The sequence below is a fragment of the Brevundimonas sp. KH_025 genome (assembly GCF_057839885.1).
Genome location: NZ_CM174501.1, coordinates 831,867 through 939,920, shown reverse-complemented (window position 1 = coordinate 939,920; position 108,054 = coordinate 831,867). Strand labels below are relative to the sequence as shown.

The window sequence follows — 108,054 nt, the reverse complement described above, 5'->3', positions numbered from 1 at the left end:
TTTCATTGCGCTATCGCGCTTCGCGCTGCTTGAGCGCGGTCGGCGCCCTATCGCTTCGCTACTTGAGCGCAAACGGAGTTCCCCTTGGCCCTGAAGGCCGTCTGCCGCGACTGCCTGTGGACCGACGACCGCAAGGTCGAGCGGTGTCCGAGTTGCGCCTCGCGTCGGGTCATCGCCCATGACGAACTGGGCGACCTGACCATCGCTCACCTGGACTGCGACGCCTTCTACGCCTCGGTGGAAAAGCGCGACCGGCCGGAACTGCGCGACAAGCCGGTCATCATCGGCGGCGGCAAGCGCGGCGTGGTCTCGACCGCCTGCTACGTCGCCCGCCTGCACGGCGTCGGCTCGGCCATGCCCATGTACAAGGCGCTGAAGGCCTGTCCCGACGCGGTCGTCATCGCACCGAACTTCACCAAATACGTCGCCGAGAGCCAGCGCATCTTCGGCGCGATCGAGAAGCTGACGCCCCTGGTCCAGACCCTGTCGCTGGACGAGGCCTGGATCGACCTGTCGGGCACCGAGCGCCTGAACGGCGGCCCGCCCGCCTTTCAACTGATCCGGCTGCAGAAATGGATCGAGGACGAGACCGGCCTGACCGTCTCCATCGGCCTGGCCCCCAACCGCTTCCTGGCCAAGATCGCCTCGGAGATGGACAAGCCGCGCGGTTTCTCCGTCATCGGCGCCGCCGAGGCCAAGGGGCTGCTGGCCGCGCGCCCGGTCAACATCCTGCCCGGCGTCGGGCCGGTGTTCGGGCGCACCCTGCGCTCGGACGGTTTCGCCACTGTCGGCGATCTGGCCGCCGCCGACGTCAAGGATCTGGTCCGGCGCTATGGCGAGACGGGCTTGCGTCTCTACGACCTCAGCCACGCCCGCGACGCGCGTCCGGTTCGCCCCGACCACGACCGGCGCGGCATGAGCGCCGAGACCACCTTCAACGACGACCTGACCACCGCCGAGGACCTGGAGGCCGAACTCTGGCCCCTGTGCGAGAAGCTGGCGTCCAAGGCCCGGCGCGACGGCGTGGCCAGCCGGGTGGTGGTGCTGAAGCTGCGCAAGGCCGACTTCAGGATCGTCACCCGCCGCGTCACCCTGGCCGAGCCGGTGCAGACGGCGCGGGTGCTGTTTTCAGCCGGGCGCGACCTGCTGAGGCCGGAACTGGGCGAGCCCTATCGCCTGATCGGCATCGGCCTGGCCGAGATCGCCGAGGCCGGGGCCGCGCCCGCCGGCCTGTTCGCCACCGCCGAGACCCGCGCCCTGAAGACCGAGACCGCCATCGATGCCCTGCGCGAGAAGTTCGGGGCCGGCGCCGTGGTCGCGGGCCGCGCCCTGAAAACCGGGATGAAGAAGCCCGGATGACGCCGCCCGTCTGGCGCGCTACACCCCGCTCGAACCCCTCAACGGAGTCTCCGACATGAGCATCCACGCCCGCATCGCCGAACTCGGCATCACCCTGCCGGAACCGGCCAAGCCCGTCGCCAGCTACGTCTCCTACGTCCGCACCGGCAACCAGGTCCTGATCTCGGGCCAGTTGTCGAACGACGCCAACGGCGGCATCAAGGGCACCGTCGGCGTGGACGTGACCCCGGAGCAGGCCGCCGAGGCCGCCCGCCTGTGCGGCATCAACCTGCTGGCCCAGATCAACGCCGCCGTCGACGGCGACCTGGATCGCGTCGTCCGCATCGTCAAGCTGGGCGGCTTCGTCCAGGCCGGACCGGACTTCATCGCCATCCCCGCCGTCATCAACGGCTGCTCGGACCTGATGGTCGAAGTCTTCGGCGACGCAGGCAAGCACGCCCGCTCGGCCGTCGGCGTCTACAAGCTGCCGCTCGGCTTCGCCGTCGAGATCGACGCCATCATCGAGGTGAAGTGAGCTTCACGCTCCAGGTCAACGACGGGATCGCCGACATAGGCCGGGACGCGTGGGACGCCTGCGCGGCCCCAAGCGGCGATCCCTTCGTCTCCTACGACTTCCTGCACGCCTGCGAGGCGTCCGGCAGCGCCGTCCCGTCCCAGGGCTGGGCGGCGCGCCACCTTTCCCTGCACGATGACGACGGCGCCGTGATCGGCGTCATGCCCCTCTATCTGAAGGGGAACAGCCAGGGCGAATACGTCTTCGACCACAGCTGGGCCGACGCCTATCAGCGCGCCGGCGGCCGCTATTATCCCAAGCTTCTGGGCGCCGTGCCTTTTACGCCCGCGACGGGGCCGCGCTTTCTGGTTCGCCCAGCCCCCTCCGTCACCCCGGAAAGCCCGCAGGGCTTATCCGGGGCCGCCCAAGACGCAGACGGCAGCACTTCCGGCGGTCCTGGCTCTGCACTTCGCTCCGGCCGGGATGACAAGGAAGGCGACGCGCGAAGCCACGCGATCAGATCGGCCCTGCTGCAAGGCGCCCTGACCCTGGTCGAGCGCCTCGGCGTCTCCTCCCTGCACGTCAACTTCCCGACCGAGCCGGAATGGCGCGCCATGACCCAGGCGGGCCTGCTGCCGCGCCGCGACATCCAGTTCATCTGGCGCAACGACGGCTACCGGAGCTTCGACGACTTCCTGGCCGCCCTGTCGTCCAATCGCCGCAAGACCATCCGGCGCGAGCGGCGCGAGGCGCAAGCCGGCCTCGACATCCGCGTCCTGACCGGCGCTGACATCACCGAGGCTCACTGGGACGCCTTCTTCGACTTCTACATGGACACCGGCGACCGCAAATGGGGCCGGCCCTATCTGACGCGCGACTTCTTCGCCCGCGTCGGCGCCAGCATGGCCGACCGCATCGCCCTGGTCATGGCCTTCCGGGACGGAACGCCCATCGCCGGGGCCCTGAACTTCATCGGCCGCGACGCCCTCTATGGCCGTCAGTGGGGCGCGCTGGAGGAGGTCCCCTTCCTCCATTTCGAGCTCTGCTATTATCAGGCCATCGATTTCGCCATTTCGCGCGGCCTGTCCCGCGTCGAGGCCGGCGCCCAGGGCGAGCACAAGGTTGCGCGCGGCTACCTGCCCTCCCCCGTCTATTCCGCCCACTGGATCGCCGACCCGGCGCTGCGCGATCCCGTCGCCCGCTACCTCGACAACGAACGCCCGGCGGTCGAGGCCGAGATGCAGGAAATGACCGAGGCGTTGTCGCCATACCGCACCGCCTGACTTTTCGTCGCGACCGCCGCGAAGTCAGGAACCCACGGCAGGGCGAGACGCTTGGGAGAGGAGTCTCCTCCTCACATTCAGGGATCACCATGACCGATCAACGTATCGAAGGCGTCGCGACGGAACTGAAGGGCAAAGCCCAGAGCGGATTCGGCCGCCTGACCGGCGACAGCAAGCTGCAGGTCGAAGGCAGGCTGAACCAGGTGAAGGGCAAGGCGCTGGACGCCTATGGCCGGGTCATCGACGGCCTGGACGGCATGGTCGAGAAGGCCCCGGCCGACCTGCGCGAACCCGCGCGCAAGGGCCTGGATTTCGCCCGCCGCAAACCCCTGCTGACCACCGGCATCCTGGCCGGCGCGGCCATCCTGCTCGGCAGCCTGGGCCGTAAACGCTGATACTCCTTTCCTCCCCACTCGTGGGGAGGGGGACCGCGTAGCGGTGGAGGGGGCGGCGCAGAGTTCACCCGTCGCGTCGCCCCCTCCGTCTCGTCCGCGACGCGTCCGATCCACCTCCCCATTCGCTTTGCGAACAGGGAGGAAAGATCATCAGCCATTCTCGGCCGCCTGTGCGAACAGGCGGCCGATCTCCGCGTCCACCTGATCGGCGACATCCAGTTCGATGGTCGCGGTCAGTCGCTCGGACCAACTTTCGCGCCGCGCCGACGGCGACAGGCGCGGCGAGGCCTCCGAGGCCAGCTTCAATCCCAGCAAGGCCCGACCGCCCTTCAGCGGACGCATGGCCGCGAACTGCACGCTGCGCGAGAAGGCGGTGTAGCCCTTGCGCTGCCCCGAGATGACGCCCTCGATGCCGTCCGCGGCACGCTCGACCGCCTCGAGGATCCCCAGCGAGGCCCGGTCCTTCCACAGCGCCGCGCGCAGGGCTTCCGGCTCGTCCCAGCCGGGGCCGTCGGCGGGGCGGCAGGCGTCGAGGATCTGCGCCGCATAGTTCACGCCGACGCCATGCTCGGCCTTCAGCCAGGCCGCCTGAGCGCGCGGCGCGGTCTCGGGACAGGTCTTCATGATCTCGACCCAGGCGGCCAGCGGCTTGCCGGTGTTCTTCTCCAGATTGGCCTGGACCGTGGCGAACCACTTCTTCTGCCGCTCCGTCAGCACTGCGCTCATGACCTGTCCTCCGTTAGCGCGACCATGCCGTTTCACGCCGGCGCCAGCTACCCTCTCCCGCTCATCCCCGCCTCCGCGGGGATGAGCGGATTGTTGTGCGTGAAAAGAAAAAAAGGCCCGGGCGTTTCCGCCCGGGCCTCTGACCTCGCCCTGACCGAAATCAGGCCGTTTCTTCTTCGTCCTCCTTCACCGCCGCGCCCTTGGTCGGGGTGATGTCGAAGGCGATCTTGCCGTCCTTCAGCTCGACCTTGACGTGGCCGCCGCGGGTCAGGCGGCCGAACAGGATGTCGTCGGCCAGCGGCTTCTTGATGTGCTCCTGGATGACGCGGGCCAGGGGCCGTGCGCCGTACAGTTCATCGAAGCCGTTCTTGGCCAGCCAGTCGGTGGCTTCATCCGTCAGTTCGATGGTGATGTTGCGGTCCGCCAGCTGGGCTTCCAGCTGAAGGATGAACTTGGTCACCACCGAGCGGATCGTCTCGGCGCCAAGAGGCTTGAAGGCCACGATGGCATCCAGGCGGTTGCGGAACTCCGGCGCGAACAGGCGCTGGATGGCCTTGTCGTCCTCGCCCTCGACCTTGCCGCGGCCAAAGCCGATGGAGGCGCGAGCGTTGTCGGCGGCCCCGGCGTTGGTGGTCATGATCAGGATGACGTTCCTGAAATCGACCTTCTTGCCGACGGCGTCGGTCAGGGTCCCGTTGTCCATCACCTGCAACAGGATGTTGTAGACGTCGGGGTGAGCCTTCTCGATCTCGTCCAGCAGCACCACCGAGTGCGGGTGCTGGTCGACGGCGTCGGTCAGCAGACCGCCCTGGTCATGGCCGACATAGCCCGGAGGGGCGCCGATCAGGCGGCTGACCGTGTGGCGCTCCATGTATTCCGACATGTCGAACCGCTGCATCTCGATGCCCAGGGTGGCGGCGAGTTGCTTGGCCACCTCGGTCTTGCCGACGCCGGTCGGGCCGCTGAACAGGAAGGCGCCGATGGGCTTGTTCGGATCGCGCAGACCCGCCCGCGCCAGCTTCATCGCCGAGGAGACCTGATCGATGGCCTGCTCCTGGCCATAGACCGTCCGCTTCAGATCGGCCTCCAGCTCGCGCAGGGATTCCGTGTCCGACTTGGACACAGACTTCGGCGGGATGCGGGCCATCTTGGCGATGACGGCCTCGACCTCTCGCTGACCGATGACCTTCTTGCGCTTGGATTCCGGCAGCAGCATCTGCGACGCCCCCGCTTCGTCGATCACGTCGATGGCCTTGTCCGGCAGCTTGCGGTCGGTGATGTAGCGGGCCGACAGGTCGACGGCCGTGCGAATGGCCGAGTCCGTGTAGCGCAGCTTGTGGTGGTTCTCGTAGGTCGTCTTCAGACCCTTGAGGATCTTCACCGTGTCCTCGATCGTCGGCTCGTTGACGTCGATCTTCTGGAAGCGACGCACCAGGGCGCGGTCCTTCTCGAAGTGCTGGCGGTATTCCTTGTAGGTGGTCGAGCCCATGCAGCGCAGGCTGCCCGACGCCAGGGCCGGCTTCAGCAGGTTGGAGGCGTCCATCGCCCCGCCCGAGGTCGCGCCGGCGCCGATCACCGTGTGGATCTCGTCGATGAACAGGACCGCGTTCTCGTGCGTCTCCAGTTCCTTGACGACCTGTTTCAGACGCTCCTCGAAGTCGCCGCGATAGCGGGTGCCGGCCAGCAGCGCCCCCATGTCGAGCGAGTAGATGGTGGCGTCCTTCAGGACCTCCGGCACCTCGCCGTTGACGATCTTGCGGGCCAGGCCTTCCGCGATCGCGGTCTTGCCGACGCCGGGGTCGCCGACCAGCAGCGGATTGTTCTTGGTCCGGCGGCACAGGATCTGGATCGAGCGTTCGACCTCGGCCTGACGGCCGATCAGCGGGTCGATCTTGCCGTGACGCGCCTTGTCGTTCAGGTCGACGCAGTAGGCCTCCAGAGCCTCTCCGCCCGACTTGACGGCGGCGGCGTCCTCGGCCTCCTCGGGCGAGCCTTTGGCTGGACGGGTCTCGGTCGCGCCCGGCTTCTTGGCGATGCCGTGGGCGATGAAGTTGACCGCGTCATAGCGCGTCATGTCCTGCTCTTGCAGGAAGTAGGCGGCGTGGCTTTCGCGCTCCGAGAAGATGGCGACCAGGACATTGGCGCCCGTCACCTCTTCACGACCCGAGGACTGGACATGGATGACCGCGCGCTGGATCACGCGCTGGAAGCCCGCCGTGGGCTTGGCGTCGTCGCCGTCTGCCGTGGCCAGGGCGGCCAGGTCGTTGTCGACATAGAGGGTCAGCGCCGTCTTCAGCGCCGCCAGATCGACGTTGCAGGCCGTCATGACCGCCGACGCATCCGTGTCGTCGATCAGGGCCAGCAGCAGATGTTCAAGCGTGGCGTATTCGTGCCGGCGCTCGTTCGCATAATGGACCGCGCGGTGCAGGGTCTCTTCGAGAGGACGAGAAAAGGAGGGCATGGGAGATCCTCTCAGTCTTTTTCCATCGTGCATTGCAGAGGGTGCTGGTGACGGCGCGCCGTCTCGACCACCTGGGCGACCTTGGTTTCGGCCACTTCGTAGGTGAAGACGCCGCACACTCCGACGCCATGCTGGTGCACATGCAGCATGATGCGGGTCGCGTCTTCCCGGCTCTTCTGGAAGAACCGTTCCAGCACATAGATGACGAACTCCATCGGCGTGTAGTCGTCATTCAGAATCAGCACTCGATAGAGCGAGGGCCGCTGAAGCTTCGGCTTTGTCTCGGTGACGACGGCGGTGCCTGCGCCTCCGCCTTGTTCACCTGGCCGTCTGGTAGGCATTCGTTGTCCGTCTTCGGGGGGAGTCGATGGATCAGATAGGCAATGATGGCCTGATTTGTAGAGGCGTCCAGTCACGCGTTGCGTGAGCGGCGCTTGAAGCGACGCTTTAGCTCGAGTAACTCGGTTCCATGGGGTGGGAAACGCGTCGATCCGTCATGGCTCTGGCGGCTGGCAGCTTGGCGTCATTCGGCTGCGTTTCCACGTCCCGCCGAGATAATCTCGCCGTTTTCGACGCCGTGTGGAAAACCGTGGACGATTGGTATTTCGATCCGACCATGAACGGTCTGGATTGGACGGCCATCCGGCGTGACTGGCGGCCACGAGCAGAGAAATCGGACGATCAAGCTGCGCTCTATCTGAACGTCCTGGTCCCGGTCCTTGACCTGTTCGAAACCTCGCATGTCGAAATCCGTCCGCCGGGAGTCCTGATGCTGTCGTCAGATCGGGGTTTCAGAATGCCGCGACAGAAACCGGGTCCGTTCTCCCTGATTTCCAGGGCCGACGAAGCCGGAATGGGCGCGAAGCTCACCTGGACGGGCACGGCCTTCGTGGTCGAGGACGTTACATCTCCAGGACAATCCTATGATGCGGGCCTTAGACCCGGCCAGAACGTCAGGCTCACCGGCTTTCGGTTCCTGGACAAGCGGAACCGTGAGATCAAACTGACGGAGACGCCTTCGAACCGAAGCATCACGATCCGATGGCTTCCGAAGCCACCGCCTCCGACGACTGAATGGCGGATGCTCGACAAAGGAACCGCCTACCTTCGCTTCAACGCTTTCGACCGGCCATCCATCGCCTGGGCCATCGCCACCATCCGCCAGGTGGGTGCGGCCGGTCTCGTTGTCGATCTGCGTGACAACACCGGGGGCCTAATCTCAGAGGTCGCGCGGTTCCTGTCGGTATTCTTGCCCTCAGGCAGCGAAATCGGCGTGTTCAAGACCCGACAGGGCGACAACCGAGGCAAGTCGCTGCCTTCCCCCACGACATTTGGGGGACATCTAGCTGTCCTCGTCGGGCCTCGAACGGCCAGCGGCGGCGAAATGACCGCTGCAGCACTTCAGCATGGCTCACGCGCTCGACTTTTCGGCGCCAAAACCGCAGGAGCCGTCCTGGCGTCTCAGACCTTCTCGCTACCTGACGGCGGCAAGCTGACAGTCCCATTTGCCGACTATGTCAGCCCATCAGGAGTTCGCCTCGAGGGACAAGGTCTAGCCCCCGACGTGGAGGCCGTTAGAACTGAGCAAAGCGCTCGGCTAGGCCTCGACCCTGCGCTGCTGGCGGCTTCTCAATGGCTAGGACAGCAAAAAGGCCCCGGCGTTTCCGCCGGGGCCTGATTGTAGGCTTACTGAAAGACGTCAGGCTTAGCGGGCGGCCTGGAAGCTCTCGACGGTCGCGGTGACGCGCTCGTTGATCGGCTTGAAGCTGTCCTTCACCGAGGCGGTGAAGATCTCGGTCGCCTTGCCGAACTGGGCCAGATAGGCCTCAGCGGCCGACTTGGCCCACGAGGTCTGCAGTTCGACCAGTTCCTGCACCGAACGGGCCTGGCTCAGCGACTGGGCGGCGGCGACACCGTCTTCCCAGCTCTTCTTCGAGAAGGCGAGCGTCTCTTGCGACAGGGCCTCGGCGCCCTTCTGGGCGGCGGCGGCCAACTCGACGACGGCTTCGAGGTTCTTCTTGCCGTGGGCGTTCAGCTCGGTCAGCGAGGCGACGGACTTGTCCACGCCTTCGCGGAACGCCTTGGCGCCGGCGGCCTGGATGGATTCAGCCTGGGCCTTGGCCTTGGCGGTGGTCTGTTCGACGGTCTTCTTAACAGTCTCGGCGGCGTCAGCCATTGGGACTCTCCTGAAGCGAAAAAAGGTCTCGCGGCGAACGGCGTTCATCGCGACAGGGGTCATATGGTGCAAGTGCGAAATGACTTCAAGTGAAAATTGTGCGACGCAACATATGAACGGCGATCACCTGAACCGCCCGCGCCGATCACAACTCCGTTGACGGCTTGTTAACCGTCTCGAAACCCACCGGTCCGATGTTAGCATTTGTAACGCGCGGTGATCAGGGTCGTCTTCGCGCCACAGTGACGAGGCTAGTAGATTGACCATGAACGCTGCATTCCGCCGTCGCTTCCTGGCCGCCCTGGTTCTGGGCGGCGTGGTCCTCACGCCCGCCCTCGGCGCGCCGCCGCCGGTGGCGCAGTCCTCGGATAATTCGCGTTACGCCTCCATCGTGGTCGACGCCGCCTCGGGCGAGGTGCTGTTCTCGCGCTTCGCCGACGCGCGGCGCTATCCCGCCTCGATCACCAAGGTCATGACCCTGTACCTGACGTTCGAGGCGCTGGAGTCGGGCAAGGTCAAGCTGACCGACAACCTGACCGTCTCGCCGCGCGCCGCCTCGCAGCCGCCGTCGAAGCTGGGCCTGGCCGCCGGTCAGTCGATCAGCCTGGAAGACGCCATGAAGGCCACGGCTGTCCGCAGCGCCAACGACATGGCCGTGGTCCTGGCCGAGCACATCGGCGGCTCCGAAGCCCAATTCACCGCCCGCATGACGGCCAAGGCCCGCGAACTAGGCATGGACCACACCCGGTTCACCACCGCCAACGGCCTGCCCGACACGCGCCAGGCGACGACCGCCCGCGATCTGTCGATCCTCAGCCGCGCAGTGATGCGCGACTTCCCGCAATACTACCGCTACCTCGGCCTGCACGACTGGTTCTACAACGGCCGCGACTACCGCAACACCAACGGCCTGCTGGCCAGCGGACGCGGCTATGACGGCATCAAGACCGGGTTCACCAACGCCTCGGGCTATAATCTCGCCGCATCCTCGGTGCGCGACGGCAAGCGGATCATCACCATCGTCATGGGCGGCCGCTCGACCAAGAGCCGCAACGACCACGTCGCGGAACTGATGGACACCGGCTTCGAAGTTCAAAATCGACGCGGTCAGGGCGAGCGTATCCAGATCGCCCAGAATTTCTTTGAACAGCGCGGCTTCGGCGTCAGCGTCGATCCGAACCCGCCGGTCGAATACGCCTCGGCCTCGGAAGAGGACGGCGAAGGCGTCGGCTCGACCGCCGCGGCCTATGTCGCCGGCCCGCCCCCGCGCACGCTGCCGACCGAAGTGACGCCTCCGCCGTCGGCACGTGCGGCGGCCGCGACGCCCCGCGCCGCCACGCCCCGCGCCACGGCGCCGGTTCAGCGCGCCGAAGCCCCCCGCACGCCGGAGAACCTGACCGCCTCGCTCAATGGCGGAACGACGGCGACCACGCGCCGCACGTCATCCTCGGCCGCCGCACCGACGCGCGCCCCGACCCGTGAAGCCGCCCGCCCGTCTGCCGGCCGCTGGACCGTGCAGGTCGGCGCCTTCCGCGACGAGGCTGTCGCCCGCGACTGGCTGAACGATGTCAGCCGCCGCTTCCGCACCCAGTTCACCGAGGCCCAGCGCGACGTTCAGAACGCCGACGGCTGGTATCGCTCGCGCTTCACCGGCATGACCCAGGCCGCCGCGGAGGCCGCCTGCGAAACCCTGGGCGAGCGCCGCGTCACCTGCATGGTCATCCGTCCGAGCTAGGCCGCCTCAGCGACCTAGACCGTTGCGCCAGCTGCCCTCGGCCAGACGCCGGGCGTAGTCGCGCACATTGGCGGGCCACGGGTCGATCGCAGCGTCGAAGGCGACCCAATCGCCCGCGAACAGCATCCGCGTCGCCTCTTCATAGCCGGGCTGATCGCCCGCCACGGCGGTCATGAAGCGATAGGCGGCCTCGCGGCTGCGACGCACCCGGTCCGGACCATCGGCCTCGCGCAGGGCGTTCTCGACCAGCTTGCGCAGCGCCACCGACGCCCCGCCCGGCTGAGCCGCCAGCCAGTCCCAGTGCCGCGGCAGCAAGGTCACTTCGCGCGCCGTCACGCCCAGCTTGGGACGGCCCGGCCCGCGCTTCTCGATGATCTCGGACGGAAGCCGCGCCAGCACAGCAGCCAGATCGCCGCGCAGGTCAAACTCGACCGGACGCGCGTCGGCGTCGTCGAAAACCAGAACCGCCTCGCCCGCGTCATGTGCCGCCTTCACGACGGCCACAACCTGGGACGGCGCGCCCGAGGCGATCAGGCGGTCCCCGGCGAAAGCGGTGCAGGTTGCGGTCGTCATCGTCTCTCCCCGAAAAGGTCGAGAAAATTTATCCGGGCGAAATAGCCGGGTCAATATTGCCCGGATTATTTATCGCGCACGTTCGCCCTCGCCGAACAGCGAGGCGGCGATCCAGCTGACCAGGCCCGTGACGATGGCCACGCCGATCCCGGCCCAGAAGCCGTTGACGACGAATCCGCCCAGGAACCAGGCCGTCAGTCCGATCATCGCTGCATTCACCACCAGCAGGAACAGACCGAAGGTCACGATCGTCAGCGGCAGGGTCAGGATGATCATGATCGGCCGCACGATAGCGTTGACCAGTCCGAGAATGACCGCCGCCGCGACCAGCGACCCGGTCGAGGTGAAGTCCACCCCCGGCACGACCTTGGCCGACAGCCACAGACCCAGGGCCGTGACGACAGCCTGAACGATGAAACGCAGCATGGAACGCAAATCTCCGATGAACCTTGACCATATAGTGCGTCAGATCGCGTTCCGCTCCCGTGCGAAATCGGCCCTGCCCTGCTAGCCTCGCTCCGACACCTCTGACGGAGCCTCCCCATGAGCCTTCACGGCGCCTACGACCCCGACAACATCTTCGCCAAGATCCTGCGCGGCGAGATCCCCAGCGTGAAGGTGTGGGAAGACGACGACGTCCTGGCCTTCATGGACGTCTTCCCCCAGTCCGAGGGGCACGTGCTGGTGGTGTCCAAGACCTCGCGGGCGCGGACCCTGCTGGAGGTCGAACCCGCCGTGCTGGCGACACTGACCGCCGCCGTCCAGCGCACCGCCCGCGCCGTTGAAAAGGCGCTGACGCCTGATGGCCTCAGCCTGATGCAGTTCAACGGCGAAGCCGGGGGCCAGACCGTCTTCCACCTGCATTTCCATATCGTCCCGCGCTGGGCCGACCGCGCCATGAAGGGCCATGGCCACGCCCCCATGGCCGACGCCGAGCATCTAAAGGCCCTGGCCGCCCGCATCGCCGCCGAACTGGACTAATGCGGCTTTTCCCCGCTTGCCTCCGTCGCGCCGGGCCAGCATAAGGCGCGCAACGCCGGTTTAGCTCAGTTGGTAGAGCGCCAGTTTTGTAAACTGGATGTCGCGGGTTCGATTCCTGCAACCGGCACCATCAATTTGCATTGCTGACCGCCGTTCGCCAAACTTCCTTCTCTTGGAGGAGGAAAGCATGTTCGTCACCCTGGCCGCCATCGCCGTGCTTCAGACAGCTCCGACCGCAGGGGCGCCCGAAGCCTGAACCCCGCCGACGCCCCCTGTCGCGACGGCGCGCGCGACCTCCAGACAGCCCAGCCGCCCGCGCCCTGTCTGCCAGAACAGGCCTCGGACAGGATCGGTCATCAGGCGTGAAATCTGCGTGCCGGCTCAACAGGCCTCTTCGCAACAAAGCGTCGCCAAGCAATATATCGAAGAAGTCACCGCCGGGATCGCTCATGAGGAACTGCCTCTGGGAGGCGGAGCCCCCCGGTAGTCGCGCGGCGGGAACCGGGACATTCAGGCCGCTGGCCTTCGCCATCCCGCGCACGCTATAGGCTGCCGCTAACGACACCTGTATCCGGCCGCCTCCTCCCCATGTCCGAGACGACCAACAAGCTGGGCCACAAGATCGGGACGCGCGGCGCGCGCACCCGACGAGCCATCCTCGACGCCCTGCGCGGCCTGCTGAACCATAAGCACTTGGGTGAAATCCGCGCCGCCGACGTGGCGCTGGCGGCGGGCGTCTCCGCCCCGACCTTCTACACCTATTTCAAGTCAGTCGAGGAAGGGCTGCTGGTCCTCTGCGAAGAGGCGGGCGAGGACTTCCAGCGCCTGGCCAAGCATATCCACGCCGACTGGACCGGCGACCGCGCCTTCGAGGCCGTTCGCGCCTATGTGCTGGAGGTTCTGGCCCTGTGGAACGACCACGGGCCGGTGCTGCGGGTCGAGCACATGCTGGCCGACAAGGGCGAGCCGGACTTCGCCGAGAGCCGCATCAAGCGGATGCGCCGACTGCACCTGGCGCTGGAGCGCCGCATCGCCCAGGCCAAGGCCAACGGCCATCACCCCGAGGGGCTGAGTCCGCGCCTGACTTCCTATGAAACCGCCAATCTGGTGGAATCCGTCGCCGCCGGATTCGCCCTGATGCGCCGGGCTGACACGGCTGAGGCCATCATCGATACGACGGCGCATATCGTGGTGAAGCTAACTACCGGAAGGTAGTTCCCCTCTCGCCCAACTCACATCGCTCATCCCGGCGAAGGCCGGGGTCCAGATGCAAGCGCGTTGGGCTAAATGAAAACTGCGATAGCGCCTTCAGGAGCAGGCCGAACGTCCTACAATCTGGATCCCGGCCTTCGCCGGGATGAGCGGAGGCAGAGCGCCTCAAGCAGCGCGAAGCGCGTCAGGCCACTAGAGACCCTCAGCCCCCGCCCAGCGCCACGGCCGTGTGATAGACGATGAAGGCCGCCAGATAGGCCAGGCCGAACAGATAGCCGACCATGATCAGGGTCCACTTCAGCGAGCCCGTCTCGCGGCGGACCACGCCGAGCGTCGGCAGGCACTGGGGCGCGAAGACGTACCAGGCCAGGAAGGCCAGGCCCGTGGCCAGCGACCAGTCGGCCGACAGGACCGAGGCCAGAGCGCCGACGTTCTCCTCGGCCCCTGCGACGGCATAGACCGTGCCCAGGACCGCCACGGCGACTTCGCGCGCGGCCATGCCGGGCACCAGGGCCACGACCATCTGCCAGCTGAAGCCGATGGGGGCGAAGATAGGCTCCAGCGCCTTGCCGATCATGCCGGCGAAGGAATAGTCGATGGCCGGCCCCGTCGCGCCTTCCGGCGGATAGGGGAAGGTCGCCAGCGCCCAGACGATGATCATCAGCGGCAGAATGATCTTGCCCGCGCGGCGCATGAAGATCTTGGCGCGCAGCCACAGATTGAACAGCACGCTCTTGATGTCGGGCATCTTGTAGGCGGGCAGCTCCATCATGAAGGGCTCGACCGCCCCGCGCCAGAAGACCTTGCGGACCACCAGCGAGACCAGCAGCGCGCTGATGATCCCGGCGGCGTAGAGGCCGAACATCACCAGACCTTGCAGGCTGACGAAGCCCCACACCGTCTCGTTCGGAATGAAGGCGGCGATGATCAGGACATAGACCGGAATCCGCGCCGAACAGGTCATCAGCGGCGCGATCAGGATGGTGGTCAGCCGGTCGCGCTTCGCCTCGATCACCCGCGTCGCCATGATGCCGGGGATGGCGCAGGCGAAGCTGGACAGCAGGGGAATGAAGGCCCGGCCGTGCAGCCCGGCCCCGCCCATGATCTTGTCCATCAGGAAGGCCGCGCGGGCCATGTAGCCGAAGTCTTCCAGCACGATGATGAACAGAAAGATGATCAGGATCTGCGGCAGGAAGACCAGCACGCTGCCGACCCCGCCGATCAGGCCGTCGACAACCAGGCTTTGCAGCAGACCGTCCGGCAAGACCGTCGCCACCCAGCCGCCGACCAGGGCGAAGAAGGCCTCAATGCCGTCCATCGCGGGCGTGGCCCAGGTAAACACCGCCTGGAACATGACGAACAGGATGCCCAGCAGGATCGCCAGGCCCGCGACCGGGTGCAGCAGGACGCTGTCGATCTTGCCCGTCAGGGTGTCAGGCCGCTCGGGCGGACGGACGCAGACCTTCATGATGCGCTCGGCCTCGCGGTGAGCGGCGCGGATCTCGGCGGCGGACGGAGCGTGCCATTCGCTGCCGGTCTCGCCGACAGCCCGATCGGCCTGGGTCTGAGCGGCGGCCACCAGTTCGGCGATGCCGCGCTTGCGCGTCGCCACGGTCGTGACCACAGGCGCGCCGATCTCGGCCGACAGCTTCTCCAGGTCGATGCGCAGGCCCTGACGCTGGGCGATGTCGAACATGTTGAGGGCCAGCACCATCGGCCGCCCAACCTGTTTCAGCTCCAGCGCCAGGCGCAGCACCAGACGCAGGTTGGTGGCGTCGGCGACGCAGACCACGACGTCCGGCGGCGTCTCGCCCGGCAAGGCGCCCAGAACAGCGTCGCGCGTGACTTCCTCGTCCAGGCTGCGCGCCCGCAGGGAATAGGTGCCCGGCAGATCCAGCACCGACAGGGTGCGGCCGTCAGCGGCGGTGATCCGCCCCTCTTTCCGCTCGACGGTGACGCCAGCGTAGTTGGCGACCTTCTGATGGGCGCCGGTCAGGGCGTTGAACAGGGCGGTCTTGCCGCTGTTGGGATTGCCGACCAGGGCGATACGGGCGGTGCGAACGGCCATGTCCATCAGACGGCTCCCCCATTCTGGTGGTGACTGTCCAGGCGGATCGTCAGACTGGCGGCCTCATGCCGACGCAGGGCCACGCGCATGTCGTCCACTTTCAGGGCGATGGGGTCGCGACCGAACAGGCCTTCGTGCAGAAGTTCGACGTGGGCGCCCTCGACGAAGCCCAGCTCCAGCAGGCGGCGCTCCAGTTCGACCTCATGGTCCTGATGGTGGCAGTGGGCGCCGACCTGAACAATGACGCCGCGATCGCCGCGGCGGGCCTGGCTGAGTTTGATGGTGTCGGTCATGGCGCTCATTGACGACGGCGCCCAGCGCCGCTCACTTATGTTGACAGTGATTATCAGCTGCGAACGGTTCGCGTCCAGTAACGATAACCGACGCCGTTGCGACCAAACGCCCATCGGCTATCACGGCGGATAGGTCTATGGAGTTCACCATGCGCACCGTCCTGACCCTTTCCGTCCTGACCGCCTCGCTGGCTCTGGCCGCCTGCGGCGACAACGCCGCGCCTGCCGCCGAGGCCACGGCCAAGGCGCCGAGGCCGCCCGCGCTCACCGAGGCGGAGAAGGTCGCGCTGCTGGCCTCCCTGCCCGCCCCCTACAACGCCGGCGACCTTGAGAACGGCCGTCGCGCCTTCGCTCGCTGCCGCTCGTGCCACACGATCACGCCGGGCGGGCCGAACATGACCGGACCGAACCTCTACGGCGTCTTTGGCCGTGAGGCCGGCGCCGACGCCAAGTTCAGCTATTCGCACGCCATGCGGGCGGCGGGCTTCACCTGGGACGCCGACAAGCTGGACCACTGGCTGCAGAACCCGCGCACCTTCCTGCCCGGCAACAAGATGACCTATCCCGGCCTGCCTGACGCCGACGACCGCCGGGACGTCATCGCCTTCCTCAAGGTGGAGACGGGCTACAAGCCGGAAACGGCGAAGGCCGCCGCTCCCGCGACGGCCCCCGCTTCCTGATAGCTCTACCAGAACGGCCTACCCCGGCGTCATGTCCGGGGTCTTGCCCTCGGCGACCTCCTGGGCCTCCCATTCCTCGATCTTGCGGGCGGTCCATTCCGGCGACTTGGTGAAGCGCGCCAGCACGCCATAGATGACCGGCACCACGAACAGGGTCAGCATGGTGGCGAAGATCGCCCCCGTGAAAATGACCACGCCGATGGTCTGGCGGCTGCCCGCCCCCGCGCCTTGCCACAGCATCAGCGGCAGGGCGCCAAAGGCGGTGGCGATCGAGGTCATAATGATCGGACGCAGGCGAAGGCTGGACAACTCGATGATCGCCTCGCGGATGCTTCGCCCCTGATCGCGCAGCTGGTTGGCGAACTCGACGATCAGGATGCCGTTCTTGGCCGCCACCCCGATCAGGATGATCAGGCCGATCTGGCTGTAGATGTTCAGGCTGGAGCCCGCCATCAACAGGCCGAACAGCCCGCCCGCCGCCGCCAGAGGCACGGTCAGCATGATGACCGCCGGCGTGATCCAGCTCTCGAACTGAGCCGCCAGCACCAGGAAGACCAGCAGCAGGGCCAGGGCGAAGGCCCAGCCCACGGCGCTGCCCGCCTCCTGCTGATCGCGCGCCGCGCCGCCCCAGCGGATCGTAGTCGCGCCCTGCGGCTGCTTGGCGACCTCGGCGTTCAGGAAGTTGATCGCGTCGTCGATGGTCGTGCCGGGGTTGAGATCGGCCTGCAGCGAGATGGCCCGCTGGCGGTCCAGTCGGCGACGGTCAGGCGTATCGCCCGAGGTCTGGGTCGTGACCACCGCCGACAGCGGCACCAGTTGGCCCGCGCCGGTCGAGACATAGAGGGCCTCAAGGTCGGCGACCTCGCGGCGGTTGTCGCGCTCGGTCTGCAGGATGACGTCGTATTCCTGGCCGCCCTTGATGTAGGTCGTGGCGCGGCGGGAACCGAACATGGTCTCCAGGGTGCGGCCGATCTGCTGCGAGGACACGCCCAGGGCCGCCGCCTTCTGCGGATCGACATCGACCAGCAGGCGCGGCGCGTTCGGCTCATAGTTCAGACGCGGACGCGAGAAGCCGGGGTTCTCCTGCGCCGCCGCCAGGATGGGCTGTAGCCAGTTGTAGATCGTGCTGTACTCGGCCCCGGTGACGATCATCTCGACCGAGTTGGAGTTGCCGCCGCCGCGCTGGAAGGCGCCGGGGGTCGAGGCGTTGACCTGGGCGTCGGTCTGGCCGCGCAGCTTGCCGTTCAGCTCCTGCGCGATCTCGTCGGCCGAACGCTTGCGCTCGGACCAGTCCTTCAGCGTCAGGCTGGCGTTGCCGGAATTGTAGCCGCTGCCGCCCCAGCCAGGCGCCGAGACCAGATAGGAGTCGACCTCGCCGTTGGCCTTGTACTCCGCCAGGATCGGCTCCAGCCCCAGCATGATCTTGCGGGTGTAGTCATAGCCCGCGCCTTCCGGCCCCTGAACACGAATGCCGACGCGGCCCCGGTCCTCGGACGGCACCAGTTCGTTGGGCAGGGTCAGGAAGATGCCTCCCGCCCCGGCCGCGACCAGAAGGATCAGGCCGATCACCCCGCCGACGGCGACGCGGCGGCCCAGCAGGGCGTTCAGCGAGTTGGCGTAGGAGGTCTTCAGCGCCTCCATGGCCCGATCGACTCGACGCGCCACCCAGCCGCCGGTCTGCGCCGGCTTCAGGATCTTGGACGCCAGCATGGGCGACAGGCTCAACGCCAGGAAGGCCGAGAAGGCCACGGCCGCGGCGATGGCCGCCGCCAGCTCCACGAACAGACGACCGACGTATCCGGGCAGGAACAGCAGCGGCGCGAACACCGACAGCAGCACCACGGTCGTCGCCACGACGGCGAAGAAGACCTGGCGCGCGCCGCGCTCGGCGGCGATCAGGGGCGGCTCGCCGTGGTCCAGGCGCCGCTGGATGTTCTCGACCACGACGATGGCGTCATCGACCACCAGGCCGATGGCCAGCACCAGGGCCAGCAGGGTCAGAAGGTTCAGCGAGAAGCCCAGCGGAGCCAGGACGATGAAGGTCGCCAGCAGGCAGATGGGCGCCACCACCGAAGGGATGATCGCCGCCCGCAGGCTGCCCAGGAAGATGAAATTGACCAGGGCCACCAGCGCCATCGAAATGCCGATGGTGATCCAGACCTCGTCGATGGCGTGGGCGGTGAAGACCGAGTTGTCCGACCCGACTTCCAGCGTCGTGCCGGGCGGCAGGGTCGGGCGCACCTGTTCCATCAGGGCGCGCGCGCCCTCGGAAATGGCCAGGTCGTTCGACTGGGCCTGGCGGGTGACGGCCAGACCGATCTGGTCGATGCCGTTGCCGCGGAACAGGCGACGCGCCTCGGCGGGGGCTTCCTCAATCCGGGCGATGTCGCCCAGACGCGTGACATAGGCGGCGTTGCCCAGCAGGGGGCCGGTCACGCCGTTGGTCATGGCGGTCGTGGCGGCGGCCAGAGTGCCCGAGCTTTGCGCGCCCGTCGCCGTCGAGGCCGAGCCGCGTGTGCCGATCGGCAGCTGGGCGAAGTCGGCGGGCCGCGCATAGGTGCGGGCGACGCGGACGGTGTAGTCCTTCTGGGTCGACTCCAGCGAACCGGCGGGCAGTTCGACGTTCTGGTTCGTCAGCGCCGTCTCGACATCGCTGACCGTCAGGCCGCGCGCGGCCATGGCGGCGGCGTCCAGCCATATGCGCATGGCGTAGCGCTGCTCGCCGAAGATCTGCACCTGGGCCACGCCCGGCACGGTGGCGAAGCGGTCGACCAGATAGCGGTCGGCGTAGTCCGTCAGCTCCAGCCGGTTCATGGTCGTGGAGCGCAGGAACAGGATCATGATCGGCTGGCTGTCGGAATCAGCCTTGGCCACCTCCGGCGGGTCGGCCTGATCCGGCAGACGGCCCTGGACGCGCGAGACGCGGTCGCGCACGTCGTTGGCGGCGTCGTCGATATTGCGGTCCAGCGAGAACTCGATGTTCACGTTCGACCGGCCGTCGCGGCTGGACGAGTTGATGCGCTCGACGCCCTGGATGCCGGCGATCTGCTGCTCGATCGGCTCAGTGATCCGGCTCTCGATCACCTCGGCCGAGGCGCCCGCGTAACTGGTGCTGACCGAGACGACCGGCGGGTCGACGTCTGGCAGTTCGCGCACGGGCAGGAAGAAGAAGGCCGCCAGACCGATCACGCACAGGACGATGGCCGCCACCGCCGCAAAGACGGGGCGCCGGACCGAGAGATCAGACAGCATCATTTGCGGGCCGCCGGAGCTGCGTTCGCGCCGCCCTTCTTGCCGCCGACGCGAACAGGCGCGCCCGGCTGGATGCGGTTCAGGCCCGAGGCGACGACGCGGTCGTTGTTGGACAGGCCCGACAGGATCTCGACGTAGCCGCCCTCGACGGCGCCGGTCTGGACCTCGACGCGCTGGGCGGTCGCGCCGTTCTCGCCGGGTGCGATGCGATAGACGAAGGCGCCCTGTCCCTCATACTGGACGGCGGCTTCGGGCACCGACAGGCTCTGGCGACGGCCCTGGTGCACGGCGACCCGCATCATCATCCCCGGACGGATGCGATTGCCCGGGTTGGCGAACTCGGCGCGGGCGATGACGGCGCGGGTCTGCTCGTTCACGCGCGTGTCCAGCAGGGCGATGCGGCCCGAGACCGTCTCGTCGGCATAGGCGTCAGCCGTGGCGCTCAGCGGCGTCCCGACCTGCAGCACGCCCAGATAGCGTTCCGGCAGGGGGAAATCGACGCGAATGGCGCTGGTGTCGTCCAGGGTGGTGATGACCGATCCGGGCGAGATCAGCGTCCCCGGCGTCACCGTGGTCAGCCCCAGAACCCCGGCGAAAGGCGCGCGCAGAACGCGGTCGCCGCGACGGGCTTCCGATGCTGCCACGGCGGCACGGGCGGTCTGCAGGGCGGTTTCGGCGGTCTCGGCGGTCACGCGCGGAGCCACGCCACGTTCGGCCAGAATCTTGAAGCGGTCGTATTCGCGCTGGGCCTGGGCCAGTTGGGCCCGCGCCTGGATCAGGTCGGCGTCTTCCTCGCGCGCCTGCAGCTCGACCAGGGGCGCGCCCGCCGCGACCCGCTGGCCGTCGGTGAACATGACGCGGGTGATCAGTTCGCTGGTGTTGGAGGTGATGTTGACCGAGCGCTTGCTGCGGGCCACGCCCAGAACCCGGATCTGATCCGCGAACTCACGCGGGGTCGCGATGGCTTCAGCCACCGCCTGACCGCGTCCGCCGCCAGGACCGCCCCGTCCGCCGGGGCCGCCGCCGCCCTTGCTGTCGTCAGCGAAGGCGATTTTCAGAACCGCCGCCAGGACCATCAGCCCCACCAGACAAGCCGCCGCGATAATGAAAAAATGGCGTTTGAACACGCGACGCAGTCTCCCCGACAACAAGCGGTCCCGCTTAGCGGGTCATGGCCGTTACGCAAATAACGTATCTGTAACGGCGTCGCGCCCGGTTTCCGTCGCGGAAAATCGCATCAAAAGCGACGCCAAATCCCGATAATCGGCCCTCCGGCCACGGGGGTGTCTCGGCCCGCGACGGCCTGTCGCCATCCGCCCTGCACGCTCCAGGCGCCGACATGGCGAACCGCCGACAGTTCGACCGACAGCCAGCGCGCCCCGTCGCCGTCCGCCGCGCCCCCGAACCCTTGCGCCATCAGCATCCAGTCGTCGTTCAGGTGCGCGCCTGCGGTCAGGTCCACGCGCACCTCGTCCGGTAGCCCCTGACGCCAGCGCCGGGCCAGCTGCGCCTCGACGAAGCTGCGTTGCGGCGTCCACCGAACGCCCGATCCGTCGAACGACTGGCCGGCCAGCACGCGCGCCTCCCAGTCGCTGTCGCCCGCTCCCGGCGGCGCATAGCCGGCGTTGCGCCCCGCGCCGCCCTGGGCATAGCCGGCGTAGACGGCCAGGACGCTGTCGTCGTCGCGGTGGGCCTGCCAGCGCGCGCCGATCTCGAACGGACCTCGGCCCTCATAGTCGACGAAGCCGTCGCGGCCTTCCTGCCACTCGCCCTTGACCTGCAAGGTCCAGCTGTCGCTCAGGCCGTATTCGATCAGCGCCGACGCCGAGCGATCCACCCGCTCGACCGGCAGGTCCAACCGGCCGCCGACAGGGCCAAAGGCCTCGTCCGCGCGCATGTTCTCGTATTTCACGATCGCCTGCCCCTGGCCTTTCGGCAGGTTCCAACTCCCCGCGAAGGCGGAGGACGCCGCCCCCGCCAGCCCCAGGATGATCAGCAGCCCCCCGACCGCCTTCACACGTCGTAGCCCGGCGATTTTCGCTCAAGCTGACGCAGGGCGCCGGGCCAGGCCAGCGACGAGATGAAGCCGATGCCGCGCCCCTGATCCTTGGTCTCGGCCTGGGCCGCATCGGGTGCGATCAGCACGTGTTCGCGCCCGCCCGACAGAGCCGCCACCTGCTGGGCGCAGGCCCGCTCCAGGAAGAAGATTCCGACCCAGGCCTGGGCCGCCGTCTCGCCCACCGCCAGCGTGCCGTGATTGCGCAGCAGCATCAGAGGCTTGTCGCCCAGATCCGCGACCAGCCGCTCGCGCTCGTCGTGGTTCAGCGCCAGGCCCTCATAGCCGTGGTAGGCGACCTGATGCTGCAGCAGACAGGCGTTCTGGCTGATCGGCAGAAGGCCATCCTTCTGCGCCGCCACGCCCACGCCGTTCACCGTGTGCAGGTGGATGACGAATTTCGCGTCTTCGCGCGCCGCGTGGACCGCCGAATGGATGGTGAAGCCGGCCGGGTTGATGAAGCTGGTCGTGTCCTGAACGATGTTGCCCTCCAGGTCGACCTTCACCAGAGAAGAGGCTGTAATTTCGTCGAAATACCAGCCGTAGGGGTTGATCAGGAAGTGGTGCTCAGGCCCCGGCACGCGGGCCGATATGTGGGTGAAGATCATGTCGTCCCACCCGTGCAGAGCCACCAGCCGATAAAGCGCGGCCAGTTCAACGCGCGCCTGCCATTCGGCCTCTGACACCCGCGACTTCAGCGACGCCGCCGATCCGTCCGCCATGACGATCTCCCTTATCATTGTTCGGTTGAACGTCGCCCCGCCCCGGCCCCGCGTCAAGCGAGCCTGAAGGCGCCGGCAGGATTTCGTTAACCCTGTTTTCACCCCAAGGAGATCAGGATGCCGCGCGGCCAGGGCGGCCGTTTCGATAGGCGGAGCCGCCGGTGTCCTCAGTCGTCCCGCCGGAGTCGGCCAAACAAGCACGAGACATCCCCTTGTCCGGATTGAACCAGTTGCTCGATCTGGCCCGCAAACGTTCGCCCGAGGATCAACGTCGGCTGCTGCTGGGCGTCGCCGGCCTGTACGAAACCACCCAGGCCAAGGGGGCCGCGCCCGACGCCCTGGCTGATATCTTCATCGCCCTGACCCGCAGCGCCGAGCACGATGTCCGGCAGGCCCTGGCCAAGCAACTGGCCAACGTCGAATGGGCTCCCGCAGCCCTGGTCCGCATGCTGGCGGCCGACGAAATCCAGATCGCCCGGCCAGTGATCGCCGCCAGTCCGCTGCTGCTGGACGAGGACCTCCTGCAACTGCTGGCCGACTGTTCGGTCGAGCATCAGATTCAGGTGGCCCTGCGTCCCGACCTCGGGGCGGCGGTGGCGCGCGCGATCGTCGAGCGCGGCGCCCCCGCCGTGATGACCGCTCTGGCCACCAATCGCAGCGCCCGGATCGAGACCGACGCCTTTTCCGACCTAGTCGACCAGTCGCGCCATCTGGCCGCCCTGCGCGCCCCGCTGACGCGGCACCCCGCCCTAGACGAAGCCCTGGGCGCGCGCCTGTATCAATGGGTCGGCGAGGCCCTGCGCCAGGCGATCAGCGACCGCTTCGCGCTGGACCCCGCCGCACTCGCGCAAGCGGCCGAAGCCGCGAGCGAACAGGCCTGGCGCGCGCAGCAGCCCAGCGCCGCGCCCGCCGAGGACGCTGACGCTCGGCTGGTGGCCAAGCTGCACGCGGCGGGCCAGCTTCGCCCCGCCTATCTGATCCGCGCCCTGCGTGAGGAAAAGCTGGGCGTGTTCGCCCACGGGATGGCGGCGCTGGGCAGGTTCGACATCGCCCATGTGCGGCGGGCGCTGCAGGGCGACACCGCGCGCCCCCTGTTCCTGGCCTGCACAGCGGTCGGCCTGGACCGCGCGGCCTTTCCCGCCCTTTTGGCTGAAATCCGCAAGCTGAACAAAGGCTTCCCTGCCGATCCCGATGCTTCGGCCTGGCGCCTGGCCGAGCGGTCGGCGGATCAGGCCGCCTATGAATTCAGATTGCTGATGGCGGAAATTGACGCCGCTTCCGTTTGACACGGCCGGCCGGCTCAGCTTGCGTAGCGGCGTGACCCAATCTCCCGCGCCCCTCGCCCTCACCTTCGTCGCCAGCGACCGGCCGGAAGCTGAGACCGCGCGCCTGCGCCTGAGCGAACGCTACGGTTCGGTTCCTGTGGCCGAGGCCGACGTCATCGTGGCCCTGGGCGGCGACGGCTTCATGCTGGAGACCCTGCACAACAACCTGCAGCTTCGCACCCCGGTCTACGGCATGAACCGGGGCTCGGTCGGTTTCCTGATGAACGACTATGAGGACGACGACCTGCTTCAGCGCATCACTGAAGCCGACCGCACCGTCATCCACCCCCTGCAGATGGACGCCTGGACCGAGAGCGGCGAGGTCCACAGCGGGCTGGCCATCAACGAGGTCTCCCTGCTGCGCCAGACACGCCAGACCGCCAAGCTGCGCGTCAGCATCAACGACAAGGTGCGGCTGGAGGAGCTCAGCTGTGACGGCTGCATGGTCGCCACGCCCGCCGGATCGACCGCCTACAACCTGTCGGCGCACGGCCCCATCATCCCGCTGGACGCGCCCAGCCTGGCCCTGACCCCGATCAGCGCCTTCCGGCCCCGACGCTGGCGCGGCGCCCTATTGTCGCATACGGCGCGCGTCCGCTTCGAGGTGTTGGAGGCTGACAAGCGGCCCGTCAGCGCCACCGCCGACAATTTCGAAGTCCGCCGCGTGACCCGTGTCGACGTGCGTGAACGCCGCGACATCAGCCTGACCATGCTGTTCGATGCTGGACGCTCGTTCGAGGAACGCGTCATGGCCGAACAGTTCGCCAGTTAAACGTCACGGGTTTTTAAGCCTCCGCCGCCTAAGGTCTCCGGTACGAGTTCAGGAGCCTGTCACGTGAGCAACCCTCCGCAAGTCATTCGTCCGCCCAACCCCCTGCGCGCCAAGGTCGGCGGGGGCTTCGGCGGCATCGACGCCAACGCCATCGCCAAGGCCGAAGAAGCCCTTCGCGCCATGTCGGCCCAGTTCGGCCAATGGCTGCAAGACGAGATCGTCAAGCTGGAGCAGGCCCAGGCCGATATCCGCGCCAAGGGCTACACCCCCGAAACCGCCGAGGGGCTCTATTTCCGCGCCCACGACCTGAAGGGGCTGGGGGCCACCTATCAGTATCCGCTGGTGACGCGCCTCGCCGGATCCCTGTGCCGACTGATGGACGACGGCGAAAAGCGGATGCAGGCGCCCACGGCGATCCTTGACGCCCACATCGACGCCATCCGCGCCGTGGTCCGCGATCAGATCCAGACCGACGATCATCCGGTCGGCCGCGCCCTCGCCGAGACCCTGGAAGCGCGGGTCGCCGAACACCTGGCCTGATCCAAGGTCTCCGGAACAAGAAAGGCGCCTCCTCGCGGAGGCGCCTTTTTTAGTGCTTGCCGATCCTTCAGGCCGCGCTGACCGCGGCCTCGGCTTCGGCCTGGCCTGGGCGATCCAGCCGCTCCATCAGATAGGCCAGGTCCTCGCGCGCTGCATTGGGGCGCTGACTCAGAAAACGCTCCAGCATTCGCTGACGGAAAAGATCGCTGGCGGTGTCGCCGCCCTCGGCCTGCAGCGCTCGCCAGGTGTCCACGCCCGCGCGGAAGGCCTGGAACAGGCGCGGCGGCAACCCGGCGCGGTCATAGATCGACTTCAGCCCCAGCGGCCCGGCGTCGTGCACCATCAGCCAGGCGCGGTGATGCGGCGTGCCGGTCAGCTCCGCCAAGGCGTGTTCGAACAGGGCCATCTGCCCCCGCGCCAACGCCCGCAGCAGCAACGAGGCGTTCAGCACCTTGCGCGCGTTCAGCCCGGCGACGAAGGCCGGCAGGTCGTTGCTGACCCGCGCCTGATCCACCAGATCGACCGTCACCCGCTCGCGCGCGAACTGGGCGAACTGGATGGCGGTCTCGGGCGCCACGGCGTGGCGCGTCACCAGATGCTCGCGCACGGCGTCGCTGGCCAGGGCCACCAGCCGCTCCGTCACCGACAGCGGCAGGACCTGACGATAGGCGACGGCCGAGACGACCTCGGAGGCCTGGCCGAAGCGATCGACGACCACGCCGAGAGACGCTTCGGAAATATCGGCGTTGTCGTTCGCCGCCAGGGCGCGCACGGCGGACTGGCAGCCCTCTGCCGCCAGAACGGCAGCGACGTCGCGCGGCACACGTTCCCGCGCCGCCACGGCGGTCTGGCGCACGGCCGAACCTGCGCGGACGATCTCGATCAGGTCGTCATCGGTAAAGGCCGGCGAGCTGGCGATGATCGGCAGGGCCACGCTGTCGATATCGGCGGCCAGGCGACGCGCCACCTCGCGCGGCATCACCTCCGACGCCTTCAGGGTGACGGCCAGGGCGCGGCGCACCAGTTCGGCGGCGTCGTTGGCCAGCACGCTCAGAATCTTCTGCGCCGCGGCCCGGTCGACGTCGTCCAGCGGCATCCGGTCGATGCTGCGGCACAGCTTGTGCGCCGCCGCCGCGCGGTCGTCTTCCGCGTCGGACTTGATCAGACGCCTGATGTCGCTTTCCGTCAGTCGGGCGCGGTAGGCGGTCATGAGAGAGCTCGTGAGCTAGGCGGGCGGAGAATCAATCGTCACGCTTAGCGTTACATAGTTAACGCCTCATTAGGAATGAGGCGAAACCACGTTCTTTTACGTCGTCGTCTCCGAAGGCGGCGCAAAGGCCCCGCCGAACCCGCCGCCGCCCGACCCGTCCTGGCCCAGCAGCAAGGCCAGCAGGCTCTGATCCTGCTTCAGACGATCCAGGCGCGCGGCCAGCATCCGATCCTTCTCGCTCAGGTCCGGCGTGGTGTTCAGCGTCGAGCCGACACCCGCCGCCGGGGCGCCCTCGCCCGCCGTGCGCTGCAGGTTGGCGTGAACCTCGGCCACCGTGGCGTGACGGCCGTTGCGATAGAAGATCGAGCGATTGGCCGAGGCCGCATCCGGGAACAGCGACGCCGCGCTGGCGCCCGGCCGTGACTGCATCGCCTCCATCAGCTTGGCGGCGCCCGCCGGGCCGAGGAAATGCGCGGCGTAGAGGTCGCCGGCGCCCGGCTCGCGTCCCGTGCGCCCGCGCAGATAGGCGGCGTTGGAGGCCGTCAGCTCGGCCGCCATGGTCGAGGCGGCCTGGGCGTCGAAACGCAGGTCCAGCACCACGTTGCGGGCCGAGCCCTGCACCCGCCAGCGGCCGTCGTCGCCGCGATGGATCAGGTCGGCGTATTGGCCGTAGCCGTGCTTGGCCCCGTGCTGTTTCACCGTGGCCAGCCAGGTCTGTTCGATGAACTGGAACAGACCCGAGGCCGACGAGGTGCCGGCCCGCGCGGACGGGTTCATCGCGCTCTCGCGACGCGCCGTCTTCATCAGGAAATCGAAGTCCACGCCGGTCGTGCTGGACGCACGCCGGATGGCCGCTTCAACCCCGCCGGATGATGGAATCGCTCCTACGCTCATATGGTTGACGGTCGCTAACCAAGGTTAATGAAAGCCTAATAAACAAGCGCCGCAATAAAGCCGCAAGCGGGGCGCGAACTTTGTTCCGTGGGCGCTGGGGAGGGTCTGCGACAGGAGGCGTTGAAGGCCATGATGATCAGAACCGCGGGCGGCCCCGGACTGGTGAGCCCGATAGACTTTTCCGAGCGGCGGAAACCGATGCCGCGATGGATGTGGGCGGCGATCGGGGCATCCGCCCTGGTCCATGTCGGCGCCGGGGTGTGGCTCTACAATCAGCGGTTCGAGATCGCGGAGATTCCGGCCGTCGAGGAAGGCCCGCCGACAATCGTCGAGCTGTTCCGCTCGCCCAAGCCGCCCGAGCCTCTGGTCGCGCCCAAGGTTCCGCCCGCGCCGACGCCCCCGATCCATCGTCCGGACCGGATCCTGCCCTCGACCGTTGCGCCGCTGGAGGTTCCCGTCGCGCCCGTCACCTCGACGGACACAGGGCCGATCATCAACCTGACCGATCCCGCGCCGACGCCTGCGCAGGGAACCGCCGTCACCTCTCAGCCGACGCCGCCCGTCCCGGTCATCACCAACCCCGACTGGGTCAGGAAGCCAACGGCCGAGCAGATGATGCGGGCCTACCCCTCGGCGGCCGAGGCGCGCGGCGTCAACGGCGTGGCGAACCTGTCCTGCCTGGTGCGGGTGGACGGGTCGTTGACCGGCTGTTCAGTCGCGTCCGAAACGCCCGGCAATCAGGGCTTCGGGCGGGCGGCGCTGGGCCTGACGCGCTACTTCCGCCTCAGCCCGCGCACGGTGGACGGTCAGGCCGTCGACGGCGCCCGCGTCGGCATCGCCATTCGCTTCAACCTGCCTGAAGGCTAGATGAAGCGACGGGGGGCGAGGGCCGGTTCTTTCGAGGGCCGGCCCTCGACTTCGTCGGCGACGACCCCGGCGACGAGCGGGCCCAGAAGCCAGCCGTTGCGGCGCGGCCCCAGCGCCAGATGCAGCCCGGCCTCGACCGCGCCCGCCATCGGCAGACCGTCGGGCGTGGCGCCGCGCACGCCGGCGCGCCATTCGATGTCCAGCGATCGCGGCGGCTGGCCCAGCACGGCCCAGGCCGCCGCCAGCATCCGCGCACACCGCTCGGGATCGGGCGTCAGCGACCGCTCGCCCGGCTCCATCGTCGCCCCGATCACGCAGCCCTCGCCCATCGGCGCGACATAGGCGCCCGGCCCGCGCACGACGTGATCGGTCAGCCGCTCTCGGACCACGCCGATCTGCCCCCGGATCGGCGTAATCAGGGTCATCAGGCGGGCGGCGTCTTCGGGCAGGCCCACCAGCGCCGCTTCGGCCCCGGTCGCCAGCACCACCTGATCGGCCTCAAGCGGCCCCGCCGTGGTCTCGACCCGCCAGCGCGCACCCGGCCGCGACAGCGCCTTCGCGCGGCCTTCGATGATGCGAACACGCCGCCCAAGCGCCGCCAAGGCCTGCGCCGGTTCGACCTTCCAGTCTTCGCGAGTCGTCAGCCGCCCGGCGTCGCGATCGAATTCATGCGCAAAGCCCAACGCCGCCAGACGCCCGGCCAACACGTCGACCTCGCCGCCCCGCCATTCGGCCACATCACGGCTCAGCACCACGCCCGTCGCCTCAGCGAAGTCGGTCCACGCATCGCGCCCACGCCGCAGCAGTTCGGCTTGATCACGGCTCAGATCATCGATGGCGCTTTCCATCGCCGGGGCGATCATGCCCGCTGCGACCGCCGAGGCGTTCAGGCCGCCGGGATCGACCACGGTCACGTCATGGCCGCGCCGGACCAGTTCCGCTGCCGCGCACAGGCCCAGAACGCCCGCGCCGATGACCACGATGTCTTGAGAATTGAAAAGGGGCACGGGCTGTCCTTCGACCTCCCGCGCCCCGATTTCAACCCGGCGCTTCGCCTTATTCGGCGGCGAGCTTGGCCGCGCGGGCTTCTTCCAGACGCTTGGTCAGGGCCGCATGCTGGTCCCACAGGGCCTTGGGCAGGCGGTCGCCGAACTTCTCGTAGAAAGCGGGGATCAGGGCCGCTTCCTCGGTCCAGACCTCGGCGTCGACGTCCAGCAGGATCTTCAGGTCGGCGTCCGACAGGCTCAGGCCCGACAGGTCCAGCGCGGCCTTGGTCGGCAGGCGGCCGACCGGGGTGTCCACGGCTTCGGCCTTGCCGTCCAGGCGCTCGACGATCCACTTCAGCACGCGGGCGTTGTCGCCAAAGCCCGGCCAGACGAACTTGCCGTCCTCGCCCTTGCGGAACCAGTTGACGAAGAACAGACGCGGCAGCTTGGCGGCGTCGGCCTGGGCGCCCAGCTTCAGCCAGTGGCCGAAGTAGTCGCCCATGTTGTAGCCGCAGAAGGGCAGCATGGCGAAGGGATCGCGGCGCAGCTCGCCGACCTTGTTCTCGGCGGCGGCGGTGCCTTCCGAAGCCACGGTCGAGCCCATGAAGACGCCGTGTTCCCAGTCGAAGGCTTCCGTCACCAGCGGCACGGCCGAGGCGCGGCGGCCGCCGAACAGGATGGCGTCGATCGGCACGCCCTTGGGATCTTCCCATTCCGGGGCGATGGCCGGGCACTGGCCGGCGGGGGCGGCGAAGCGGGCGTTCGGGTGGGCGGCAGGCTCGCCCGAGGCCGGGTCGTAGGGCTGGCCCTTCCAGGTCGTCAGACCCTCGGGGGCCTCCTTGGTCAGACCTTCCCACCAGACGTCGCCGTCCGCGGTCAGGGCGGTGTTGGTGAAGATCGTATTCTTCGTCAGGGTCGCCAGGGCGTTCTGGTTGGTGTTGCGGCTGGTGCCCGGCGCCACGCCGAAGAAGCCGGCTTCCGGGTTTACGGCATACAGGCGGCCGTCGTCGCCGAAGCGCATCCAGGCGATGTCGTCGCCGACCGTCTCGGCCTTCCAGCCCTCCAGCGCCGGCTGCAGCATGGCCAGGTTGGTCTTGCCGCAGGCCGAGGGGAAGGCGGCGGCCACATACTTGGACACGCCCTCGGGGCTGGTCAGCTTGAGGATCAGCATGTGCTCGGCCAGCCACCCCTCGTCGCGGGCCATGATCGAGGCGATGCGCAGGGCGTAGCACTTCTTGCCCAGCAGGGCGTTGCCGCCGTAGCCCGAGCCGTAGGACCAGATTTCGCGGGTTTCAGGGAAGTGGACGATCCACTTGTCGTCGTTGCAGGGCCACGGCACGTCGGCCTGACCTTCGGCCAGCGGCGCGCCCAGGGTGTGCACGGCCGGGACGAAAACGCCGTCGGCGCCCAGCATGTCCAGCGCGCCCTTGCCCATGCGGGTCATCACGCCCATCGACACGGCGACATAGCCGCTGTCGGTGATCTCGACGCCCAGGGCGGAGATCTTGGAGCCGAGCGGCCCCATGCAGAAGGGCACCACATACATGGTGCGGCCCGTCATGCAGCCGTCGAACAGGCCCTCGAGGCGATCACGCATCTCCACGGGGTCGGACCAGTTGTTGGTCGGGCCGGCGTCGGCCTCTTCTTCCGAACAGATGAAGGTGCGGCTCTCGACGCGGGCCACGTCCTTGGGATCCGAGGCGGCGTAGTAGCAGCCGGGACGCTTGGTCTGATCCAGCTCCTTCAGCGTGCCCTTGGCGATCAGGTCGGCGACGATGGCCGTTTTCTCGGCTTCGGAACCGTCGCACCAGTGAACCCGGTCCGGCTTGGTCAGGGCCGCGATCTGCGCGACCCAGGCGACCAGACCCTTGTGGTCGGTCGGCGCGGGATAGAGACCCGGAATCGATACGTCTGCAGTCACAACATGGTCTCCTGAACCGGGCCGCCCGGCGATCTGACGCCGCCATGACGAGTCGGACGCTGATCACGTCCTGTTTCAGGCGCAATGCCATCGGAGGCGACGCAAGGTCAACCGTTGCCGGAATTCACTTCTGTCAGAATAGGTTCTGCTGCGTTGCAGCATGTTTTCCGGTCGCGACGGGCGCTGAGCAGCGATATCACAGTCGGATGCGCACCATGGACACCCTCACCGCCCTGCCCGACGGGGCCCTGGCGTCGCCCGCCTCGGTTCGCAACGCCGAGCCGATCCTGCGCCTGCTGCGCGCCCATCTGCCGAAAAGCGGTCGGGTGCTGGAGATCGCCGCCGGTTCCGGCCAGCACGCCGTGACCTTTTCCAGCGCCCTGCCCGGCCTGATCTGGACGCCCAGCGACCCCAGCCCCGACGCCCGCGCCAGCATCGCCGCCTGGGCCGCGAATGCGGGATCGGCCAACCTTCAGCCGCCGCTGGCGCTGGACTGCATGGATGAGCGCACCTGGCCCGACGCCCCGTTCGACGCCGTCGTCTGCATCAACATGATCCACATCAGCCCTTGGGCGGCGACCGAGGGACTGATGAAGCTGGCGGAGCGCGCCCTACCTCGACCCGGCGGACTGCTTTATCTCTACGGCGCCTATCACGAGGCCGAGGTTCCGCTGGCCCCGTCGAACGAAGCCTTCGACATCAGCCTGAAGGCCCGCGATCCAGCCTGGGGCCTGCGCGACCGGGACCAGGTCGTCGCCCTGGCCCGATCACACGGCCTGACGCTGACGCTGCGGACGGAAATGCCCGCCAACAACATCAGCCTGTTGTTCCGCCGCGCCTGAGCCTCTCCGCGCCCAAGGCTTGCCCCTGCGCCCCCCGGCCCTCTACAGAGCCGCATGGCTTTCACTCGCACCTACGACGGCCTTGAGCCGGTCCGCATCAACAAGTGGCTGGGCCAGACCGGGGTCTGCTCGCGGCGCGAGGCCGAGGGCCTGATCGCCGCCGGCATGGTCTCCATCGACGGCGAGACTGTCACCGACGCCGGCCGCAAGATCGAGCCGGGCCAGACCCTGACCCTGAACGACCGGGGCCAGGCCGCCCTGGCCTCGGGCGTCACCATCCTGATCCACAAGCCGCTGGGCTATGTCTCGGGCCAGCCTGAGCCGGACAAGATTCCGGCCGTGCGCCTGCTGACCGAGGCCAACCGCGTCGGCGAGGGCGCCGTCCCGGCCGAGGACGCCTCCCTGCCCCCCATCGGCCGTCTGGACGAGGACTCGCGCGGCCTGTTGATGCTGTCGTCCGACGGCGTGGTGGCCAAGGCCGTGATCGGGCCGCAGTCGCATCTGGACAAGGAATACCTGGTCCGCGTCGAAGGCGACGTGACCGAAAAGAAGCTGGCCCTGCTGCGGCGCGGCCTGATGCTGGACGGGCGCATCCTGAAATACGCCAAGGTGTCGCGCATGGAGCAGAACCGCCTGCGCTTCATCCTGACCGAGGGCCGCAACCGTCAGATCCGCCGGATGTGCGAAATGGTCGATCTGGAGGTCACGGACCTGCTGCGCATCCGCGTCGGCCCGATCCACCTGAACAACCTGCCCGAAGGCAGGTGGCGGATGATCACCGCCGAGGAACGCGAAGCCCTGATCGACGGCTCGCTGGGCTGATCCATCAGCCGGCGACGAGCCCGGCCAGCCGGGTCAGTTCCGAGACATGGGCGGCAAACGCCGTCTTGCCCGCCGGGGTCAGCGCCAGCCAGGTGCGCTGACGCCCCGCCATCGCCGCCTTGCGGAGCTTCAGATAGCCCGCCTCCTCCAACTGCTTGACGTGTTTGGACAGGACGGAGTCGGACACGGCGATGGCGTCGCGGACCGTGGCGAACTCGACCTCGTCCGCCGCCGACAGCATGGCGCAGATCTGCAATCGGCCCGGCGCATGGATCACGGGATCGAATTGCGGGACGAAGCTCATCCCTTGGCCCCGGTCTCGTCGCGATAGACCGCCAGCCACAGGCGCGAGAAGGCCAACGCACCGACAAAGGCGACCGCCGTCAGCGCAAAGGGCGCCCAGACCATGTCGTCGCGACGACCGGCGTAGAGCGACAGCCCCATCAGGACGATGAACAGGCCGCCCACCCCATAGGCCACCCAACGGGCCTTCCTGGGCGTCACGCCCGTCACCAGGACGCCGCTCTTCTCGGCCGAGGCCCGCAGCAGCAGGGCCAGCGCCAGAGCGCCGCCGCCCGAGGCCAGCACGTTGAACGGCAGAGGCGCGGCCTGCCCGCCCACCATGACGGCGGCGATCGACGAATAGACCAGATCATAGCGCCAGGAACCCTGCGCCACCTTGTCCTGAACCACCGCCTGGGACTGGCGGATCGCCGCCAGGGCGGCGGCGGGGTCGTCGTTCTCGGGTTGGGTCATGGCGGCACCCTCACTTTCCAGACAGGAAAATGAATGTGACTTTCCGGACCGTCAAGTCATAAGTTTCCATATTGGAAAATTAGACGCGCAAAGCCTCAAACCACCGTTGCAACAGGGCCGCCTCGACGCGGTGCGCGGCGACGCGAGCCGCAGCCTCCTCGTCCACGCCCCAGCGTTCCTCGGTGAAGGCTTCGTCCAGGCGCGACAACTCCAGCGCCGCCTCGCCCGACAGCGCGCCGCGCTGCACCGCCAGCCCCAGCACCGCCGACCCCAGCAGGGGCACGGCCGTCGCCAGCCCGGTCAGGCTGTGGTCGTCCATCTCCAGCGCCAACGCCTTGACCCGCGCCAGCGCCTCGGGCGACTGCGCCCGGTGCACGATGCCTTCCGCTGGATGCAGGGCCACCCCCAGTTCCCGTGCCGCCCAGTCGCGCCACGGCCCCCACTCGGCCTGCTGGCGCTCGATCAGCGATCCGGGGTTCTCGGCCAGATAGCAGATGACGTCCGACCCGGCGTAGGCGGCGATCTCGGCGGCCACCGGCTCGCGCGTCTGGCTGACCCGGTCGATGGCGGTCGAGGCCAGACGTGTCGCGGGCATGGTCGATGCGACCAGGAACTCGCCCTGCGCCGCCCATTCGTCAGCGACCAGCCGCGCGGCGGCCTCGGTCGGCAGGGTCAGGGTGTTGCCCGCCGGCGTCTTGGGCGTGCGGCCGTCCAGACGCACGGTCCAGCCGCCCTCGTCAGCCGAGACGTCAGCGACCTTCCAGAAGCGTTTGATGCGCTCTTCGGACTCGCGAAAACCCTTGCGGGCGGCGACGTTGGGATCAAGCGGGGGGATGTGGGACATATCGGTCTTCTAGGCGGCCAATCTTAAGCGGCAAGGGCGGTCAAGGCGAAGCGGTCCAGCGCCGCCTCCAGATCAGGGAAGTCGACGGCGACGTGGCGCGCGCCCGCCGCCACCTGTTCGTCATGGGTATGGAAACCCCAGCCGACGCCCAGCGGATGCACGCCCGCGTTCAGCGCCATCGTGATGTCGTGGCTGGTGTCGCCGATCATCGTCGTGGACGCGGCGTCGGCTCCGCAGACCGTCATGGCGGCGAGCAGCATGGCGGGATCGGGCTTGCCCGGACCGTCCGCCGCGCAGTGGCTGGACAGGAACAGCTCGCTCCATTCCGGCCGAGCCAGATTGCGGGCCACGCCGCGCCGGTTCTGACCCGTCGCCAGCGACAGCCGCCAACCGTCGCGCTTCAGCCGCCGCAGCGTGTCCATGACGCCGGGATAGAGTTCTTCCTGATGTCCCGCCTCGTGCATGACCCGAAAGCTGGCCTGGAAGGCGGCGACAAAATCGGCCAGTTCGGCGGTCGTCAGGCCGGGCTCCAGCACGTGCAGCGCCTTGTCCAGCGTCAGGCCGACGATCTGGCGCACCCGGTCATAGCTGGGCTCGGGCAACCCCAGGGCCTGCGCCGCCTCACAGCACGCGCGATGGATCGACGCCCGGCTGTCCACCAGGGTGCCGTCGATGTCGAAGACGGCCAGCGGACGGGTCATGCCGGAACCACGTCGAAGGCGATGGTCAGGCGGGTCTCATCGCCCGTGAACGGCACGGTCCCGTGCCACATGTAGGAAGGAAACAGCACCAGTTTTCCCGGCTCCGGCTTCTCGAAATGTTCAGGCGGCGTGGGCGCAGCACAGACAAACGGCGGCGCGCCAAAGCCGATCCACCCCTCTCGCCCGCCCGCATCGACCGCTCCGGGCAGTTCGATGTAGCAGGCCGAGGACAACCAGCCCTCGGGATGGACGTGCGGCGCATGGTATCCGTTCGGCGCCAACTGCACCGACCAGCAGCCGGCGATGCGATAGTCCCCGGTATTGCGACGCCGCAACGGGTCGTCGCCGCCCCCCAGCCGCTCCAGATAGCGTTTGATGGGACCGTCGATGGCGTCAAAGAAGGCCCGGATGGCGGGGTCTTCGCTGGATCGCAGATCGACATGGGTCTGGGTCCCGTGCCGCAGACTCTGTCCGACCGGATGCGTCCGGAAGGTGTGCAGACGACGCAAGGCCGCGGCGAGATCCCCGAGATAGGCGGGCAGGTCGCTCCACCCCTTGGGCGTATCGATCGCTCCCCCTTGCACGAAGGCGTCATAGTCGTTCAGCGACGGACCACGGCTGACGCCTGACAACCGCTCCAAGGCGGCCTTCAGCGACAGCCAATTCTGGTCATCCGCCGGCCTGTCGATTTCGGCGAGCAAGACCGCGGCCTGATCCAGTTCGCCGCGCGCCAATCGAATCTCGGCCAGCTTCAAGGCGACAAGCGGATGCCCCGGCGCGGCAGCCATGGCCCCCAAGGCATGATCCAGCGCCAGATCGCGGTCAAACGACAGAGCGGCGTTGGCCGCGCCCAGATCAATCGCCGGATCGCCCCTCCCGCTCTCGACCAGAGCGCGCCAGACCTCACGCGGCGGCGAGCCTGTGTATTCCATCAGCAGCCCGAGCAGACTTCGCAACCTGCCGTCGCCCGGCGCCCGATCCAGCGCCTCGCGAATCGGCGCCAGGGCGCGCGCGGCGTCGGCCGTCCGCATCCAGATCAGTTGAGCCAGTTCGCGCAGGGCTTCCACATAGGCCGGCCGCCGAGCGACCGCCTGACGATAGGTCTGCTCGCCTTCGTCGCACCTCTCCTGCCCCGCCAGCGCTCTCGCCAGGATCAGCCAGGTTTCCGGCGCGTCGCCGCCCTTGGCGAAAGCCCGGCGAACCGCCGCTTCAGCCTCGGCATGACGTCCCATGTCGCCCAGAAGCGCCGCCAGATTATGCTCGGACACGCTGCTGCTCGGCCTGGCCTTCACCTGGGCGACGCGCAGAGCCAGGGCTTCGTCCAGCTGCAAAGGCCAGGTCGCCGCCGAGTTCGGCGCCGCGCGCAAGGCCGCCAGAGCCTCCTCCAGGCGACCAGCGGCGATCAGCCGGTCAATGGCCGTGCGCTCTAGACTGGGGCGGCCGTCATGGCTCATCGCTGGCGCTTGACCCCTTCGAACGGATCGACGTCGCTTTCGTCCTCGGAGAAGCCGAAGTGGGCGAAGCCGGCCTTCATCTCGGGGCTCAGCGGCGCCTCGACGATCAGCTTGCCGCCGCCCGGATGGTCCAGCTCGATGCGGCGGGCGTGAAGCTGCAGCTTCAGCACGCCGGACAGTTCGCGCGACTTCTCGTCGCCATACTTGGCGTCCCCCAGAATGGGGTGGCCGATGGCCGCCATGTGGGCGCGCAGCTGGTGCGTCCGGCCGGTGAAAGGCCGCAGCGCCATCCACGAGGCGCGGTGGGCGGCGCGGCTGATGGTGGCGAAGGCGGTCTCGGCCGGTTCGCCCTTGGGGTCCTTGGGTTCGGCGGGGCGCATCATCTCGAAGTCGTTGATGCCGGTCTTCTTCAGCGCCATGTCGATCTGGCCCGCCGAGGGCTTGGGGTTGCCGATGACGATGGCCCAATAGGTCTTCTTGGCCTGACGCCGGGCGAAGGCCCCGGCCAGGCGCTTGGCCGCCTCAGGCCCCTTGCCCAGCAGCAGCACGCCCGAGGTGTCGCGGTCCAGACGGTGGACCAGACGCGGCCGGTCCATCCCCTCGCCCCAGGCCGACAGCAGGCGGTCGACGTGCTTGGTCGTCTTGGTGCCGCCCTGCACGGCCAGGCCGTGCGGCTTGTTCAGGGCGATGACCATCTTGTCTTCATAGAGGACCAGCGACTTGGCGTAGGCGATGTCGCGCTCGGTCAGTTCATGCAGGTCGCCGGGCTTGCGCGGATTGGCGTCGGGCAGCGGCGGCACGCGCACGGCGGCGCCGGCGGTCAGGCGGTCCTGCGGCTTGACCCGCGAGCCATCGACGCGAATCTGGCCGCTGCGGGCCATCTTTTCCACCTGGATATGGGTCAGGTGCGGCCAGCGGCGCTTGAACCACCGGTCCAGGCGGATGTCGTGTTCATCCTCGGCGACATAGAGGGTCTGGACTTCGCGGCTCATGCGCCCACTCCGGTAAACAGTTTGCGCGCGATCATCAGGCCGACGAACAGGGCGGCGATGGAAAGAACCACCGAACCCGCCACATAGACGAAAGCCGTGGCCAGTTCACGGCGTTCGATCATCAAAGCGGCTTCCAGCGAAAACGCCGAGAAGGTGGTGAAGCCGCCCAGCACGCCGACGGCGACGAACAGGCGGATGCTCTCCTGCCCCGCGCCCGCCTTCAGCGCCAGCCATCCGGCCAGCAGCCCCATCAGCAGACCGCCCGAGATGTTGGCGGCGAACGTCGCCCAGGGCCAAGATTGGGGCCAGCCCGCGCCTGGCGCCAACCGCCCGACCGTCAGGCCCAGCCCATAGCGGGCCACGGCCCCCAGGGCGCCGCCGGCGGCGACAAGAAGAAACTGCGTCATGCCCGGCTTCTACACCGACAGCGCCGCTTTGGCGAAAATGCCGGCCCCACACGGAAAAGGGGCGGCGGATCGAAATCCGCCGCCCCTCTCCTGGTGGTGATGCCCGTACTTAGAAGCGCGCGGTCAGACCAACGTAGTAACGACGACCGAGGACGTCATAGGTCGACGGATCGGTGTTGGCCTGGACGCCCGGGGCGTAGGTCCGCGGGTCTTCGTCGGTGAGGTTGTTCACACCGGCGCGCAGGACGACCGTGTCGTTGACCGCCCACGAACCGTTCAGGTCGAAGTAGTGCAGCGGCTCCAGCACGGTCGCGGTGCCGAACTGGGTCAGTTCACCGACGCGGCGCCAACGGACGCCAGCGCCGAAGGCGCCCTTCGACCAGTTCAGCGAGGACAGCATCTTCCACTCGGGGAAGGTGTTGCCGAACACGCTGTCGATCGTGCCCGTACGGTTGATGAACGGGCCGCCGGCGGTGTCCTGGCGCTGCCAGGTTTCCAGCCAACCGACGACGACGTTGGCGTTCAGCGAACCCCAGTCCGGCAGACCGGCGTCGGCCAGCTGGACCTTCCAGTCGAACTGGGCGTCGATGCCCGAGGTCTTCAGGGTGGCGAGGTTCTGGTTCAGCTCGCGCGCCTGGGTGACGTTGCCGGTCAGCGGGTCACGGGCGAACAGCTGGCAGTAGCCGTTGTTCGGATCGAAGGTCGGGTTCTGACCCTGGGCGTTGAAGCAGCCCTGCAGCTGGGCCGCGGCGCCGACGGTGCCGATCACGTTCGTGATCTCGATGTTGTAGTAATCGAGCGAAACCGAGGCGCCCGACAGCAGCGGGTGCTGGAAGCGCGACTGGTAGACGGCGCCGACCGACCAGGTGTCGGCGGTTTCTTCTTCCAGGTTCACGTTGCCGCCGGTGATGCCCGACACTTGGTTGTTGCCGAACTGGTAGCTGTCGATCGAACCCGGCGCGACGCCTTGCGCCAGGCAGAGCGCCCGGACCTGAGCCGCGTTGGCGCCGTTGCGATAGCTGCTGCGGATGTCGCAGGGATCACCCGACAGACCGGTCGCCGACGGCGAGCCGATCGAGGGGAAGCTGGTGTTGGTCGGCGCGAACAGTTCGCCGATCGAAGGCGCACGAACGGCGCGGTTGGCGCCGCCGCGGAAGCGCAGGCCGTCCATGACCTGCCATTCCACATCAGCCTTGTAGGCCGACACGCCGCCGATCGTGTTGTAGTCCGAGTAGCGGTAGCCCAGCGTCAGATCCATTTGCTGCACGAACGGCAGGTCGCTCAGCACCGGCACCAGAACTTCGGCGAAGATTTCCTTGGAGTTCGTCGTGCCCTTCAGAGCCTGCGACGGGTTGAAGCCCGCGATTTCCGAGCCGCCGTTCGAACCGCCGTCGGCGGCGCGCCACAACGGGGTTGCTCTGGGCCAGCGAGGCATCCGGACGGAAGGCGAAGTCATCCTGGCGGTATTGAGCGCCGAAGGCGGCCCGAACTTCACCGGCCGGCAGCGTGAACAGCTGGCCTTTGCCGCCTCGGCCGGCGGCCATCCAGCGGCTTTTCGAGTGCCGATCCATCGGCGAAAGCACCGACCGCGTGACCTGCTATGACGCCGCCGTCGAATCACTGGGAGTCGCGGAACGCGACGGGGACATCGCCTTCGTCGAACGAGAGCGCGTCCTGGAAGCCCGCCGCGCCCTGTTCGGCTTTTCCCTGCCAACCTTCCCCGCCTTGCTGGCTGGCGGCGAAACGGCACAGCTGGAGGAGATCGAGACGACCCTGGCTCGCGCTTCCTACGTCACCGGCGCAGGATGGACCTTCCATCTGGCCGACGGCTCGATCTGGCGACAGATCGACACCTTCCCGCTTCAGTTCCGACCCACCGAGGGCTTGCCCGTCAGGGTGCGTCGCGCCGCCATGGGCAGCTACCTGCTCAAGGTCGCCGACAATCCGGCCGTGCGCGCAAAGCGCCAGTGACGGCAAGACGCGCGCGGCGTTTCTCTGCCCCTACAGGCGCGGCCGGATCGCGTCCTGCACGCTGCGCGCGTCATAGGCGTCCGGGCGGCTCGGGCGCTGGCCACGGCCCATGACGATCTCCAGCGTGGTCGAGGTCGGCTGCGGCCCGCTGAGATCAAAGCCCAGGCCCACGCCGACGCCGGACGACGACCAACCGCCGTAGCGGCTGGAGCCCGCGCCGATCGAGACGCTGGGACGCACGCCGCCGGCGCTGTCGGGGCGGCCGTCGATCCAGCGCTGCGTCACCTCGAACCAGTCATAGCCCTGATCGACGGTCAGTTGCGCCGCGCGGAACAGGGCGCGGTCCACGACCCTGCCGGGCGCGCCGACGCCGTTGTAGGTGACACGAAATCGGTTGGATTCAATGCGCTGCTCGCTGAACCCCTGCCCCCGCGCGCCCTGCTGCGGACCATAGGGAGCCAGGCTGGCGCAGGCGCTCAGCGCCAGGGCGGAAGCTGCGATCAGGCCGAAGGTCAGACGTTTCATGCGGCGATCTCCTTGCCCGGATTAGCGTCGAGCAGACCCCGATGTTCCGCCTGAAAGCTGAACCCGTGCTGAACCGCCTTAGAGACCCGCCGCCGCCTGCAGCGCCATGAAGTCCTCGGGCGGGGCGGCTTCCAGCGTCATCCGCTCGCCGCCTTCGGGGTGCGGGAAGGACAGCTTGGCGGCGTGCAGCATTAGGCGCGGCGCGCCGCGACCGGCAAAGGTCAGCGCCCCGCCATAACGCACGTCGCCGACCAGAGGCCGACCGATCGAGGCCATGTGGACCCGCAGTTGGTGCATCCGCCCCGTCTCGGGCGACAGTTCGACCAGAGCGCCGTCGTCGCTGGCCGCCAGGGTGCGATAGCCGCTGACCGCGCCTTGCGCGCCCGGCGCGTCGAACTCGACCACGCGCATATAGCTTTCGCGCCCGATCTCCTCGCGGCGCAGGGCGGCGGTGATGCGGCCCGACTTGGGCTCAGGCGCTGCGGACACCAGGGCCAGATAGGTCTTCTGGAAACGGCGCATCTGCATCGCCTTGCCCAGGAAGCCCGCCGCCGGCTTGGTCTTGGCCGCCAGAATGACGCCCGAGGTGTCCCGGTCCAGCCGATGCACCAGCTCCGGCCGCTTGCCGTTCGAACGGGCGAAGGCCCACAGCAAGTCGTCCAGCGTATGGGCCTGGATGCGTCCGCCCTGGCTCGACAGGCCCGAGGGCTTGTTGAAGGCGATGATGTGCGCGTCCTCGTGGATGACCCACGAACGGACGGCGGCGATGTCTTCTTCGGTTAGGGAAGCGGGCTGGCGGGTTTTCACCCGCCGAGCCTTTAGCGGAGGACGCCCTTCTTCGCCATGCTCCAGGCGTACCAGAGCAGGAAGGCGGCGATGACCACGATGCCGTAGGGCATCCATTCCATCATCTTCACCGCCTCCGGCAGCGGCGGCGGCGGATTGAGCGCCTTCTGATAGATCAGGCTGACCACCGCCCCGATCAGGGAGATGGCGAAGGCGTGAACCGCCCAGCGGCTGCGTGCGAGCAGCAGCAGGGACCCCAGAACCGCGCCCCAGACGCCCATGGCCCAGGGCACATACATCCACGCCGGCATGGCGTTGAAATAGGCCACCATGGCATCGTCGAAGCCCGCCTCGCGGAACCAGGCCTCGCCCCGCGTGGTGGTCTGGATGAAGTCGTATCCGCCGTAGCCGCTCCACAGCAACGACAGCACGCCCACCAGCCACAGGTGCCACGGCGTGCGTTGCGTTCTCAGAATGTCGGTCATGTTCCCTCCCCAGGTTGCCGATGGCGGGAGGCTACGCCCGAACCGTCATGCTTAACAATGAACGGTGATCAGGAACCCGCAACGCGCCACGGCGGGTTCATCCGGTTCTCGCCGGCCCGATAGAAGCACAGACGGTTGCCGTCGGGGTCACGCAGCCAGGCTTCGCGCCACAGCCAGGTCTGATCGACCGGATCATGATCGAACGCCACGCCCGCCGCCTTCAACGCCGCCACCCGCTCGTCCAGATCGGCGCACTCGAAATAAATCCCGACGCCGCCGGGCGTCACCCGATCGGTCAGGTGGACCGAAAAGGTCGCAGGCGCGCCTGATCCGTCGCCGGGGCAGAGGAAGCGGGCATAGTGGTCGCTGGATACGATCATCGTCAGACCCAGCCGCTGATAGAAGGCCTTGGCGCGCGGGATGTCCGTCGCTTCGACTGTGACCTGATTGAGATTCATGGCGTTAGGCGCTCACAACTGAGGTGGCGCTGGACTTGGGAACTCTACGGCCTCGCTTCAACGCCGCCTGCGTCTCAGCCTTCCTTTTGCCCCCGTTCTCGCAACGCCGCCCAGCGTTCCAGCCGCGCCTTGACCTTCTCCTCGTGGCCCTCGCCCTTGGGCTTGTAGAAGGTGCGGCGCTCCATCTCGTCGGGGAAGAAGTTCGCGCCCGAGAAGCCTTCGGGCGTCGAGGGATCATACTGATAGCCCTTGCCGTAACCGAGCGACTTCATCAGCTTGGTCGGGGCGTTGCGGATATGGGCGGGCGGCATCAGGGAGCCGGTCTCATGCGCCGCGCGCTTGGCCGCCTTGAAGGCCTCATAGACCCCGACCGACTTGGGCGCCGTGGCCAGATGGACGACGGCCTGGGCCAACGCCAGTTCGCCCTCGGGCGAGCCCAGGAAGTCGTAGGTGTCCTTGGCGGCGTTGGCGACCAGGAGAGACAGGGGGTCGGCCTGACCGATGTCCTCGACCGCCATCCGCACGATCCGCCGCGCCAGATAGAGCGGATCCTCGCCCCCGTTCAGCATCCGCGCCAGCCAGTAGAGCGCCGCATCCGGGTCCGACCCACGCACCGATTTATGCAGCGCGGATATGAGGTTGTAATGCTCTTCTCGACTCTTGTCGTAAGCGGGGGCGCGCTTCTGCAACACCCCGGCCAGGGCCTGAACATCCAGAGGCTCGCCTTCCGGAAGGTCAAACAGCACCTCCGACATGGTCAGCAGATAGCGGCCGTCGCCGTCGGCCAGGGCCAGCATGGCGTGGCGCGCTTCCGGCGTCAGCGGCAGAGGCCGATCCATCAAGGCGCTGGCCCGATCCAGCAGCTGATCCAGCGCCGCGTCGTCCAGACGTTTCAGCACATAGACCTGGCTCCGCGACAGCAGCGCCCCGTTCAGCTCGAAGCTGGGGTTCTCGGTCGTGGCCCCAACCAGGGTGACGACGCCCTCCTCGACGAAGGGCAGGAAGCCGTCCTGCTGGGCGCGGTTGAAGCGGTGGATCTCGTCCACGAACAGCAGGGTCTGCTGCCCCGCCGCGCGGCGCATCCGCGCGGCCTCAAACGCCTTCTTCAGGTCGGCGACGCCGGAAAAGACGGCGCTGATCGACTGGTATTCATAGCCCGCCGCCCTGGCCAGCAGCCGGGCGATGGTGGTCTTGCCGGTGCCGGGCGGCCCCCACAGGATCATGGAGCCGAGACGCCCGGCCTCGATCATGCGGCGGATCGGCCCGCCGGGTCCCAGCAGGTGGTCCTGGCCCACGACCTGATCCAGCGTCTGCGGGCGCAGACGGTCGGCCAAGGGGGCGTCAGGGGCGTGAATGCCGGAGGCTTCGAACAGATCGCTCATGGAACATGACAAGGATTGGGGAACGGCAGAGATAGGCGTTCGTTCAGCCGATTACACGCACTACTATCGGCCCGAACGGAGGAACCATGTCCGAAGCCCAGCCGAACCAGGGACCCGCCGACGGCGTCACGCCGCATCTGACCATTCCGTCGCGCGGCGGTCTGGCGGCGATCGAATTCTACGGCCGGGCCTTCGGCGCCGAGGAGATGATGCGGATGCCCGCCGAGGACGGCGAGCGGCTGATGCACGCCCACCTCAAGATCAACGGGGCCAGCGTCATGCTGGCCGACGAATTCCCCGAATGGACCGGCGAGGCCGACATCACCCCCAAGGGCGTGACCCTGCACCTTCAGGTCGATGATCCCGACGAATGGTGGAACCGCGCCCTGGTGGCGGGCGCCGTCCCGGTCATGCCGCTGGAAGACCAGTTCTGGGGCGACCGCTACGGCCAGGTCCGCGATCCCTTCGGCCACACCTGGTCCATCGGCGGCCCGAAGAAGGGATAAACTCAGTCTCGCAGAAAAGGAGACGCACAAGATGTCAGACACCGCCTATCCGCCGCTCAGCCCCTATCTGATGGTCAATCGCGGTCCAGAGGCGCTGGACTGGTATGCTCGCGCCTTCGGCGCCGAGGTGGTCGAGCGTTACGACATGGACGACGGCCGCCTGGGCCACGCCACCCTCAGCCTGAACGGCGGCTCGCTGATGCTGTCCGACGAGTTCCCGGAGATGGCCGAGATCATCGGCACGGCATCGCCCGAGACCCTGGGCGGCACGACCAGTTCGGTGAATCTGTCGGTCGACGACGTGGACCGCTGGTTCGACCGCGCCATCCAGGCCGGCGCGACCGCCCTGCGACCGCCCGCCGACGAGTTCTACGGCCGCCACGGCAAGCTGCGCGATCCCTACGGCCACGTCTGGCCCATCATCGGCCCGGGCAAGGGCTGACGAGCCTTTCCTCCCCATGTCATGGGGAGGTGGCGCGGCGCCGAAGGCGACGTGACGGAGGGGGCGACTCGACGGTTGATCGCTGTGTCGCCCCCTCCACCGCTGCGCGGTCCCCCTCCCCACAAGTGGGGAGGAAAGGCCGCTTCTCTACGGCAACCGCCCCGTCAGCTTGCGGCCGCCGCGCACGATGGTCAGTTCCGACCCGCGCTGCGCTCGGCCCAGGGCCGCGACCGAGGTCGCCGGGCGACCGTCCACCTGAACGATCAGGTCGTTGGGACGTAGGCCGATGCGGGCCGGGATGCTGTTGCGCTGCAGGCCCGTCACCACCACGCCGCTGGTGAAGGGATCGCCGCCGAGGCGGTCGGCCAGCGCCGGATTCAGCGCCACGCCTTGCAGACCCGCCAGCGCCCCCTGCCCCACGGTCGCGCCCTGCCCCGGCTCAGCCTCGCCCGGCAGGGTCGAGACGCGCGCGTTCAGAGTCTGGGTCTTGCCGTCGCGCAGGATGGTCACGGCCACCGTGTCGTTCGGCGAGCGGGTGCCGACGCGGAAGTTCAGCCCGCCCTGATCATTGATCTCGGCCCCGTCGATGGCGGTGACGACGTCGCCCTGCTCCAGCCCGGCGCGCGCGCCCGGTCCCTGCGGATAGACCTCGGTGATGATCAGGCCCTGCGGCCGCGACAGACCCAGGCTACGGGCGATGTCGGCGCTGACGGTGTCGCCCTTCACCCCCAGCCAGGGCCGCACCACGGCCTTGGCCCCGCCGGCGGCCGAATCGACCACCCGCTTCACCATCGTCGCCGGCACCGCGAAACCCACCCCGGTCGAGGAGCCTGTGCGCGAGAAGATGGCGGTGTTGATGCCGATCAGGTCGCCGTCCATGTCGACCAGCGCCCCGCCGGAGTTGCCGGGGTTGATGGCCGCGTCGGTCTGGATGAAGGAGCCGGAATCGCTGATCCCCGTCTCGGTCCGGTTCAGCGCCGAGATGATCCCCGTCGTCACGGTCTGGCCGACGCCGAAGGGGTTGCCTATGGCCAGGACCAGGTCGCCGACCTGCTGCTCCTCCTGATCGTCGATGCGCAGGACCGGCAAGCTGCCCTCGACGCCCTCCAACTGCAGCACGGCGATGTCGGAGCGCGAGTCCGCCAGCAGCACCTTGGCGGCGTATTCGCGTCGGTCATTCAGGGTGACGCGGATCTGCTGCATGTTCTCGATGACGTGGTTGTTCGTCACCACCACCCCGTCGGCGCGCACGATGACGCCCGAGCCGATGGAGCCGGACTGACGAACCGTCTGTCCGGTAAACATCGTCCAGTACGGATCGGCCCGCTCGCGTCGCAAAGCCGAGATATTGACCACGGCCGGCGCCGCCTCGCGCACCACGGGGGCGAAGCTGGCCTTCATCACCCCGGCGTCGCGCGGGGCCTGACGCGGCTGTTCGGCGAAGACCCCTTCCTGCGCCTTGGATGGTTGCGGCTGGCCGCAGGCGGACAGCATCAGGGCGGCGGCGATGGCCAGTCTGGAAGTCTTCATCTCGTCCCGGTCTTGTTCGGAAAGCTTAAGCGCCAGCCTATTCGGCCCCGGCTTTTCGACCGGATCAAGGCCGAGCAAGGCAGAGGTTGCGCGTGGCGATCAAACGAGCGTGACCTCCCGCGAGTTCCTCTCCCCCTCGTCATCCCGGAAGCCCGCAGGGCTATCCGGGACCGCAAGAAGCGGCACCGTCAGCGCCTTGGGCGGTCCCGGCTCTGCGCCTCGCTGCGCGAGGCTTCGGCCGTGATGACGAGAAGGATCAGCGCGTCGTCACCGGCAGCGTATCCTCCGCCCGACCGTCGCCGCGCGGCGCGTCCACGCCCAGCAGACGCGCCAGGAAGGGCTGCACGTCCACGCTGTCCAGATCACGCAGCCGCCGCCCCTGAACCACGCCCGGCCCGTGGGCGATGAAGATGGCCGCCATGTCCGGCGAGGCGTTGTCATAGCCGTGCGCCCCGCCCGGCTTGTTCATGGGACGCGCCCGTGTCGTAAAGGTCCAGCCCGGCTCGGACGCGCAGACGATGGCCGAGACGCGTGGGTTGGAGCCCAGGACGAAGCGGGCCGGGATCTCGCTCTTTCTCCAGCAATCCAGATGCGGGCGCGAACCCAGCAGCGCCGCCTCGACCTCGGCCTCGCGACCGGCGACCGGGTTCAGGAAGGTCACGGCGCCGGAATAGATGATCTGGATCGCCGCCGGGTCGATCAGGTCGTCGATCCAGGTCACGCGCTCGGGCGAGGTCGCGGCCATGCCGTGATCGGACACGATCACCAGCACAGTGCGCTCATACAGGCCGCGCGCCTTCAGCCCCTCGACCAGCCGGCCGATGGAGGCGTCGACCGAACGGATGGCCTCGGCGGTCTCGGGCGCGTCGGGCCCGTTGTGATGGCCCTGGGTGTCGACGATGTCGAAATAGAGGGTGGTCAGTTGCGGCCGCTGATCCGACGGCAGGTCCATCCATTGCAGCACGCGGTCCACGCGCGCGTCGCCGGGCATGCCTTGGTCGAATGTGGTCCAGTAGGTCGGGCGCACCCCGCGAATATCGGCTTCCGAACCCGGCCAGAACATGGTGGCGGTCTTCATTCCCGCCTTCTCGGCGGAGACCCAGATCGGCTCGCCCTGATCCCACCAGCGGCGGTCGGTGACGGCCTGCTTGTTGCTCAGCGAAAACCGGCCCAGTTCGGCGTCGACCATGTTGTTGCCGACGATGCCGTGGTGGTCGGGATGCAGGCCCGTCACCAGGGTATAGTGGTTGGGGAAGGTCACGCTGGGGAAGGACGGCCGCATCGGCCCCGTCGCCCCCTCGCCCGCCAGCCGCGACAGATTCGGCGTAATCCCCCGATCCATATAGTCAGCGCGGAACCCGTCGATGGAGACCAGCATGACCAGCGGGCGCTCAACAGCGACCTGCGGCTCGGGGGCCTGAACCGGCGTCGTGGCGCAGGCGCTCAGGAGCAGGGCCAGACACAGGCCCGCGACGCGAGAAAACATGGGGAACTCCGAAGCGACTTCGGGAAGATTGCCTAAGCTTAATCTACGACAGGCAGAAGACGGCTTGTCGGCTTATCCCCACCGGGCCAAGCTCCGCCGTATGACCGCTGTTATCGAAACGACCGGCCTGACCAAGACCTATGGCGCCGTGCGCGCCCTGGACGGGCTGAGCCTGAGCATCCCGCGCGGCGGGGTTTACGGCGTGCTGGGCCCAAACGGCGCCGGCAAGTCCACCCTGTTCCGCATCCTGCTGGGCCTGATCAGGCCTACCGCCGGAGAGGTCCGGGTGCTGGGCCAGCACGCGGGCGATCCCGCCGTCATGCGGCGCATCGGCTCCATGATCGAGACGCCGCGCTTCCCGCCCTACATGACAGCGCGTCAGGTGCTGGAATGGCTGGCGCTGGCGCACGGCATGGGAAAAGACGCCGCCATCGAGGCCTGGCTGGACCGGGTCGGCCTGACCGAGGCCGCCAACCGCAAGGTGCGCGGCTTCTCGGTCGGCATGTTGCAGCGCCTCGGCGTCGCCGCCGCCCTGATGACCAAGCCGGACCTCGTCATCCTGGATGAACCGACCAGCGGCATGGACCCGCCCGGCATTCAGGAGATGCGCGCCCTGATCCGCAGCCTGGCCGACGACGACGGCGTGACCATCATCCTGGCCAGCCACCAACTGCTCGAGGTCCAGCGCGTCTGCGACCGCGTGGCCATATTCAATCGCGGCAAGCTGGCCGCCGAGGGCAAGGTCAGCGAACTGACCGCGTCCGGCGAGCGCCTGCGCCTGGCGGCTACGCCCCTGGCTCGGATCATGGGCGTTCTGGGCGACAAGGGGTCGCTGGACGGCGACGCCGTTCTGGCCGCCATCCCGCGCGCCGAAGGCCCCACCCTGCTGCGCGCCCTGATCGAACAGGGCGTGGACATCGACGAGGCCCGCTGGGTCGGCGCCGATCTGGAAAGCGTCTTCATGGCCGAGACCGGCCCCGCGCGCACCGATGCTCAGGTCCGGGAGGCCCTCCATGCTGGCTGACGCCATCCGCTCCGAATCCTATCGCCTGTTTCGGAACCGCACCGCGGTCTTCTGGAGCGTCTTCTTCGTGCCGGTCGTCGGGCTGGCGATTTCGATCCTCAGCTTCTTCCTGGTCAAATCGAAGTCGGTGAAGGTGAACGGTCGCGAACTGCCCCCCGAAATGTCGAGCGGCGGGCCTCTGGATCTCGGCGCATCGCTGGTCAGCAACGCCGGCGACTTGGCCAATCCCGCCATCCTCGCCTTCCTGCTGATCGGCGCCGCCACCCTGTATGCCGGCGACTATCGCTGGGAGACATGGCGGCTGATCAGCGCCCGCAACAGCCGGCCGAACCTGCTGCTGGGCAAGGTCGGGGTGCTGAAGCTTCTGGCCCTGGCCGCCATGCTGACCTACCTGCTGATCGGTTCTGTCTCGGACGTGGCCCAGAGCATGGTCTTCGCCCGGCCGTTGACCTTCACCTTCAGCGGCGCCGAAGCAGGCCAGTTCGCCCTGCTGTTCCTGCTCTCCTTCGTGCGGGTGGTGCAGTTCCTGATGATCAGTCTGCTGGCCGCCACCGTGACCCGGTCGTTGCTGGCGGCCCTCTTCATCCCCCTGGTGCTGGGCGTGGGCCAGTTCTTCCTCGGCGGTCCGCTCGCGCCCGTACTGGGGCTGGAGCCGGGCGACTGGCTGACGCAACTGCTGATGCCTGCACTGGCGTTCGACACGCTCAAGACCCTGATCAAGGGCGGCATGGAGGCCGCCGCCCTGCCTGACGGCATGCTGATCAAGGCCATCGCCAGCCTGGCCCTGTGGACCTTCGCCCCCCTGGCCGCCGCCATCGCCTGGTTCAGCCGTCAGGACCTGTCGAAGGAATAGCGGTCAGGTCGAGAACCTAGAGCCGCTTCTCCATCCACACGTCGCAGCGCGCATAGGGCGTCGGCTGCGGCGGCAGGGCTACGAAGCCGAAGCGAGCATAGAGGGCCAGCGCCGGCGCCAGCGTCGAACTGGTCTCCAGATAGAGGCGGTGCGCGCCCGCGGCCCGGGCCGCCGCCTCGCAGGCCTCCAGCAGCCGCAACGCCAGCCCGCCGCCCCGCGCCTCGGGCTGCACGGTCATCTTCGTGACCTCATAGCCGCCGTCCGCCATGGCGATCAGGCCGCAGCAGCCGACCGGCACGCCGTCCCGCTCGGCAAGGAAGATATGGCCGCCACGGTTCAGGATCTGGCCCTCGGGATCGTCTAGGGTCAGATGGTCCTTGGCTTCCAGAGCGAAGCCGCCCGCCACCAGCCAGTCCGTGTTCAGCCGCTTCCAAGCGTCCCGATGGGCCGGGGTGAAGGCGACGATCTGATCTCGAAACGTGGTCATGGGGCCTGTATCGCGGCAAGGCCCGCCGCTGGCAACGGATCAGCCGACCGAGCGAGCCAATCGCTGTTCCAGCTCGGCCAGATCGGCGACGAACCAGACATGGGCACCTGCATTCGCCTCTCGGACGAAGTCGCGCAGGGCGTCGCTGGCCGCCACAGGGGCCGCGATGTCCCCGACCACGGCCAGCTTCAGGCGATAGTTGACGAACTTCTGCACGACCGCGCCCAGCACGCCCGTTTTCAACCGAAGGAAGTCCTCGGCCAGACGCGCGGTCGGCACGGCCACCCAGTCGGCCTCCTGCCCCCACAGCCGCCCCATCAGGTCCAGCGCGTCGGCCTCGCCTTCCAGGCGCGGACCGTCGCTGGCGCAGACGAACACCCGCCGGCCCGCCAGGGTCTCGATCGCGTCGTCCATCGCTCGCCCCCAACATCAAAAAGGGCGGCAGGTCCGAAACCCGCCGCCCTCTTTGTCATACACCGGAAACGGTGAAGCCTATCAGGCTTCGTCGCCTTCGATCGCATAGACCGGACCGGAGTCCAGGCCCTTGGCGGCGGTGTCGCGGTCGACGAACTCGATCACGGCCATCGCGGCGTTGTCGCCGTGACGGAAGCCGGCCTTCATGATGCGGATGTAACCGCCCGAACGTTCGGCGTAGCGCGGGCCGATCGTTTCGAACAGCTTGCCGACTTGCGGCACGTCGCGGACGGCGCTGATGGCCTGACGACGAGCGTGCAGGTCGCCCTTTTTAGCCAGCGTGACCAGCTTCTCGACGAAAGGACGCAGTTCCTTCGCCTTCGGCAGGGTGGTCGTGATCTGCTCGTGCTTGATCAGCGAGGCGGCCATGTTGGCGAACATGGCTTGGCGGTGGCTGACCGTACGGCCGAGCTTGCGGTAAGCGGCGCCGTGGCGCATCGGGGTCTCTCCTACTCAACCCTGGTTTCCGGCCCTATCTGAGGGGCGGGACCTGGGGCCTTTTCATTCTAACCGCCCCATCCGCGCCCCGAAGGGCGCTGGGCGGAGGGTTGATGATCAGATCTGGTCGTCGAACTTTTTGGCCAGATCTTCGATGTTTTCGGGCGGCCAGTTCGGCACGTCCATGCCGAGCGACAGGCCCATCGTCGCGAGAACTTCCTTGATCTCGTTCAGCGACTTGCGGCCGAAGTTCGGGGTGCGAAGCATTTCGCCCTCGGTCTTCTGGATCAGGTCGCCGATGTAGACGATGTTGTCGTTCTTCAGGCAGTTGGCCGAGCGGACCGACAGCTCCAGTTCGTCGACCTTCTTGAGCAGGGCCGGGTTGAAGGGCAGGTCGGGCTTGCCGTCCGTTGCCTCAACCGCCTTGGTCGGCTCGTCGAAGGTGATGAAGATCTGCAGCTGGTCTTGCAGGATGCGGGCGGCGTAAGCCACCGCGTCAACCGGCGAGACGGCACCGTTGGTTTCAACTTCCAGGATCAGCTTGTCGTAATCCATCGACTGGCCCTGACGGGTCGGCTCGACGCGATAGGCGACGCGCTTGACCGGCGAGTACAGGGCGTCGACGGCGATCAGGCCGATCGGCGCGTCTTCCGGACGGTTCAGTTCGGCGGCGACGTAGCCCTTGCCGTTCTGGACAGTCAGTTCCATGCGCACCGAAGCGCCGTCGTCCAGGGTGCAGATGACGTGGTCGGGGTTCAGAACCTCGATGTCAGCCGGGACTTCGATCTGGCCAGCCGTGACGACGCCGGGGCCCGTGGCGCGCAGAGTCATGCGCTTGGGGCCTTCGGCGTGCATGCGCAGCGCCAGTTGCTTGATGTTCAGGACGATGTCGACCACGTCCTCACGAACGCCTTCCAGCGACGAGAACTCGTGGACCACGCCGTCGATCTGGATGGCCGTGACCGCCGCGCCTTGCAGCGAGGACAGCAGAACGCGACGAAGCGCGTTGCCGAGCGTCACACCGAAACCACGCTCGAGAGGCTCAGCGACCAGACGCGCCTTGCGCAGCGGGTCGGAGCCGCCCTCGACTTGCGGCTTCTCGGGACGGATCAGCTCTTGCCAGTTTCTTTCGATCATAGAGTCCCTCGAACGGGTTTCGCCGGCTCCGCGCCCTCACGTTCAGGGCAGCCGGAACCGGCGGGAAAAGGGGTAGTCGGTTCGCTTAGACGCGGCGGCGCTTCGGCGGACGGCAACCATTGTGCGGCATCGGGGTGACGTCGCGAATGGTGGTGATCGTCATGCCGACGGCCTGAAGGGCGCGCAGAGCCGACTCACGGCCGGAACCCGGACCCGAGACGTTGACTTCCAGCGTCTTCACGCCGTGCTCAGCAGCCTTCTTGCCCGCGTCTTCGGCGGCCATCTGGGCGGCGTACGGGGTCGACTTACGCGAACCCTTGAAGCCCATGTGACCGGCCGACGACCAGGAAATAGCATTCCCTTGAGCGTCCGTGATCGTGATCATGGTGTTGTTGAAGGAGGCGTTCACGTGGGCGACGCCCGACGTGATGTTCTTGCGCTCGCGCTTCTTTACGCGACCCGGTTCCTTGGCCATCGATCAGCCCTCTCTTACTTCTTCTTGCCGGCGATCGGCTTGGCCGGACCCTTGCGGGTGCGGGCGTTGGTGTGCGTGCGCTGACCGCGGACCGGCAGGCCCTTACGGTGACGCAGGCCGCGGTAGCAGGCCAGGTCCATCAGACGCTTGATGTTCATCGACGTCTCGCGGCGCAGGTCGCCCTCGACGGTGTGGTCCTTGTCGATCGTTTCGCGGATCGACAGGACTTCAGCGTCCGTCAGCTGGTTCACGCGGCGAGCCGGCTCGATGCCGACCTTTGCGGTGATTTCCTTGGCGGCGTGCGCGCCGATGCCATGGATGTACTGAAGCGCGATTTCGACGCGCTTGTTGGTCGGAATGTTGACGCCAGCGATACGGGCCACGAGAATCTCCAGATACGCGTTTTCAGACGCAGAAACCGCTCCGGTCAACAGACCAGGAGCGTGTGCGCCCTTCGCGGAAGGCCGTTCTTATACAGGGGATTCTATTTCCGTCAATGCCGCCCTCTGAAGGCGCGCACGAAGCGTCCCGATGCCCCCCGCCTTAGGGCCAGAGCACGGCCACAGGGACCTCCTGCCCGTCCACCGGCGCGCCGTCGCGCGTGGGCGGCTGGAACCGGAAATAGGCTGACGCCTCAAGGGCGGCCTGGCCGAATCCCATGCCGGGCGGGGTTTCCTCGACCACACGACAGCCCTCCAGCCGCGTGTCGAGGCGGATCCGGCAGGACAGGACGGCCCGCCCCCCTGCCCTCTGGCGAAAGGCGGCGGGCGGATGAAGACGGCGCAACTCGCCCATCGTCGGACCGCGCAACAGACGGAACCGACCATCGCCGGCGCCGCGCCCCACGCCCGAACCGATTCCTCCGCCCTGCCCGGCGCCCTGCCCGCCCTGGCCAGGCCCCAGCGTGGGCGACGGCGACGGCGCGACGCCGATCACCAGCGGCTGCTCCGGCGCCGGACGCGACGGCGCCGTGATCTCGGGAGGTGGCTGAACAGGTCTGGGCCGCGCAGGCCGCACGATCGAGGGCGCGGAGGGCGCCCCGCCGCCTGCGGTCGGAGACGGCGTGCGCGGAGGCGGCGGAGGCGGAGGCGGCTCGGGGACAGGTTCCGGCCGCACGAGATCCACAAAGATCGTTGGATTGGGCGGCGTGAAGCGCCGCTCGGCCTGCACCTGCCCCAGCAGCGCAAAGAGGCCGAGATGGATCAGACCGACGACGCCTGCGACGCTGGAGCGCGCCAGGATGCGGCGGCGCGTCGTCGGTCTGTCGGTCAAGAGCGCCTCCTGAATGCGGTCGTCCGGACTTCAACGCCCGAACGCCGCTTCAGATCAGGCGTGTCAGGCGAGAGCGCCGTCGATGGCGGCGGCGACCGTGGCGATGTCGCCCATGCCGTCGATCTCGGTCAGCTTGCCCTGGGCTTCGTAATAGGGAAGCAGCGGGGCGGTCTGGCGGTTGTAGACGGCCAGACGGTCCTTGAAGGTCTCCGGATTATCGTCCGGACGGCCCTGCTCGGCGAAACGCTTGCCGATGCGCTCGGTCAGGGCCTGGTCGTCCACCTTGAGGCGGACGACGCGGTCGATCTTGGCGCCGCGCTTGGCCAGCATGGCGTCCAGGGCTTCGGCCTGGGCCACGTTGCGCGGGAAGCCGTCGAAGATGGCGCCGCCGGCGGCCTCGGCCTCAGGCAGGCGGTCTTCGATCAGGGCGATGACGATCTCGTCGGTGACGAGGTCGCCGCGCGCCAGGACGTCCTTGACCTTCAGGCCCAGCTCCGAGCCCGAGGCGATGGCCGCGCGCAGCATGTCGCCGGTCGAGAGCTGGATCATGCCGCGCTCTTCGACCAGCCGCTTGGCTTGCGTGCCCTTGCCGGCCGCGGGCGGCCCGAACAGGATCAGGTTCATCGTACGGGCTCCCCTACCCGATCATCAGCGGCGGGCGGGGGCGGAGCCGCCCCGGCCACGACCACGCAGCTTGGCCTTCTTGATCAGGCCTTCGTACTGGTGCGCCAGCAGTTGGGACTGAATCTGGGCCACAGTGTCCATCGTGACCGAGACCACGATCAAGATAGACGTTCCTCCGAAGTACAGGCTGTTGCCCATGCTGCTGACCAGGAACTCGGGCAGCAGGCAGACCGCGGTGATGTAGGCGGCGCCGATCACCGTCAGGCGCGTCAGCACATAGTCCAGATACTCGGCCGTGCGCTTGCCCGGACGGATGCCCGGCAGGAAGCCGCCGTACTTGCGCAGGTTCTCGGCCGTGTCTTCGGGATTGAAGGTGATCGAGGTGTAGAAGAAGCAGAAGAAGACGATCAGGAGCGCATACAGGATCATGAACAGCGGTTGGCCGTGCGTCAGCTGCGCCGTCACCAGAGGCAGCCAGCTCATCCACTCGGGAAGGTTGGCGTTGGCGGTGAAGGTGGCCACCGTCGTCGGCAGCATCAGCAGCGACGAGGCGAAGATGGCCGGAATGACGCCGGCGGTGTTCACCTTCAGCGGCAGGAACGAACGCTCGCCGCCCGTCATGCGGTTGCCTTCCTGGCGCTTCGGATACTGGATCAGAAGACGGCGCTGGGCGCGCTCCATGAAGACGATGAAGACGATCGTGGCCACGGCCAGGACGGCGATGAACAGCAGGGCGAAGACCGACATCTGCCCTTGCTGGGCCAGGCCCAGCAGGCGGGCGATGGTGGCGGGCAGAACCGCCACGATGCCGGCGAAGATGATCAGCGAGATGCCGTTGCCGACGCCGCGCGCCGTCACCTGCTCGCCCAGCCACATCAGGAACATGGTGCCGCCGGTCAGGGTCGTGACCGTCGAAATGATGAAGAAGATCCCGGGGGAATCGATCAGGCCGGCCTGGGCGTTCAGACCCGCGGCGATGCCGAAGGACTGGGCCAGGGCCAGGAACACCGTCAGGTAACGGGTGTACTGGTTCAGCTGCTTGCGGCCGCTTTCGCCGCCTTCCTTCTTCAGCTTCTCCCAGGGCGGGTAAACCGCGCCCATCAGCTGCACGATGATCGAGGCCGAGATGTACGGCATCACGTTCAGCGCGAAGACGGCCATCCGCTCGACCGCGCCGCCCGAGAACATGTTGAACATGTCCAGGATGCCGCGCTGGCCATCAGGGTTCTGGAAGAAGGCCAGGAAGGCCTCGGAATTGATGCCCGGAATCGGAACATAGGTGCCGATCCGATAGACCAGCAGCGCGCCCAGCGTGAACAGCAGGCGTTTATGCAGCTCGGTCGCTTTCGCGAACGAGCCCATGTTCATATTGGCGGCGAGTTGTTCAGCGGCCGAAGCCATTAGGCGGTCCCCACGACTATGCCCGTCGTCAGATAGGCGGAAAGCGGCGCTCTTGCGAGGGCCGCTTTCATGATTTTCGTCATCCCGGTGCGGACAATCCCGGCGAGCGCCGCATCAGCGACGCCCGCACAGGATGACGATATCGATTTAGGCCTTGGCTGCAGCGCGCTTGGCGCGGGCCGAGATCTTGTTGGCGTCGCCCAGCGGAGCCTTGGGAGCCGGAGCCTTGCCCTTGGCGGCGTTGCGCTTCTCGACGCGAGCAGCGGCCTTGGCTTCAGCGGCGATGCGCTGCTGCTCGACCGAACCGCCGGCGGCTTCGATGGCCTTGACGGCGCCGGCCGAGGCCGACCACACGACCAGGTTCAGCTTGGCCTTCAGTTCGCCTTCGCCCAGCACGCGGACGCCGTCCTTGACGCGACGGATCACGCCGGCGGCCACCAGGGCGGCGCCGTTGATCTCAGCCTTGGCGTCCAGCTTGCCGGCGTCGATGGCTTCTTGCACGCGCCACAGGTTCACTTCGGCCAGCTTCAGAGCGTTGGCGTTGTTGAAGCCGCGCTTCGGCATACGCATGTACAGCGGCATTTGACCGCCTTCGAAGCCGCCGATGGCGACGCCCGAACGCGACTTCTGACCCTTGACGCCGCGACCGGCGGTCTTGCCCTTGCCCGAACCCGGGCCGCGGCCGACACGCATGCGCTTCTTGTGGGCGCCTTCGTTGTCGCGGATTTCGTTCAGTTTCATATGCCTGATCCTTTCGGGTTCTAGCGCCAGGCCGCCAGGCGGCTCTGACTCGGCGTTGGAAAAATTGAAGGCCGCTTCTAAGCGGCCCGTCGCAGCATCGCAAGATGCTTCTTCAAAAGCGAAACGCCCTCCCCCGGGATCGGGAGAGGGCGCACCAGCTTATTTTTCGACCACTACCAGCATGTGGGCGACCTTGGCGATCATCCCACGAACCGAAGGGGTGTCTTCCAGCGTCGACTCACGGCCGATGCGGTTCAGACCCAGACCCGCCAGGGTGGCGCGCTGATCAGCCTTGCGGCGGATCGGGCTAGCCGTTTGGCGAACCGTGACGGTGGCTTTTTCGTTCTTGGCCATGTCTATCAGCCCTCGACAGCTTCGGGCGCCGAGGCGCCGTCGTTGCGGCGGCCCATCAGGTCAGCGACCTTCTTGCCACGCTTCGAAGCAACCTGACGCGGCGACGATTGAACCTTCAGAGCTTCGAAGGTCGCGCGGATCATGTTGTAGGGGTTCGACGAGCCGGTCGACTTGCCCACGACGTCCTGGACGCCGAGGGTTTCGAGGACCGCACGCATCGGACCGCCGGCGATGACGCCGGTGCCGGGAGGGGCAGCGCGCATCATGATCTTGCCAGCGCCCCAACGGCCGTTGCCGTCATGGTGCAGGGTGCGGTTCTCGCGGAGCGGAACGCGGATCATGGTCTTCTTGGCTTCTTCAGTCGCCTTGCGGATGGCTTCCGGCACTTCACGCGCCTTGCCATGACCGAAGCCGACCCGGCCCTTGCCGTCGCCCACGACCATCAGGGCCGCGAACGAGAAACGACGTCCGCCCTTAACGGTGGCGGCGACGCGGTTGATGTGCACCAGCTTTTCGACGATGTCCGAATCCGGGCCGTCGACAGCGGGAGCGTTACGGTCGCGGCGGTCGCGGTTCTGACCACCTTGTCCGCGTTGGGGTTCACGAGCCATGCTTCTCGATCCCTTAGAAGTTCAGGCCGGCTTCACGCGCGGCCTCCGCCAGCGCCTTGACGCGGCCGTGATAGATGTAGCCGCCGCGGTCGAAGACGACGTCCTTGACGCCCTTCTCGATGGCGCGTTCGGCGATCAGCTTGCCGATGAGAGCAGCTGCGGCGACGTCCGAACCCTTCGAGCCCTTGCCGCCTTCCAGCGACGAGGCGGCGGCCACCGTGACGCCCTGGGCGTCGTCGATGATCTGAGCCGAGATGTTCTTGTCCGAACGGAAGACCGACAGACGCAGACGACCGTTGGCGACAGCCTTGAGGCGACGACGGTTGCGTTCGGCGCGGCGCTTGGCTTGTTGTTGCAGAGAAAGAGCCATGACTTACTTCTTCTTGCCTTCCTTGCGCCGGACGGTCTCGCCCTGATAGCGCACGCCCTTGCCCTTGTAGGGCTCCGGCGGACGCAGCTTGCGGATGGTGGCGGCGATTTCGCCAACGACTTGCTTGTCATTGCCCGAGATCTTGATCTCGGTCTGCTTCGGCACGACGAAGGTGATGCCGGCCGGCGGCGCGACGTCGACTTCATGCGAGAAGCCGAGCTGCAGCGACAGAGCCTGCCCCTTCAGGGCGGCGCGGTAACCCACGCCGACCAGTTCCAGGGTCTTCTCGAAGCCGTCGGTGACGCCGACAACCATGTTGTCGACCAGGGTGCGCGACAGACCCCACATCGCGCGAGCGCGAGGCGTGTCCGAACGCGGGGTCAGCGACAGACCCTCTTCGCCCTGGGTGACTTCGATTTCGTCGGCCACGGTCCAGGTGCGTTCGCCCTTGGGACCCTTGACCGAGACGGTCTGGCCGTCGAGCGTGACAGTCACGCCCTTCGGCACAGCGATGGTTTTCTTGCCAATACGGGACATATCAGTAGACCCTGCAGAGGACTTCGCCGCCGACGTTAGCGTCGCGGGCGTTGGCGTCGGACATGACGCCCTTCGAAGTCGAAAGGATCGAGATGCCGAGGCCGTTCTTGATCGGCTTCAGATCGTTGATGGCCGAGTAGACGCGGCGGCCGGGCTTCGACACGCGAGCGATCTCAGCGATCACCGGCTGGCCGTCGAAGTACTTCAGCTCGATCTCGAACTGCGGGAACTCGCCGGGGTTTTGAACCAGCGAATAGCCGCGGATGTAGCCTTCGTCCTGCAGCACGTCGAGGACGCGCTGGCGCAGACGCGAGGCCGGGGTCAGCACCTTGGAACGCTTGCGGGTCGCCGCGTTCTTGATGCGAGCGATCATGTCGCTCAGGGGATCGTTGATCATCATATCTGTTCGCTCCCCTTACCAGCTCGACTTGGTCAGGCCGGGGATTTGCCCCAGGTTGCCCAGTTCGCGCATGGCGATCCGGCTCATCTTGAGCTTGCGGTAGAAGGCCCGCGGACGGCCCGTGACTTCGCAACGGTTGCGAATGCGGGTCGGGGCGGAGTTGCGCGGCAGCTCGGCCAGCTTCAGGCGCGCGTCGAAGCGCTCCTCCAGCGGCAGGCTTTCATCGTTGGCGGTCGCCTTGAGGGCGGCCCGCTTCGCGGCATACTTCGCAACCAGGGCCTTGACGGCTTCGTTACGGTTTACGGCGCTTTTCTTAGCCATTGTTCTCTTCCCTTCCCGCTCAGTTCTTGATGAACGGGAACTTGAACTCGGTGAGGAGAGCCTTGGCTTCCTCATCGGTCTTGGCCGTGGTGCAGACGACGATGTCCATGCCCCACATCTGATCGATCTGGTCGTAGTTGATCTCGGGGAACACGATGTGTTCCTTCAGACCCGTGGCGTAGTTGCCGCGACCGTCGAACGAGGTGCCCTTCAGACCACGGAAATCCTTCACGCGCGGCAGCGCGATCGTGATGAAGCGGTCGAGGAACTCGTACATCTGGGCGCCGCGCAGCGTGACCTTGCCGCCGATGACCATGCCTTCGCGCAGCTTGAAGCCGGCGATGGAGTTACGGGCCTTGGTGGCGACAGCCTTCTGGCCGGCGATGGCCGTCAGGTCCTTGAGGGCCGCGTTGGCCTTCTTGGAGTCGGCGACAGCTTCACCGATACCCATGTTCAGGACGATCTTGTCCAGCTTGGGGATCTGCATCTCGTTGGTGTAGCCGAACTGTTCCTTCAGGGCTGCACGGATGCGGGCCTGATATTCAGTCTTGAGACGCGGCGTGTACTTGGTGTCAGCCATTAGATGACATCTCCCGTGGTCTTGGCGAAGCGCACCTTGGCGTCGCCTTCGACCTTGAAGCCGACGCGGGTCGCCTTGCCGTTGGCGTCGGCGATCGCGACGTTCGACAGGTGAAGCGAGGCTTCCTTGTTCTTGATGCCGCCTTGCGGGTCAGCCTGGGTCGGGCGCGTGTGGCGCTGAACCATGTTGACGCCTTGCACGACGACGCGGTTTTCGGTCGGGAGGACGCGGAGCACCTGGCCGGTGCGACCCTTGTCCTTGCCGGTCAGGACGACGACTTTGTCGCCCTTTTTGATCTTGGCGGCCATGTTACAGGACCTCCGGAGCCAGCGAGATGATCTTCATGTGGTTCTTGGCGCGCAGTTCGCGGGGAACCGGGCCGAAAATCCGCGTGCCGACAGGCTCGTTCTGCTTGTTGACGATGACGGCAGCCGACTTGTCAAAACGAATGACCGAGCCGTCCTTGCGCTGGATGTCCTTGGCGGTGCGCACGACGATGGCGCGAACAACGTCGCCCTTCTTCACGCGGCCGCGCGGGATAGCTTCCTTCACCGAGGCGACGATAGTGTCGCCCACCGAGGCGTAGCGGCGCTTAGAGCCGCCCAACACCTTGATGCACATGACCCGGCGAGCGCCCGAGTTATCGGCCACCTCCAGGTTAGTTTGCATCTGGATCATGGGATCCGATCCTTTTCTTTAGGAAGCCGAGGCGGGGGAAACGACTTCCCAACGCTTCAGCTTGGACTTGGGGGCGCACTCGACGATGCGCGCGAGGTCGCCGACTTTGAGGCCGTTGGCCTCATCGTGAGCGTGGTACTTCTTGGACAGGCGAACCGTCTTTTTCAGGACCGGGTGCAGCAGAGTGCGCTCGACCTTCACGACGACGGTCTTGTCGCCCTTGTCGGACACGACCACGCCTTCGAGAATACGTTTGGGCATAGGTGTTTCCTTAAACCGCCGCGCGCTTCTCACGCAGAAGCGTGGAGATGCGGGCGATGTCCTTGCGCACTTCCGAGACCCGATGGGTCTTTTCCATTTGGCCGGTGGCGGCCTGGAAGCGCAGGTTGAACTGTTCCTTCTTGAGCTTCAGCAGCTCGTCGGCCAGTTGATCGGGAGTTTGACCCCGGAGATCAGCGATCTTGGTCATCAGGCGGCTTCCTCGAGATGAGCAATGCCGGCGTCGAGGCGGGTGACCACCTTGGTGCGGACCGGCAGCTTGGCGGCGCCGAGGCGCAGCGCTTCGCGAGCCACATCGTCCGGCACGCCGTCGATTTCGAACAGGATGCGGCCCGGGTGGCAACGCGCGGCCCAGTGGTCCACGGCGCCCTTGCCCTTACCCATCCGGACTTCAGCCGGCTTGCCCGTGACGGGCAGATCCGGGAAGACCCGGATCCAGACGCGGCCCTGACGCTTCATCTGACGCGTGATCGCGCGGCGAGCCGCTTCGATCTGGCGAGCAGTGATGCGCTCCGGTTCCACCGTCTTCAGGCCGTAGGAGCCGAAGTTCAGCGAGAAACCACCCTTGGCTGCGCCATGGATGCGGCCCTTGAAGGCCTTGCGGTACTTGGTCTTTTTCGGTTGCAACATGGCCTATCAGCCCTCACGACCACGGCGCGGACCGCGATCACCGCGGGGGCCGCGCTCACGGCCTTCGTTGGACGACGGACCCGAGGCTTCCTGGGCCCAGCGCTTGTCCTGAGCCATCGGGTCGTGCTCGAGCACTTCACCCTTAAAGACCCAGACCTTCACGCCAATGATGCCGTAGGTCGTCTTGGCTTCGTAGAAGCCATAGTCGATGTCGGCGCGCAGCGTGTGCAGCGGCACGCGACCTTCGCGGTACCACTCCATACGAGCGATTTCAGCGCCGCCCAGGCGACCCGAGACGTTGATCCGAACGCCCTTGGCGCCCAGACGCATCGCCGACTGCATCGAACGCTTCATGGCGCGACGGAAGGCGATCCGGCGCTCCAGTTGCTGTGCGATGTTTTCAGCGATCAGCTGCGCGTCGGTTTCCGGCTTGCGGACTTCGACGATGTTCAGGTGAACTTCGCCTTCGGTGCGAGCCGAGATGTCCTTGCGGAGCTTCTCGATGTCAGCGCCCTTCTTGCCGATCACGACGCCCGGACGGGCGGCATAGATCGTCACGCGGCACTTCTTGTGCGGACGCTCGATGATGATGCGCGACACGCCGGCGGCGACCAGACGTTCCTTGAGCCACGTGCGCAGCTTCAGGTCCTGGTGCAGCAGGCGGGCGTAGTCGGCGCCGCCGGCGAACCAGCGGCTGTCCCACGTGCGGTTCACGCCAAGGCGCAGACCGACCGGATTGATTTTCTGTCCCATCAGGCGGCCTCGCCGGCTTCACGGACCACGATCGTGATCTCGCTGAACGGTTTCAGGATGCGCGACGAGCGACCACGAGCGCGGCTCGCGAAGCGCTTCATCACCAGGTTCTTGCCCACGAAGGCCTCGGCGACGACCAGGTTGTCGATGTCGAGGTTGTGGTTGTTTTCGGCGTTGGAAACGGCCGAATACAGGACCTTGCGGACGTCGGTGGCGATGCGCTTGCGGCTGAATTCAAGCTCGTTCAGCGCCTTCTGAACCGGCAGACCGCGGATCGAAGCGGCGACCAGGTTCAGCTTTTGAGGGCTGATGCGAACGTTGACCAGCTTGGCGCGAGCCTCGGTGGCGCCGACGCGGCGGGGGTTGTTGGACTTGGCCATCAGTTACTTCCTTTTGGCCTTCTTGTCCGCTGCGTGACCCGGGAAGTTCCGGGTCGGAGCGAACTCGCCAAACTTCATGCCGACCATGTCTTCGTTGACCATCACCGGCACGTGCTTCTGGCCGTTGTGGACGCCGAACGTCAGACCGACGAACTGGGGCAGGATGGTGGAGCGGCGCGACCAGGTCTTGATCACGTCCTTGCGACCCGACGTTTGAACGGCGTCGGCCTTCTTGAGCAGATACCCGTCGACAAACGGGCCTTTCCAGGAGGAGCGGGCCATTCTTAGCGAGCCTTCTTCACGTGGCGAGTACGGATGATGAACTTATCCGTAGCCTTGTTCTTGCGGGTGCGGGTGCCCTTGGTGTCCTTGCCCCACGGCGTAACCGGGGTACGACCACCAGAGGTCCGGCCTTCACCACCACCATGCGGGTGGTCGATCGGGTTCATGGCGACGCCGCGAACGTGCGGACGCCAGCCCATGTGACGAACGCGACCGGCCTTGCCGAGGTTCTGGTTCATGTGGTCGGGGTTCGAAACCGCGCCCACCGTGGCCATGCAGGAGTCCAGGACCATGCGCAGCTCGCCCGAGCCGAGACGGATCTGGGCGTAGCCCTGATCGCGGCCGACCAGCTGAGCGTAGGCGCCGGCCGAACGAGCCAGCTGAGCGCCCTTGCCCGGCTTCATTTCGATGTTGTGGATGATCGTACCCACCGGCATCGAACGGAGCGGCATGGCGTTGCCCGGCTTCACGTCGGTCTTTTCGCCCGCGATCACCGTGTCGCCGGCCTTAAGGCGTTGCGGCGCGATGATGTAGGTCTTCTCGCCGTCGGCGTAGGTCACCAGAGCGATGAAGGCCGTGCGGTTCGGATCGTATTCCAGACGCTCGACCGTACCGATGGCGTCGAACTTGCGACGCTTGAAGTCGATCTTGCGATACAGGGTCTTGGCGCCGCCGCCGCGGAAGCGGACAGCGATACGACCGCCAGCACCGCGACCGCCGGACTTCGTCAGGCCTTCGGTCAGCGACTTCTCGGGACGGCCCTTGTGGAGCTCGGACCGGTCGACCAGCACCAGGGCGCGGCGGCCCGGCGACGTCGGATTGTAGGTTTTCAAGGCCATTTGCTTAGAGCCCCGTCGTGACGTCGATCGACTGACCATCGGCCAGCGTCACGATCGCTTTCTTGATGTCCACGCGGCGACCGAGGATGCCCCGGAAGCGCTTGGTCTTGCCCTTTTGAACCAGGGTGTTGACCTTGAGGACGTTGACTTTGAACAGGCTTTCGACCGCAGCAGCGATCTCGTCCTTGGTCGCCGTGCCGGCGACGCGGAAGACAACCTTGTTCTGCTCCGACAGGATCGTGGCTTTTTCCGTGATGATCGGAGCCAGGATGGTGTCGTAGTGTTTGGCGGTGGGTTGAGCGGCGGCCATTATGCGGCTTCCTTCTCAGCGAAGCGCGCCTCGATGGCTTCAACAGCCGCCTTGGTCAGCACCAGTTTGTCGGCCCGCAGGATGTCATAGACGTTCAGGCCGGCGTTCGGCAGCACGTCGATGTGCGGGATGTTGCGAGCGGCCAGGCCGAAGTTGGTTTCGACTTCCGGACCCGCGATGATCAGAGCCTTGGTCCAGCCGAGCTTGCCGAAGGTCTCGCGCAGCGAGGCCGTCTTGGCTTCCTTGACCGAAACGCTGTCGACCACGATCAGATCGCCGGCCTTGACCTTCGAGCTGAGGGCGTGACGCAGAGCCAGGGCGCGGACCTTCTTCGGCAGCGAGTAGCCGTGGTCGCGAACGACCGGACCGAAGGCGCGCGAACCGCCGACGAACTGCGGTGCACGGCGCGAACCGTGACGAGCGCCGCCAGTGCCCTTTTGCTTGTACATCTTCTTGCCCGTACGAGAGTTCTCGTTGCGGGTTTGAACCTTGTGCGTACCGGCGCGGCGCTTGGCCAGCTGCCAGTTGACGTAACGGGCCAGCAGGTCGCCGCGGATGTCGGAGATGCCGAAGACGGCTTCCGACAGCTCAACGTCGCCAGCAGCCTTGCCGTCGAGTTTGATGACCGAGAGTTTCATTACGCTTCACCGCCTTCGGTCGCTTCGACAGCCGGGGTCGCAGCGGGTTGAGCAGCCTTGGTCGACTTGACGGCGCCCGGGAACGGGGCGTCAGCCGGACGAGCCTTCTTAACGGCGTCGCGAACCTTGACGTAGCTGCCGTCGTGACCCGGGACAGCGCCCTTGATCAGGATCAGGCCACGCTCGGCGTCCACGCGGACGACGGTCAGGTTCTGCTGGGTGACGACTTCCTGGCCATAGTGACCAGCCATCTTCTTGCCCTTGAAGGTCTTGCCCGGATCTTGACGTTGGCCGGTCGAACCGTGCGAACGGTGAGACACCGACACGCCGTGGGTGGCGCGCAGACCGCCGAAGTTCCAGCGCTTCATGGCGCCGGCGAAGCCCTTACCGATGGTTTCGCCCTGGATGTCGACCTTTTGGCCCGCCAGGAAGTGATCGGCCGACAGTTCGGCGCCCACGTCCAGCAGACCTTCCGCGTCAACGCGGAACTCGGTCACATAGTGCTTAGGTTCAACCTCGGCCTTGGCGAAAACTTCGCGCTGAGCCTTGTTGGTGTTTTTTGCCTTCTTGGTTCCGGCGCCCAGTTGCAGGGCGACGTAGCCGTCCCGCTCTTGAGTGCGCTGACCCACGACCTGACAGCCATCAAGCTGCAGAACCGTGACCGGGATGTGCGCGCCGTCTTCAGCGAAGACGCGCGTCATACCCAGTTTCTTGGCGATCACGCCCGTACGCATGTCGGATCCCGCCTCTTTCTTTCTTAAATCTTGATCTCGACGTCCACACCGGCCGACAGGTCGAGCTTCATGAGCGCGTCCACGGTTTGCGGGGTGGGGTCGATGATGTCGAGCACGCGCTTGTGCGTGCGGATTTCAAACTGCTCACGCGACTTCTTATCGACGTGCGGCGAGCGGTTCACGGTGAACTTTTCGATCAGGGTCGGCAGCGGGATCGGACCACGAACGGTCGCCCCGGTGCGCTTGGCGGTATTGACGATCTCGCGCGTCGAAAAGTCGAGGACGCGATGATCGAAGGCCTTGAGCCTGATGCGGATGCTTTGATCCATATCGGTTGTTATTCCCAAGCGGTCGGAACCGCGTCCCTGTGAACCATTTCAAAGACCGAAGCCTCGGGGCAGAGCCCCCAAGGAACGCAAATCCGCAAAAACGATTGGCCCACGCAGAACTCCGCGAAGGCCATAAAGTCCCAAGAATGCTGCAAAGAACAGTAACTTAGGTCGTCCCTGCGAACCGCGTCTGCACCCGAAGATGCACAGCCGGTCCAACAAGAGGGGCGCTTATGCCCTTCGATTCCTTTTTCGTCAAGCGCTGAAACCGCCGCGTAGCAAGGGTTTGAGACTCATCCCCTCCCTGCCGCCGGTCGCACCCGTCGGCCGCTATATATAGGGGACATCGCAGCACGATCATGGTCGCCGCTTAACGTCTGAGGCGAAAACTGGGCCACATGACAGCCCCGTTAAGGGTCTGCCGCAATGCCGCTCCGCGTCGCGACGCAAACATGCCGCAATGCGTCACACATCGGCAACATCGCCCTCAAACCGCTGAAAGATGACAAGTTCGTTACAGCAAAGGGCCGAATGGAGGCCTATCTGCGCAGTCCCGCCGCGGTGCGAACCCGGCGGTACGATAAAAAGGATAATCATAATGAAAACCGTCTTCCTCGCCTCCGTCGCCGCCGCGACCCTGATCGCCGCTCCCGCTCTGGCTCAAGACGCTGTCGGCTCGGCCGGCATCGGCTACGTCCACACCGACACCGAAGGCTTCAAGACCGACGGCGCTCAACTGGACGGCGTCGGCGCCTTCAAGGTCGCCCCGGAATGGACCGTCACCGTCAACGGCGCCGTCAACTATGCTGACAGCGACTTCGGCGACGACACCACGGCCGCCGCTGCCGCCCACCTGACCAAGACCTTCGGTTCGGACCTGCGCGCCGGCGGCTTCGTCGGCGTCACGGACCTCGGCGGCGACGAGACCTTCACGGTCGGCGCTGAAGTGCAGAAGTACCTGGCCTCGGCGACCCTGACCGGCCTGGTCTCCTACTCGGACCTGGACGGCGCTGACGCCTGGACCGTCGGCGGCGACGCCGCCTACTACGTCAACCCGTCGCTGCGCCTGAACGCTGGCGTGTCGTACAACAACATCGACACCGACCTGGGCGACGTTGACGCCTGGGCCTACGGCGCCGGCGCCGAGTACCAGTTCGCCAACAGCCCGTTCAGCGTCTCCGGCACCTATCAGCGCGTCTCGACCGAAGTCGCCAACGTCGACGTCGATTCCGACGTCTTCATGATCGGCGCTCGCTACAACTTCGGTGGCACCCTGCAGTCGCTGGACCGCGCCGGCGCCAACCTGGGCCGCACCCTGGCCGGCCTGCCGGTCATCCGCGGCTTCTAAGCCAAGGAACGACCTTCGATCTTCGGGTCGAAACGAAGCCCCGGCGGAGCGATCCGCTGGGGCCTTTCTTTGGCCCGCGCCCTGTAATCCAGACGCGAAAAAGGCCCGGGGGGTTCCACGCTCCCGGGCCTTCTCTCGCAGCAGGGGACCGGATCAGCGTCCGATACGCACCTCGCCCGCCCCCACGATCGAGCGCGACACCGGGCCGGTCACCTCGGCGACGCGGACGTCGCCCGATCCCGCAATCGACGCCTCAAGGCTGTTCGCAGTTCCGTCGAACCGCACGTCGCCCGATCCAGCGATGGAGACTTCCAGCGACGAGGCGCGACCGCCTCGAATGGCGACGTCGCCCGAACCGCCGATGGAAACCTCGGCTGCGCCGTTCACGCTGGCCACCATGATGCTGCCCGAGCCGCCGACATTGGCTTCCAGATCTCCCGTCGCGCCCGCCAGGATCGAGCCCGAGCCGCCGACCGAGGCCTCAAGGGAGCGCGACGCGCCGGCCCTGACCGTCCCCGATCCGCCGACGCCGATATCCATCCGTCCGTCGACATTGGCCACGGTCCAGGCGCCGCAACCGCCCGCGCCCAGATCGACCGAGCGCGCGCCGCGGCCGATGGAGCCGTAGATTCCGCTTTCCGAACTGACGTCCACGTCGCGCGGCGTGCGCAGGACGATCAACGGTGCGTCCTCCAGGCGGATGCGGCCCAGGCCCCGCAGTTCAACCGTGGCGCCCTCGCCCGGCTGGCGGGCGTCTGCCGGACCGCTGTTGCACTCGCGGATACTGTTGCTGTTGAACTGCAGCAGACTGCGGCGACGGCCCAGGCCGCCGTCGATGCGGACCTTGTCGCCCCGGCGCTCGACGGTCAGTTGCGGCAGGTCGGCCGAGCCGGGGGTGATCTCCACCGCGACGTCGGCGCGATCTTCGGGAATGACGATGACGCGGGCCACCGCGTTGCGAATCTCGGCGTCCTGAGCGGCGGCGGCCTGGGCGGCGGCGAATGCGGCCAGAACGGCGGCGGCGGCGGCGGCGTGAACGGCGATCTTCATGGCGGTGTCCCTCTCCTGATCTGTGGTGAAGGTGGCCCCGCGCCGGCCCCAAGTCATTTTAAATCGAGGTCATGAAGCCGTTGTAAGAAACGGACTTCGCCGTCAGCCCTGCAAAGCGCCGGCCCCGTCGGCCGCGCCGACCTCAGGCTCGAAGTCCCGTTCGAAATGCGCGACGCGGCTCTTGAGCGCCCCCATGCGGCGCAGCGCCAGAGAGGCCGCCCATCGCACCGCCAACTCGCCCTGCCCCATGCGGTCGGTAAAGCGCGGCGAGCCGCCCCGGCTGCGTATCACGGCGTTGGTGTAGAGGGCCCCGTTGCGGAACCGCGACGGCCAGGTCTGGAAATCCATCGACAGGGAGACGCAGAACCGGTCCAGGTTTTCGACCCGGTGCGGCGCATACAGCGGCCAGGTCAGCGCCTGCCCCGGCTCCAGGTCCATGATCCGCGCATCGTCCTCGAAGGCGCGCCTATAGGGCAGTTCCTCGGTCGTCTGGCGGGCCACGACCTGCTCCATGCCGCGCTCCGGCAGATGCGCCTCGTCGCCCGGATAGACGAAGATCCGCTTGCGCCCGCGCAGGTGGAACAGCACCACGCCCGCCGCGTCGAAATGATAGGGCACCCGCGCCTTGGGCGACGACAGGATCAGTTGGCCGGCGTTCTTCACCGCCTTCAGCCCCGGATAGGTCCCCTGAATCCTGTGGAACTCGGCCATCGCCGCCGCCCACAGTTCGGGCCACCCCGTCTCGACGCCGCGCAGGTTCACCCACAGCCGCCCCTGCTGGATCGCCTCCAGCAGCTGAGCCCCGTCCAGACGGCCCCGCGCACCCGTGCGCAGCGAGACCTGCCCCTCGTCGTCGTAGTCATACAGATTGATGTCGAACAGGTCCGCCGGATAGCGGTCGAGCAAGGCCGCCAGGGCCGCATCCTCGGCGAAGCCCTGGGCGACCAGGCTGTGCGGGTGCACCGCCGCCTCGCCGATCGGGCCGGGATAGCGGGTGCTGCGCTCGGACATGGCCTTCTCCTTGGTCATCATGCGGTCGCCGTCCGTCCTGCCGCCTTGGACAGGGCGGCCCGGGCCGCCGTCGCCGCGCCCCGGAGACGATCGATGCTGGTCGTCTCGCACGCCTCAATGGCGTTCCAGCGTCGGCGAACGCTCGCACGCAGGCGCTCGCCGCGCTCCGCGCCGGCGAGGTTCAACAGCGACGCCGCCGCGCCGCCCAGGGCCGCCGACAGGCCGGGCCTCAGGATCGTCGCCTCCGCCACCGGCTGAACCGTGTCGCAGAAGTACTTCTTGTAGGTCTCGCCGCCGAAGCCGTAGTCGAAGTCGCGATAGCCTTGCTCCGCCCCCAGCCGGATGGTCTCCATGCTCAGCATGATGCCCGGCGAGCAACGCGCCAGCGCCGGCACATAGGCCGGGAACCAGAAGTGGAACCGGCGTCCGGCGTGCAGCGAATACTCCATCGCGCACACCCTTCCCCCGGCCGTCAGCACGGCGATCGAGGCGCCGAAGTCGTCGGCCTCCGCCGCCATCAGCGCGTGCAGCAAGTCGCGGGTCCAGCCGCAGGCGAAGATGTCGTGACGACCGGTCCGCCGATACTGCTCGCGCTTCAGGGCGATCAGTTCATCCAGCAAGCCCCCGTCGCGAAGGCCGATCTGAGCCTCCACCGGCCCGAACTCCGCCGCCATGCTGCGGCGGGCGCGTTCCTTATCCTTGAAGTACTTGCCGAAGGCCTGGCGACGGGCCGCATACCAGGCGTCATAGCCCCCTTCCTGCGGGATGGTGGTGCGGAAGCTTTCGCCCGTCAGCGCCCCCGGCGCCGGCCCCACCCAGCCGTTGACGCTGAAGCGGGCGGCGCCGAGCATCCCGGCGACCTCGCCCAGGGTCGGTCGCGCCGCCCGCGGACCGATGACGCCGTGATAGTCGTTCATGGGGGCGCCGATGGGCTGCACCGCCCCGCCCCGCCGTTGGTGCGGAAAATAGCCGACCACCTCGCCCTTGCGACGGAACACCGCCAGGGCCGAGCCGGGACTGATCCGCGCTGCGATCTGGGCGAACTCCACGCGGAAGTAGGGACTGGCCAGATCAGGATCCGCGGCCGCCCAGGCGTTCCACTGCGCGCGCTCCTCGGCCGTCAGGCTGCCAAGGTCGCGGATCTCGAGGGTCAGTGCGGCGGACATGCGTCTCTCTTTAGGTGAACGGACAGCAAGTTCCATTCCAGCCTCGCTTGTGCGCCCGCGCCCTTTCATCAGGGTTTACCGCCATGGTGAACGAAACCGCGATCGCCGTGAACGGCGCCGCCTGCCCCGAACGGCAAAACGGCCCCCGGATTGCTCCGGAGGCCGCTCTGTTACGCTTTACGCTTGGCCTACCGCGCTTGCGCGCTGCTTGAGGCCGGTACGCTTACTGTTCGGCCTCTGAGCGAGGCCGGATCGATCGATTACTCGATGATCTTGGCGACCACGCCGGCGCCGACGGTGCGGCCGCCTTCGCGGATGGCGAAACGCAGGCCCTGATCCATGGCGATCGGGGTGATCAGCTCGACGCTCAGCTCGGCGTTGTCGCCGGGCATGATCATCTCAACGCCTTCCTTCAGGTGAACGATGCCGGTCACGTCCGTCGTGCGGAAGTAGAACTGCGGGCGATAGTTCGTGAAGAACGGCGTGTGACGGCCGCCTTCTTCCTTGGTCAGGATGTAGGCTTCGGCCATGAACTTGGTGTGCGGGGTGATCGAGCCCGGCTTGCACAGCACTTGGCCGCGCTCGACGTCTTCACGCTTGGTGCCGCGCAGCAGCACGCCGACGTTGTCGCCCGCTTGACCTTGGTCCAGCAGCTTGCGGAACATTTCGACGCCCGTGCAGGTCGTCTTCTGGACCGGACGGATGCCGACGATTTCGACTTCTTCACCGACCTTGACGATACCCTTTTCGACGCGGCCCGTGACCACGGTGCCGCGGCCCGAGATCGAGAAGACGTCTTCGACCGGCATCAGGAAGGGCAGGTCGACCGGACGTTCCGGCTGCGGGATGTAGGCGTCGACGGTTTCCATCAGCTTCAGCACTTGCTGCTCGCCGATTTCCGGGTTCACGCCGTCGGTCGCGGCCTTGGCCGAACCCATGGTGACCGGGATGTCGTCGCCCGGGAACTGGTAGGACGAGAGCAGCTCGCGCACTTCCATTTCCACCAGCTCGAGCAGCTCGGCGTCGTCGACCAGGTCGACCTTGTTCATGAAGACGACCAGGGCCGGCACGCCGACCTGACGGGCCAGCAGGATGTGCTCGCGCGTTTGCGGCATCGGGCCGTCAGCGGCCGAAACCACCAGGATCGCGCCGTCCATCTGAGCGGCGCCCGTGATCATGTTCTTCACGTAGTCGGCGTGGCCGGGGCAGTCGACGTGCGCGTAGTGACGGTTGGCCGTCTCATACTCGACGTGAGCCGTGTTGATCGTGATGCCGCGGGCTTTTTCTTCCGGGGCGGCGTCGATGTCGGCGTAGTTCATCGCCTTCGCGCCGCCGGCCTTCGCCAGCGTCATCGTGATCGCAGCCGTCAACGTCGTCTTGCCGTGGTCAACGTGACCGATCGTGCCGATGTTGCAGTGCGGCTTAGTGCGTTCGAACTTTTCCTTGGCCATTCTCTAGCTCCTGGGTCCCCGAACCGGGGGTCCTATTGGTTTGGGGATGAGGCGGGCGGTCTGCGCGCAAACCGCCCGGGTTTCAAGTGCGCCCGTCATATAGGACGGGTTGGCGACAGTGTTAGGCGTACTTCTTGATCACTTCGTCGGCGACGTGTTGCGGCACCGGCTCGTAGTGGTCGTACTGCATGGTGAACTGGGCGCGGCCTTGCGACATGCCCCGCAGGGTGTTCACGTAGCCGAACATGTTCGCCAGCGGCACGAAGGCGTTGATGACGATGGCGTTGCCGCGCATGTCCTGGCCCTGGATCATGCCGCGACGGCCGTTCAGGTCGCCGATGACCGAGCCGAGGTATTCCTCGGGGGTCACGACCTCGACCGCCATGATCGGCTCGAGCAGCTTGGGCGAACCCTTTTCCTTCAGTTCACGGAAGGCGGCGCGCGAAGCGATTTCGAAGGCCAGAACGCTGGAGTCGACGTCGTGGTACTTGCCGTCCGTCAGGGTCGCCTTGAAGTCGATCATCGGGAAGCCGGCCAGCAGACCGTTTTCCTTGGCCGATTCCAGGCCCTTCTCGACGCCCGGGATGTATTCCTTGGGCACCGCGCCGCCAACGATGGCGTTTTCGAACACGAAGCCCGTACCTGCTTCACCCGGCTCGAAGGTGATCATGACGCGGGCGAACTGGCCCGTACCGCCGGTTTGCTTCTTGTGCGTGTAGTCGATGTCGACCTTGCGGCCCAGCGATTCACGGTAAGCCACCTGCGGCGCGCCGATGTTGGCTTCCACCTTGTAGGTGCGCTTCAGGATGTCGACCTTGATGTCCAGGTGCAGTTCGCCCATGCCCTTCAGGATCGTCTGGCCCGACTCGTGGTCGGTCGAGACGGTGAAGGAGGGGTCTTCCGAAGCCAGCTTGGCCAGGGCGACGCCCAGCTTCTCCTGGTCGGCCTTGGTCTTGGGCTCGACCGAGATCTCGATCACGGGCGCCGGGAATTCCATCTTCTCGAGGATGATGGGCGACTTGATCGGGTCGCACAGGGTGTCGCCCGTGCGGGTTTCCTTCAGGCCGGCCAGGGCGACGATGTCGCCGGCGTAGGCTTCCTTGATGTCCTCGCGGTTGTTCGAGTGCATCTGCAGCATGCGGCCGACGCGCTCTTTCTTGTCACGCGACGAGTTCAGCAGCGACATGCCGGTTTCCATCTTGCCCGAGTAGAGGCGGCAGAAGGTCAGCGAGCCGACGAAGGGGTCGTCCATGATCTTGAAGGCGAGAACCGACAGGGGCTCTTCGTCCGAAGCCTTGCGGGTCACCGGCTCTTCCGTGCGGAAGTCGATGCCCGGCGTGGCCGGAATGTCGGTCGGCGACGGCAGGTAGTCGATGACCGCGTCGAGCAGGGGCTGAACGCCCTTGTTCTTGAAGGCCGAGCCGCCGAGGATCGGGTAGAAGGCGCCGGTCAGAACAGCCTTGCGGATGCACTTCTTCAGCACTTCGACCGAGGGCTCTTCGCCGCCCAGGTAGGCTTCCATGGCGTCGTCGTCGAGTTCGACGGCGTTGTCGATCAGGTACTGGCGAGCGGCGGCGCATTCCTCAGCCATGTCGGCCGGGATGTCGCGGATGTCGGCGTCGGCGCCAACGGTGTCGGTTTCCCAGACGTAGGCCTTCATCTCGACCAGGTCGACGACGCCCTTCAGGAAGTTTTCAGCGCCGATCGGCAGTTGGATCGGCACGGCCTTGGCGCCCAGGCGGTCGCGGATCGACTGAACCGAAGCCGCGAAGTCGGCGCCGATCTTGTCCATCTTGTTGACGAAGACGATGCGCGGCACGCGGTACTTGTCGGCCTGACGCCAGACGGTTTCCGTCTGCGGCTCGACGCCGGCGTTGCCGTCCAGCACCGTCACGGCGCCGTCGAGGACGCGCAGCGAACGCTCGACTTCAATGGTGAAGTCCACGTGGCCGGGGGTGTCGATGATGTTGAGGCGCTTGCCTTTCCAGAAGGCGGTCGTCGCGGCCGACGTGATGGTGATGCCGCGTTCCTGCTCCTGGTCCATCCAGTCCATGGTGGACGCGCCGTCGTGCGTCTCGCCCATTTTGTGGTTACGGCCGGTGTAGAACAGGATCCGCTCGGTCGTCGTCGTCTTGCCCGCGTCGATGTGGGCCATGATGCCGAAGTTGCGGTAGTCTTCGATTTTATGTGTGCGGGGCATTGGAGTTGCCTTCGGGCTGCTTCGCGGACGCGACGAGCGCCCAGTGGTGTCGGATATGACGGCGCGGGCGGTTCAGTCTGAACGCCCGCGCCGGATCGTCTTAAATAGTCGCCGCCGTTGGCGGTTTTAAGACGCTTACCAGCGGTAGTGGCTGAAGGCGCGGTTGGCTTCGGCCATCTTGTGGGTGTCTTCACGCTTCTTCACGGCGGTGCCGCGGTTGTTCGAAGCGTCCAGCAGCTCAGCGGCCAGCTTTTCCGTCATGGTGTTTTCACCGCGCTTGCGAGCGGCGTTGACCAGCCAACGGATAGCCAGGGCGCGACGACGGTCCGGACGGACTTCGACCGGCACCTGGTAGGTGGCGCCGCCGACGCGACGCGAACGGACTTCGACCGACGGGGCGACGTTGTCGAGGGCGGCGTGGAAGGTTTCGACCGCAGGGTGGTCTTTCTTCTTCTCGGCCAGGATGTCGAAGGCGCCATAGACGATGTTCTCGGCGACGGCCTTCTTACCTTCGTACATGACGTAGTTCATGAACTTGGTGACGATCAGATCGCCGAACTTGGGATCCGGCAGAACTTCACGCTTCTGGGCGCGGTGACGACGCGACATGGATTATTCCTTGCAGTGCCCGGCAGACGCCGGGAAAATCTCTGAGGGTCCAGACCAGCAGGTCTGAAAACGGTTCGCTTACTTCGGACGCTTGGCGCCGTAGTGCGAACGACGCTGCTTGCGGTCCTTGACGCCTTGCGTATCGAGCACGCCGCGCAGGATGTGGTAACGCACGCCGGGCAAGTCCTTCACGCGGCCGCCGCGGATCAGAACAACCGAGTGCTCTTGCAGGTTGTGGCCTTCGCCGGGGATGTAGCAAACGGCTTCGTAGCCGTTCTTGGCCAGACGGACCTTGGCGACCTTACGCAGAGCCGAGTTCGGCTTCTTCGGGGTCGTGGTGTAAACGCGGGTGCAGACGCCGCGACGCTGGGGCGAACCCTCCAGAGCCGGCACCTTGTTGCGGGTGGGCTTGGGCTTGCGCGGCTTGCGGATCAGTTGGTTGATCGTGGGCATTTCGAATTCGTCTCTTTTCGATGTGGAGGCGTGTGCCTTTCGGCCGGAGCGCCTCATGAGCCTTCTTTTGGACGCCGCCGAAGCGCCGCCCGGGTGTTGATTCGAGTGAGCCGGAACAGCCAAACGAAAAAGCCGGAACGCGCGCTTTGGGCGTTCCGGCGGGCACAGCCCGTCCGTTCAATTGTCACGATCTCAACAGACGGCGAACCGCCCACGTCTCGAAAGTGCGCGCCGTTTACGCGGGATGGGTGAATGCGTCAAGGCGCCGAACGCTCGGCGGTGCACGTCGGGTCCGTCCGCGCCTCCATATAGCTGCGCTCGAAACAGGCCGACAGCCAGGGCAGGTTACGCATGCGTCGCCCCTTTGGTCGGAGCGGCGGGCGGACGCCACCGCCTGAGCTGCCCCGTCTTGCGCAACAAGAAGGCCGCCGACGCTCGCCGAACAATGGCGCCCGAAATTCGCCATGCTTGGCCGTTCTCCTGTTCTTGAGGCGCACAAGGGGACGGGATGGCGGCGGCGGCTTCACTCGACCGAGGCAGGGTCAATGTCCCGCTGGCGGCGCTGGGCGGCGCGGCCCTGATTCACGCGATCCTGCTCGCCCCCCTGGCCCTCGGCGCTTTGGGTCTCAGGTTGGAGCATGTCGAGGACGTCGAGGCGCCGCCCCTGCTGATCCAGTTGGAGCGCCGCTCGGCCGCTTCGCGTCCGCCAGTTGCTTCACCGCCGGTTCACGTCACGGCCGTCAGCTCCCCGCCCCGCGTTCGCCGGCCCCCTCAGCCCGGTCCGACGCCCCACCGCCCTTTCGTCCTCGCGGATGCGCCTGACGAGGCCGCGGCGGTGATCGACAGCCGATGGCGCGTGCGTCCGGCCGTCGGCGGCCCCGGGTGGAGCGACTGCCCGGACGCCTTCGGCGACCCGTCAGCCCAGAACCTCTGCAACGAGCGTAATCGCCTCCGGGCCGCCGCCGCTTCGTCGCGAAACGCCCCTTCCCTCAACCGCGTCCAGCCCTCCGACGCGCCCCCCACCGAGGCGATCGCCCGCGCCGCCGCCGCCAACCAGGCCTGGCGCGACTACACCCGCAACGACGGCCCCTATCCCGGCCTCAGATCGTTGTTCCGTGATCATTAGGACTCGCCTCTATATAGTCATGCTTGCCTAGGCATCATTCTCGACGAGGATTGGGGAGCCGCCGATGAGCGTTGCAGTTCTGGCTCGAACGCCGACCCGGATTCGGCCCGGCGTGAGACGCGCCCTGATGGCTGGCGCTTCGGTGCTGCTGCACGTCGCGGTTCTCGGGCCCATGATCCTGCTGGCGGCCAGCGAGGAACACGCTCTTCCCCTGCCTCCGCCGCCGCCCGTCATCCAGCTTGAGATCGAGCCTCGTCCGATCACGCCGGAACGCCAACCGCAGCCGGTTCCTCAACCGCCGGTCCCGATCCCGGTCCCGACGACGGAACCCCTGCCCGCGCCGACGCCGTCGGTCCAGGCGGCGCCTCAGCCGACGCCAGTTCCGACACCGATTCCGACGCCGCTGCCGACGCCAACGCCGACGCCTCAGGCCGCGCCCCAAAAACTGACCCAGGCGACGCCCGTCCCTGCGCCCAAGCCCGTCGCGATTCAGGTTCCGGTCCTCGCGCCTACGCCTGCGCCAGCCCCCGTGCCGATACCCGCGCCCGTCCCCGTGCCCGTGCCCGCCCCCCCGGCCGCGGCCGAACGGGTTGTGACCGCTCCGGTCCCCGTCGCGCCGGTCCGTCCGCGCAAAAAGGATGAAGACGAGGCCCGCGACGGTCCGCCGACGCCGCCGGCTCCGCGCATCGCCACCCCCGCCCCCGGCGCGCCTTCGGCCGCCGCCGCCGGCGTGCCCGGCGTTTCCGACGCCTGGCGCTTCGCCCCGGGCGGCCAGGCCGAGCGCAACGCCCGCGCCCTGCGGACCTCGCCGGCCGGCTGCCGCTCCTCCCAAATTCTCAGCCAAAGCGAACAGGCGATCTGCGACGAGCGGTTCAACGCCCGGGCGGCGGAAGGCGCGGCGCGCGGGCGCATCAGCGGCACCGGCAACGCCGAGCGTGACGCCCGCTTCGCACGAGAAGGCGCGCGCGAGATGCAGCGCTATGAGGCCCAGCGTCGCCCTCTGTCCGGCGGCGTCGGCGTCATGCCGCCGCAGGAATGTCCCGGTTCGAACTTCGGCGTCGGATGCGCCGGCGCCCACCTGGACCCGTCCATGCGCCAGGGCGCCACGACCAACGTCCAGCAGGACAGCAACAAGCCGCCCGAGCCGCGTCGCTAACCTATCCTCCCACTCTGTGGGGAGGGGGACCGCGTATCAGTGGAGGGGCCGACGCAGCCCTCGGCCTCAAGAGGCCCCTCCGTCACGGCCGCTCTACGCGTCCGCGCCACCTCCCCGTCCGCTCCGCGAATAGGGAGGAGAACAGCCTCAAGCAGCCCAAAGGGCGATAGGCCCAAAAGAAAAGAGCGGCGCTGTCGCCAGCGCCGCCCTCTTCAGTCTTGGGTTCCGAAAACGGATCAGCCTTCCGACTGCTCCAGTTCCAGGGCCAGATCGGCCGGCAGCGGCTCGATCGCCTCTTCGCGGGCCTGGGTCAGTTCCGCGTCGCGCTCGTTCGCCAGCTTCTGCAGCGAGCGCAGATAGGCGCCCGTGCCCGCCGGGATCAGGCGGCCGACGATGACGTTTTCCTTCAGGCCTTCCAGCATGTCCTTCTTGCCGTGGACCGAGGCGTCGGTGAGGACGCGGGTGGTCTCCTGGAAGGACGCCGCCGAGATGAAGCTGCGGGTCTGCAGCGACGCCTTGGTGATGCCCAGCAGGACGGGCTGCGTGGTGGCCAGACGACCGCCGCGCTTCTCGACCTTGGCGTTTTCCAGAACGGCTTCGGCCACTTCGACGGTGTCGCCACGGATCAGGGTGGTTTCACCCGAATCCAGCACTTCCACCTTCTGCAGCATCTGACGGACGATGACTTCGATGTGCTTGTCGTTGATCGGCACGCCCTGCAGTCGGTAGACCTCCTGCACTTCGTTCACCAGATACTCGGCCAGCGCCTCGACGCCCTGGATGCGCAGCAGGTCGTGCGGATCCGGGTTGCCGTCGATGATGTAGTCGCCCTTCTGGATCAGATCGCCGTCGTGGACGGAGATGTGCTTGCCCTTCGGTATCAGGAACTCGACCGCCTCGGCCTGGTTGCCGTCGGCGTCCAGTTCCGGGGTGATCTTGATGCGGCGCTTGTTCTTGTAGTCGCGACCGAACTCAACGCGGCCATCCATTTCGGCGATGACGGCGCAGTCCTTCGGACGGCGGGCTTCGAACAGTTCGGCGACGCGCGGCAGACCGCCGGTGATGTCGCGGGTCTTAGCGCCTTCGGTCGGAACACGAGCGATGATCTCGCCCGGCTTGACCTCGTCGCCGTTGGACACGGACAGAACGGCGCCCACGGGCAGCAGGTAGCGGGCGTCAGAGCCCGAGGCCAGCTTGGCGTAGGCGTCGCCCAGGGTCACGCCCATGGCCGGACGCAGGTCCGAACCGCGGGGGCTGGCGCGCCAGTCGGAAACCACGCGCTGGGCGATGCCCGTCGCTTCGTCGGTTTCTTCGCGGACCGACAGGCCCTCGACCAGGTCTTCGAAGCGAACGACGCCGCCGACTTCGGTCAGGATCGGGGTGGTGTAGGGGTCCCACTCCGCCAGACGTTGGCCCTTGGCGATGTCAGCGCCTTCCTTGACGCGAATGCGGGCGCCGTACGGGACCTTGTGGGTCTCGCGGTCCTTGCCGTCCACGACCACGACAACGACGACGTTGCGGCTCAGAGCCACCAGGTCGCCGTGCGCGGCGACGACGGTCGGGCCGACGATCTTGGCCGTACCGGCGTTGGTCGCCTCGTAGAACGAGGTTTCCGCCACCTGGGCCGTACCGCCGATGTGGAAGGTACGCATCGTCAGCTGGGTGCCCGGCTCGCCGATCGACTGGGCGGCGATGACGCCGACGGCTTCGCCGATGTTGACGTTGGTGCCGCGCGCCAGGTCGCGACCGTAGCACATGCCGCAGATGCCCGCGTCGGCTTCACAGGTCAGGGCCGAACGGACCTTGATCGACTGGACGCCGGCCGCGTCGATGACTTCGATCTCTTCTTCCTGCAGGTAGGTGTCCGCAGGGAACAGGACCTTGTCGCCGCCCGGCTCCTTGATGTCCTCGGCCGCATAGCGACCCAGGACACGTTGGCCCAGCGAGACCAGCACGTCGCCGCCTTCGACGACGGCGCGCAGGGTGATGCCGCGCGTCGAGCCGCAGTCTTCCTCGGTGACGATCGAGTCCTGCGCCACGTCCACCAGACGACGGGTCAGATAACCCGAGTTGGCGGTCTTCAGCGCGGTGTCGGCCAGACCCTTACGGGCGCCGTGGGTGGAGTTGAAGTATTCAAGGACGGTCAGGCCTTCCTTGAAGTTCGAGATGATCGGCGTCTCGATGATCTCGCCCGAGGGCTTGGCCATCAGGCCGCGCATGCCGCCCAGCTGCTTCATCTGCGCCTGCGAACCACGGGCGCCGGAGTTGGCCATCATGAAGACGGAGTTGATGTCCGGCTCCTGGCCCGCGATCAGGACGCGAGGCTGGGCGATTTCGCCCATCATCTCGTCAGCGATCTTGTCCGTGGCCTTGGCCCAAGCGTCGACGACCTTGTTGTACTTCTCACCCTTGGTGATCAGGCCGTCGGCGTACTGTTGCTCGTACTCTTCGACCTGGGTGCGGGTTTCCGAGACCAGCTGTTCCTTCTTGGCGGGGATGACGATGTCGTCCTTGCCAACGGAAATGCCGGCCTTGGCGGCTTCGCGGAAGCCCAGTTGCATCATCTGGTCGGCGAAGATGACCGTCGCCTTCTGACCGCAGTGACGATAGACCTGATCGATCAGGTTACCGATTTCCTTCTTGGTCAGGTTCTTCTCGAGCAGGCGGTAGCCGATGTTGGCGTTGTGCGGCAGCAGCGCGCCCAGCTTCATCCGGCCCGGGGTCGTGTCGATGACCTTGGTGACGACTTCGCCAGCCTCGTTCATCTCGGTCCAGCGCGCCTTGATCTTGGTGTGCAGGCCGACGACCTTGGCGTCCAGAGCGGCGTCGATTTCACCCATGTTGGCGAACAGCTTGCCTTCGCCCGGCTGGTTCTCCTTGACCAGCGACAGGTAGTACAGACCCAGGACGATGTCCTGCGACGGCACGATGATCGGCTTGCCGTTGGCGGGCGACAGGATGTTGTTCGTCGACATCATCAGGACGCGCGCTTCGAGTTGCGCTTCCAGCGACAGCGGGACGTGAACAGCCATCTGGTCGCCGTCGAAGTCGGCGTTGAACGCGGTACAGACCAGCGGGTGCAGGCGGATGGCCTTGCCCTCGATCAGCTTCGGCTCGAACGCCTGGATGCCCAGACGGTGAAGCGTCGGCGCGCGGTTCAGCATGACCGGGTGTTCCCGGATCACTTCTTCCAGGATGTCCCAGACCTGCGGCTGCTCACGCTCGACCATGCGCTTGGACTGCTTGACGGTGCCCGACAGGCCCTTGGCGTCCAGACGCGCATAGATGAACGGCTTGAACAGCTCGAGCGCCATCTTCTTCGGCAGGCCGCACTCGTGCAGCTTCAGTTCCGGACCCACGGTGATGACCGAACGGCCCGAGTAGTCGACGCGCTTGCCCAGAAGGTTCTGACGGAAGCGGCCCTGCTTGCCCTTCAGCATGTCGGCCAGCGACTTCAGCGGACGCTTGTTGGCGCCCGTGATCACGCGACCGCGACGGCCGTTGTCGAACAGGGCGTCGACCGACTCTTGCAGCATCCGCTTTTCGTTGCGGATGATGATGTCGGGCGCGCGCAGCTCGATCAGGCGCTTCAGGCGGTTGTTACGGTTGATGACCCGGCGATAGAGGTCGTTCAGGTCCGACGTCGCGAAGCGGCCGCCGTCCAGCGGCACCAGCGGACGCAGTTCCGGCGGGATGACCGGCACGATGGTCAGGATCATCCACTCCGGCTTGTTGCCGGATTCCAGGAAGGCCTCGATCAGCTTCAGGCGCTTGGACGCCTTCTTGGCCTTCATTTCCGACGGGTTGTCGGCCAGCTCGCCGCGGTGGCGCTCGGCCTCGGCGTTCAGGTCGATGCCCATCAGCAGGTTGCGGACGGCCTCGGCGCCGATTTCAGCCGTGAAGCCGTCGTCGCCGTACTCTTCCTGGTAGCGATAGAACTCGTCTTCCGTCAGCAGCTGGTTCTGCTTCAGCGGGGTCAGGCCCGGCTCGGTGACGATGTAGTTTTCGAAGTAAAGGACGCGCTCGACGTCCTTCAGCGCCATGTCCAGCATCAGCGAGATGCGCGACGGCAGCGACTTCAGGAACCAGATGTGGGCGACCGGGGCGGCCAGGTCGATGTGACCCATGCGCTCGCGGCGAACGCGAGCCAGCGTGACTTCAACGCCGCACTTCTCGCAGATGATGCCCTTGTACTTCATGCGCTTGTACTTGCCGCACAGGCATTCGTAGTCCTTGGTCGGGCCAAAGATACGGGCGCAGAACAGGCCGTCGCGCTCGGGCTTGAACGTACGGTAGTTGATGGTTTCCGGCTTCTTGATCTCGCCGAACGACCACGAACGGATCTTCTCCGGCGAGGCCAGGGCGATCTTGATCTGGTCGAAGGTCGGCGTGACCGGGACCGGGTTGAAGATGTTCAGGACTTCCTGGTTCATCTTTTTTCCTTCTGCGGGAATGCCCCGCGAAAATTCATTCAGAGAGGAGAGGCGGTCGGACCGCCCTCCCCCGCCAGGCGGGAGAGGGCTTCAGTTTCCGATCAGCTGTTCTCCAGCTCCACGTTCAGGCCCAGCGAGCGCATTTCCTTGATGAGAACGTTGAAGCTCTCGGGAATGCCGGCTTCGAAGCTGTCGTCGCCGCGGACGATGGCTTCGTAGACCTTGGTGCGGCCGGCCACGTCGTCGGACTTCACCGTCAGCATTTCCTGCAGGGTGTAGGCGGCGCCGTAAGCTTCCAGAGCCCAGACCTCCATTTCCCCGAAGCGCTGACCGCCGAACTGCGCCTTACCGCCCAGCGGCTGCTGGGTGACGAGCGAGTACGGGCCGATGGAGCGGGCGTGAATCTTGTCGTCGACCAGGTGGTGCAGCTTCAGCATGTAGACATAGCCGACCGTGACCGGACGCTTGAACTGCTCGCCCGTCTGACCGTCGAACAGGATCGACTGGCCCGAACGGTCCAGACCGGCCGAAGCCAGCAGGTCCTCGATGTCCGAGATGTGCGCGCCGTCGAAGACCGGGGTCGCGAAGGGCACGCCCTTGGACAGGTTCTGAGCCAGTTCGATCAGTTCTTCGTCGCTCTGCGGCAGCGGGGTATCGGCGCCGTAGATCTCGGTCAGACGCGACACCAGGGCGTCACGCATACCGCCGTCCATCCACTGCTCGAGCAGGCCCTTGATCTGCTTGCCGAGGCCAGCAGCGGCCCAACCCAGGTGGGTTTCGAAGATCTGACCGATGTTCATGCGCGAAGGCACGCCCAGCGGGTTCAGAACGATGTCGACGTGGGTGCCGTCGTCCAGGTGCGGCATGTCCTCGATCGGCAGGATCTTGGAGATGACGCCCTTGTTTCCGTGACGGCCGGCCATCTTGTCGCCCGGCTGAAGCTTGCGCTTCACGGCCACGAAGACCTTGACCATCTTCATCACGCCAGGCGGCAGTTCGTCGCCGCGTTGCAGCTTCTCGACCTTGTCTTCGAAGCGGCGGTCGAGCGCCTTACGGGCGTCCTCGAACTGCTTCTTCATGGCCTCCAGTTCGCCCATCGCCTTCTCGTCGTCGAGGGCGACCTGCCACCACAGGCCCTTGGACACTTCGGCCAGCTTCTCTTCGGTCACGTCGCCGCGGCCCATGCCCTTCGGACCGGACACGGCGGACTTGCCGAGCAGCAGCGGCTTCAGGCGGCCATAGACGTTGCGCTCAAGGATCTTGAGCTCATCGTCGCGGTCCTTGCCGAGGCGTTCGATTTCGGCGCGTTCGATCGCCACGGCGCGCTCGTCCTTGTCGACGCCGTGACGGTTGAAGACGCGCACGTCGACGACCGTGCCGGCGACGCCGGGCGGCAGACGCAGCGAGGTGTCGCGGACGTCCGAAGCCTTCTCGCCGAAGATGGCGCGAAGCAGCTTCTCTTCCGGCGTCATCGGGCTTTCGCCCTTCGGCGTGACCTTGCCGCACAGGATGTCGCCCGGCTGGACTTCGGCGCCGATGGCCACGATGCCCGCTTCGTCGAGGTTGCGCAGGGCTTCCTCGCCGACGTTCGGGATGTCGCGGGTGATTTCTTCCGGGCCCAACTTCGTATCACGCGCCATCACTTCGAACTCTTCGAGGTGGATGGAGGTGAAGATGTCATCGCGCACGATGCGCTCGGAGATCAGGATGGAGTCTTCGAAGTTGTAGCCGTTCCAGGGCATGTAGGCGACCAGGACGTTACGGCCCAGAGCCAGTTCGCCCAGGTCCGTCGACGGACCGTCGGCGATCACGTCGCCAGCCTTCACTTCATCGCCCACGCGCACGATCGGGCGCTGGTTGATGCAGGTCGACTGGTTCGAGCGCTGGAACTTCGACAGGCGGTAGATGTCGACGCCCGAGCGACCGGCATCCACGTCGCCGGTGGCGCGCAGAACGATACGGGTGCCGTCGATCTGCTCGACCACGCCGTCACGACGGGCGATCACCACAGCGCCGGAGTCCACGGCCACGACCGCTTCCATGCCGGTGCCGACCAGCGGCGCGTCCGACTGCACCAGAGGCACGGCCTGACGTTGCATGTTGGCGCCCATCAGTGCGCGGTTGGCGTCGTCGTTTTCCAGGAACGGGATCAGGGCCGCAGCGACCGAAACGACCTGCTTCGGCGACACGTCCATCATGTCGACGTCGGCCTTGGTCAGCAGCTGGGATTCACCGTTGATCCGGCCGGGGACCAGGTCCTCGACGATCTCGCCCGCCTTCAGCTCAATGTTGGACTGGGCGATAACGTGCTTCGCCTCTTCCATGGCCGAGATGTAGACCACCTCGTCCGTGGCCTTGCCGTCCTTCACGCGACGGTAGGGGCTCTCGATGAAGCCGTACTTGTTGACGCGGGCGTGGGTGGCCAGCGAGTTGATCAGACCGATGTTCGGGCCTTCCGGCGTTTCGATCGGGCAGATACGGCCATAGTGCGTCGGGTGAACGTCGCGGACTTCAAAGCCGGCGCGCTCACGGGTCAGACCGCCCGGGCCAAGCGCCGAAAGGCGACGCTTGTGGGTGATCTCCGACAGCGGGTTGGTTTGGTCCATGAACTGCGACAGCTGCGACGAGCCGAAGAATTCACGCACCGCAGCCGCGGCCGGTTTGGCGTTGATCAGGTCGTGCGGCATGACCGTGTCGATATCGACCGAGGACATGCGCTCCTTGATGGCGCGCTCCATGCGCAGCAGACCGACGCGGTACTGGTTTTCCAGCAGTTCGCCGACCGAACGCACGCGACGGTTGCCCAGGTTGTCGATGTCGTCGATCTCGCCGCGGCCGTCCTTCAGGCCGACCAGGATCTGCAGCACCTTCAGCACGTCGTCCTTTTGCAGGACGCGGATTTCGTCGGAAACCTCGGGGGTCTCCAGACGCATGTTCATCTTGACCCGGCCCACGGCCGACAGGTCGTAGCGTTCCGAGTCGAAGAACAGCGAGTTGAACATCGCTTCGGCGGCTTCCGGGGTCGGCGGCTCGCCCGGACGCATGACGCGATAGATGTCGAACAGGGCGTCTTCACGACCCGTGTTCTTGTCCACGCGCAGGGTGTTGCGCATGTAGGCGCCGACCGTGACGTGGTCGATGTCCAGCACGTCGATGGTGGTGAAGCCGCGCTCTTCCAGCAGGGCGATCGACTCGGCGTCCAGCTCGTCGCCGGCCTCGGCGTAGATCTCGCCGGTCTCATAGTTGACGGCGTCGGCGGCCAGATACTTGGTCAGCAGGGCGTCAGCGGCCAGCGACAGCGACGTCAGGCCGCCGTCGGCCAGCTTCTTGGCGGCGCGGGCGCTGATCTTCTGACCGGCCTGGGCGACCACTTCGCCGGTGTCGGCGTCGACCAGGTCGAACTCCGGCTTCACGCCGCGCCAGCGTTCCGGCTTGTAGGGCGTGACCCAGCCTTCGCCGCGCTTCTCGTAGGGCACGGTCTCGTAGAAGGTCTTGAGGATTTCCTCGCCGTCCATGCCCAGGGCCAGCAGGAAGCTGGAGGCCGGCAGCTTACGACGACGGTCGATACGGACGTAGACCACGTCCTTGGCGTCGAACTCGAAGTCCAGCCACGAGCCGCGGTAGGGAATGACGCGGGCGGCGAACAGCAGCTTGCCCGACGAGTGGGTCTTGCCCTTGTCGTGGTCGAAGAAGACGCCCGGCGAACGGTGCATCTGCGAGACGATCACGCGCTCGGTGCCGTTGACGATGAAGGTGCCCTTGTCCGTCATGAGCGGGATGTCGCCCATGTAGACATCCTGCTCCTTGATGTCCTTGACCGAACGGGCGCCCGTTTCTTCCTCGGTCTCAAAGACGATCAGACGCAGCTTGACCTTCAGCGGCGCGGCATAGGTCATGTCGCGCTGGATGCATTCTTCGACGTCGTACTTGGGGTCCTCGAACTCGTAGGACACGTACTCCAGGACGGCGCGCTCGTTGAAGTCCTTGATCGGGAAGACCGACTTGAAGACCGCCTCGATGCCCTGGTCCTTGCGCAGACCGCTGCGCACTTCGCGCTGCAGGAACTGCTCGTAGGAAGCGCGCTGAACCTCGATCAGGTTCGGCATCTTCACCGCTTCGGGGATGCGCCCGAACGAGTGACGAATACGCTTCTTTCCGGTGAACGAGGTGGCGGAGGCGATCTTACCCAGGGCGAGACCGTCAGTGGAGTTTGCCATTCTGTTTTCCCAATCGCGAGCCCACCCCACTAAGGAATGAAGACCCGACGTCAATGCAGCAGCCACGGCCCGCCATTCGGCGATCCGTGACCGTAAGTTCTCTCGGCGCCCACCCTCGACCCGCTGCGGGGTCAGGGCGCCTGATATGCCCGCTCCTTGGGAAAGGAGCGACGCCTGCGCACCGGTCGGAGGGCGACAAACCGGGCCTCGGCGCTTTCGCGCGGGATTCATGGAATCTGCGGAGCGCGCATATATACGCCGATCTCCGGCGAAATAAAGGCCCTCGACGCAAGCAGGTGACAGTTTCGATCGGCGTGATAAGCCTAGCCTTATGAACCGCATCGCTTTGCCCGCGCTCGCCGCGACCGCCCTCGCCCTGACCCTGTCCGCTTGCGCCACCGCACCCGCCACGACCGCCCAGGTCGTCCCGCAAGGCCCCGCCACTCAGGAGAACTGGGAGGTCGGCCAGACCGCCTATCTGATGTGGAACGGCCAGCGTCGCGGCTGGACCGCCACCCCGTCCGGTCTTCAGTACCGCCGCGTCGGCAAGGCCAAGCCGAACGGCGTCCAGCCGACCGCCACCGACACTGTCAAGGTCCACTACCGTGGCACCTTCATCGACGGGCGCGAGTTCGACAGCTCCTATTCGCGCAACCAGCCCGCCAGCTTCCCGCTGAACCGCGTCATCAAGGGCTGGACCGAGGGTGTCGCCCTGATGCGTACAGGCGAAACCTATGAGTTCGTCATCCCCGCCGATCTGGCCTACGGCGCGCGCTGGGTCGGGGGCGAGATCCCGCCGAACTCGGCCCTGCGCTTCACCGTCGAACTGCTGGAAGTGAACCCGGCAGGCTGACACGGCTTTGTCATACGGCCTTGACGCAGGGTGCGACACATTGTGGTCTGCGCCCCCGTCGGGCCGCGTGGGGGCGGCTGTTTCCGGATTTCCTGTGATGAAGCGTTTCGCCCTGGCCGTCAGCGCCGCCGCCCTGCTGGTTTCAATGGGCGCGCCCGCTCTGGCCCAGGTCGGCACGCCCGCCCTGCCCGTCACCCTGGCGCCCATCCCTGAACCGCGCGACGTCGCCTATCCGGGCGTCATCAGCATCGACGTGGACGCCACCGACATCGACCGCCGGCTGGTCCAGGTGCGCCAGACCATTCCCGTGACCCAGGCAGGACCGATGGTTCTGCTCTATCCCCAGTGGATTCCCGGCGCCCACGGCCCGGTCGGCCCGGTCGCCAATGTCGGCGGCCTGACCTTCACCGCCAACGGTCAGCGGCTGGAATGGGTGCGCAACACGGTCCAGCCCTGGGCCTATCAGATCGAGGTGCCGACCGGCGTCAGCCAGATCGAGGTCGCCTTCCAATGGCTGACCCCCATCGAGGGCGGTCAGGGCCGCGTCGTCGTCACCCCCGAGATGCTGAACATCCAGTGGGAGAAGGCCCTGCTCTATCCCGCCGGCCACCACTCGCGTCAGATCACCTTCAAGCCGAGCCTGAAACTGCCCGCCGGCTGGAACTATGGCGCGGGGCTGGACACTGTCAGCTTTGAGAACGGCCTGGCGACCTTCGCCCCCATCACCCTGGATCATCTGGCCGACAGCCCCGTCTTCGCCGGTCAGCACTATCGCCAGATCGACCTCGATCCGGGCGGCCGCTCGCCGGTCCGCCTGAACGTGGTGGCCGACACCGCCAAGATGCTGGAAGCCACCGACGAGCATATCCAGTTGCACCGCAACCTCGTCCAGCAGGCCGACCGCCTGTTCGGCGCCCGCCACTTCAACCACTACGACTTCCTGCTGGCCGTGACGGACAAGCTAGGCGGCATCGGCCTGGAGCATCACCGCTCGTCCGAGAACAGCGCCGATCCCAAATACTTCACCGACCGCGAGGGCACGCTCGCCGACCGCGACCTCTTGGGCCACGAATACACCCACAGCTGGAACGGCAAGTGGCGCCGCCCCGCCGACCAGATGACGCCCAACCTCAACGAGCCGCTGCAGAACTCCCTGCTGTGGGTCTATGAGGGCCAGACCCAGTACTGGGGCCTGGTCCTGACCGCCCGTGCGGGCCTGATGTCGAAGCAGCAGGCGCTGGATGTCCTGGCCATGACCGCCGCCAGCTTCCAGCACATCCCCGGCCGCCAGTGGCGCGCCATGCAGGACACCACCAACGACCCCATCATCAGCCAGCGCCGCCCGCAGCCGTGGGGCAGCTATCAGCGCAGCGAGGACTACTACCGCGAAGGTTCGCTGATCTGGCTGGACGCCGACACCCTGATCCGCGAGCAGACCGGCGGCAAGAAATCGCTGGACGACTTCGCCAAGGCCTTCTTCGGCGTCGAGGACGGCGACTGGAACCCGGCCCCCTACACCTTCGACACCGTGACCTCGACCCTAAACGGGGTGCAGGCCAGCAACTGGGCCACCTTCCTGCGCGAGCGTCTGGACGCAGTCGGCCCGACCTCGCGCGGTCCGCTGGACGGCATCGAACGCGGCGGCTACCGCCTGGTCTTCAAGGAGGAGCCGTCCGCCTACATGGGCGCTCTGTATAAAGAACTGGGCCGCAACGACTTCACCTACTCGCTCGGTTTCATGATGAACGGGTCGAACAAGATCACTTCGGTCGTCTGGGGCGGCCCGGCCTTCGAGCAAGGCCTGACCTCGGGCTGGGAAGTCGTCGCCGTCGGCGGTCGCGCCGCCTCGGCCGATGCGCTCAAGGAGGCCGTCACAGCCGCCAAGGGATCGGCCGAGCCCATCGAACTGATCCTCAAGAACGGCGACCGCTTCAGGACGGTGCGCTTCGACTATCATGACGGCCTGCGCTACCCGCATCTGGAGCGGATCGAGGGCACGCCCGACCGCCTGGGCGACATCCTGTCGCCCCGCCGCCGCTAGTCAGCCCTGCTATCAACGCCTGTCTGCATTTGAGTTCTGGATTCCCGATGACCCGACGTCTGCCCGCCGCCGCCCTCGCCCTGTTGCTGACCTCGGTCGCCTCGACCGCGCTCGCTCAACAGTGGACCGGCCCGCAGGCGCCGGCCTCGCCGACCGCCCAGAACACGCCGCTGGGCCTGCCTCGCGCCCTGCCGCCGATCCCCGCCCCGACGGCCGCCGCCTATCCCGGCGTCATCAAGTATGAAGTCGATGCGACCGACGTGGAGCGCAAGATCGTTCGCGTCCGCCAGACTATCCCGGTCTCGACCGGGCCGCTGGTCCTGCTCTATCCGAAATTCCTGCCCGGCAACCACGCCGACACCGGCCCGATCCAGCTGATCTCGGGCGTCACTGTGACCGGCGGCGGGAACCGGATCGACTGGCTGCGCGACACCATCGACCCCCACGCCTTCCACATCGACGTCCCCCAGGGCGTCAGCGAGATCGTGGTCGAGTTCCAGTGGCTGACCCAGCCCGACAGCTCGACCTGGCGCGTCGTCATGACCCCCGAGATGGTCAACCTGCAGTGGGAGAAGGCCCTGCTCTATCCCGCCGGCTACCGCTCGACCGGCATCACCTTCGCCCCCTCGATCCGCCTGCCGCAGGGCTGGAAATACGGCACGGCCCTGGCTGCCGACAGCTATGACAACGGCCTGGCGACCTTCAAGCCGACCGACCTCTACACCCTGATCGACAGCCCCCTGTTCGGCGGCGCCAATTTCCAGCGGATCGAGATCGACCCCAAGGGCGAGGCCGTCCACCTGAACATCGTCGCCGACGAGGCCAAGAACATCGCCCCCACCGCGGAGCAGATCGCCTGGTTCGAGAACCTCGTCACCCAGGCCGACCGCCTGTTCGGCGCCCGCCCCTATGACCGCTACGACTTCCTGGTCGCCGCCACGTCGAAGATGGGCGGCATCGGTCTGGAGCATCACCGCTCGTCCGAGAACTCGGTCCCGACCGACTTCTTCACCACCTGGGGCAAGGACCTGGGCGCCGTCGGCCTTCTGCCGCACGAGTTCGTCCACGCCTGGAACGGCAAGCGCCAGCGCCCCGCCGACGAGCTGACCGCCAACCACAACATCCCGACCCAGAACACCCTGCTCTGGGTCTATGAGGGCCAGACGGAATACTGGGGCGACGTGCTGACCGCCCGCTCGGGTCTGGCCTCCAAGGAGGACATCCTCGTCAGCCTGGCCGAGAACGCCGCCTTCTACGACAACCAGCCAGGCCGCGCCTGGCGCCCGCTGCAGGACACGAACAACCACAACCTGCTCGGCTACCGGACCAGCAATCCCTATGCGTCGTGGATGCGCGGCACCGGCGACTACTACCGCGAGTCCCTGCTGATCTGGCTGGACGCCGACACCCTGATCCGCGAGGCGACGGGCGGCAAGAAGTCGCTGGACGACTTCGCCAAGGGCTTCTTCGGCGGCGACGACGGCTCCTACGCCCCGCGCGGCTACGTCTTCGACGACGTGGTCGCGGCCCTGAACGCCGTCCATCCGCACGACTGGGCCGGGTTCCTGCGCACCCGCCTGGACGCGACCGGCCCCGACGCCCGCGCCCCGCTCGACGGTCTGGCGCGCGGCGGCTACCGCCTGACCTACACCGACAGCCTGACCGCCGCCGAAAAGCGCATCCAGTCGGGCTGGGACAAGGACTTCCAGTATTCCCTGGGCTTCACCCTGTCCGCGACGAACAAGCTGACGGGCGTCCGCTGGGGCGGCCGCGCCTTCGAGACCGACATCGGCCCCGGCTGGGAACTGGTCGCCGTCAACGACACGGCCGCCTCTGCCGAGAAGCTGCGCGACGCCGTCACCGCCGCCAAGGGCACGGACGCGCCGATCCGCCTGCTGCTCAAGAACGGCGACCGCTTCAAGACCGTAGCCTTCGACTACCACGACGGCCTGCGCTACCCGCGCCTAGAGCGCATCCCCGGCACGCCGGACCGCATCGGCGACATCCTCAGCCCGCGTCGCCGCTAGGACGCCGCGCCAGAAACAGAAACGGCCCGGGAGCGATCCCGGGCCGTTTTTCTATGCCGCCTGGGCCGCGCCCAAAAGAAAACGGGCCGGAGGTTTCCCTCCGACCCGTTCCTTGAAGTCTTGCCTTCGGCCGAAGCCGAGGACCAGGACCCGATCTTACTTGATCTGGATCTTGGCGCCGGCTTCTTCGAGCTTCTTCTTCAGCTCTTCAGCGACTTGCTTCGAGACGTTCTCGACGACGTTCTGCGGAGCGCCTTCGACCAGGTCCTTGGCTTCCTTCAGACCCAGGTCGGTGCGGACGCCGCGGACTTCCTTGATCACGTTGATCTTCTTGTCGCCGCCGTCCACCAGGACAACGGTGAACTCGGTTTGCTCTTCAGCGGCTTCAGCCGGAGCAGCGGCGCCGGCGACAGCGGCGACGGCGACCGGAGCGGCGGCCGAGACGCCCCACTTGTCTTCCAGCAGCTTCGACAGTTCAGCGGCTTCCAGGACGGTCAGAGCCGACAGTTCTTCAACGATCTTGGCGAGATCAGCCATTTTAGTCTTCCTTCGGTAGGATGAGGTTCAGAGAGATATGCAGAGATGACGAGGCTTAGGCGGCGTCTTTGGTCGCGTATGCGTTGAAGACGCGAGCCAGTTGGCCGGCGGGTGCTTGCAGAACGCCAGCGACCTTGGTCGCCGGGGCTTGCAGCAGGCCGATCAGCTTGCCACGCAGTTGGTCCAGCGACGGCAGCTTGGACAGGGCGTCGACGCCCGCGGCGTCCAGCACCTTGTCGCCCATGAAACCGCCGATGAGCTTGAACTTGTCGTTGCCCTTGGCGAATTCAGCCGCGACCTTCGCGGCGGTGACGGGGTCGGCTGCATATGCGATGCCCACGGGACCCTTGAACAGGTCGTGGTACTCGCTGCCTTCCTCGACGCCCAGCGCCTTGAGCGCCAGACGGTTTTTCACCACCTTGAACGCGCCGCCTTCTTTACGAAGGCGACCACGCAGGTCTTCCATCTCCGCAACGGTCAGACCCAGGTTGTGGGTCACGACCACGGCGCCCGCGTCGGCGAACACGCTCTTCAGCGATTCGATCGACTCGGCTTTTTGTGCGCGGTCCATTGCGGTCTCCAGTTTTGGTATTCGCCGCCGGGCTAATTCCCGACGACGGATTTGGCCATAGCGCCGCGCATCGCTGCACAGCGTTCAGGCCGGTCTTATTGTCCGAAGGAAGCAGGCCGGTCCGGCCGAAAACGGCTGGACGAAGGTCTTTGCATCCCCATCTCCCCACGGCGCCAGAGGGCTCTCTGACGATTATGACGCGGGTGGCCCCCACGTCCCGAAGTTCTCGGACAGGATCCGCCACGGCCGAAGCCATGACGAGAAGCCGCGCTCTATACACGGCCTGACGACGAAATCAACGGCGCCGCCGGGGTTAGGGCTGAAAATCCCGGATCAGCTCGGCCAGATCGGCTTCGTGCACCGATGCGGCGGCTTCGGCCTGGGACATCCAGCGGCGCTCGCGTTGCAGGGATTCGGGCCAGGCCCCCGACTGGATCAGAACCTCCAGCGGATAGACGGCGACGATACAGGCCTGGGTCGCGCCGGACTTCAGGCGCTTGGCGTAGCGAAAATGACCGACCGGCGCCTCCAGCGTCTCGCCCTGCACGCCCGCTTCTTCGTAGGCTTCCTGCGCCGCCGCCTGCGGATCGGTCTTGCCGACCATGCGGCCGCCCTTGGGGATGACCCAGCGACGGGTCTCGCGCGAGGTGATCATCATCACCTCGACCCCGCCCTCGCCCCGACGCCACGGCAGGGCTGCGACCTGACGGGTCTCGGACGTCTCGGTGCGGAACCTGCCCGTCGTCACGTCAGGAACAAGCCTCCGAGGAAGTAGAAGATCGCCCCGATGGCGGCGGCGGCCGGCATGGTGACGAACCAGGCGGTGACGATGCTGCGGGCGATGCTCCAGCGCACGGCCGAGACGCGCTTGGCTGCGCCCACGCCGATGATGGCGCCGGTGATGGTGTGGGTGGTCGAAACCGGGATGCCCATGCTGGTCGCGGCGAACAGGGTGATGGCCCCGCCCGTCTCGGCGCAGAAGCCCTGCTGCGGGCTGAGCCGCGTGATGCGCGAGCCCATGGTGTGGACGATCTTCCAGCCGCCGAACAGGGTGCCCAGGGCGATCATGGCCTGACAGGTGATGACCACCCAGAAGGGCACGTGGAACTCGCCGCCCAGCATCCCGCGCGAATACAGCAGGATGGCGATGATCCCCATGGTCTTCTGCGCGTCATTGCCCCCGTGCCCCAGCGAGTAGGCCGAGGCCGAAACGAACTGCAGGCCCCGGAAGATCCGATCGGCGAAATTGGGGTTGGCCTTGGCGAACAGCCACGACACGATCAGCACCAGCAGCAGCGCCAACAGGAAGCCGATGGCCGGCGACATGAAGATGGCGCCCACCGTCTTCAGCACCCCGGCGATGACCACCGCGCTAGTCCCCGCCTTGGCGATGCCCGCGCCCAGCAGGCCGCCGACCAGGGCGTGCGAACTGGACGACGGAATGCCGCCCAGCCAGGTGATGACGTTCCAGCTGATCGCCCCCATCAGGGCGCCGAAGATGACCTGATCCGAAATCACGTCGGGCGAGATGATCCCCCGTCCGATCGTGTCGGCCACGTGCAGGCCGAAGAACAGGAAGGCGATGAAGTTGAAGAAGGCGGCCCAACCGACCGCATAGATCGGCGGCAGCACCCGCGTCGCGACGATGGTGGCGATGGAATTGGCCGCGTCGTGCAGGCCGTTCAGGAAGTCGAACAGCAGAGCGACGCCGATCAGGAAGACCAGGATCAGGAGGGCGTGATCCATCGAACCCTACAGGTGCTCGACCAGGACGCCGTTGATGCGGTTCGCCACATCCTCGAAGCGGTCGATGATCTTCTCCAGATGGTCATAGACCTCGCCGCCGATGATGAAGCCCAGGGTGTTGCCCCCGGTCATGTCATGACGATGCGCCTCGTACAGCGCCTTCATGCCTTCGTCGTAGAGTTTGTCGCTCTGGCTCTCGAGCACGGCGATCTGTTCGGTCAGGGCGTTCAGGCGCTCGTGATTCTTGCGCATGGCCGGCAGCAGGGACACCGCCTCGACCGTCAGGGCGCCGCACTGCACCGCAATGTCGGCCAGTTCACGCATCTTGGGAGCGAAGTCGCGCATTTCATACAGGGTGACGACCTTGGCCGTCTTCTGCATCTGGTCGATCGTATCATCCAGCGAGTTGGTCAGGCCGCGAATGTCCGAACGGTCGAACGGGGTGATGAAGCTGCGGCGCACGGCGAACAGGACTTCGCGCGCGACCTCGTCGGCCTCATGCTCGTGATCGACGATCTTCTGGCACCAGTCGGCCGTCGCGTCGCCGCCCTCCATCGTGTGGCGCAACGCATCCGCGCCCTTCACCAGGGTGGCGGCGTGGGCGTCGAACAGGCGAAAGAAGTTGTCTTCCTTGGGCAACAGCGCCTGGAACCAGCTCAGCATGGGTCGTCTCCGCAATAGCCGCGCGAGGCGACAGCGCCCCAAGACCGGATTCCGATCCCCTTCGTCAAGTCATCCGCACACGGAAATTGCCGTTTCCCACAATCCCCGTTGACGCGGTCTGCGGCAATGCAACATTACGCTCCGTTCATGATTGTGTCCGCATTGGGGAGTGCGCATGCCCGACCATAGTCCTGCGCAGGAACAATTCCTGATCCAAGCCGGTCAGGCCCTGGCCCGACGCGATCCCCACCAGGCCTTGGCGCTGCTGGACCGGGCCGACGCCCTGGGACGGACGCACAACGCCACGCTGAACCGCGCGGTCGCACTTCGTCTGCTGGGGGATTTCCACGCTTCGCTCGCCGTGCTGGACGAAGCCCTGGACATGAAGCCCTACGACTTCGCCGCCCTGCTGGCGAAGGGCGCCATGCTGGAGAAGATCAAACAGCCCAAGGCGGCGGTCGAGGTCTATCGCAACGCTCTGAAGATCGCCCCGCCGCGCGCCCACTGCCAGCCGGCGGTCGTCGCCCAGATGGACTATGCCGCCCGGATGGTCGACCAGCACGCGCGGGCGCTGGGAGACTTCTTGCGCCAGCGCCTGGCGGGCTTGCGCGCCGACGTTGGCGAAGCGGCGCTGGATCGGTTCGATGAAGGCCTGGAAATCTACGCCGGCCTGATCCAGCCGCCGAAACAGCAACCGCTGCTGCTGAACTACCCTCGCCTTCCCATCATCCCCTTCTACGACCGCAGCCTGTTCCCCTGGCTGTCCACGCTCGAGGAGGCCACGCCCGTCATTCAGGAAGAACTCTCGAACCTGCTGGCCACAGCCATCGACGAGTTCGCGCCCTACATCGCCTACCCCAAGGGCGCGCCGGTCAATCAATGGGGCGAACTGAACCACTCCCGCAAATGGAGCTCTCTGTTCCTGTGGAAGGACGGACGACGCCAGGACGATGCCTGCGCCCGCTGCCCGCGCACCGCCGCCCTGCTGGAAAGCCTGCCGATGGCGGACCAGGACAGCTTCGCGCCGACGGCCATGTTCTCCGCCCTGCAGCCGCACACCCACATCCCGGCGCACACGGGTTCGTCCAACGTCCGCCTGCTGGCCCACCTGCCGATCATCCTGCCCGGACCGGCCCGCTTCCGCGTCGGCAATACGACGCGGCCGTGGGAAATGGGCAAGGCCTGGGTGTTCGACGACACCATCGAACACGAGGCCTGGAACGACGCCGACGACCTGCGCGTCATCCTCATCTTCGACGTCTGGAACCCCTATCTGGACGACAAGGAAAAGGTGCTGATCACCGAAATGATGAAGGCTCAGCGCGACTTCCAGGCTGCTTAAACAGCCCGCCGGTCATAAGCCGCCTGGGCCTGCCCCACCTCCGGCATCCGCGTCTCGGCCCAATCGATCACGGGCTGGAGCGCCTGAACCAGGGTCAGCCCCAGCGGCGTGATCGCATAGGTGACGGACACTGGAACCGTCGCCTCGACCGTGCGTGTCGCCAGGCCGTCCCTCTCCATCTGGCGCAGGGTCTGGCTCAGCATCTTCTGCGACACGCCCTCGATGCGCCGCTTCAAGGCGTTGAAGCGCATCGGTCCGTCCGCCAGCGTGGTGAGCAGCAGCACCGTCCACTTGTCCGCAATGCGGTCCAGCAGAAGCCGCGTCGGACAGTTGGCCGCATAGACGTCGCCGCGCCAAAGCGCCGGGGCGGTTTCCGCCGAGTGACCAGATGAGATTTCGGTGCCTTCTTGCATGGCTGCTTCCCATAGCACACCTGGTCTCCATTGGTAACTTACTGGAGACGCCCATCATGAAAGTCGCAGTCCTCGGCGCCAGCGGCCGCGCCGGATCGGAAATCGTCAAGGAACTGGCCCGTCGCGGCCATCAGGTGACGGGCGTCGCCCGCAACCCCGCGCGCATCCCGACCGGCGACGGGATCACCGCTGCCAACGGTGACGCGAACGACCCAACCGCCCTCGCCTCGCTGCTGAAGGGCGCTGACGCCGTGGTCAGCGCCATCATGTTCGTCGACACCACCCCGGACACGCTGATCGCGGCGGTCAAGGCGGCGGACGCGCCGCGCTATCTGGTGGTCGGCGGCGCCGGCAGCCTGGAGGCCGCGCCGGGCCTGGAGGTCATCGACACCCCGGACTTCCCCGAGATCTACAAGGCCGAGGCTTCGGCGGGCGGACGCTTCCTGGATCGCCTGCGTCAGGAAGCCGATCTGGACTGGACCTTCCTGTCCCCCTCCGCCCTATTCGACGGCGGCGAACGCACCGGTCGGTTCCGCCTGGGCGGCGACGCCCTGCTGATCGGCGCCGACGGCCACAGCGCCATCTCCTTCCCCGACTACGCCATCGCCATGGTCGATGAAATCGAAACGCCGAAGCATAGCCGCCAGCGCTTCACCGTCGGCTACTGAGCGGAGCGACAGGCGGCGTCTACTTGGCGGGAGCCGCCTGTCCGCCCTGCGCCTTCAGCGCGGACGTCATGTTCTGCCGATCTTCAGCCGAGCACTCCAGACGGTCGCAAAGACGGTCCATGGCGCGTTCAAGAACAGGCGGCAGAACAGTTTGCGCCACGACGGCGATACGCGGCGCCGCCTCATAGCTCTTGCGAACCATCGAGCGCCCCACATCGCTCTCATAGAAGGCGACGAGCGCGCGCAATTCTTCCAGCGTGAAGGTTTCGGCATAGACCGGAGCCATCGCCTTGAAGAGGGCGGGCATATACTCCTGCATCATCTCGGACATGGTGTCCCGGACCGCGCGAGCGTCTTCGGGATCCATGCCCGCCGTAGCCGGAAACAGGCCTGCGAACGACTCCTCCATCGCCTTGGCCATGTCCTCGACCTGCATCGAGGCGACATAGCGATAGGCCAGATCAAGCCGTTCCGAAGCCTCGTCGCGCGCACTCGCCGACAGAGGCGCCGCCAGCACGACCAGGGCGGCGCAAAGGCCAGTGAGAAATCGCAACATGAATCAGCTTCCCCTCGAAAGCTTCGCCATGCCCACTCAGCAACCGCCGGTCAACGAAAAAGCGGCGGAGATTGCTCTCCGCCGCTTTCGTAGTTTCAGACTGAAGCCTGAGATCAGACCAGCGAAGCCGGATCGATCTTGAAGCCCGGGCCCATCGTCGACGACAGGGTGATGCGCTTCACATAGGTGCCCTTGGCGCCCGACGGCTTGGCGCGGTTCAGAGCGTCCACGTAAGCCTTGACGTTGGCTTCCAGGGCTTCCTGCGTGAACGAGACCTTGCCGATGCCGCCGTGAGCGATACCGGCCTTCTCGACGCGGAACTCGACGGCGCCGCCCTTGGCGTCCTTGACGGCTTGGGCGACGTTCGGGGTCACGGTGCCGACCTTCGGGTTCGGCATCAGGCCGCGCGGGCCCAGCACCTTACCCAGACGGCCGACCAGGGCCATCATGTCGGGCGACGCGATGACGCGGTCGAAGTCCATCAGGCCGCCGTTGATCTTCTCGTACAGATCCTCGGCGCCGACGTATTCAGCGCCGGCGGCGCGGGCTTCATCAGCCTTGGCGTCCTTGGCGAAGACGGCGACGCGGACGTCGCGGCCGGTGCCCGACGGCAGATTGACGACGCCGCGGACCTGTTGGTCGGCGTGACGCGGGTCGACGCCCAGGTTGACGGCGATTTCCATCGACTCGTCGAACTTGGCCTTGGCGTTGTCCTTGACCAGCTTGATGGCGTCGGCGAACGGCAGGAGGTCCTGCGAAACGCCGGTGCGAGCCTTGTGAGCCTTGGTTTGCTTAGCCATGGATTAGCCCTCCACCACTTCGATGCCGATTGCGCGGGCCGAGCCTTCGATGATGCGCATTGCTGCGTCCATATCGTTGGCGTTCAGGTCTTTCATCTTCGCTTCGGCGATCTCGCGAACTTGCGCTTGCGTGACCTTGCCGGCGATTTCGCGACCGACGAGCTTGGCGCCCGACTTAATGCCAGCGGCCTGCTTCAGGTAGAAGGTGGCCGGCGGGGTCTTGGTGATGAAGGTGAAGGACTTGTCCTGATAGACCGTGATCACGGTCGGCAGGGGCGTACCCTTGGCCACCTTCTCAGTGCGTGCGTTGAACTCCTTGCAGAAGCCCATGATGTTGACGCCGCGCTGACCCAGTGCCGGGCCGATCGGGGGCGAAGGCGTGGCCGAACCGGCCGCAACTTGCAGTTTGATATAGCCGAGAATCTTCTTGGCCATTGGTCTCTCCTATCGATGACCCCAGGCCTGAGCCTCGGAGCCGGTGAGCCGTGGTGCGGCATGGCTGCCTTCCACGGATTTGCCGCCTGACGACTCGAAGGCCGCCGGGCGAAGGCGCGCGTTTAGCAGGGAGGCCCTGTAAACGCAAACGAGGGCCGCAAGGCGCGGCCCCCGAATGATTGAACCGAAAAGGTCCGGCTTAGCCGCCGGTCTTCTCGACCTGATTGTATTCCAGATCCACCGGGGTCGGGCGGCCGAAGATGGACACGGCCACGCGCAGGCGGGCGTTGTCCTCGTCGACGCTCTCGACCTGACCGTCGAAGCTGGCGAACGGACCGTCGATGACCTTGACGGTCTCGCCGATGTCGAAGCGGATCGTGGGCTTCGGACGCTCGACGCCCTCTTCCACGGCGCCGATGATGTTCTGGACCTCACGCTCCGAGACCGGCAGGGGCTTGGTGCCGCCCGCGGCGCCCAGGAAGCCCGTGACCTTCGGCGTGTTCTTGACCAGGTGATAGGCGTTGTCGGTCATCTCCATCTTCACCAGCACGTAGCCGGGGAAGAATTTGCGTTCCGAGTTCACCTTGCGGCCGCGACGGATCTCGACGACTTCCTCGGTCGGAACCAGGATTTCGGAGAAGTTGTCTTCCAGGCCTTGCTGCTTCGCCTGCTCGCGCAGTTGCTCTGCGACCTTCTTTTCGAAGTTCGAGTAGGCGTTGACGATATACCATTTGTGGCGGGGATTGGCCGCCGGCTTGGGCGCTGCATCAGTCATGTGCGCGTCTCCTTTATTGGCCGAGGCCGAGAATGAAGCGGGACGCAAAGCCCAGACCCGTATCGACGATCCAGAAGAAGGCCGAGGCGATCAGGACCATGATGAAGACCATCACGGACGTGATCCAGGTCTCCTTGCGGCTGGGCCAGACGATCTTGCGGCCTTCAGCGCGAACCTGGCTGAAGAACTGGGCCGGCGACGTCTTTTTCTTGGGTGCAGGCGCGTCTACGGCGACCGTGGCTGCGCCTTGTGCGGCGGCTGCGGTCTGGTTTCCCACGGTGCGGCGACCGCCGGGGGTCTTCGCCTTGGCCATATGACGTCTCTTCAACCTCTGGAACCTGTCGCCTCACATGGGAACTCCCAAGCGACCGCGACAGGGGGAATGGCAGGAGCGGAGGGACTCGAACCCACGACCCTCGGTTTTGGAGACCGATGCTCTACCAGCTGAGCTACACTCCTAGTGTCCCGGACAAAGATCAATGCGCCGTGAGCAAGCTCGACGGCGCTAACCTCGCCAGAGGGGCGCATATGCCTGACGCCTGACGGCATTTCAAGGGGCGTTTCGCGATAACCACCGACAGATGCGCAGCTTTGTTCAAAACAGCCGCGCCACCGCGCTGGGCTCATAGCTGACGCCGTGCACTACACGGTCGGGATCGCCGATCGAGAAGGTCTGGGCGCGGCTGCGGCCGTCGACCACGGCCACTGCTTCGACCAGTTCGGGAATCACCTTCACCACCGCAACCGAGTCGCCGCCAGGGGCGTAGGGGCTGACATCAGGCGAGCGGGCGATGATCATGTCGTTCAGGCGCTGGACCTCGTCGCCGTCCGTCACCTCCTCGGCCATGCCGTCGATGGACAGGCCGACGGCCTCCCCCTCCCCGGCCACGCCGCGCACGGCCACGCCCACGCGCGGGTCGGCGATGATGTTGCGCAGCTTCTCGCTGTCGCGGGCGGTGACGAAATAGAGGTTCAGCCCGTCGTTCAGATAGCCCAGCGTGCTGGCCTGAGGGCGGCCGTCGGCGCGGTTGCAGGCCAAGGTCATCAGCTTCTGCCCGTCGAGCAGCTTGAGGATCGCGGCCACCGCCGCCCCGTGAATCGGCGTCGGATTCAAGTAGTCTGAAACGCTCATGGCCTGTCCTCCGTTCGGCGGACCGTGCGACGGGCGCGGCGGAATCGCCTTGACGCAGATCAATGTAACTCAGCCGTCGTCGGGCGAAATGGTTCCATGACCGAGCCTCGCCTGATGCCCGACGCCCCTCGCCTGGACGTCGTCCCCCTGACCGAGGCCGAGGCGCCGGCCGAGTTCGCCCTCGCCCGGCTATGGCGGCCCGATCTGGGCGCTGACCAGTGGCGGACCTTCCTTCACGACTGGCGCGCGGCCCCCGACAGCCGCGGCATCCTCAGCGCTCGCAGCCAGCGCGGCGGCGTCCTGGGTTTCGTCAGCTGGTGGCGCCAGCCGGATCTGGAGTATGGCGAAACCCTGTGGGTCGGCCCCTTCGTGGTGCGCGAGATGGGCGTGCGCCCACTGGTGCGACAAAGCCTGGCCGTTGAGCTGACCGCCCTGGCCCACCGGCTGGGCGCCAGGCTGCGCTACGCCGAAGACTAGGACAGCCTGCCCTATTCGAAACTGATCTCCGGTCAGCTAGGCTGCAGCGGAATGCTGGAGCCGACCATGACCGCCTGTAACGCCGCCTTGGCCGAACCCGCCCCCAAGCCTGCCGAAGTCCGCCTGGAAGACGTCCACCCCTGCTCGACCTGCGGGGCGCGTCCGCTGGGCGTCTGCGCCGACCTGAAGGGTCATGAATTGCAGAACATGGCCTGCGCCAGCGAGACGGTGACGGCCCAGCCGGGGCAGGCCCTGTTCCATGAGGGCGATCCCAACCCCTTCGTCTTCAACGTCGTCGACGGGGCGGTGAAGCTTTACCGCCTGCTGCCCGACGGCCGCCGCCAGATCACCGGCTTCCTGTTCCAGGGCGACTTTCTGGGGTTGGGCGGGCGCGGTCCCTCCAGCTTCACCGCCGAGGCCCTGACGCCGTTGAGCGCCTGCCGCTTCCGGCGCAACGAGTTCGATCAGTTGCTGAACGCCCTGCCCGCGCTGGAGCACCGCCTGGTGGCCATGGCCGGCGACGAATTGATGGCGGCGCAGGAACAGATCGTCCTTCTGGGCCGCAAGACGGCGCGCGAGCGGATCGCCAGCTTCCTGACCCGGCTGTCGGCGCGTCAGGTCCAGTTGGGCGGTCAGGAAGGTCGCGTCCACCTGCCGATGACCCGCCTCGACATCGCCGACTATCTGGGCCTGACCATCGAGACGGTCAGCCGCGTCCTCACCCAGTTCAAGACCTCGGGCCTGATCCAGCTGTTGCCCAACAACGAAGTCGCTCTGCCCGATCCCCCTGCGCTCAAGGCCCTCGGCGAAGGCGCGGGCTGAACCGCCCGGTCGGCGGCGGCCGCAGGACGGCCCCGGCGCAGCCCGCGACGCGCCAGCCGCCTCCCTTCCAGATCCAGCCGTCATCCTCGGGCTTGACCCGAGGATCGGCTTATCCGGCTGCGCGACGCCAGCAAGGGTGAGCGCGTCCCCGCGCTCGATCCTCGGGTCAAGCCCGAGGATGACGGCGAGGGATGGGGTGACGACGCTGGCGCCCGAAGCTCACCCGCCCACGAAAAAGCCTCCCCGACCGAAATCGAGGAGGCTCGTTTCAATGACGGAAAACGTCAGGGCTCGGAGCGCCCTTCATCCCCTTCGTCGAACAGGCGGAACTCGTGCCAGAGGCCGTTGAGGACGCCGAAGGCCACCGCCAGGCCGAGGCCCAGGATCCAGGCGAAATACCACATGGAATGATCTCCTTTCGCGGGATCAGTAGAGGTCAGGGTTGGTCTTCAGCTCGCCCGTGGTCGAGCGGCCCCACAGCACCTTGTAGACCCAGGCGGTGTAGAACAGGACGAAGGGCAGGAAGACCGCGACCACGATCAGCATGATGAACAGGGTCGTATGGCTGGAGGAGGCGTTCCAGACCGTCAGGCTGGACTGGGCGTTGATCGAGCTGGGCAGGATGAAGGGGAACATCGACAGGCCGACCGTCGAGATGATCCCCACCGCCGAGACCGAGGAGCCGCCGAAGGCCAGGGCCGCCGACTTGCGCCACATGCCCAGCAAGCCCACCAACGCGCCCAGGAAGCCCAGAACCGGGGCGATGATCATCCACGGATAGCGGCCGTAGTTGTCCAGCCAGGCGCCGGGCGCGGCCTCGACCGCCGTGCGCAGCGGGTTGGACACGCCGCCCGTATCGACTGCGCCGGTGATGCGGAAGCCCATGTCGCCAAAGGCCACCATGGCGCCGCCGACGGCGAACAGGACCAGGCTGGCCAGACCGGCGACGGTGCCGATGGCGCGGGCGCGTTTCAGCACCACGCCTTCCTCGCCCTTGACCGACAGCCAGGCCGCGCCGTGCAGAACCAGCATGGACACCGACAGCAGACCGCAGATCAGGGTGAAGGGAGTGAACAGACCCAGCAGGCTGCCTTCGTAGAAGCTGCGCAGATCGCCATCCAGACGGAAGGGCGCGCCCATCAGGACGTTGCCGACCGCGACGCCGAACACCAGGGCCGGAACGAAGCTGCCGATGAACAGGCCCCAGTCCCACATCGAGCGCCAGCGCGCCTCGGGCCGCTTGGAGCGATACTTGAACGACACGGGCCGCAGGATCATCGCGGACAGCACCAGGAACATGGCCAGGTAGAAGCCCGAGAAGCTGACGGCGTAGACCTGCGGCCAGGCGGCGAAGATCGCCGCGCCGCCGACGATGAACCAGACCTGGTTGCCCTCCCAGGTCGCGCCGATGGTGTTGATCACCATGCGGCGCTCTTCATCGGTCTTGGCGACGAAGGGCAGCAGGGCGCCGACGCCCATGTCGAAGCCGTCCGTCAGGGCGAAGCCGATCAGCAGCACGCCCAACAGTCCCCACCAGATCAGGCGGAGCGTGGTGTAGTCGAGGGGAAGTTCCATCTCTCTTTTCCTTCAACGACCGGGGTCAGGCGACCGCCGGTTCGCCTTCCGTGCTGGCGTCGGCTTCGCGGGCTTCCTGTTCGGCGAACGGACCCTTCTTGACCGCGCGCAGGATCAGACCGACCTCGACCACGGCCAAGGCTCCATAGAGCAGGGTGAAGCAGACGATCGTGGTCCACAGTTGCAGCACGCTGAGGCTCGAGGCGCCGAGGAAGGTCGGCAGGACGCCCTCCACGGCCCAGGGCTGACGACCCACCTCGGCCAGAAGCCAGCCGGACTCGATCGCGATCCACGGCAGGGGAATGGCCAGAACGGCCAGACGCAGGAACCACTTGGTCTCATGCTTGCGCAGGGTGCAGAGCACGAAGGCCGTGGCGAACAGACCGATCATCAGGAAGCCGATCCCGGCCATGAAACGGAAGACCCAGAACATCAGCGGCACGTTGGGCACCGTGTCCCAGGCGGCCTGCTTGATCTGATCCGACGTGGCCTGACGCGGATCGGCGACATAGCGTTTCAGCAGCAGGCCGTAGCCCAGGTCGCCGCGCACGGTTTCAAACTGGGCGCGGGCGGCCATGTCGGTGTGATCCGCCTTGACCTTCTCCAGAGCGTCATAGGCGACGACGCCGCGTTCGATGCGGTCCTCGGCCACGGCGACCAGCTCAAGGATGCCGATCACCGGCTTGTCGATGCTGCGCGTCGAGATCAGGCCCAGGACATAGGGGATCTTGACCTCGAAATGGGTGTGGCGGTCTTCCAGACTGGGCAGGCCGAAGGCGGTCAGACCGGCGGGCGCCGGCTCGGTGCGCCACATGGCTTCCAGGGCGGCCAGCTTCATCTTCTGGTTATCGGTCAGGGCATAGCCCGACTCATCGCCCAGGACGACGACCGACAGCGACGACAGCAGGCCGAAGGCGGCGGCCACGGTCATCGACCGCTTGGCGAAGCCGACGTGCTTGCCCTTCAGCAGATAGAAGGCCGAGATGCCCAGCACGACCACGGCGGCGCAGACATAGCCCGCCGACACAGTGTGGACGAACTTGGCCTGGGCCACCGGGTTGAAGATCACCGCCATGAAGTCGGTGACTTCCATCCGCATGGTGTCGGGATTGAAGGCGGCGCCGACCGGGTTCTGCATCCAGCCGTTGGCGGCCAGGATCCACAGGGCCGACAGGTTGGTGCCCAGGGCCACCATGAAGGTGACGAACAGGTGGGCGTGCGGCTTCAGCTTGTCCCAGCCGAAGAACATCAGGCCGACGAAGGTCGCCTCCATGAAGAAGGCCATCAGGCCCTCGATGGCCAGCGGGGCCCCGAAGATGTCGCCGACATAGTGGGAGTAGTAGGACCAGTTCATGCCGAACTGGAATTCCATGGTCAGGCCCGTGGCCACGCCCAGCACGAAGTTGATGCCGAACAGCGTGCCCCAGAAGCGGGTGATGGTCCGCCAGATAGGCCGACGCGTCATCACATAGATGCTCTCCATGATGACCAGCATGAAGGAGAGGCCCAACGTGAGGGGCACGAACAGAAAGTGGTATAGCGCCGTCAGTGCGAACTGAAGGCGTGACAGGTCTACGACCGCCAGGTCGATCATGGGCTCAGGCTCCTGACCGCCAGCCCCCATCGACCGGCGTTCGACTATAACCTTAAAGTTTGCCGTGTCGGCATACCTTGATCTTAATCAAAGCCCAGGTTGGATGACTCGCTCTAGACGGCGTTTCGCCCAAGGCTGTTTCGTCACAAGGACGATTCGCCCAATGCGCCTTCGCGCTGGTTTGTGTCTGTTCGCGCGGACGGAGCAGGAGAGACGATGACGGCTCAGCCGATCGATGCAGACGCCGCCCCCGCCCAGTGGCTGAAGGCGGCGCTTGCCCCCCGCAAGCGGATCATGGCCCTGGCCAGCGGACTGGTGATCGCCGACGCGGTTCCCGCTGTCGGCTTCGCGGCGGGGCTCGGCCTGGCGGTCGGCGCCCTGCCGCAAGGGTTCAGCCACGCCCTGCCCGGCGCCGCCCTGGCGATCGCGTCGCTGCTGGCGCGCGGCGTCCTGGCCCACTGCGCCACGGTCGTCGGCGCGCGCGCGGCCCGGGCGGTCAAGGGCGACCTGCGGCGACAGGCCTTGAACGGCGCCTTCTCGGGTCGTCTGTCCGACGCCGAAACCATGACCGCGACCAACGAAGGGGTCGAGGCGCTGGACGGCCATGTCTCGCGCTTCCAGCCCGCCCGCATGGCCGCCGCCGTGACGCCCCTGCTGCTGATCCTCGCCGCCGCCGTGGTCAGCCCCTTCACCGCCGGCATCTTCCTCTTCACCCTGGCGCCCTTCGTCGTCGGCATGGCCCTGACCGGCATGGCGGCGGGCGCCGAGAGCCGGCGTCAGTTTCAGGCGCTGGAGCGGCTGTCCGGCCTCTTCCTCGACCGCATCCGCGCCCTGCCCGCCATCCTGGCCTTCCAGGCCGAGACACAGCAGACGGCGGTGATCACCCGCGCCTCCGACGACCTGGCCCGCCGCACGGGCAAGGTGCTGAAGATCGCCTTCCTGTCCTCGGCGATTCTGGAGTTCTTCTCGGCATTGGCCGTCGCCCTAGTCGCCGTCTATTGCGGCTTCAACCTGCTGAAGTTGCTGCCCTTCCCCGCGCCCGAGCAACTGAGCCTGACCCGCGCCTTCTTCCTGCTGGCGCTCGCGCCGGAAGTCTATGCGCCGATGCGCCGCCTGGCCGCCGCCTATCACGACAGGCAGGCCGCCGAAGCCGCCGTGCCCAGCCTGCGCAAGCTGACCGTCGCCGCCGAGATCGCGCCGGTTCGACCGCCTGTTCCTGCGAGCGCCCCCGCCATCGCCTTTCGCGACGTAGCCATTGCTTATGAGGCCGGTGCGCCCGTCCTGACCGGCTTCGATCTGGCTGTCGCGCCCGGCGCCACCGTGGCCCTGCTCGGCCCCAGCGGTTCGGGCAAGAGCAGCCTGCTGCACCTCTTCCTCGGCCTGTCCCCCCTGAGCGGCGGCGAGGTCGAAGTCGGCGAGGCGCGCCTGTCCGACCATCCCGACCTGACCGCCTGGATCGCCTGGGCAGGTCAGGCGCCGGTCGTCATTCCCGGAACCCTGGCCGAGAACATCGCCCTGGCCTGGCGCGGCGCGCTCTCGTCGCGCGTCATGGAGGCCGCCGCCCGCGCCGGCTTCTGCGGCGACCTGAACCGCGTCATCGACGAACGCGGCGGCGGCCTGTCGGGCGGCGAGCGGCGGCGGCTGGGCCTTGCCCGCGCCTTCCTCAAGCCCGCACCCCTCCTGCTGTTGGACGAGCCGACCGCCAACCTCGACGCCGCGTCGGAGGCCGCCCTGTTGCCCGTCATCCGCGCCGCTACTGAGGGCCGCACCACCCTGATCGCCACCCATTCCGAGGCCGTCGCCGAACTGGCCGACGTCGTGGTGCGGCTGTGAGCGCCGTGAAGGCCGCTGGCGTCGCCCGCCTCAAGACCCTGATCCGGGCGCAGGAACGTCGCCAGGGCGCGCGCCTGCTGACCGCCGCCGTCACAGCCGCCCTGGTCTCCGCCGCCGCCGTCCTGCTGCTGGGCGTATCCGGCTGGTTCATCACCGCCTCGGCGCTCGCCGGGATGGCGGGATCGGCTGCGGCCTACAGTTTCAACTTCATGGTGCCCAGCGCCCTGATCCGCTTCCTGGCCATCGTCCGCACCGGCTCGCGCTACGGCGAGCGCGTCGCCGGCCACGACGCCGCGCTGAAGGCTCTGGCGGCGCTGCGGCCGCAGTTGTTCGAGGGCGTCGCCCGCGGTCCCGCCTCGCGCGCCCTTGCGCTCGCCGGCGGCGAAGCCTCATCGCGCATGGTTCAGGACGTCGATGCGATCCAGAACCGCTTCGTGCGCCTGTCCGCCCCCTGGGGCGCCGCCGCCGGCCTGATCGCCGGCATCGGTCTGTCCCTGCTGACCGGCTGGACGACCGCCCTGGCCATCGCCGCCGCCAGCGCCCTGGGCGTTCTGGCCGCCGCCCTTGTCGGGCGCTGGGTGGCCGAACCCGCGGGGCGCGCGGTTCAGGCCGCGTCCGGCGATCTGAAGACCCAGTTCGCCGCCTTCGCCGCCGCCGCGCCCGAGCTTCAGGCCTATGGCGTCAAGGGCTGGGCCGTGAACCGCCTGGCCGAGCGCGGCGCGGTGCTGGAAGACGCCACCGAGCGTCTGGCTTCGGCCGGCGGCTGGATCATGCTGACCCAGTCGGCCGCCATGGCCCTGGCCGTCCTCGGCGTGATGGCCACCGCCGGGTCCGCCTCTCCGCCCTTGATCGCCCTGGCCATTCTGGCCGCTGTCGTCACGGTCGAGAGCGCGGGCGCCCTGCTGACCGCCTTCCGCCACAACGGCGCGGTCAAGGCGGCGGTCGAGCGGCTGGGCGAGCTTCTGGACGAAGCCCCCGCCGCCTCAACCGCCCCAGCCACACCGATCCTTGGCCTGCCTTCCGCCGGCCTGACGCTGACCCCGCCGCAGCGCCTGGCCGTCACAGGCCCGTCGGGCGCCGGCAAGACAACCCTGATCGAACGCTGGATGCAACTGCGTGCGCCCCTGCCCGGCGAGGCGACGCTCGGCGACGTCGACGCCGCCGAGACCGCCCCTGACGCCGTGCGGGCCCTGTTCGCCTATGCCCCGCAGCAAGCCGTGCTGCTGACCGGAACCGTGCGCGAGAACCTGAAGCTGGCCCTGCCGACCGCCGACGACGAGACCCTGTGGGCCGCGCTGGAGGACGCCGATCTGGCCGACCGCGTCCGCGCCGCGCCCGCAGGTCTGAACGCGCCGCTCGGCGAGAACGGCGCCCGGCTGTCCGGCGGCGAGCGCCGTCGTCTGGGCCTGGCCCGCGCCTATCTGCGTCCCGCGCCCTGGCTGGTTCTGGACGAGCCGACCGAGGGTCTGGACGCCGCCACCGAGGCGCGCGTGCTGGAACGCCTGACCCGCCGCCTGGACCGCTCGGGCCAGGGTCTGGTTCTGGTCAGCCACCGCCCTGCGCCTCTGGCGCTGTGCGATCAGCGCCTGACGGTCACGGGCCTGTCGCCGTCCGGCGCGGTCCGGATGTCGGCCCGAGAGGCGTGCGCGGCGGC

The 108,054-nt window shown here is 66.9% G+C and carries 118 protein-coding genes and 2 tRNA genes (1 of these 120 cut by a window edge); 33 read left to right on the top strand and 87 right to left on the bottom strand.

The features are described from left to right. Window positions 1-84: 84 nt before the first annotated feature. The 4 genes from AC3IS2_RS04765 (at window position 85) to AC3IS2_RS04750 (ending at window position 3,530) form a co-directional block, all read left to right on the top strand. Entirely contained in the window at window positions 85-1,359 is a 1,275-nt protein-coding gene (locus tag AC3IS2_RS04765; protein ID WP_489199504.1) for a DNA polymerase IV, read from the top strand. A 55-nt stretch (window positions 1,360-1,414) separates the two neighbouring features. Beyond that, window positions 1,415-1,873, top strand: a complete 459-nt coding sequence (locus tag AC3IS2_RS04760) for a RidA family protein (protein WP_105564768.1) — start codon at window positions 1,415-1,417, stop codon at window positions 1,871-1,873. Beyond that, entirely contained in the window at window positions 1,870-3,135 is a 1,266-nt protein-coding gene (locus tag AC3IS2_RS04755; protein ID WP_489199503.1) for a GNAT family N-acetyltransferase, read from the top strand. The genes AC3IS2_RS04760 and AC3IS2_RS04755 overlap by 4 nt, the downstream gene beginning before the upstream one ends. A gap of 89 nt (window positions 3,136-3,224) precedes the next feature. Further along, window positions 3,225-3,530 carry a CsbD family protein gene (locus AC3IS2_RS04750; protein ID WP_489199502.1) on the top strand — a complete coding sequence of 102 codons (306 nt, stop codon included), beginning with the start codon at window positions 3,225-3,227 and terminating at the stop codon, window positions 3,528-3,530. Window positions 3,531-3,680: 150 nt separating this feature from the next. Here AC3IS2_RS04750 and AC3IS2_RS04745 read toward each other — a convergent pair whose 3' ends face one another. From AC3IS2_RS04745 to clpS, 3 genes are all read right to left on the bottom strand, one after another. After that, window positions 3,681-4,256: a DUF4287 domain-containing protein gene (locus AC3IS2_RS04745; protein WP_489199501.1), complete on the bottom strand. Its 576-nt coding sequence runs from the start codon at window positions 4,254-4,256 to the stop codon at window positions 3,681-3,683. A 160-nt stretch (window positions 4,257-4,416) separates the two neighbouring features. Further along, window positions 4,417-6,717: an ATP-dependent Clp protease ATP-binding subunit ClpA gene (gene clpA / locus AC3IS2_RS04740; RefSeq protein WP_489199500.1), complete on the bottom strand. Its 2,301-nt coding sequence runs from the start codon at window positions 6,715-6,717 to the stop codon at window positions 4,417-4,419. 11 nt (window positions 6,718-6,728) lie between these two features. Then, window positions 6,729-7,058, bottom strand: a complete 330-nt coding sequence (gene clpS / locus AC3IS2_RS04735; RefSeq protein ID WP_489199499.1) for an ATP-dependent Clp protease adapter ClpS — start codon at window positions 7,056-7,058, stop codon at window positions 6,729-6,731. Window positions 7,059-7,213: 155 nt separating this feature from the next. Between clpS and AC3IS2_RS04730 the strand changes: the two genes are divergently transcribed. After that, on the top strand, window positions 7,214-8,395 hold the full coding sequence (locus AC3IS2_RS04730; RefSeq protein WP_489199498.1) for a S41 family peptidase: 1,182 nt from the start codon (window positions 7,214-7,216) through the stop codon (window positions 8,393-8,395). 27 nt (window positions 8,396-8,422) lie between these two features. On the opposite strand, the gene AC3IS2_RS04725 is transcribed toward AC3IS2_RS04730, so the two are convergent. After that, complete coding sequence (locus AC3IS2_RS04725; protein WP_489199497.1) at window positions 8,423-8,893, bottom strand: phasin family protein; 471 nt, start codon at window positions 8,891-8,893, stop codon at window positions 8,423-8,425. A 265-nt stretch (window positions 8,894-9,158) separates the two neighbouring features. On the opposite strand from AC3IS2_RS04725, the gene AC3IS2_RS04720 reads away from it, so the two are divergent. Further along, the gene (locus tag AC3IS2_RS04720) at window positions 9,159-10,628 is read left to right on the top strand and encodes a serine hydrolase (RefSeq protein ID WP_489199496.1); all 1,470 of its coding nucleotides are present in this window, start codon (window positions 9,159-9,161) and stop codon (window positions 10,626-10,628) included. A 6-nt stretch (window positions 10,629-10,634) separates the two neighbouring features. On the opposite strand, the gene AC3IS2_RS04715 is transcribed toward AC3IS2_RS04720, so the two are convergent. Then, entirely contained in the window at window positions 10,635-11,201 is a 567-nt protein-coding gene (locus AC3IS2_RS04715; RefSeq protein ID WP_489199495.1) for a DUF2239 family protein, read from the bottom strand. 69 nt (window positions 11,202-11,270) lie between these two features. Next, complete coding sequence (locus AC3IS2_RS04710) at window positions 11,271-11,627, bottom strand: phage holin family protein (protein WP_489199494.1); 357 nt, start codon at window positions 11,625-11,627, stop codon at window positions 11,271-11,273. Between the two features lie 117 nt (window positions 11,628-11,744). On the opposite strand from AC3IS2_RS04710, the gene AC3IS2_RS04705 reads away from it, so the two are divergent. Next, window positions 11,745-12,182, top strand: coding sequence for an HIT family protein (locus AC3IS2_RS04705; protein WP_489199493.1), 438 nt, complete (start codon window positions 11,745-11,747; stop codon window positions 12,180-12,182). A gap of 54 nt (window positions 12,183-12,236) precedes the next feature. Further along, window positions 12,237-12,312, top strand: a tRNA-Thr gene (locus AC3IS2_RS04700). Window positions 12,313-12,401: 89 nt separating this feature from the next. Here AC3IS2_RS04700 and AC3IS2_RS04695 read toward each other — a convergent pair. Then, a complete protein-coding gene (locus tag AC3IS2_RS04695) occupies window positions 12,402-12,539 on the bottom strand; it encodes a hypothetical protein (protein ID WP_489199492.1) in 138 nt (45 codons plus the stop codon). Window positions 12,540-12,770: 231 nt separating this feature from the next. Between AC3IS2_RS04695 and AC3IS2_RS04690 the strand changes: the two genes are divergently transcribed. Then, a complete protein-coding gene (locus AC3IS2_RS04690) occupies window positions 12,771-13,397 on the top strand; it encodes a TetR/AcrR family transcriptional regulator (RefSeq protein WP_489199491.1) in 627 nt (208 codons plus the stop codon). A gap of 199 nt (window positions 13,398-13,596) precedes the next feature. On the opposite strand, the gene feoB is transcribed toward AC3IS2_RS04690, so the two are convergent. Continuing rightward, window positions 13,597-15,468 carry a ferrous iron transporter B gene (gene feoB / locus AC3IS2_RS04685; protein ID WP_489199490.1) on the bottom strand — a complete coding sequence of 624 codons (1,872 nt, stop codon included), beginning with the start codon at window positions 15,466-15,468 and terminating at the stop codon, window positions 13,597-13,599. After that, window positions 15,468-15,755, bottom strand: a complete 288-nt coding sequence (locus AC3IS2_RS04680; RefSeq protein WP_489199489.1) for a FeoA family protein — start codon at window positions 15,753-15,755, stop codon at window positions 15,468-15,470. Before AC3IS2_RS04680 ends, feoB begins: the two co-directional genes overlap by 1 nt. 137 nt (window positions 15,756-15,892) lie before the next feature. On the opposite strand from AC3IS2_RS04680, the gene AC3IS2_RS04675 reads away from it, so the two are divergent. Next, window positions 15,893-16,435 carry a c-type cytochrome gene (locus tag AC3IS2_RS04675; RefSeq protein ID WP_489199488.1) on the top strand — a complete coding sequence of 181 codons (543 nt, stop codon included), beginning with the start codon at window positions 15,893-15,895 and terminating at the stop codon, window positions 16,433-16,435. Between the two features lie 18 nt (window positions 16,436-16,453). Here the strand turns inward: AC3IS2_RS04675 and AC3IS2_RS04670 are convergent, their stop codons facing one another. From AC3IS2_RS04670 to AC3IS2_RS04655, 4 genes are all read right to left on the bottom strand, one after another. Then, complete coding sequence (locus AC3IS2_RS04670; RefSeq protein WP_489200098.1) at window positions 16,454-19,687, bottom strand: efflux RND transporter permease subunit; 3,234 nt, start codon at window positions 19,685-19,687, stop codon at window positions 16,454-16,456. Then, window positions 19,687-20,814 (bottom strand): efflux RND transporter periplasmic adaptor subunit, encoded by a 1,128-nt coding sequence (locus AC3IS2_RS04665; RefSeq protein ID WP_489199487.1) that lies wholly within the window; start codon window positions 20,812-20,814, stop codon window positions 19,687-19,689. Before AC3IS2_RS04665 ends, AC3IS2_RS04670 begins: the two co-directional genes overlap by 1 nt. Window positions 20,815-20,924: 110 nt before the next feature. Then, the gene (locus AC3IS2_RS04660; protein ID WP_489199486.1) at window positions 20,925-21,704 is read right to left on the bottom strand and encodes a hypothetical protein; all 780 of its coding nucleotides are present in this window, start codon (window positions 21,702-21,704) and stop codon (window positions 20,925-20,927) included. Next, the gene (locus AC3IS2_RS04655; protein WP_489199485.1) at window positions 21,701-22,465 is read right to left on the bottom strand and encodes a class II aldolase/adducin family protein; all 765 of its coding nucleotides are present in this window, start codon (window positions 22,463-22,465) and stop codon (window positions 21,701-21,703) included. The genes AC3IS2_RS04660 and AC3IS2_RS04655 overlap by 4 nt, the downstream gene beginning before the upstream one ends. A gap of 212 nt (window positions 22,466-22,677) precedes the next feature. On the opposite strand from AC3IS2_RS04655, the gene AC3IS2_RS04650 reads away from it, so the two are divergent. The 3 genes from AC3IS2_RS04650 to AC3IS2_RS04640 all read left to right on the top strand — a co-directional run bounded on the left by AC3IS2_RS04650 (window position 22,678) and on the right by AC3IS2_RS04640 (window position 25,102). Beyond that, window positions 22,678-23,751, top strand: a complete 1,074-nt coding sequence (locus AC3IS2_RS04650) for a DUF2336 domain-containing protein (protein ID WP_489199484.1) — start codon at window positions 22,678-22,680, stop codon at window positions 23,749-23,751. Window positions 23,752-23,782: 31 nt separating this feature from the next. Next, the gene (locus AC3IS2_RS04645) at window positions 23,783-24,562 is read left to right on the top strand and encodes an NAD kinase (RefSeq protein WP_489199483.1); all 780 of its coding nucleotides are present in this window, start codon (window positions 23,783-23,785) and stop codon (window positions 24,560-24,562) included. A 63-nt stretch (window positions 24,563-24,625) separates the two neighbouring features. Continuing rightward, complete coding sequence (locus tag AC3IS2_RS04640; protein WP_489199482.1) at window positions 24,626-25,102, top strand: Hpt domain-containing protein; 477 nt, start codon at window positions 24,626-24,628, stop codon at window positions 25,100-25,102. A gap of 67 nt (window positions 25,103-25,169) precedes the next feature. On the opposite strand, the gene spbR is transcribed toward AC3IS2_RS04640, so the two are convergent. Both spbR and AC3IS2_RS04630 read right to left on the bottom strand, forming a co-directional pair. Continuing rightward, complete coding sequence (gene spbR, locus AC3IS2_RS04635) at window positions 25,170-26,312, bottom strand: SpbR family protein (RefSeq protein ID WP_489199481.1); 1,143 nt, start codon at window positions 26,310-26,312, stop codon at window positions 25,170-25,172. A gap of 96 nt (window positions 26,313-26,408) precedes the next feature. Further along, window positions 26,409-27,206 carry a transglycosylase SLT domain-containing protein gene (locus AC3IS2_RS04630; protein WP_489199480.1) on the bottom strand — a complete coding sequence of 266 codons (798 nt, stop codon included), beginning with the start codon at window positions 27,204-27,206 and terminating at the stop codon, window positions 26,409-26,411. Between the two features lie 198 nt (window positions 27,207-27,404). On the opposite strand from AC3IS2_RS04630, the gene AC3IS2_RS04625 reads away from it, so the two are divergent. After that, entirely contained in the window at window positions 27,405-28,073 is a 669-nt protein-coding gene (locus AC3IS2_RS04625; RefSeq protein ID WP_489199479.1) for a TonB family protein, read from the top strand. Here AC3IS2_RS04625 and AC3IS2_RS04620 read toward each other — a convergent pair. Both AC3IS2_RS04620 and AC3IS2_RS04615 read right to left on the bottom strand, forming a co-directional pair. Continuing rightward, window positions 28,070-29,080: an NAD(P)/FAD-dependent oxidoreductase gene (locus tag AC3IS2_RS04620; RefSeq protein WP_489199478.1), complete on the bottom strand. Its 1,011-nt coding sequence runs from the start codon at window positions 29,078-29,080 to the stop codon at window positions 28,070-28,072. The two genes, AC3IS2_RS04625 and AC3IS2_RS04620, sit on opposite strands and share 4 nt — an antisense overlap. Window positions 29,081-29,129: 49 nt before the next feature. Next, window positions 29,130-30,980 carry a phosphoenolpyruvate carboxykinase (GTP) gene (locus AC3IS2_RS04615; protein ID WP_489199477.1) on the bottom strand — a complete coding sequence of 617 codons (1,851 nt, stop codon included), beginning with the start codon at window positions 30,978-30,980 and terminating at the stop codon, window positions 29,130-29,132. 215 nt (window positions 30,981-31,195) lie between these two features. Here AC3IS2_RS04615 and AC3IS2_RS04610 point away from each other — a divergent pair, with 215 nt between their 5' ends. Beyond that, window positions 31,196-31,822 carry a DUF938 domain-containing protein gene (locus AC3IS2_RS04610; RefSeq protein ID WP_489199476.1) on the top strand — a complete coding sequence of 209 codons (627 nt, stop codon included), beginning with the start codon at window positions 31,196-31,198 and terminating at the stop codon, window positions 31,820-31,822. Between the two features lie 54 nt (window positions 31,823-31,876). Next, window positions 31,877-32,644, top strand: a complete 768-nt coding sequence (locus AC3IS2_RS04605; protein ID WP_489199475.1) for a pseudouridine synthase — start codon at window positions 31,877-31,879, stop codon at window positions 32,642-32,644. Between the two features lie 4 nt (window positions 32,645-32,648). Here AC3IS2_RS04605 and AC3IS2_RS04600 read toward each other — a convergent pair whose 3' ends face one another. The 8 genes from AC3IS2_RS04600 to AC3IS2_RS04565 all read right to left on the bottom strand — a co-directional run bounded on the left by AC3IS2_RS04600 (window position 32,649) and on the right by AC3IS2_RS04565 (window position 39,206). Beyond that, a complete protein-coding gene (locus AC3IS2_RS04600; RefSeq protein WP_489199474.1) occupies window positions 32,649-32,948 on the bottom strand; it encodes a transcriptional regulator in 300 nt (99 codons plus the stop codon). Next, a complete protein-coding gene (locus AC3IS2_RS04595) occupies window positions 32,945-33,400 on the bottom strand; it encodes a hypothetical protein (RefSeq protein WP_489199473.1) in 456 nt (151 codons plus the stop codon). Before AC3IS2_RS04595 ends, AC3IS2_RS04600 begins: the two co-directional genes overlap by 4 nt. Before the next feature lie 79 nt (window positions 33,401-33,479). Then, the gene (locus AC3IS2_RS04590; protein ID WP_489199472.1) at window positions 33,480-34,244 is read right to left on the bottom strand and encodes an ATP12 family chaperone protein; all 765 of its coding nucleotides are present in this window, start codon (window positions 34,242-34,244) and stop codon (window positions 33,480-33,482) included. 23 nt (window positions 34,245-34,267) lie between these two features. Further along, complete coding sequence (locus AC3IS2_RS04585; RefSeq protein WP_489199471.1) at window positions 34,268-34,945, bottom strand: HAD-IA family hydrolase; 678 nt, start codon at window positions 34,943-34,945, stop codon at window positions 34,268-34,270. Continuing rightward, window positions 34,942-36,399: a putative 2OG-Fe(II) oxygenase gene (locus AC3IS2_RS04580; RefSeq protein ID WP_489199470.1), complete on the bottom strand. Its 1,458-nt coding sequence runs from the start codon at window positions 36,397-36,399 to the stop codon at window positions 34,942-34,944. Before AC3IS2_RS04580 ends, AC3IS2_RS04585 begins: the two co-directional genes overlap by 4 nt. Beyond that, window positions 36,396-37,391, bottom strand: coding sequence for an RluA family pseudouridine synthase (locus AC3IS2_RS04575; RefSeq protein WP_489199469.1), 996 nt, complete (start codon window positions 37,389-37,391; stop codon window positions 36,396-36,398). The genes AC3IS2_RS04580 and AC3IS2_RS04575 overlap by 4 nt, the downstream gene beginning before the upstream one ends. Continuing rightward, window positions 37,388-37,798: a fluoride efflux transporter CrcB gene (gene crcB / locus AC3IS2_RS04570; RefSeq protein ID WP_489199468.1), complete on the bottom strand. Its 411-nt coding sequence runs from the start codon at window positions 37,796-37,798 to the stop codon at window positions 37,388-37,390. Before crcB ends, AC3IS2_RS04575 begins: the two co-directional genes overlap by 4 nt. A gap of 109 nt (window positions 37,799-37,907) precedes the next feature. Further along, the gene (locus AC3IS2_RS04565) at window positions 37,908-39,206 is read right to left on the bottom strand and encodes a TonB-dependent receptor (RefSeq protein ID WP_489199467.1); all 1,299 of its coding nucleotides are present in this window, start codon (window positions 39,204-39,206) and stop codon (window positions 37,908-37,910) included. Window positions 39,207-39,388: 182 nt separating this feature from the next. On the opposite strand from AC3IS2_RS04565, the gene AC3IS2_RS04560 reads away from it, so the two are divergent. After that, entirely contained in the window at window positions 39,389-39,769 is a 381-nt protein-coding gene (locus tag AC3IS2_RS04560; protein ID WP_489199466.1) for a hypothetical protein, read from the top strand. Between the two features lie 30 nt (window positions 39,770-39,799). Here AC3IS2_RS04560 and AC3IS2_RS04555 read toward each other — a convergent pair whose 3' ends face one another. The 5 genes from AC3IS2_RS04555 to AC3IS2_RS04535 form a co-directional block, all read right to left on the bottom strand. Next, window positions 39,800-40,294 carry a CC0125/CC1285 family lipoprotein gene (locus tag AC3IS2_RS04555; RefSeq protein ID WP_489199465.1) on the bottom strand — a complete coding sequence of 165 codons (495 nt, stop codon included), beginning with the start codon at window positions 40,292-40,294 and terminating at the stop codon, window positions 39,800-39,802. A 78-nt stretch (window positions 40,295-40,372) separates the two neighbouring features. Beyond that, complete coding sequence (locus AC3IS2_RS04550) at window positions 40,373-41,101, bottom strand: RluA family pseudouridine synthase (protein ID WP_489199464.1); 729 nt, start codon at window positions 41,099-41,101, stop codon at window positions 40,373-40,375. 11 nt (window positions 41,102-41,112) lie between these two features. Beyond that, the gene (locus AC3IS2_RS04545) at window positions 41,113-41,565 is read right to left on the bottom strand and encodes a hypothetical protein (RefSeq protein ID WP_489199463.1); all 453 of its coding nucleotides are present in this window, start codon (window positions 41,563-41,565) and stop codon (window positions 41,113-41,115) included. 68 nt (window positions 41,566-41,633) lie between these two features. Beyond that, the gene (locus AC3IS2_RS04540; RefSeq protein ID WP_489199462.1) at window positions 41,634-42,023 is read right to left on the bottom strand and encodes a VOC family protein; all 390 of its coding nucleotides are present in this window, start codon (window positions 42,021-42,023) and stop codon (window positions 41,634-41,636) included. Window positions 42,024-42,097: 74 nt separating this feature from the next. Further along, on the bottom strand, window positions 42,098-43,405 hold the full coding sequence (locus tag AC3IS2_RS04535) for a replication-associated recombination protein A (protein ID WP_489199461.1): 1,308 nt from the start codon (window positions 43,403-43,405) through the stop codon (window positions 42,098-42,100). 86 nt (window positions 43,406-43,491) lie between these two features. Here AC3IS2_RS04535 and AC3IS2_RS04530 point away from each other — a divergent pair, with 86 nt between their 5' ends. Together AC3IS2_RS04530 and AC3IS2_RS04525 are read left to right on the top strand one after the other, a co-directional pair. Beyond that, entirely contained in the window at window positions 43,492-43,911 is a 420-nt protein-coding gene (locus tag AC3IS2_RS04530) for a VOC family protein (protein ID WP_489199460.1), read from the top strand. 31 nt (window positions 43,912-43,942) lie between these two features. Continuing rightward, the gene (locus AC3IS2_RS04525; RefSeq protein ID WP_489199459.1) at window positions 43,943-44,353 is read left to right on the top strand and encodes a VOC family protein; all 411 of its coding nucleotides are present in this window, start codon (window positions 43,943-43,945) and stop codon (window positions 44,351-44,353) included. Window positions 44,354-44,500: 147 nt separating this feature from the next. Here AC3IS2_RS04525 and AC3IS2_RS04520 read toward each other — a convergent pair whose 3' ends face one another. Both AC3IS2_RS04520 and AC3IS2_RS04515 read right to left on the bottom strand, forming a co-directional pair. Continuing rightward, on the bottom strand, window positions 44,501-45,883 hold the full coding sequence (locus AC3IS2_RS04520) for a trypsin-like peptidase domain-containing protein (RefSeq protein WP_489199458.1): 1,383 nt from the start codon (window positions 45,881-45,883) through the stop codon (window positions 44,501-44,503). A 256-nt stretch (window positions 45,884-46,139) separates the two neighbouring features. Next, window positions 46,140-47,369: an alkaline phosphatase family protein gene (locus tag AC3IS2_RS04515; RefSeq protein WP_489199457.1), complete on the bottom strand. Its 1,230-nt coding sequence runs from the start codon at window positions 47,367-47,369 to the stop codon at window positions 46,140-46,142. Window positions 47,370-47,469: 100 nt separating this feature from the next. On the opposite strand from AC3IS2_RS04515, the gene AC3IS2_RS04510 reads away from it, so the two are divergent. Beyond that, window positions 47,470-48,393, top strand: coding sequence for an ABC transporter ATP-binding protein (locus tag AC3IS2_RS04510; protein ID WP_489199456.1), 924 nt, complete (start codon window positions 47,470-47,472; stop codon window positions 48,391-48,393). Then, complete coding sequence (locus AC3IS2_RS04505; RefSeq protein WP_489199455.1) at window positions 48,383-49,246, top strand: hypothetical protein; 864 nt, start codon at window positions 48,383-48,385, stop codon at window positions 49,244-49,246. The genes AC3IS2_RS04510 and AC3IS2_RS04505 overlap by 11 nt, the downstream gene beginning before the upstream one ends. Before the next feature lie 16 nt (window positions 49,247-49,262). On the opposite strand, the gene AC3IS2_RS04500 is transcribed toward AC3IS2_RS04505, so the two are convergent. The 30 genes from AC3IS2_RS04500 to rpsJ all read right to left on the bottom strand — a co-directional run bounded on the left by AC3IS2_RS04500 (window position 49,263) and on the right by rpsJ (window position 65,320). Then, window positions 49,263-49,733, bottom strand: coding sequence for a GNAT family N-acetyltransferase (locus tag AC3IS2_RS04500; RefSeq protein ID WP_489199454.1), 471 nt, complete (start codon window positions 49,731-49,733; stop codon window positions 49,263-49,265). Between the two features lie 39 nt (window positions 49,734-49,772). Continuing rightward, window positions 49,773-50,147 carry a DUF4180 domain-containing protein gene (locus AC3IS2_RS04495; RefSeq protein ID WP_489199453.1) on the bottom strand — a complete coding sequence of 125 codons (375 nt, stop codon included), beginning with the start codon at window positions 50,145-50,147 and terminating at the stop codon, window positions 49,773-49,775. A gap of 81 nt (window positions 50,148-50,228) precedes the next feature. Beyond that, window positions 50,229-50,645, bottom strand: a complete 417-nt coding sequence (gene rplQ / locus AC3IS2_RS04490; protein ID WP_292036869.1) for a 50S ribosomal protein L17 — start codon at window positions 50,643-50,645, stop codon at window positions 50,229-50,231. 117 nt (window positions 50,646-50,762) lie between these two features. After that, window positions 50,763-51,782, bottom strand: coding sequence for a DNA-directed RNA polymerase subunit alpha (locus tag AC3IS2_RS04485; protein WP_441456041.1), 1,020 nt, complete (start codon window positions 51,780-51,782; stop codon window positions 50,763-50,765). Between the two features lie 85 nt (window positions 51,783-51,867). Further along, entirely contained in the window at window positions 51,868-52,257 is a 390-nt protein-coding gene (gene rpsK, locus AC3IS2_RS04480; protein WP_292096022.1) for a 30S ribosomal protein S11, read from the bottom strand. 14 nt (window positions 52,258-52,271) lie between these two features. Continuing rightward, a complete protein-coding gene (gene rpsM, locus AC3IS2_RS04475; RefSeq protein WP_489199451.1) occupies window positions 52,272-52,640 on the bottom strand; it encodes a 30S ribosomal protein S13 in 369 nt (122 codons plus the stop codon). Between the two features lie 160 nt (window positions 52,641-52,800). Then, window positions 52,801-53,529, bottom strand: a complete 729-nt coding sequence (locus tag AC3IS2_RS04470; RefSeq protein ID WP_489199450.1) for an energy transducer TonB — start codon at window positions 53,527-53,529, stop codon at window positions 52,801-52,803. A gap of 63 nt (window positions 53,530-53,592) precedes the next feature. Further along, window positions 53,593-54,153 (bottom strand): adenylate kinase, encoded by a 561-nt coding sequence (locus AC3IS2_RS04465; protein WP_489199449.1) that lies wholly within the window; start codon window positions 54,151-54,153, stop codon window positions 53,593-53,595. A 24-nt stretch (window positions 54,154-54,177) separates the two neighbouring features. Then, window positions 54,178-55,554, bottom strand: a complete 1,377-nt coding sequence (gene secY / locus AC3IS2_RS04460; RefSeq protein ID WP_489199448.1) for a preprotein translocase subunit SecY — start codon at window positions 55,552-55,554, stop codon at window positions 54,178-54,180. A gap of 147 nt (window positions 55,555-55,701) precedes the next feature. Beyond that, window positions 55,702-56,295: a 50S ribosomal protein L15 gene (gene rplO / locus AC3IS2_RS04455; RefSeq protein ID WP_489199447.1), complete on the bottom strand. Its 594-nt coding sequence runs from the start codon at window positions 56,293-56,295 to the stop codon at window positions 55,702-55,704. A 159-nt stretch (window positions 56,296-56,454) separates the two neighbouring features. Continuing rightward, window positions 56,455-56,649 carry a 50S ribosomal protein L30 gene (gene rpmD, locus AC3IS2_RS04450; protein WP_489199446.1) on the bottom strand — a complete coding sequence of 65 codons (195 nt, stop codon included), beginning with the start codon at window positions 56,647-56,649 and terminating at the stop codon, window positions 56,455-56,457. 5 nt (window positions 56,650-56,654) lie between these two features. Beyond that, window positions 56,655-57,260, bottom strand: a complete 606-nt coding sequence (rpsE, locus tag AC3IS2_RS04445) for a 30S ribosomal protein S5 (RefSeq protein ID WP_207826425.1) — start codon at window positions 57,258-57,260, stop codon at window positions 56,655-56,657. Between the two features lie 13 nt (window positions 57,261-57,273). Beyond that, window positions 57,274-57,630, bottom strand: a complete 357-nt coding sequence (rplR, locus tag AC3IS2_RS04440) for a 50S ribosomal protein L18 (protein ID WP_207826423.1) — start codon at window positions 57,628-57,630, stop codon at window positions 57,274-57,276. Between the two features lie 3 nt (window positions 57,631-57,633). Then, on the bottom strand, window positions 57,634-58,167 hold the full coding sequence (rplF, locus tag AC3IS2_RS04435; RefSeq protein ID WP_489199445.1) for a 50S ribosomal protein L6: 534 nt from the start codon (window positions 58,165-58,167) through the stop codon (window positions 57,634-57,636). Window position 58,168: 1 nt separating this feature from the next. Continuing rightward, on the bottom strand, window positions 58,169-58,567 hold the full coding sequence (gene rpsH, locus AC3IS2_RS04430; RefSeq protein ID WP_114818612.1) for a 30S ribosomal protein S8: 399 nt from the start codon (window positions 58,565-58,567) through the stop codon (window positions 58,169-58,171). Between the two features lie 15 nt (window positions 58,568-58,582). Then, window positions 58,583-58,888, bottom strand: coding sequence for a 30S ribosomal protein S14 (rpsN, locus tag AC3IS2_RS04425; protein WP_431564608.1), 306 nt, complete (start codon window positions 58,886-58,888; stop codon window positions 58,583-58,585). A 19-nt stretch (window positions 58,889-58,907) separates the two neighbouring features. Further along, window positions 58,908-59,468, bottom strand: coding sequence for a 50S ribosomal protein L5 (rplE, locus tag AC3IS2_RS04420; protein ID WP_489199444.1), 561 nt, complete (start codon window positions 59,466-59,468; stop codon window positions 58,908-58,910). Further along, entirely contained in the window at window positions 59,468-59,776 is a 309-nt protein-coding gene (gene rplX, locus AC3IS2_RS04415; RefSeq protein ID WP_489199443.1) for a 50S ribosomal protein L24, read from the bottom strand. The genes rplE and rplX overlap by 1 nt, the downstream gene beginning before the upstream one ends. A gap of 1 nt (window position 59,777) precedes the next feature. Continuing rightward, a complete protein-coding gene (gene rplN, locus AC3IS2_RS04410) occupies window positions 59,778-60,146 on the bottom strand; it encodes a 50S ribosomal protein L14 (RefSeq protein WP_021698481.1) in 369 nt (122 codons plus the stop codon). Between the two features lie 18 nt (window positions 60,147-60,164). Further along, entirely contained in the window at window positions 60,165-60,407 is a 243-nt protein-coding gene (gene rpsQ, locus AC3IS2_RS04405) for a 30S ribosomal protein S17 (RefSeq protein WP_489199442.1), read from the bottom strand. A 10-nt stretch (window positions 60,408-60,417) separates the two neighbouring features. Next, window positions 60,418-60,615 (bottom strand): 50S ribosomal protein L29, encoded by a 198-nt coding sequence (gene rpmC / locus AC3IS2_RS04400; protein ID WP_489199441.1) that lies wholly within the window; start codon window positions 60,613-60,615, stop codon window positions 60,418-60,420. After that, on the bottom strand, window positions 60,615-61,055 hold the full coding sequence (gene rplP / locus AC3IS2_RS04395; protein WP_431564612.1) for a 50S ribosomal protein L16: 441 nt from the start codon (window positions 61,053-61,055) through the stop codon (window positions 60,615-60,617). The genes rpmC and rplP overlap by 1 nt, the downstream gene beginning before the upstream one ends. A gap of 6 nt (window positions 61,056-61,061) precedes the next feature. Next, on the bottom strand, window positions 61,062-61,808 hold the full coding sequence (gene rpsC / locus AC3IS2_RS04390) for a 30S ribosomal protein S3 (RefSeq protein ID WP_431564613.1): 747 nt from the start codon (window positions 61,806-61,808) through the stop codon (window positions 61,062-61,064). Beyond that, window positions 61,808-62,188: a 50S ribosomal protein L22 gene (gene rplV / locus AC3IS2_RS04385; protein ID WP_105563636.1), complete on the bottom strand. Its 381-nt coding sequence runs from the start codon at window positions 62,186-62,188 to the stop codon at window positions 61,808-61,810. The genes rpsC and rplV overlap by 1 nt, the downstream gene beginning before the upstream one ends. A 3-nt stretch (window positions 62,189-62,191) precedes the next feature. Further along, complete coding sequence (gene rpsS, locus AC3IS2_RS04380) at window positions 62,192-62,470, bottom strand: 30S ribosomal protein S19 (protein ID WP_184272436.1); 279 nt, start codon at window positions 62,468-62,470, stop codon at window positions 62,192-62,194. Window positions 62,471-62,472: 2 nt separating this feature from the next. Continuing rightward, window positions 62,473-63,309 carry a 50S ribosomal protein L2 gene (gene rplB, locus AC3IS2_RS04375; protein ID WP_296175986.1) on the bottom strand — a complete coding sequence of 279 codons (837 nt, stop codon included), beginning with the start codon at window positions 63,307-63,309 and terminating at the stop codon, window positions 62,473-62,475. 4 nt (window positions 63,310-63,313) lie between these two features. Then, complete coding sequence (locus AC3IS2_RS04370; RefSeq protein WP_105563633.1) at window positions 63,314-63,619, bottom strand: 50S ribosomal protein L23; 306 nt, start codon at window positions 63,617-63,619, stop codon at window positions 63,314-63,316. Further along, a complete protein-coding gene (rplD, locus tag AC3IS2_RS04365) occupies window positions 63,619-64,257 on the bottom strand; it encodes a 50S ribosomal protein L4 (RefSeq protein WP_105563632.1) in 639 nt (212 codons plus the stop codon). Before rplD ends, AC3IS2_RS04370 begins: the two co-directional genes overlap by 1 nt. Next, on the bottom strand, window positions 64,257-64,991 hold the full coding sequence (gene rplC, locus AC3IS2_RS04360; RefSeq protein ID WP_489199440.1) for a 50S ribosomal protein L3: 735 nt from the start codon (window positions 64,989-64,991) through the stop codon (window positions 64,257-64,259). Before rplC ends, rplD begins: the two co-directional genes overlap by 1 nt. 23 nt (window positions 64,992-65,014) lie before the next feature. Next, on the bottom strand, window positions 65,015-65,320 hold the full coding sequence (gene rpsJ / locus AC3IS2_RS04355; protein WP_105563630.1) for a 30S ribosomal protein S10: 306 nt from the start codon (window positions 65,318-65,320) through the stop codon (window positions 65,015-65,017). 598 nt (window positions 65,321-65,918) lie between these two features. Between rpsJ and AC3IS2_RS04350 the strand changes: the two genes are divergently transcribed. Beyond that, window positions 65,919-66,668 carry a porin gene (locus AC3IS2_RS04350; protein WP_489199438.1) on the top strand — a complete coding sequence of 250 codons (750 nt, stop codon included), beginning with the start codon at window positions 65,919-65,921 and terminating at the stop codon, window positions 66,666-66,668. A gap of 153 nt (window positions 66,669-66,821) precedes the next feature. Here the strand turns inward: AC3IS2_RS04350 and AC3IS2_RS04345 are convergent, their stop codons facing one another. From AC3IS2_RS04345 to rpsL, 7 genes are all read right to left on the bottom strand, one after another. Continuing rightward, a complete protein-coding gene (locus AC3IS2_RS04345) occupies window positions 66,822-67,718 on the bottom strand; it encodes a GIN domain-containing protein (protein WP_489199437.1) in 897 nt (298 codons plus the stop codon). A 102-nt stretch (window positions 67,719-67,820) separates the two neighbouring features. Next, window positions 67,821-68,729 carry a transcriptional regulator gene (locus AC3IS2_RS04340; RefSeq protein WP_489199436.1) on the bottom strand — a complete coding sequence of 303 codons (909 nt, stop codon included), beginning with the start codon at window positions 68,727-68,729 and terminating at the stop codon, window positions 67,821-67,823. Window positions 68,730-68,746: 17 nt separating this feature from the next. Then, window positions 68,747-69,895, bottom strand: coding sequence for a GNAT family N-acetyltransferase (locus AC3IS2_RS04335; RefSeq protein WP_489199435.1), 1,149 nt, complete (start codon window positions 69,893-69,895; stop codon window positions 68,747-68,749). A gap of 260 nt (window positions 69,896-70,155) precedes the next feature. Continuing rightward, window positions 70,156-71,346, bottom strand: a complete 1,191-nt coding sequence (tuf, locus tag AC3IS2_RS04330; protein WP_489199405.1) for an elongation factor Tu — start codon at window positions 71,344-71,346, stop codon at window positions 70,156-70,158. A 121-nt stretch (window positions 71,347-71,467) separates the two neighbouring features. Continuing rightward, complete coding sequence (fusA, locus tag AC3IS2_RS04325) at window positions 71,468-73,546, bottom strand: elongation factor G (protein ID WP_489199434.1); 2,079 nt, start codon at window positions 73,544-73,546, stop codon at window positions 71,468-71,470. Window positions 73,547-73,681: 135 nt separating this feature from the next. Beyond that, window positions 73,682-74,155 carry a 30S ribosomal protein S7 gene (gene rpsG, locus AC3IS2_RS04320; RefSeq protein ID WP_489199433.1) on the bottom strand — a complete coding sequence of 158 codons (474 nt, stop codon included), beginning with the start codon at window positions 74,153-74,155 and terminating at the stop codon, window positions 73,682-73,684. 78 nt (window positions 74,156-74,233) lie between these two features. Then, window positions 74,234-74,608 carry a 30S ribosomal protein S12 gene (rpsL, locus tag AC3IS2_RS04315; protein WP_008260482.1) on the bottom strand — a complete coding sequence of 125 codons (375 nt, stop codon included), beginning with the start codon at window positions 74,606-74,608 and terminating at the stop codon, window positions 74,234-74,236. Between the two features lie 508 nt (window positions 74,609-75,116). Here rpsL and AC3IS2_RS04310 point away from each other — a divergent pair. Together AC3IS2_RS04310 and AC3IS2_RS04305 are read left to right on the top strand one after the other, a co-directional pair. After that, window positions 75,117-75,734, top strand: a complete 618-nt coding sequence (locus AC3IS2_RS04310) for a hypothetical protein (RefSeq protein WP_489199432.1) — start codon at window positions 75,117-75,119, stop codon at window positions 75,732-75,734. A 127-nt stretch (window positions 75,735-75,861) separates the two neighbouring features. Beyond that, the gene (locus AC3IS2_RS04305; protein ID WP_489199431.1) at window positions 75,862-76,890 is read left to right on the top strand and encodes a hypothetical protein; all 1,029 of its coding nucleotides are present in this window, start codon (window positions 75,862-75,864) and stop codon (window positions 76,888-76,890) included. 236 nt (window positions 76,891-77,126) lie between these two features. Here AC3IS2_RS04305 and rpoC read toward each other — a convergent pair whose 3' ends face one another. Then, window positions 77,127-81,323 (bottom strand): DNA-directed RNA polymerase subunit beta', encoded by a 4,197-nt coding sequence (gene rpoC, locus AC3IS2_RS04300; protein ID WP_489199430.1) that lies wholly within the window; start codon window positions 81,321-81,323, stop codon window positions 77,127-77,129. 101 nt (window positions 81,324-81,424) lie between these two features. Then, on the bottom strand, window positions 81,425-85,540 hold the full coding sequence (gene rpoB / locus AC3IS2_RS04295; protein WP_489199429.1) for a DNA-directed RNA polymerase subunit beta: 4,116 nt from the start codon (window positions 85,538-85,540) through the stop codon (window positions 81,425-81,427). A gap of 331 nt (window positions 85,541-85,871) precedes the next feature. On the opposite strand from rpoB, the gene AC3IS2_RS04290 reads away from it, so the two are divergent. From AC3IS2_RS04290 to AC3IS2_RS04280, 3 genes are all read left to right on the top strand, one after another. After that, window positions 85,872-86,393 carry an FKBP-type peptidyl-prolyl cis-trans isomerase gene (locus tag AC3IS2_RS04290; protein WP_489199428.1) on the top strand — a complete coding sequence of 174 codons (522 nt, stop codon included), beginning with the start codon at window positions 85,872-85,874 and terminating at the stop codon, window positions 86,391-86,393. A 97-nt stretch (window positions 86,394-86,490) separates the two neighbouring features. After that, a complete protein-coding gene (locus AC3IS2_RS04285; RefSeq protein ID WP_489199427.1) occupies window positions 86,491-88,434 on the top strand; it encodes a M61 family metallopeptidase in 1,944 nt (647 codons plus the stop codon). 47 nt (window positions 88,435-88,481) lie between these two features. Beyond that, window positions 88,482-90,461 carry a M61 family metallopeptidase gene (locus AC3IS2_RS04280; protein WP_489199426.1) on the top strand — a complete coding sequence of 660 codons (1,980 nt, stop codon included), beginning with the start codon at window positions 88,482-88,484 and terminating at the stop codon, window positions 90,459-90,461. Between the two features lie 156 nt (window positions 90,462-90,617). Here AC3IS2_RS04280 and rplL read toward each other — a convergent pair whose 3' ends face one another. The 5 genes from rplL to AC3IS2_RS04255 form a co-directional block, all read right to left on the bottom strand. Beyond that, window positions 90,618-90,998, bottom strand: a complete 381-nt coding sequence (gene rplL, locus AC3IS2_RS04275; protein WP_431565723.1) for a 50S ribosomal protein L7/L12 — start codon at window positions 90,996-90,998, stop codon at window positions 90,618-90,620. A 55-nt stretch (window positions 90,999-91,053) separates the two neighbouring features. After that, a complete protein-coding gene (rplJ, locus tag AC3IS2_RS04270; protein WP_105563614.1) occupies window positions 91,054-91,569 on the bottom strand; it encodes a 50S ribosomal protein L10 in 516 nt (171 codons plus the stop codon). Between the two features lie 313 nt (window positions 91,570-91,882). Beyond that, window positions 91,883-92,317 (bottom strand): NUDIX hydrolase, encoded by a 435-nt coding sequence (locus tag AC3IS2_RS04265; RefSeq protein WP_489199425.1) that lies wholly within the window; start codon window positions 92,315-92,317, stop codon window positions 91,883-91,885. Continuing rightward, window positions 92,314-93,315 (bottom strand): inorganic phosphate transporter, encoded by a 1,002-nt coding sequence (locus tag AC3IS2_RS04260; RefSeq protein WP_489199424.1) that lies wholly within the window; start codon window positions 93,313-93,315, stop codon window positions 92,314-92,316. Before AC3IS2_RS04260 ends, AC3IS2_RS04265 begins: the two co-directional genes overlap by 4 nt. 6 nt (window positions 93,316-93,321) lie before the next feature. After that, complete coding sequence (locus AC3IS2_RS04255) at window positions 93,322-93,978, bottom strand: DUF47 domain-containing protein (RefSeq protein WP_489199423.1); 657 nt, start codon at window positions 93,976-93,978, stop codon at window positions 93,322-93,324. A gap of 175 nt (window positions 93,979-94,153) precedes the next feature. On the opposite strand from AC3IS2_RS04255, the gene AC3IS2_RS04250 reads away from it, so the two are divergent. Further along, window positions 94,154-95,320 carry an aspartyl/asparaginyl beta-hydroxylase domain-containing protein gene (locus tag AC3IS2_RS04250; RefSeq protein WP_489199422.1) on the top strand — a complete coding sequence of 389 codons (1,167 nt, stop codon included), beginning with the start codon at window positions 94,154-94,156 and terminating at the stop codon, window positions 95,318-95,320. On the opposite strand, the gene AC3IS2_RS04245 is transcribed toward AC3IS2_RS04250, so the two are convergent. Further along, the gene (locus AC3IS2_RS04245; protein ID WP_489199421.1) at window positions 95,317-95,733 is read right to left on the bottom strand and encodes a winged helix-turn-helix transcriptional regulator; all 417 of its coding nucleotides are present in this window, start codon (window positions 95,731-95,733) and stop codon (window positions 95,317-95,319) included. The genes AC3IS2_RS04250 and AC3IS2_RS04245 overlap by 4 nt on opposite strands. Window positions 95,734-95,789: 56 nt before the next feature. Here AC3IS2_RS04245 and AC3IS2_RS04240 point away from each other — a divergent pair, with 56 nt between their 5' ends. After that, window positions 95,790-96,401: an NAD(P)-dependent oxidoreductase gene (locus AC3IS2_RS04240; RefSeq protein ID WP_489199420.1), complete on the top strand. Its 612-nt coding sequence runs from the start codon at window positions 95,790-95,792 to the stop codon at window positions 96,399-96,401. Window positions 96,402-96,420: 19 nt separating this feature from the next. Here AC3IS2_RS04240 and AC3IS2_RS04235 read toward each other — a convergent pair whose 3' ends face one another. The 7 genes from AC3IS2_RS04235 to AC3IS2_RS04205 form a co-directional block, all read right to left on the bottom strand. Further along, window positions 96,421-96,957 carry a DUF2059 domain-containing protein gene (locus tag AC3IS2_RS04235; RefSeq protein WP_489199418.1) on the bottom strand — a complete coding sequence of 179 codons (537 nt, stop codon included), beginning with the start codon at window positions 96,955-96,957 and terminating at the stop codon, window positions 96,421-96,423. A gap of 113 nt (window positions 96,958-97,070) precedes the next feature. Beyond that, a complete protein-coding gene (gene rplA / locus AC3IS2_RS04230; RefSeq protein WP_489199417.1) occupies window positions 97,071-97,757 on the bottom strand; it encodes a 50S ribosomal protein L1 in 687 nt (228 codons plus the stop codon). A gap of 3 nt (window positions 97,758-97,760) precedes the next feature. Beyond that, window positions 97,761-98,192, bottom strand: coding sequence for a 50S ribosomal protein L11 (gene rplK / locus AC3IS2_RS04225; RefSeq protein WP_489199416.1), 432 nt, complete (start codon window positions 98,190-98,192; stop codon window positions 97,761-97,763). A 199-nt stretch (window positions 98,193-98,391) separates the two neighbouring features. After that, the gene (gene nusG / locus AC3IS2_RS04220) at window positions 98,392-98,967 is read right to left on the bottom strand and encodes a transcription termination/antitermination protein NusG (RefSeq protein WP_489199415.1); all 576 of its coding nucleotides are present in this window, start codon (window positions 98,965-98,967) and stop codon (window positions 98,392-98,394) included. A 13-nt stretch (window positions 98,968-98,980) separates the two neighbouring features. After that, complete coding sequence (secE, locus tag AC3IS2_RS04215; protein WP_489199414.1) at window positions 98,981-99,280, bottom strand: preprotein translocase subunit SecE; 300 nt, start codon at window positions 99,278-99,280, stop codon at window positions 98,981-98,983. Window positions 99,281-99,350: 70 nt separating this feature from the next. Then, a tRNA-Trp gene (locus AC3IS2_RS04210) sits at window positions 99,351-99,426 on the bottom strand. Between the two features lie 136 nt (window positions 99,427-99,562). After that, window positions 99,563-100,099, bottom strand: a complete 537-nt coding sequence (locus tag AC3IS2_RS04205) for a pyridoxamine 5'-phosphate oxidase family protein (protein WP_489199413.1) — start codon at window positions 100,097-100,099, stop codon at window positions 99,563-99,565. 96 nt (window positions 100,100-100,195) lie between these two features. On the opposite strand from AC3IS2_RS04205, the gene AC3IS2_RS04200 reads away from it, so the two are divergent. Next, window positions 100,196-100,576, top strand: a complete 381-nt coding sequence (locus AC3IS2_RS04200; protein WP_489199412.1) for a hypothetical protein — start codon at window positions 100,196-100,198, stop codon at window positions 100,574-100,576. 66 nt (window positions 100,577-100,642) lie between these two features. After that, the gene (locus tag AC3IS2_RS04195; protein ID WP_489199411.1) at window positions 100,643-101,398 is read left to right on the top strand and encodes a Crp/Fnr family transcriptional regulator; all 756 of its coding nucleotides are present in this window, start codon (window positions 100,643-100,645) and stop codon (window positions 101,396-101,398) included. A gap of 284 nt (window positions 101,399-101,682) precedes the next feature. On the opposite strand, the gene cydX is transcribed toward AC3IS2_RS04195, so the two are convergent. The 3 genes from cydX to AC3IS2_RS04180 are packed head-to-tail and all read right to left on the bottom strand — an operon-like array spanning window position 101,683 to window position 104,564. After that, complete coding sequence (cydX, locus tag AC3IS2_RS04190; protein WP_181543479.1) at window positions 101,683-101,802, bottom strand: cytochrome bd-I oxidase subunit CydX; 120 nt, start codon at window positions 101,800-101,802, stop codon at window positions 101,683-101,685. Window positions 101,803-101,824: 22 nt separating this feature from the next. Beyond that, a complete protein-coding gene (gene cydB, locus AC3IS2_RS04185; RefSeq protein WP_489199410.1) occupies window positions 101,825-102,973 on the bottom strand; it encodes a cytochrome d ubiquinol oxidase subunit II in 1,149 nt (382 codons plus the stop codon). A gap of 25 nt (window positions 102,974-102,998) precedes the next feature. Then, window positions 102,999-104,564 carry a cytochrome ubiquinol oxidase subunit I gene (locus AC3IS2_RS04180; RefSeq protein ID WP_489200097.1) on the bottom strand — a complete coding sequence of 522 codons (1,566 nt, stop codon included), beginning with the start codon at window positions 104,562-104,564 and terminating at the stop codon, window positions 102,999-103,001. A gap of 219 nt (window positions 104,565-104,783) precedes the next feature. Here AC3IS2_RS04180 and cydD point away from each other — a divergent pair, with 219 nt between their 5' ends. Further along, window positions 104,784-106,400, top strand: coding sequence for a thiol reductant ABC exporter subunit CydD (cydD, locus tag AC3IS2_RS04175; protein ID WP_489199409.1), 1,617 nt, complete (start codon window positions 104,784-104,786; stop codon window positions 106,398-106,400). Then, on the top strand, window positions 106,397-108,054 hold the 5' portion of the coding sequence (locus tag AC3IS2_RS04170; protein ID WP_489199408.1) for an amino acid ABC transporter ATP-binding/permease protein. 4 nt of this gene lie beyond the right edge of the window; 1,658 of the gene's 1,662 nt are visible here — the first part of the coding sequence; it begins with the start codon at window positions 106,397-106,399; its stop codon lies beyond the right edge, outside the window. Before cydD ends, AC3IS2_RS04170 begins: the two co-directional genes overlap by 4 nt.

Bases quoted from the DNA above. Each gene is read 5' to 3' on its own strand.
- AC3IS2_RS04730 (WP_489199498.1), top strand. From the start codon at position 7,214: ATGGCTCTGGCGGCTGGCAGCTTGGCGTCATTCGGCTGCGTTTCCACG.
- rpsK (WP_292096022.1), bottom strand. From the start codon at position 52,257: ATGGCCAAGGAACCGGGTCGCGTAAAGAAGCGCGAGCGCAAGAACATC.
- AC3IS2_RS04195 (WP_489199411.1), top strand. From the start codon at position 100,643: ATGACCGCCTGTAACGCCGCCTTGGCCGAACCCGCCCCCAAGCCTGCC.
- rplX (WP_489199443.1), bottom strand. From the start codon at position 59,776: ATGGCCGCCAAGATCAAAAAGGGCGACAAAGTCGTCGTCCTGACCGGC.
- cydB (WP_489199410.1), bottom strand. From the start codon at position 102,973: ATGGAACTTCCCCTCGACTACACCACGCTCCGCCTGATCTGGTGGGGA.
- AC3IS2_RS04200 (WP_489199412.1), top strand. From the start codon at position 100,196: ATGACCGAGCCTCGCCTGATGCCCGACGCCCCTCGCCTGGACGTCGTC.
- AC3IS2_RS04610 (WP_489199476.1), top strand. From the start codon at position 31,196: ATGGACACCCTCACCGCCCTGCCCGACGGGGCCCTGGCGTCGCCCGCC.
- rpsE (WP_207826425.1), bottom strand. From the start codon at position 57,260: ATGGCTCGTGAACCCCAACGCGGACAAGGTGGTCAGAACCGCGACCGC.
- AC3IS2_RS04705 (WP_489199493.1), top strand. From the start codon at position 11,745: ATGAGCCTTCACGGCGCCTACGACCCCGACAACATCTTCGCCAAGATC.
- rpsS (WP_184272436.1), bottom strand. From the start codon at position 62,470: ATGGCCCGCTCCTCCTGGAAAGGCCCGTTTGTCGACGGGTATCTGCTC.
- rplQ (WP_292036869.1), bottom strand. From the start codon at position 50,645: ATGCGCCACGGCGCCGCTTACCGCAAGCTCGGCCGTACGGTCAGCCAC.
- AC3IS2_RS04675 (WP_489199488.1), top strand. From the start codon at position 15,893: ATGGAGTTCACCATGCGCACCGTCCTGACCCTTTCCGTCCTGACCGCC.
- AC3IS2_RS04625 (WP_489199479.1), top strand. From the start codon at position 27,405: ATGCCGCGATGGATGTGGGCGGCGATCGGGGCATCCGCCCTGGTCCAT.
- AC3IS2_RS04750 (WP_489199502.1), top strand. From the start codon at position 3,225: ATGACCGATCAACGTATCGAAGGCGTCGCGACGGAACTGAAGGGCAAA.
- AC3IS2_RS04240 (WP_489199420.1), top strand. From the start codon at position 95,790: ATGAAAGTCGCAGTCCTCGGCGCCAGCGGCCGCGCCGGATCGGAAATC.
- rplK (WP_489199416.1), bottom strand. From the start codon at position 98,192: ATGGCCAAGAAGATTCTCGGCTATATCAAACTGCAAGTTGCGGCCGGT.
- AC3IS2_RS04250 (WP_489199422.1), top strand. From the start codon at position 94,154: ATGCCCGACCATAGTCCTGCGCAGGAACAATTCCTGATCCAAGCCGGT.
- rplR (WP_207826423.1), bottom strand. From the start codon at position 57,630: ATGGCTCTTTCTCTGCAACAACAAGCCAAGCGCCGCGCCGAACGCAAC.
- AC3IS2_RS04350 (WP_489199438.1), top strand. From the start codon at position 65,919: ATGAAAACCGTCTTCCTCGCCTCCGTCGCCGCCGCGACCCTGATCGCC.
- rplE (WP_489199444.1), bottom strand. From the start codon at position 59,468: ATGGCTGACACCAAGTACACGCCGCGTCTCAAGACTGAATATCAGGCC.
- AC3IS2_RS04500 (WP_489199454.1), bottom strand. From the start codon at position 49,733: ATGACCACGTTTCGAGATCAGATCGTCGCCTTCACCCCGGCCCATCGG.
- rpsQ (WP_489199442.1), bottom strand. From the start codon at position 60,407: ATGCCCAAACGTATTCTCGAAGGCGTGGTCGTGTCCGACAAGGGCGAC.
- AC3IS2_RS04235 (WP_489199418.1), bottom strand. From the start codon at position 96,957: ATGTTGCGATTTCTCACTGGCCTTTGCGCCGCCCTGGTCGTGCTGGCG.
- AC3IS2_RS04370 (WP_105563633.1), bottom strand. From the start codon at position 63,619: ATGGCCGCCGCTCAACCCACCGCCAAACACTACGACACCATCCTGGCT.
- cydX (WP_181543479.1), bottom strand. From the start codon at position 101,802: ATGTGGTATTTCGCCTGGATCCTGGGCCTCGGCCTGGCGGTGGCCTTC.
- AC3IS2_RS04690 (WP_489199491.1), top strand. From the start codon at position 12,771: ATGTCCGAGACGACCAACAAGCTGGGCCACAAGATCGGGACGCGCGGC.
- rplB (WP_296175986.1), bottom strand. From the start codon at position 63,309: ATGGCCTTGAAAACCTACAATCCGACGTCGCCGGGCCGCCGCGCCCTG.
- AC3IS2_RS04725 (WP_489199497.1), bottom strand. From the start codon at position 8,893: ATGGCTGACGCCGCCGAGACTGTTAAGAAGACCGTCGAACAGACCACC.
- AC3IS2_RS04555 (WP_489199465.1), bottom strand. From the start codon at position 40,294: ATGAAACGTCTGACCTTCGGCCTGATCGCAGCTTCCGCCCTGGCGCTG.
- tuf (WP_489199405.1), bottom strand. From the start codon at position 71,346: ATGGCCAAGGAAAAGTTCGAACGCACTAAGCCGCACTGCAACATCGGC.
- AC3IS2_RS04260 (WP_489199424.1), bottom strand. From the start codon at position 93,315: ATGGATCACGCCCTCCTGATCCTGGTCTTCCTGATCGGCGTCGCTCTG.
- fusA (WP_489199434.1), bottom strand. From the start codon at position 73,546: ATGCCCCGCACACATAAAATCGAAGACTACCGCAACTTCGGCATCATG.
- AC3IS2_RS04630 (WP_489199480.1), bottom strand. From the start codon at position 27,206: ATGAGCGTAGGAGCGATTCCATCATCCGGCGGGGTTGAAGCGGCCATC.
- rpsG (WP_489199433.1), bottom strand. From the start codon at position 74,155: ATGTCGCGTCGTCACCGCGCCCAGAAGCGTGAAGTTCTGCCGGATCCC.
- rplP (WP_431564612.1), bottom strand. From the start codon at position 61,055: ATGTTGCAACCGAAAAAGACCAAGTACCGCAAGGCCTTCAAGGGCCGC.
- AC3IS2_RS04520 (WP_489199458.1), bottom strand. From the start codon at position 45,883: ATGAAGACTTCCAGACTGGCCATCGCCGCCGCCCTGATGCTGTCCGCC.
- AC3IS2_RS04310 (WP_489199432.1), top strand. From the start codon at position 75,117: ATGGCGGCGGCGGCTTCACTCGACCGAGGCAGGGTCAATGTCCCGCTG.
- AC3IS2_RS04600 (WP_489199474.1), bottom strand. From the start codon at position 32,948: ATGAGCTTCGTCCCGCAATTCGATCCCGTGATCCATGCGCCGGGCCGA.
- rplA (WP_489199417.1), bottom strand. From the start codon at position 97,757: ATGGCTAAGCAAACCAAGGCTCACAAGGCTCGCACCGGCGTTTCGCAG.
- AC3IS2_RS04290 (WP_489199428.1), top strand. From the start codon at position 85,872: ATGAACCGCATCGCTTTGCCCGCGCTCGCCGCGACCGCCCTCGCCCTG.
- AC3IS2_RS04305 (WP_489199431.1), top strand. From the start codon at position 75,862: ATGGCTGGCGCTTCGGTGCTGCTGCACGTCGCGGTTCTCGGGCCCATG.
- rpsN (WP_431564608.1), bottom strand. From the start codon at position 58,888: ATGGCTAAGAAAAGCGCCGTAAACCGTAACGAAGCCGTCAAGGCCCTG.
- rpsC (WP_431564613.1), bottom strand. From the start codon at position 61,808: ATGGGACAGAAAATCAATCCGGTCGGTCTGCGCCTTGGCGTGAACCGC.
- AC3IS2_RS04205 (WP_489199413.1), bottom strand. From the start codon at position 100,099: ATGAGCGTTTCAGACTACTTGAATCCGACGCCGATTCACGGGGCGGCG.
- AC3IS2_RS04540 (WP_489199462.1), bottom strand. From the start codon at position 42,023: ATGAATCTCAATCAGGTCACAGTCGAAGCGACGGACATCCCGCGCGCC.
- rplF (WP_489199445.1), bottom strand. From the start codon at position 58,167: ATGTCCCGTATTGGCAAGAAAACCATCGCTGTGCCGAAGGGCGTGACT.
- rplJ (WP_105563614.1), bottom strand. From the start codon at position 91,569: ATGGACCGCGCACAAAAAGCCGAGTCGATCGAATCGCTGAAGAGCGTG.
- secE (WP_489199414.1), bottom strand. From the start codon at position 99,280: ATGGCCAAGGCGAAGACCCCCGGCGGTCGCCGCACCGTGGGAAACCAG.
- rplN (WP_021698481.1), bottom strand. From the start codon at position 60,146: ATGATCCAGATGCAAACTAACCTGGAGGTGGCCGATAACTCGGGCGCT.
- rpmC (WP_489199441.1), bottom strand. From the start codon at position 60,615: ATGACCAAGATCGCTGATCTCCGGGGTCAAACTCCCGATCAACTGGCC.
- nusG (WP_489199415.1), bottom strand. From the start codon at position 98,967: ATGACTGATGCAGCGCCCAAGCCGGCGGCCAATCCCCGCCACAAATGG.
- spbR (WP_489199481.1), bottom strand. From the start codon at position 26,312: ATGACCGCCTACCGCGCCCGACTGACGGAAAGCGACATCAGGCGTCTG.
- AC3IS2_RS04510 (WP_489199456.1), top strand. From the start codon at position 47,470: ATGACCGCTGTTATCGAAACGACCGGCCTGACCAAGACCTATGGCGCC.
- rpmD (WP_489199446.1), bottom strand. From the start codon at position 56,649: ATGGCCAAGAACGAAAAAGCCACCGTCACGGTTCGCCAAACGGCTAGC.
- AC3IS2_RS04345 (WP_489199437.1), bottom strand. From the start codon at position 67,718: ATGAAGATCGCCGTTCACGCCGCCGCCGCCGCCGCCGTTCTGGCCGCA.
- rpsH (WP_114818612.1), bottom strand. From the start codon at position 58,567: ATGATGATCAACGATCCCCTGAGCGACATGATCGCTCGCATCAAGAAC.
- AC3IS2_RS04580 (WP_489199470.1), bottom strand. From the start codon at position 36,399: ATGAGCCATGACGGCCGCCCCAGTCTAGAGCGCACGGCCATTGACCGG.
- AC3IS2_RS04340 (WP_489199436.1), bottom strand. From the start codon at position 68,729: ATGTCCGAGCGCAGCACCCGCTATCCCGGCCCGATCGGCGAGGCGGCG.
- AC3IS2_RS04505 (WP_489199455.1), top strand. From the start codon at position 48,383: ATGCTGGCTGACGCCATCCGCTCCGAATCCTATCGCCTGTTTCGGAAC.
- AC3IS2_RS04535 (WP_489199461.1), bottom strand. From the start codon at position 43,405: ATGAGCGATCTGTTCGAAGCCTCCGGCATTCACGCCCCTGACGCCCCC.
- AC3IS2_RS04605 (WP_489199475.1), top strand. From the start codon at position 31,877: ATGGCTTTCACTCGCACCTACGACGGCCTTGAGCCGGTCCGCATCAAC.
- AC3IS2_RS04720 (WP_489199496.1), top strand. From the start codon at position 9,159: ATGAACGCTGCATTCCGCCGTCGCTTCCTGGCCGCCCTGGTTCTGGGC.
- AC3IS2_RS04695 (WP_489199492.1), bottom strand. From the start codon at position 12,539: ATGACCGATCCTGTCCGAGGCCTGTTCTGGCAGACAGGGCGCGGGCGG.
- rpoB (WP_489199429.1), bottom strand. From the start codon at position 85,540: ATGGCAAACTCCACTGACGGTCTCGCCCTGGGTAAGATCGCCTCCGCC.
- AC3IS2_RS04495 (WP_489199453.1), bottom strand. From the start codon at position 50,147: ATGGACGACGCGATCGAGACCCTGGCGGGCCGGCGGGTGTTCGTCTGC.
- clpA (WP_489199500.1), bottom strand. From the start codon at position 6,717: ATGCCCTCCTTTTCTCGTCCTCTCGAAGAGACCCTGCACCGCGCGGTC.
- AC3IS2_RS04595 (WP_489199473.1), bottom strand. From the start codon at position 33,400: ATGACCCAACCCGAGAACGACGACCCCGCCGCCGCCCTGGCGGCGATC.
- AC3IS2_RS04590 (WP_489199472.1), bottom strand. From the start codon at position 34,244: ATGTCCCACATCCCCCCGCTTGATCCCAACGTCGCCGCCCGCAAGGGT.
- AC3IS2_RS04245 (WP_489199421.1), bottom strand. From the start codon at position 95,733: ATGCAAGAAGGCACCGAAATCTCATCTGGTCACTCGGCGGAAACCGCC.
- AC3IS2_RS04680 (WP_489199489.1), bottom strand. From the start codon at position 15,755: ATGACCGACACCATCAAACTCAGCCAGGCCCGCCGCGGCGATCGCGGC.
- AC3IS2_RS04530 (WP_489199460.1), top strand. From the start codon at position 43,492: ATGTCCGAAGCCCAGCCGAACCAGGGACCCGCCGACGGCGTCACGCCG.
- AC3IS2_RS04545 (WP_489199463.1), bottom strand. From the start codon at position 41,565: ATGACCGACATTCTGAGAACGCAACGCACGCCGTGGCACCTGTGGCTG.
- AC3IS2_RS04585 (WP_489199471.1), bottom strand. From the start codon at position 34,945: ATGACCCGTCCGCTGGCCGTCTTCGACATCGACGGCACCCTGGTGGAC.
- AC3IS2_RS04280 (WP_489199426.1), top strand. From the start codon at position 88,482: ATGACCCGACGTCTGCCCGCCGCCGCCCTCGCCCTGTTGCTGACCTCG.
- rplD (WP_105563632.1), bottom strand. From the start codon at position 64,257: ATGAAACTCTCGGTCATCAAACTCGACGGCAAGGCTGCTGGCGACGTT.
- rplL (WP_431565723.1), bottom strand. From the start codon at position 90,998: ATGGCTGATCTCGCCAAGATCGTTGAAGAACTGTCGGCTCTGACCGTC.
- AC3IS2_RS04335 (WP_489199435.1), bottom strand. From the start codon at position 69,895: ATGTCCGCCGCACTGACCCTCGAGATCCGCGACCTTGGCAGCCTGACG.
- AC3IS2_RS04465 (WP_489199449.1), bottom strand. From the start codon at position 54,153: ATGAACCTGATCCTGTTCGGGCCGCCCGCGGCCGGCAAGGGCACGCAA.
- crcB (WP_489199468.1), bottom strand. From the start codon at position 37,798: ATGACGCAGTTTCTTCTTGTCGCCGCCGGCGGCGCCCTGGGGGCCGTG.
- AC3IS2_RS04485 (WP_441456041.1), bottom strand. From the start codon at position 51,782: ATGATCGAAAGAAACTGGCAAGAGCTGATCCGTCCCGAGAAGCCGCAA.
- rpoC (WP_489199430.1), bottom strand. From the start codon at position 81,323: ATGAACCAGGAAGTCCTGAACATCTTCAACCCGGTCCCGGTCACGCCG.
- cydD (WP_489199409.1), top strand. From the start codon at position 104,784: ATGACGGCTCAGCCGATCGATGCAGACGCCGCCCCCGCCCAGTGGCTG.
- AC3IS2_RS04670 (WP_489200098.1), bottom strand. From the start codon at position 19,687: ATGCTGTCTGATCTCTCGGTCCGGCGCCCCGTCTTTGCGGCGGTGGCG.
- AC3IS2_RS04525 (WP_489199459.1), top strand. From the start codon at position 43,943: ATGTCAGACACCGCCTATCCGCCGCTCAGCCCCTATCTGATGGTCAAT.
- AC3IS2_RS04745 (WP_489199501.1), bottom strand. From the start codon at position 4,256: ATGAGCGCAGTGCTGACGGAGCGGCAGAAGAAGTGGTTCGCCACGGTC.
- rpsJ (WP_105563630.1), bottom strand. From the start codon at position 65,320: ATGGATCAAAGCATCCGCATCAGGCTCAAGGCCTTCGATCATCGCGTC.
- secY (WP_489199448.1), bottom strand. From the start codon at position 55,554: ATGGCTTCGGCCGCTGAACAACTCGCCGCCAATATGAACATGGGCTCG.
- AC3IS2_RS04655 (WP_489199485.1), bottom strand. From the start codon at position 22,465: ATGGCGGACGGATCGGCGGCGTCGCTGAAGTCGCGGGTGTCAGAGGCC.
- feoB (WP_489199490.1), bottom strand. From the start codon at position 15,468: ATGGACATGGCCGTTCGCACCGCCCGTATCGCCCTGGTCGGCAATCCC.
- clpS (WP_489199499.1), bottom strand. From the start codon at position 7,058: ATGCCTACCAGACGGCCAGGTGAACAAGGCGGAGGCGCAGGCACCGCC.
- rplC (WP_489199440.1), bottom strand. From the start codon at position 64,991: ATGCGTACGGGCGTGATCGCCAAGAAACTGGGTATGACGCGCGTCTTC.
- AC3IS2_RS04760 (WP_105564768.1), top strand. From the start codon at position 1,415: ATGAGCATCCACGCCCGCATCGCCGAACTCGGCATCACCCTGCCGGAA.
- AC3IS2_RS04285 (WP_489199427.1), top strand. From the start codon at position 86,491: ATGAAGCGTTTCGCCCTGGCCGTCAGCGCCGCCGCCCTGCTGGTTTCA.
- AC3IS2_RS04515 (WP_489199457.1), bottom strand. From the start codon at position 47,369: ATGTTTTCTCGCGTCGCGGGCCTGTGTCTGGCCCTGCTCCTGAGCGCC.
- AC3IS2_RS04575 (WP_489199469.1), bottom strand. From the start codon at position 37,391: ATGAGCCGCGAAGTCCAGACCCTCTATGTCGCCGAGGATGAACACGAC.
- AC3IS2_RS04710 (WP_489199494.1), bottom strand. From the start codon at position 11,627: ATGCTGCGTTTCATCGTTCAGGCTGTCGTCACGGCCCTGGGTCTGTGG.
- AC3IS2_RS04715 (WP_489199495.1), bottom strand. From the start codon at position 11,201: ATGACGACCGCAACCTGCACCGCTTTCGCCGGGGACCGCCTGATCGCC.
- AC3IS2_RS04255 (WP_489199423.1), bottom strand. From the start codon at position 93,978: ATGCTGAGCTGGTTCCAGGCGCTGTTGCCCAAGGAAGACAACTTCTTT.
- rpsL (WP_008260482.1), bottom strand. From the start codon at position 74,608: ATGCCCACGATCAACCAACTGATCCGCAAGCCGCGCAAGCCCAAGCCC.
- rplV (WP_105563636.1), bottom strand. From the start codon at position 62,188: ATGGCCAAGTCCAACAACCCCCGCCGCGTCGGCGCCACCGAGGCTCGC.
- rplO (WP_489199447.1), bottom strand. From the start codon at position 56,295: ATGAAACTGAACGAAATCCGCGACAACGAAGGCGCCCACAAGAAGCGC.